103 protein-coding genes, 1 tRNA gene, 2 pseudogenes, 1 riboswitch and 3 other annotated features are annotated in these 115,343 nt (G+C 37.8%); of the genes and pseudogenes, 84 read left to right on the plus strand and 22 right to left on the minus strand.

From position 1 onward, the window contains the following. The first annotated feature begins 186 nt into the window (after positions 1–186). From GMB86_RS06405 to ald, 14 genes are all read left to right on the plus strand, one after another. The gene (locus GMB86_RS06405) at positions 187–1,365 is read left to right on the plus strand and encodes an ATP phosphoribosyltransferase regulatory subunit (RefSeq protein WP_155217875.1); all 1,179 of its coding nucleotides are present in this window, start codon (positions 187–189) and stop codon (positions 1,363–1,365) included. After that, complete coding sequence (gene hisG / locus GMB86_RS06410) at positions 1,362–2,009, plus strand: ATP phosphoribosyltransferase (protein ID WP_155217877.1); 648 nt, start codon at positions 1,362–1,364, stop codon at positions 2,007–2,009. Before GMB86_RS06405 ends, hisG begins: the two co-directional genes overlap by 4 nt. Further along, positions 1,996–3,273: a histidinol dehydrogenase gene (gene hisD / locus GMB86_RS06415; RefSeq protein WP_155217879.1), complete on the plus strand. Its 1,278-nt coding sequence runs from the start codon at positions 1,996–1,998 to the stop codon at positions 3,271–3,273. Before hisG ends, hisD begins: the two co-directional genes overlap by 14 nt. After that, positions 3,273–3,863, plus strand: coding sequence for an imidazoleglycerol-phosphate dehydratase HisB (gene hisB / locus GMB86_RS06420; RefSeq protein ID WP_155217881.1), 591 nt, complete (start codon positions 3,273–3,275; stop codon positions 3,861–3,863). Before hisD ends, hisB begins: the two co-directional genes overlap by 1 nt. Then, positions 3,860–4,507 carry an imidazole glycerol phosphate synthase subunit HisH gene (gene hisH, locus GMB86_RS06425; RefSeq protein WP_155217883.1) on the plus strand — a complete coding sequence of 216 codons (648 nt, stop codon included), beginning with the start codon at positions 3,860–3,862 and terminating at the stop codon, positions 4,505–4,507. The genes hisB and hisH overlap by 4 nt, the downstream gene beginning before the upstream one ends. Before the next feature lie 15 nt (positions 4,508–4,522). After that, on the plus strand, positions 4,523–5,263 hold the full coding sequence (gene hisA / locus GMB86_RS06430; protein ID WP_155217885.1) for a 1-(5-phosphoribosyl)-5-[(5-phosphoribosylamino)methylideneamino]imidazole-4-carboxamide isomerase: 741 nt from the start codon (positions 4,523–4,525) through the stop codon (positions 5,261–5,263). Beyond that, positions 5,253–6,017, plus strand: coding sequence for an imidazole glycerol phosphate synthase subunit HisF (gene hisF, locus GMB86_RS06435; protein WP_155217887.1), 765 nt, complete (start codon positions 5,253–5,255; stop codon positions 6,015–6,017). Before hisA ends, hisF begins: the two co-directional genes overlap by 11 nt. Beyond that, a complete protein-coding gene (gene hisIE / locus GMB86_RS06440; protein WP_155217889.1) occupies positions 6,008–6,661 on the plus strand; it encodes a bifunctional phosphoribosyl-AMP cyclohydrolase/phosphoribosyl-ATP diphosphatase HisIE in 654 nt (217 codons plus the stop codon). The genes hisF and hisIE overlap by 10 nt, the downstream gene beginning before the upstream one ends. A 108-nt stretch (positions 6,662–6,769) precedes the next feature. After that, complete coding sequence (locus GMB86_RS06445) at positions 6,770–7,357, plus strand: DUF2953 domain-containing protein (RefSeq protein ID WP_196220139.1); 588 nt, start codon at positions 6,770–6,772, stop codon at positions 7,355–7,357. After that, positions 7,354–7,845 (plus strand): GerW family sporulation protein, encoded by a 492-nt coding sequence (ytfJ, locus tag GMB86_RS06450; RefSeq protein WP_329602783.1) that lies wholly within the window; start codon positions 7,354–7,356, stop codon positions 7,843–7,845. The genes GMB86_RS06445 and ytfJ overlap by 4 nt, the downstream gene beginning before the upstream one ends. A 160-nt stretch (positions 7,846–8,005) precedes the next feature. Next, positions 8,006–8,503 carry a thiol peroxidase gene (gene tpx / locus GMB86_RS06455; protein ID WP_155217893.1) on the plus strand — a complete coding sequence of 166 codons (498 nt, stop codon included), beginning with the start codon at positions 8,006–8,008 and terminating at the stop codon, positions 8,501–8,503. A 109-nt stretch (positions 8,504–8,612) separates the two neighbouring features. Next, positions 8,613–9,587 carry a class I SAM-dependent methyltransferase gene (locus GMB86_RS06460; RefSeq protein WP_155217896.1) on the plus strand — a complete coding sequence of 325 codons (975 nt, stop codon included), beginning with the start codon at positions 8,613–8,615 and terminating at the stop codon, positions 9,585–9,587. A 347-nt stretch (positions 9,588–9,934) separates the two neighbouring features. Further along, complete coding sequence (locus tag GMB86_RS06465; protein WP_329602784.1) at positions 9,935–11,134, plus strand: acetate/propionate family kinase; 1,200 nt, start codon at positions 9,935–9,937, stop codon at positions 11,132–11,134. 524 nt (positions 11,135–11,658) lie between these two features. Beyond that, positions 11,659–12,792 carry an alanine dehydrogenase gene (gene ald, locus GMB86_RS06470; protein WP_155217898.1) on the plus strand — a complete coding sequence of 378 codons (1,134 nt, stop codon included), beginning with the start codon at positions 11,659–11,661 and terminating at the stop codon, positions 12,790–12,792. A gap of 112 nt (positions 12,793–12,904) precedes the next feature. Here ald and GMB86_RS06475 read toward each other — a convergent pair whose 3' ends face one another. Beyond that, a complete protein-coding gene (locus GMB86_RS06475) occupies positions 12,905–14,002 on the minus strand; it encodes a M24 family metallopeptidase (protein ID WP_155217900.1) in 1,098 nt (365 codons plus the stop codon). A 591-nt stretch (positions 14,003–14,593) separates the two neighbouring features. Here GMB86_RS06475 and GMB86_RS06480 point away from each other — a divergent pair. Continuing rightward, positions 14,594–15,904, plus strand: coding sequence for a DRTGG domain-containing protein (locus GMB86_RS06480; protein WP_155217902.1), 1,311 nt, complete (start codon positions 14,594–14,596; stop codon positions 15,902–15,904). Positions 15,905–16,024: 120 nt separating this feature from the next. Then, positions 16,025–16,951, plus strand: a complete 927-nt coding sequence (locus GMB86_RS06485) for a DHH family phosphoesterase (RefSeq protein WP_155217904.1) — start codon at positions 16,025–16,027, stop codon at positions 16,949–16,951. Here GMB86_RS06485 and ytrI read toward each other — a convergent pair. Further along, entirely contained in the window at positions 16,948–17,454 is a 507-nt protein-coding gene (gene ytrI, locus GMB86_RS06490; RefSeq protein WP_155217906.1) for a sporulation membrane protein YtrI, read from the minus strand. The genes GMB86_RS06485 and ytrI overlap by 4 nt on opposite strands. A gap of 4 nt (positions 17,455–17,458) precedes the next feature. Then, the gene (locus GMB86_RS06495) at positions 17,459–17,785 is read right to left on the minus strand and encodes a YtrH family sporulation protein (protein WP_155217908.1); all 327 of its coding nucleotides are present in this window, start codon (positions 17,783–17,785) and stop codon (positions 17,459–17,461) included. 297 nt (positions 17,786–18,082) lie between these two features. Here GMB86_RS06495 and GMB86_RS06500 point away from each other — a divergent pair, with 297 nt between their 5' ends. From GMB86_RS06500 to GMB86_RS06530, 7 genes and pseudogenes are all read left to right on the plus strand, one after another. After that, positions 18,083–21,451, plus strand: coding sequence for a DNA polymerase III subunit alpha (locus GMB86_RS06500; protein WP_155217910.1), 3,369 nt, complete (start codon positions 18,083–18,085; stop codon positions 21,449–21,451). A 341-nt stretch (positions 21,452–21,792) separates the two neighbouring features. Next, the gene (accD, locus tag GMB86_RS06505; RefSeq protein WP_155217912.1) at positions 21,793–22,665 is read left to right on the plus strand and encodes an acetyl-CoA carboxylase, carboxyltransferase subunit beta; all 873 of its coding nucleotides are present in this window, start codon (positions 21,793–21,795) and stop codon (positions 22,663–22,665) included. Next, complete coding sequence (gene accA / locus GMB86_RS06510) at positions 22,650–23,630, plus strand: acetyl-CoA carboxylase carboxyl transferase subunit alpha (RefSeq protein ID WP_329602786.1); 981 nt, start codon at positions 22,650–22,652, stop codon at positions 23,628–23,630. The genes accD and accA overlap by 16 nt, the downstream gene beginning before the upstream one ends. A gap of 172 nt (positions 23,631–23,802) precedes the next feature. Further along, positions 23,803–24,762, plus strand: a complete 960-nt coding sequence (gene pfkA, locus GMB86_RS06515; protein ID WP_155217914.1) for a 6-phosphofructokinase — start codon at positions 23,803–23,805, stop codon at positions 24,760–24,762. Between the two features lie 19 nt (positions 24,763–24,781). Further along, positions 24,782–26,197 (plus strand): annotated as a pseudogene (gene pyk, locus GMB86_RS06520) (pyruvate kinase); the annotation flags it as partial. 132 nt (positions 26,198–26,329) lie between these two features. Continuing rightward, the gene (locus tag GMB86_RS06525) at positions 26,330–26,749 is read left to right on the plus strand and encodes an acyl-CoA thioesterase (RefSeq protein WP_155217918.1); all 420 of its coding nucleotides are present in this window, start codon (positions 26,330–26,332) and stop codon (positions 26,747–26,749) included. A gap of 4 nt (positions 26,750–26,753) precedes the next feature. Continuing rightward, complete coding sequence (locus GMB86_RS06530) at positions 26,754–27,137, plus strand: FxsA family protein (RefSeq protein ID WP_196220140.1); 384 nt, start codon at positions 26,754–26,756, stop codon at positions 27,135–27,137. A 9-nt stretch (positions 27,138–27,146) separates the two neighbouring features. On the opposite strand, the gene ytvI is transcribed toward GMB86_RS06530, so the two are convergent. Then, positions 27,147–28,295: a sporulation integral membrane protein YtvI gene (gene ytvI / locus GMB86_RS06535; RefSeq protein ID WP_155217922.1), complete on the minus strand. Its 1,149-nt coding sequence runs from the start codon at positions 28,293–28,295 to the stop codon at positions 27,147–27,149. A 478-nt stretch (positions 28,296–28,773) separates the two neighbouring features. Between ytvI and citZ the strand changes: the two genes are divergently transcribed. The 19 genes from citZ to rplT all read left to right on the plus strand — a co-directional run bounded on the left by citZ (position 28,774) and on the right by rplT (position 48,237). Next, entirely contained in the window at positions 28,774–29,907 is a 1,134-nt protein-coding gene (gene citZ, locus GMB86_RS06540; protein ID WP_155217923.1) for a citrate synthase, read from the plus strand. Positions 29,908–30,000: 93 nt separating this feature from the next. After that, entirely contained in the window at positions 30,001–31,269 is a 1,269-nt protein-coding gene (gene icd / locus GMB86_RS06545) for an NADP-dependent isocitrate dehydrogenase (RefSeq protein WP_155217925.1), read from the plus strand. A 296-nt stretch (positions 31,270–31,565) separates the two neighbouring features. Further along, on the plus strand, positions 31,566–32,471 hold the full coding sequence (locus GMB86_RS06550; RefSeq protein ID WP_155217927.1) for a phosphate ABC transporter substrate-binding protein: 906 nt from the start codon (positions 31,566–31,568) through the stop codon (positions 32,469–32,471). A 249-nt stretch (positions 32,472–32,720) separates the two neighbouring features. Beyond that, positions 32,721–33,689 (plus strand): phosphate ABC transporter permease subunit PstC, encoded by a 969-nt coding sequence (gene pstC, locus GMB86_RS06555; RefSeq protein ID WP_230459022.1) that lies wholly within the window; start codon positions 32,721–32,723, stop codon positions 33,687–33,689. Continuing rightward, on the plus strand, positions 33,686–34,573 hold the full coding sequence (gene pstA, locus GMB86_RS06560; RefSeq protein ID WP_155217929.1) for a phosphate ABC transporter permease PstA: 888 nt from the start codon (positions 33,686–33,688) through the stop codon (positions 34,571–34,573). The genes pstC and pstA overlap by 4 nt, the downstream gene beginning before the upstream one ends. 12 nt (positions 34,574–34,585) lie before the next feature. Then, positions 34,586–35,398 carry a phosphate ABC transporter ATP-binding protein PstB gene (gene pstB, locus GMB86_RS06565; RefSeq protein WP_155217931.1) on the plus strand — a complete coding sequence of 271 codons (813 nt, stop codon included), beginning with the start codon at positions 34,586–34,588 and terminating at the stop codon, positions 35,396–35,398. Positions 35,399–35,601: 203 nt separating this feature from the next. Beyond that, the gene (locus tag GMB86_RS06570; RefSeq protein WP_155217933.1) at positions 35,602–36,297 is read left to right on the plus strand and encodes a response regulator transcription factor; all 696 of its coding nucleotides are present in this window, start codon (positions 35,602–35,604) and stop codon (positions 36,295–36,297) included. Beyond that, positions 36,281–37,990, plus strand: a complete 1,710-nt coding sequence (gene pnpS, locus GMB86_RS06575; RefSeq protein WP_155217935.1) for a two-component system histidine kinase PnpS — start codon at positions 36,281–36,283, stop codon at positions 37,988–37,990. The genes GMB86_RS06570 and pnpS overlap by 17 nt, the downstream gene beginning before the upstream one ends. A 223-nt stretch (positions 37,991–38,213) precedes the next feature. After that, on the plus strand, positions 38,214–40,853 hold the full coding sequence (gene polA, locus GMB86_RS06580; protein WP_155217937.1) for a DNA polymerase I: 2,640 nt from the start codon (positions 38,214–38,216) through the stop codon (positions 40,851–40,853). 25 nt (positions 40,854–40,878) lie between these two features. Next, positions 40,879–41,709 carry a DNA-formamidopyrimidine glycosylase gene (mutM, locus tag GMB86_RS06585; RefSeq protein WP_155217939.1) on the plus strand — a complete coding sequence of 277 codons (831 nt, stop codon included), beginning with the start codon at positions 40,879–40,881 and terminating at the stop codon, positions 41,707–41,709. Between the two features lie 2 nt (positions 41,710–41,711). Beyond that, on the plus strand, positions 41,712–42,308 hold the full coding sequence (gene coaE, locus GMB86_RS06590; RefSeq protein ID WP_155217941.1) for a dephospho-CoA kinase: 597 nt from the start codon (positions 41,712–41,714) through the stop codon (positions 42,306–42,308). 106 nt (positions 42,309–42,414) lie between these two features. After that, positions 42,415–42,798, plus strand: a complete 384-nt coding sequence (speD, locus tag GMB86_RS06595; RefSeq protein ID WP_155217943.1) for an adenosylmethionine decarboxylase — start codon at positions 42,415–42,417, stop codon at positions 42,796–42,798. Positions 42,799–42,902: 104 nt separating this feature from the next. Then, on the plus strand, positions 42,903–43,370 hold the full coding sequence (gene nrdR / locus GMB86_RS06600) for a transcriptional regulator NrdR (protein ID WP_155217945.1): 468 nt from the start codon (positions 42,903–42,905) through the stop codon (positions 43,368–43,370). Between the two features lie 26 nt (positions 43,371–43,396). Next, the gene (locus tag GMB86_RS06605) at positions 43,397–44,773 is read left to right on the plus strand and encodes a replication initiation and membrane attachment family protein (RefSeq protein WP_155217947.1); all 1,377 of its coding nucleotides are present in this window, start codon (positions 43,397–43,399) and stop codon (positions 44,771–44,773) included. Between the two features lie 101 nt (positions 44,774–44,874). Continuing rightward, a complete protein-coding gene (gene dnaI / locus GMB86_RS06610) occupies positions 44,875–45,816 on the plus strand; it encodes a primosomal protein DnaI (RefSeq protein ID WP_155217949.1) in 942 nt (313 codons plus the stop codon). Between the two features lie 85 nt (positions 45,817–45,901). Further along, the gene (locus GMB86_RS06615; protein WP_230459023.1) at positions 45,902–46,741 is read left to right on the plus strand and encodes a putative sporulation protein YtxC; all 840 of its coding nucleotides are present in this window, start codon (positions 45,902–45,904) and stop codon (positions 46,739–46,741) included. Positions 46,742–46,880: 139 nt separating this feature from the next. Then, positions 46,881–47,043 (plus strand) — a sequence feature (ribosomal protein L20 leader region). 77 nt (positions 47,044–47,120) lie between these two features. Further along, positions 47,121–47,624: a translation initiation factor IF-3 gene (gene infC, locus GMB86_RS06620; RefSeq protein WP_155217953.1), complete on the plus strand. Its 504-nt coding sequence runs from the start codon at positions 47,121–47,123 to the stop codon at positions 47,622–47,624. A gap of 25 nt (positions 47,625–47,649) precedes the next feature. Continuing rightward, the gene (rpmI, locus tag GMB86_RS06625; RefSeq protein ID WP_141190129.1) at positions 47,650–47,838 is read left to right on the plus strand and encodes a 50S ribosomal protein L35; all 189 of its coding nucleotides are present in this window, start codon (positions 47,650–47,652) and stop codon (positions 47,836–47,838) included. Positions 47,839–47,880: 42 nt separating this feature from the next. After that, a complete protein-coding gene (rplT, locus tag GMB86_RS06630) occupies positions 47,881–48,237 on the plus strand; it encodes a 50S ribosomal protein L20 (RefSeq protein ID WP_155217955.1) in 357 nt (118 codons plus the stop codon). A gap of 138 nt (positions 48,238–48,375) precedes the next feature. On the opposite strand, the gene sspI is transcribed toward rplT, so the two are convergent. Next, positions 48,376–48,579: a small acid-soluble spore protein SspI gene (gene sspI, locus GMB86_RS06635; protein WP_141190127.1), complete on the minus strand. Its 204-nt coding sequence runs from the start codon at positions 48,577–48,579 to the stop codon at positions 48,376–48,378. 126 nt (positions 48,580–48,705) lie between these two features. Between sspI and GMB86_RS06640 the strand changes: the two genes are divergently transcribed. The 7 genes from GMB86_RS06640 (at position 48,706) to GMB86_RS06670 (ending at position 58,805) form a co-directional block, all read left to right on the plus strand. Then, positions 48,706–49,473: a TrmH family RNA methyltransferase gene (locus GMB86_RS06640; protein WP_155217957.1), complete on the plus strand. Its 768-nt coding sequence runs from the start codon at positions 48,706–48,708 to the stop codon at positions 49,471–49,473. A 78-nt stretch (positions 49,474–49,551) separates the two neighbouring features. After that, positions 49,552–49,779, plus strand: a binding site (T-box leader). 82 nt (positions 49,780–49,861) lie between these two features. Beyond that, the gene (pheS, locus tag GMB86_RS06645) at positions 49,862–50,896 is read left to right on the plus strand and encodes a phenylalanine--tRNA ligase subunit alpha (protein ID WP_155217959.1); all 1,035 of its coding nucleotides are present in this window, start codon (positions 49,862–49,864) and stop codon (positions 50,894–50,896) included. A gap of 16 nt (positions 50,897–50,912) precedes the next feature. Next, positions 50,913–53,342 carry a phenylalanine--tRNA ligase subunit beta gene (gene pheT, locus GMB86_RS06650; RefSeq protein WP_155217961.1) on the plus strand — a complete coding sequence of 810 codons (2,430 nt, stop codon included), beginning with the start codon at positions 50,913–50,915 and terminating at the stop codon, positions 53,340–53,342. A gap of 218 nt (positions 53,343–53,560) precedes the next feature. After that, the gene (locus GMB86_RS06655) at positions 53,561–54,100 is read left to right on the plus strand and encodes a CvpA family protein (protein WP_155217963.1); all 540 of its coding nucleotides are present in this window, start codon (positions 53,561–53,563) and stop codon (positions 54,098–54,100) included. A gap of 145 nt (positions 54,101–54,245) precedes the next feature. After that, on the plus strand, positions 54,246–55,988 hold the full coding sequence (gene polX / locus GMB86_RS06660; protein ID WP_196220142.1) for a DNA polymerase/3'-5' exonuclease PolX: 1,743 nt from the start codon (positions 54,246–54,248) through the stop codon (positions 55,986–55,988). Between the two features lie 36 nt (positions 55,989–56,024). Continuing rightward, on the plus strand, positions 56,025–58,382 hold the full coding sequence (locus GMB86_RS06665) for an endonuclease MutS2 (protein WP_329602788.1): 2,358 nt from the start codon (positions 56,025–56,027) through the stop codon (positions 58,380–58,382). A gap of 21 nt (positions 58,383–58,403) precedes the next feature. Beyond that, a complete protein-coding gene (locus GMB86_RS06670) occupies positions 58,404–58,805 on the plus strand; it encodes a DUF350 domain-containing protein (protein WP_155218097.1) in 402 nt (133 codons plus the stop codon). Between the two features lie 63 nt (positions 58,806–58,868). Here the strand turns inward: GMB86_RS06670 and GMB86_RS06675 are convergent, their stop codons facing one another. Both GMB86_RS06675 and GMB86_RS06680 read right to left on the minus strand, forming a co-directional pair. After that, positions 58,869–59,237 carry a hypothetical protein gene (locus GMB86_RS06675; protein ID WP_155217968.1) on the minus strand — a complete coding sequence of 123 codons (369 nt, stop codon included), beginning with the start codon at positions 59,235–59,237 and terminating at the stop codon, positions 58,869–58,871. A 68-nt stretch (positions 59,238–59,305) separates the two neighbouring features. Further along, positions 59,306–59,551 (minus strand): hypothetical protein, encoded by a 246-nt coding sequence (locus tag GMB86_RS06680; RefSeq protein ID WP_155217970.1) that lies wholly within the window; start codon positions 59,549–59,551, stop codon positions 59,306–59,308. A 135-nt stretch (positions 59,552–59,686) separates the two neighbouring features. Between GMB86_RS06680 and GMB86_RS06685 the strand changes: the two genes are divergently transcribed. The 4 genes from GMB86_RS06685 to GMB86_RS06700 all read left to right on the plus strand — a co-directional run bounded on the left by GMB86_RS06685 (position 59,687) and on the right by GMB86_RS06700 (position 65,454). Further along, positions 59,687–61,324 carry a long-chain-fatty-acid--CoA ligase gene (locus GMB86_RS06685; protein ID WP_155217972.1) on the plus strand — a complete coding sequence of 546 codons (1,638 nt, stop codon included), beginning with the start codon at positions 59,687–59,689 and terminating at the stop codon, positions 61,322–61,324. 99 nt (positions 61,325–61,423) lie between these two features. Next, positions 61,424–61,738, plus strand: a complete 315-nt coding sequence (trxA, locus tag GMB86_RS06690) for a thioredoxin (protein ID WP_155217974.1) — start codon at positions 61,424–61,426, stop codon at positions 61,736–61,738. Between the two features lie 177 nt (positions 61,739–61,915). Next, positions 61,916–63,691 carry an excinuclease ABC subunit UvrC gene (gene uvrC / locus GMB86_RS06695; protein WP_408033832.1) on the plus strand — a complete coding sequence of 592 codons (1,776 nt, stop codon included), beginning with the start codon at positions 61,916–61,918 and terminating at the stop codon, positions 63,689–63,691. 56 nt (positions 63,692–63,747) lie between these two features. Beyond that, positions 63,748–63,927, plus strand: a riboswitch (Lysine riboswitch). Between the two features lie 297 nt (positions 63,928–64,224). After that, on the plus strand, positions 64,225–65,454 hold the full coding sequence (locus GMB86_RS06700) for an aspartate kinase (RefSeq protein ID WP_155217978.1): 1,230 nt from the start codon (positions 64,225–64,227) through the stop codon (positions 65,452–65,454). 159 nt (positions 65,455–65,613) lie between these two features. Here the strand turns inward: GMB86_RS06700 and GMB86_RS06705 are convergent, their stop codons facing one another. Then, positions 65,614–66,081, minus strand: a complete 468-nt coding sequence (locus GMB86_RS06705) for a YslB family protein (RefSeq protein WP_155217980.1) — start codon at positions 66,079–66,081, stop codon at positions 65,614–65,616. Positions 66,082–66,321: 240 nt separating this feature from the next. Between GMB86_RS06705 and GMB86_RS06710 the strand changes: the two genes are divergently transcribed. The 8 genes and pseudogenes from GMB86_RS06710 to GMB86_RS16190 all read left to right on the plus strand — a co-directional run. After that, positions 66,322–66,546 carry a helix-turn-helix domain-containing protein gene (locus tag GMB86_RS06710; RefSeq protein WP_155217982.1) on the plus strand — a complete coding sequence of 75 codons (225 nt, stop codon included), beginning with the start codon at positions 66,322–66,324 and terminating at the stop codon, positions 66,544–66,546. A 297-nt stretch (positions 66,547–66,843) separates the two neighbouring features. After that, positions 66,844–67,662, plus strand: coding sequence for a glutamate racemase (racE, locus tag GMB86_RS06715; RefSeq protein ID WP_329602789.1), 819 nt, complete (start codon positions 66,844–66,846; stop codon positions 67,660–67,662). Between the two features lie 70 nt (positions 67,663–67,732). Next, positions 67,733–68,746 carry a GerMN domain-containing protein gene (locus GMB86_RS06720; protein WP_155217986.1) on the plus strand — a complete coding sequence of 338 codons (1,014 nt, stop codon included), beginning with the start codon at positions 67,733–67,735 and terminating at the stop codon, positions 68,744–68,746. Positions 68,747–68,975: 229 nt separating this feature from the next. After that, positions 68,976–69,707, plus strand: a complete 732-nt coding sequence (rph, locus tag GMB86_RS06725; protein ID WP_155217989.1) for a ribonuclease PH — start codon at positions 68,976–68,978, stop codon at positions 69,705–69,707. 106 nt (positions 69,708–69,813) lie between these two features. Then, a complete protein-coding gene (locus GMB86_RS06730) occupies positions 69,814–70,416 on the plus strand; it encodes an XTP/dITP diphosphatase (RefSeq protein ID WP_155217991.1) in 603 nt (200 codons plus the stop codon). Further along, complete coding sequence (locus GMB86_RS06735; protein ID WP_155217993.1) at positions 70,417–70,932, plus strand: metallophosphoesterase family protein; 516 nt, start codon at positions 70,417–70,419, stop codon at positions 70,930–70,932. Between the two features lie 221 nt (positions 70,933–71,153). After that, positions 71,154–71,227, plus strand: a tRNA-Gly gene (locus GMB86_RS06740). 182 nt (positions 71,228–71,409) lie between these two features. Continuing rightward, positions 71,410–71,499 (plus strand): annotated as a pseudogene (locus tag GMB86_RS16190) (group I intron-associated PD-(D/E)XK endonuclease); the annotation flags it as partial. A gap of 580 nt (positions 71,500–72,079) precedes the next feature. Here GMB86_RS16190 and GMB86_RS06745 read toward each other — a convergent pair. The 5 genes from GMB86_RS06745 to GMB86_RS06765 form a co-directional block, all read right to left on the minus strand. Further along, positions 72,080–72,850, minus strand: coding sequence for a DUF817 domain-containing protein (locus GMB86_RS06745; protein WP_155218099.1), 771 nt, complete (start codon positions 72,848–72,850; stop codon positions 72,080–72,082). Positions 72,851–72,987: 137 nt separating this feature from the next. Next, positions 72,988–73,209 (minus strand): helix-turn-helix domain-containing protein, encoded by a 222-nt coding sequence (locus GMB86_RS06750; protein ID WP_155217995.1) that lies wholly within the window; start codon positions 73,207–73,209, stop codon positions 72,988–72,990. Between the two features lie 10 nt (positions 73,210–73,219). Then, positions 73,220–73,702 (minus strand): DUF2975 domain-containing protein, encoded by a 483-nt coding sequence (locus tag GMB86_RS06755; RefSeq protein WP_155217997.1) that lies wholly within the window; start codon positions 73,700–73,702, stop codon positions 73,220–73,222. A 505-nt stretch (positions 73,703–74,207) separates the two neighbouring features. After that, positions 74,208–75,002 carry a YsnF/AvaK domain-containing protein gene (locus GMB86_RS06760; RefSeq protein ID WP_329602790.1) on the minus strand — a complete coding sequence of 265 codons (795 nt, stop codon included), beginning with the start codon at positions 75,000–75,002 and terminating at the stop codon, positions 74,208–74,210. A gap of 293 nt (positions 75,003–75,295) precedes the next feature. Beyond that, positions 75,296–76,192, minus strand: a complete 897-nt coding sequence (locus GMB86_RS06765; RefSeq protein WP_329602791.1) for a DMT family transporter — start codon at positions 76,190–76,192, stop codon at positions 75,296–75,298. Positions 76,193–76,501: 309 nt separating this feature from the next. Between GMB86_RS06765 and GMB86_RS06770 the strand changes: the two genes are divergently transcribed. From GMB86_RS06770 to GMB86_RS06790, 5 genes are all read left to right on the plus strand, one after another. Continuing rightward, complete coding sequence (locus GMB86_RS06770) at positions 76,502–76,651, plus strand: hypothetical protein (RefSeq protein ID WP_155218000.1); 150 nt, start codon at positions 76,502–76,504, stop codon at positions 76,649–76,651. A 399-nt stretch (positions 76,652–77,050) separates the two neighbouring features. Beyond that, a complete protein-coding gene (locus GMB86_RS06775) occupies positions 77,051–77,815 on the plus strand; it encodes an ABC transporter ATP-binding protein (RefSeq protein WP_155218002.1) in 765 nt (254 codons plus the stop codon). A gap of 142 nt (positions 77,816–77,957) precedes the next feature. Continuing rightward, on the plus strand, positions 77,958–78,773 hold the full coding sequence (locus GMB86_RS06780) for an ABC transporter permease (protein WP_329602795.1): 816 nt from the start codon (positions 77,958–77,960) through the stop codon (positions 78,771–78,773). Positions 78,774–78,851: 78 nt separating this feature from the next. Then, the gene (locus tag GMB86_RS06785; RefSeq protein WP_155218004.1) at positions 78,852–79,874 is read left to right on the plus strand and encodes an ABC transporter substrate-binding protein; all 1,023 of its coding nucleotides are present in this window, start codon (positions 78,852–78,854) and stop codon (positions 79,872–79,874) included. 97 nt (positions 79,875–79,971) lie between these two features. Next, positions 79,972–80,595 (plus strand): cysteine hydrolase family protein, encoded by a 624-nt coding sequence (locus GMB86_RS06790; protein WP_155218006.1) that lies wholly within the window; start codon positions 79,972–79,974, stop codon positions 80,593–80,595. A gap of 243 nt (positions 80,596–80,838) precedes the next feature. Here GMB86_RS06790 and GMB86_RS06795 read toward each other — a convergent pair whose 3' ends face one another. Beyond that, positions 80,839–81,714 carry a sugar phosphate isomerase/epimerase family protein gene (locus tag GMB86_RS06795; RefSeq protein ID WP_155218008.1) on the minus strand — a complete coding sequence of 292 codons (876 nt, stop codon included), beginning with the start codon at positions 81,712–81,714 and terminating at the stop codon, positions 80,839–80,841. Next, positions 81,711–82,538, minus strand: a complete 828-nt coding sequence (locus GMB86_RS06800; protein WP_155218010.1) for an alpha/beta fold hydrolase — start codon at positions 82,536–82,538, stop codon at positions 81,711–81,713. The genes GMB86_RS06795 and GMB86_RS06800 overlap by 4 nt, the downstream gene beginning before the upstream one ends. Before the next feature lie 373 nt (positions 82,539–82,911). Here GMB86_RS06800 and GMB86_RS06805 point away from each other — a divergent pair, with 373 nt between their 5' ends. Further along, positions 82,912–83,562, plus strand: coding sequence for a VC0807 family protein (locus GMB86_RS06805; RefSeq protein WP_155218012.1), 651 nt, complete (start codon positions 82,912–82,914; stop codon positions 83,560–83,562). Between the two features lie 2 nt (positions 83,563–83,564). Here the strand turns inward: GMB86_RS06805 and GMB86_RS06810 are convergent, their stop codons facing one another. After that, positions 83,565–84,944: a hypothetical protein gene (locus GMB86_RS06810; RefSeq protein WP_196220143.1), complete on the minus strand. Its 1,380-nt coding sequence runs from the start codon at positions 84,942–84,944 to the stop codon at positions 83,565–83,567. A gap of 483 nt (positions 84,945–85,427) precedes the next feature. Here GMB86_RS06810 and GMB86_RS06815 point away from each other — a divergent pair, with 483 nt between their 5' ends. The 11 genes from GMB86_RS06815 to hemL all read left to right on the plus strand — a co-directional run bounded on the left by GMB86_RS06815 (position 85,428) and on the right by hemL (position 100,595). Beyond that, on the plus strand, positions 85,428–86,456 hold the full coding sequence (locus GMB86_RS06815; protein ID WP_155218016.1) for a tetratricopeptide repeat protein: 1,029 nt from the start codon (positions 85,428–85,430) through the stop codon (positions 86,454–86,456). Between the two features lie 246 nt (positions 86,457–86,702). After that, positions 86,703–88,013 (plus strand): trigger factor, encoded by a 1,311-nt coding sequence (gene tig, locus GMB86_RS06820; RefSeq protein ID WP_155218018.1) that lies wholly within the window; start codon positions 86,703–86,705, stop codon positions 88,011–88,013. 445 nt (positions 88,014–88,458) lie between these two features. After that, complete coding sequence (clpX, locus tag GMB86_RS06825; protein WP_155218020.1) at positions 88,459–89,733, plus strand: ATP-dependent protease ATP-binding subunit ClpX; 1,275 nt, start codon at positions 88,459–88,461, stop codon at positions 89,731–89,733. Positions 89,734–90,187: 454 nt separating this feature from the next. Beyond that, the gene (lonB, locus tag GMB86_RS06830) at positions 90,188–91,876 is read left to right on the plus strand and encodes an ATP-dependent protease LonB (protein ID WP_155218022.1); all 1,689 of its coding nucleotides are present in this window, start codon (positions 90,188–90,190) and stop codon (positions 91,874–91,876) included. Positions 91,877–91,964: 88 nt separating this feature from the next. Beyond that, positions 91,965–94,295, plus strand: coding sequence for an endopeptidase La (gene lon, locus GMB86_RS06835; RefSeq protein ID WP_155218024.1), 2,331 nt, complete (start codon positions 91,965–91,967; stop codon positions 94,293–94,295). After that, positions 94,285–94,875, plus strand: coding sequence for a ribosome biogenesis GTP-binding protein YihA/YsxC (gene yihA / locus GMB86_RS06840; protein ID WP_155218026.1), 591 nt, complete (start codon positions 94,285–94,287; stop codon positions 94,873–94,875). The genes lon and yihA overlap by 11 nt, the downstream gene beginning before the upstream one ends. A 294-nt stretch (positions 94,876–95,169) precedes the next feature. Continuing rightward, positions 95,170–96,519: a glutamyl-tRNA reductase gene (hemA, locus tag GMB86_RS06845; protein WP_155218028.1), complete on the plus strand. Its 1,350-nt coding sequence runs from the start codon at positions 95,170–95,172 to the stop codon at positions 96,517–96,519. Between the two features lie 29 nt (positions 96,520–96,548). Then, positions 96,549–97,472 carry a hydroxymethylbilane synthase gene (gene hemC / locus GMB86_RS06850; protein WP_155218030.1) on the plus strand — a complete coding sequence of 308 codons (924 nt, stop codon included), beginning with the start codon at positions 96,549–96,551 and terminating at the stop codon, positions 97,470–97,472. Positions 97,473–97,494: 22 nt separating this feature from the next. Beyond that, positions 97,495–98,301 carry a uroporphyrinogen-III synthase gene (locus GMB86_RS06855; protein WP_155218032.1) on the plus strand — a complete coding sequence of 269 codons (807 nt, stop codon included), beginning with the start codon at positions 97,495–97,497 and terminating at the stop codon, positions 98,299–98,301. A gap of 2 nt (positions 98,302–98,303) precedes the next feature. Then, positions 98,304–99,284 (plus strand): porphobilinogen synthase, encoded by a 981-nt coding sequence (gene hemB / locus GMB86_RS06860; RefSeq protein WP_155218034.1) that lies wholly within the window; start codon positions 98,304–98,306, stop codon positions 99,282–99,284. 18 nt (positions 99,285–99,302) lie between these two features. Then, entirely contained in the window at positions 99,303–100,595 is a 1,293-nt protein-coding gene (hemL, locus tag GMB86_RS06865; protein ID WP_155218036.1) for a glutamate-1-semialdehyde 2,1-aminomutase, read from the plus strand. 152 nt (positions 100,596–100,747) lie between these two features. Here the strand turns inward: hemL and GMB86_RS06870 are convergent, their stop codons facing one another. Further along, positions 100,748–101,941: an MFS transporter gene (locus GMB86_RS06870; protein ID WP_155218038.1), complete on the minus strand. Its 1,194-nt coding sequence runs from the start codon at positions 101,939–101,941 to the stop codon at positions 100,748–100,750. A 71-nt stretch (positions 101,942–102,012) separates the two neighbouring features. Then, complete coding sequence (locus GMB86_RS06875) at positions 102,013–102,303, minus strand: ArsR/SmtB family transcription factor (RefSeq protein WP_196220144.1); 291 nt, start codon at positions 102,301–102,303, stop codon at positions 102,013–102,015. A gap of 274 nt (positions 102,304–102,577) precedes the next feature. On the opposite strand from GMB86_RS06875, the gene GMB86_RS06880 reads away from it, so the two are divergent. Genes GMB86_RS06880 through GMB86_RS06890 form a run of 3 tightly spaced genes read left to right on the plus strand, consistent with a single transcriptional unit; the run spans position 102,578 to position 106,078 of the window. Further along, positions 102,578–104,107, plus strand: a complete 1,530-nt coding sequence (locus GMB86_RS06880) for a LysM peptidoglycan-binding domain-containing protein (RefSeq protein ID WP_196220145.1) — start codon at positions 102,578–102,580, stop codon at positions 104,105–104,107. 8 nt (positions 104,108–104,115) lie between these two features. Further along, on the plus strand, positions 104,116–105,075 hold the full coding sequence (locus GMB86_RS06885; protein WP_155218044.1) for a hypothetical protein: 960 nt from the start codon (positions 104,116–104,118) through the stop codon (positions 105,073–105,075). Further along, positions 105,062–106,078, plus strand: coding sequence for a hypothetical protein (locus GMB86_RS06890; RefSeq protein WP_155218047.1), 1,017 nt, complete (start codon positions 105,062–105,064; stop codon positions 106,076–106,078). The genes GMB86_RS06885 and GMB86_RS06890 overlap by 14 nt, the downstream gene beginning before the upstream one ends. A gap of 35 nt (positions 106,079–106,113) precedes the next feature. Here GMB86_RS06890 and GMB86_RS06895 read toward each other — a convergent pair whose 3' ends face one another. Next, the gene (locus GMB86_RS06895; RefSeq protein ID WP_155218049.1) at positions 106,114–106,296 is read right to left on the minus strand and encodes a hypothetical protein; all 183 of its coding nucleotides are present in this window, start codon (positions 106,294–106,296) and stop codon (positions 106,114–106,116) included. A 307-nt stretch (positions 106,297–106,603) separates the two neighbouring features. Beyond that, positions 106,604–106,821 (plus strand) — a binding site (T-box leader). A gap of 71 nt (positions 106,822–106,892) precedes the next feature. On the opposite strand from GMB86_RS06895, the gene GMB86_RS06900 reads away from it, so the two are divergent. The 3 genes from GMB86_RS06900 to GMB86_RS06910 all read left to right on the plus strand — a co-directional run bounded on the left by GMB86_RS06900 (position 106,893) and on the right by GMB86_RS06910 (position 112,757). After that, entirely contained in the window at positions 106,893–109,535 is a 2,643-nt protein-coding gene (locus GMB86_RS06900; RefSeq protein ID WP_155218051.1) for a valine--tRNA ligase, read from the plus strand. Between the two features lie 83 nt (positions 109,536–109,618). Further along, positions 109,619–110,926 carry a bifunctional folylpolyglutamate synthase/dihydrofolate synthase gene (locus GMB86_RS06905; RefSeq protein WP_155218053.1) on the plus strand — a complete coding sequence of 436 codons (1,308 nt, stop codon included), beginning with the start codon at positions 109,619–109,621 and terminating at the stop codon, positions 110,924–110,926. A 133-nt stretch (positions 110,927–111,059) separates the two neighbouring features. Continuing rightward, entirely contained in the window at positions 111,060–112,757 is a 1,698-nt protein-coding gene (locus tag GMB86_RS06910; RefSeq protein ID WP_155218055.1) for a sensor domain-containing diguanylate cyclase, read from the plus strand. A 45-nt stretch (positions 112,758–112,802) separates the two neighbouring features. On the opposite strand, the gene GMB86_RS06915 is transcribed toward GMB86_RS06910, so the two are convergent. From GMB86_RS06915 to GMB86_RS06925, 3 genes are read right to left on the minus strand one after another with little or no spacing between them, the layout of a single operon-like run. After that, entirely contained in the window at positions 112,803–114,230 is a 1,428-nt protein-coding gene (locus GMB86_RS06915) for a PilX N-terminal domain-containing pilus assembly protein (RefSeq protein ID WP_155218057.1), read from the minus strand. After that, positions 114,227–114,691 (minus strand): PulJ/GspJ family protein, encoded by a 465-nt coding sequence (locus tag GMB86_RS06920; protein WP_155218059.1) that lies wholly within the window; start codon positions 114,689–114,691, stop codon positions 114,227–114,229. The genes GMB86_RS06915 and GMB86_RS06920 overlap by 4 nt, the downstream gene beginning before the upstream one ends. 16 nt (positions 114,692–114,707) lie before the next feature. Continuing rightward, complete coding sequence (locus GMB86_RS06925) at positions 114,708–115,127, minus strand: prepilin-type N-terminal cleavage/methylation domain-containing protein (protein ID WP_155218061.1); 420 nt, start codon at positions 115,125–115,127, stop codon at positions 114,708–114,710. Positions 115,128–115,343 lie beyond the last annotated feature (216 nt).

The raw sequence follows: 115,343 nt of genomic DNA on the forward strand, positions 1-115,343 counted from the left end.
TGATTACTTAATTTTAGGTGTATCATCTATTTCTGTGGTAAAGTAGATAGTGTTGTCTGAAAGTTTGAACATTTGACATATATATTGACTATTCTCGTGTAGTGATGTAAACTTCCAGTTAAATGATAATATTTTAATACATTAGCGAACTAAAGTAATTGAGATAGTTAGTAAGGAGAAACCTTTATGACAAAGCCTTATATGTTTGAAAAACCACTTGGACTTAGAGATACATTACCTCAAGCCCATCGTATATCTTATGAGTTGAAAGATCTTTTTTATAAAGAAATGAATCAGTGGGGATATGATTTTATTAAGACACCCGCATTAGAATTCGCAGAAACAGTAGGGAAAGCTTCTGCTATTGATGATCACCAATTATTTAAATTTATGGACAGACAAGGAATACCCGTTGTATTAAGACCAGATATGACGACGCCAATTGCAAGAGTCGTTGGATCCGAGCTGAAAGAGGCTGTATTACCTCTTCGCTTAGCTTATACATCTGCACTTTATCGTGCTCAAAAAAGCGAAGGTGGACATCCAAGTGAATTCGAACAGGTTGGTGCAGAATTAATTGGCGATGCCACACCTGAAGCAGATGCTGAAGTTATTTCTTTAATGGTTAAATTATTTGAAATTGTTGGTTTAGATCCTATACGTATCGTGATTGGACATGTTGGTTTTGTCGACGCCTTTATCCGCCATATGGTTTTTGATGAAGAGCATGTTCTCACCTTACGTGAACTATTATATATGAAGAACGATGTAGGGTTCCGTCATGTAGTGGCTCAGTTAGATATTCCTCCACAAAATAAAAGGGATTTAAATCAATTTATAGACACTCGAAGTTTGGATATTAATAAAACCCTTCAATTTATGGAACATCATCCATGCAGCGATTACTATCAAGAAGTCAATAACTTCATGCGTTTACTGAAAGCTTATGGTCTACTTGAAAAAATAGATCTTGATCTTACGTTAGTTCCACATCTTGATTACTATACTGGATTTGTATTTGAAGGATACGGTGGTAAAATCGGTTTTTCATTAGCCAGCGGGGGAAGATATAATGATCTATTGAAACAATTTAATCGTCCGGCGCCTGCAACTGGATTTGGTATTCGACTCGATCGATTAATTGAATCACTTCCAATGGACGCTTTCCCGGATGAACCAGAGAAAATGGCTGTCGTATATGAGTTAGACACGATTCAGGAAGCTTTAGAATACGCCAATCAAAAAAGGAAAGAAGGCCTACGAGTCGTTCTCCAAAATGCCAAAAGTATTCAAGATGAACGGGCCTTTCAAGAACAATTTAAAACAGTGAAATCCTTTATAAAGACAGGAGGATTATCGATATGACTGATTACATCACGATAGCAATGCCCAAAGGCCGTATCTTCTATGATGCTTGTCATTTATTAAGAGAAGCTGGCTTTGACCTTCCAAACGAATTTGAAACAACACGGAAACTCATCTTAACCATTGAAAACTCAAACTTTCGTTTTATATTAGCAAAACCTGTTGATGTGGCGACTTATGTAGAGTATGGTGTGGCGGATATTGGTATTGCAGGAAAAGATGTTATTTTAGAAAGTAATCGAAATGTTTATGAAATGCTCGATTTAGGGATCAGTGCTTGCCGCATGGCGGTGGCAGGTCTACCAAATAGGAAGCAGCAATCTTCTGTTACTAAAGTAGCAACAAAATATCCGACCATCGCGACAGAGTATTTTAAAAAACAAGGGAAACAAGTGGACATTATTTCATTAAATGGTTCGATTGAGCTTGCTCCTCTCATTGGTTTATCTGATTATATTGTTGATATTGTTTCAACGGGTCAAACCTTAAGAGAAAATGGCTTGGTCGAGTTAACGAAAATAATGGAGATTACATCAAGATTGATTGTTAACCCGGTTAGTTATCGATTAAAGAAAAAAAATATTGACTACATTATAGAGAAGTTAAAACCGATAGTAGAGGTGACTGGCGTTGGAATGGATTAAAAACGGGGATTTAAGTTATCTAGAAGCGAGAAAAATTGGTGTGGATGAAGCGAAACAAAATACGGTTAAAGAGATTATTAATGAAGTTAAACAACGTGGCGATCAGGCGCTGTATGACTATACTGAGCGCTTTGATGGTGTTAAACTCACTCATTTAAAAGTAACAAAAGAACAAATAAACGAAGCGTATTCTAGAGTATCTGATGACGTTGTCAACGTTATAAAAAAAGCAGCAAGCAATATTCGGACTTTTTTTGAAAAGCAAAAACCAGAATCTTGGTCATATACCAATGATGAAGGCACTGTTTTAGGTCAGCAAATAACGCCCCTGGATGCAGCAGGTGTATACGTGCCAGGTGGAACGGCAGCTTATCCATCATCTGTTTTAATGGGAGCCATTCCAGCACTAGTTGCAGGCGTAAAACGAATTGTATTAGTTTCCCCGCCTCAAAAAACAGGCATGGTATCAGATGGCGTTCTCGTAGCAGCCAATGAAATTGGTATTGATGAAATCTACCAAGTTGGCGGTGCTCATGCTATTGCTGCTTTAGCCTATGGAACTGAAACAATAAAACCTGTCGATAAAATAGTGGGACCAGGTAACATTTTTGTGACCTTAGCGAAGAAAGAAGTTTTTGGAGATGTAGCGATCGATAGTCTGGCTGGTCCTAGTGAAATTGTTATTTTGGCTGATGAAACAGCCAACTCAGAATGGATTGCTTCGGATTTACTCTCCCAAGCGGAACATGATCCTCTCGCAATGGCAGCTCTTATTACACCTTCTAAAGAATTTGGTCAAGCTGTTGAAGAAGCACTAGAAAAGCAGTTATCCGATCTTCCGCGTCAAAATATTGCACGTCAGTCGATTGAACAGTTTGGTAAGATTATTTTAGTTAAGGATAATGATGAAGGAATTGATGTCATTAATCAAATGGCTCCAGAACATTTAGAAGTCGTGATAAAGGATGCCGAAGAGAAAGTAAAACAAATTAAACATGCTGGTGCTATTTTTCTTGGTCCATATAGCCCCGTCCCTATCGGTGATTATTTTGCAGGACCGAACCATATTATCCCAACGAATGGCTCAGCAACCTATTCGAGCCCTCTCAGTGTTGAAAGTTTTGTGAAACAATCGAGCATCATTAAATATTCTAGAGAGGCTATTTTAAATAATAGTCAGCACATTGCTACATTCGCACGTTACGAAGGTTTTGAGGGACATGCCAGAGCGGTTGAAAATAGATTAAAGGAGGAGACTGACTGATGCAACGACAAGGAAAAGTACAACGAAACACGTTTGAAACACAGATCGCTCTTTCCATTGATTTAGATGGTCAAGGAACGTCACAAGTTTCAACGGGTGTGCCCTTTCTAGATCATATGTTAACATTATTTTCAAAGCACGGTTTATTTGATTTTACCGTTAATGCAACAGGTGATACAGATGTCGACGATCACCACACAACAGAAGATGTTGGGATTTGTCTTGGACAAGCCATCAAATCAGCTATAGGAGATAAAACAGGGATCAAACGTTATGGACATGCCATTGTTCCTATGGATGATGCTCTTGCTGAAGTCGTCATTGACTTAAGTGATCGCCCTCACTTTATCTTTAAAGGGGATATTCCAAGTCAAAAAGTAGGCACGTTCGATACCGAACTCGTGACCGAATTTTTAGAAAAGTTGTCAATCGAGTCACGGATGAACCTTCATGTTATTGTCCATTACGGTCAAAATACACATCATATTATTGAAGCTGTGTTTAAAGCACTAGGACGTGCTTTGGATACGGCAACGATCGTTGATTCCAGAATTACGGGTGTATTATCGACGAAAGGAACATTAGGATGATTGGTATATTAGATTATGGAATGGGAAATTTGTTCAGTGTCAGTTCAGCCTTAGAGGGACTAGGAGTACCTTTTATTATCTCGGATAACCAGGCTAAACTCAATGAAACGGATGCCCTTATTTTACCTGGCGTTGGCGCATTCAAAGATGCCATGACATGCCTAGAGGATCAAAAACACGTTGAGTTTATTCGAAGTTATGCGAAGAAAAAACCGTTACTTGGCATCTGCTTAGGGATGCAGCTTTTGTTTGAAGAAAGTGAAGAACACGGCTTAACAAAGGGGCTTTCACTTCTTCCTGGCCGTGTTATTAAATTCAGCGGCTTCTCACCAAAGACCGGAAAGTCATATAAAGTTCCGCATATGGGATGGAATACGCTTTCGATTAAACAACCAGAATCCTGTTTAGTTAAAGGATTAAGTGATCAGTATGCTTATTTTGTGCACTCATATTATGTTCATACAAACAAACCTGAAGTTGTGATAGCAACGGCAGATTATGATGTTGATGTCCCCGCTGTCGTGGGAGATGGACAAAATGTTTTCGGAACGCAATTCCACCCCGAAAAAAGCAGTGAATGCGGCTTAAGTATTTTAAAGAATTTCATAGAATACGCTGCTCTGCAAAAACAAACCAACGCTTAGAAGAGAGGATATAACATGGTTTTTACTATTCTACCTGCGATTGATTTAAAAAATGGAAAATGTGTTCGTCTCTTTCAAGGCGATTTTAATCAAGAAACCGTTTATTCTGATTCGCCTGTCACAATGGCCCAATCGTTCTATAAAGCGGGAGCTTCTTGGATTCACCTCGTCGATCTTGATGGTGCAAAGTCAGGAAAGCCCGTCAATCATGACTGGATTTATGCTATCACAAAAGAAGTCCCTCTATCCGTTGAAGTAGGCGGGGGTATCCGGGATCTACAAACAGTGGAAGCGTATCTTTCGCACGGCGTCAAACAAGTGATTCTAGGTAGCAGTGCGATTTCGGACCCTGATTTTGTTAAAGAAGCACTGAAAAAATATCCGGAAAATATAACGATCGGAATAGATGCCAAACAGGGGAGAGTGGCTGTAGAAGGCTGGCTTGAAGTTTCCACTATTAAAGCTGTGGATTTGGCTAAAGAATTAGTCAAATCGGGTGCAAAGAGAATCATTTATACGGATATTTCACGTGATGGAGCAATGAAAGGCCCTAACGTCGATGAAATTGAAACACTTGCAAAGGAGAGCGGGTGCCAAGTCATAGCATCTGGTGGCGTGTCTTCCATTCAAGATGTAGAAACATTGGCGGCTAAATCAGAACAAGGCATCTCCGGAGCGATTATTGGTAAAGCCTTATACACGAATGCGATCGATTTATCTGAAGCACTAAAGGTGGTGGAGCACGTTGCTAACTAAACGAATTATTCCTTGCTTGGACGTCAAAGAGGGACGAGTTGTAAAGGGAATTCAATTTTTAAATTTAGTCGATGCTGGGGATCCTGTCGAACTCGCAAAGCATTATAATGATGAAGGGGCAGACGAGCTCGTATTTCTAGATATTTCCGCCTCACGTGAAGGTAGGGATACGATGGTTGACATTGTCAAAAAAGTCGCCTCTACGTTACATATCCCTTTTACAGTAGGTGGAGGGATCAAATCTCTTGAAGATATCAAACGTATTTTACGAGCAGGAGCCGACAAAATTTCTTTAAATACATCAGCGGTCCTTAATCCTCAGCTCATTAAAGAAGGGGCAGACTTTTTTGGAAGTCAGTGCATCGTATGTGCGATCGATGCAAAATATGATCCTGAAAACAATCGTTATGTTGTTTATACGCATGGTGGTCATGAAAAAACATCCCTTGATGCGATTGAATGGGCTAAAGAGGTTGTTCGGTTAGGTGCCGGGGAAATTTTACTAACAAGTATGGATTCAGATGGCGAGAAAAAAGGGTTTCAACTCGATTTAACACAAAAAGTAAGTAGGGCCGTGTCTGTACCAGTCATTGCGTCAGGTGGTGCTGGATCATTAGATGATTTTTATCAAGTCTTTACTAAGGCACAGGCTGATGCCGCTTTAGCTGCATCAATGTTCCACTATAAAGAAACAACAGTAGGAAAGGTTAAATCTTACTGCAAACAAAAAGGGGTTCATGTCAGATGGATATAGAAAAACTTAAATATGACGAAAACGGATTAATTCCTGCTATTATACAAGATGCTCAAAGTAAAGAAGTATTAACGCTTGCTTATATGAATAAAACCTCACTGCAAAAAAGTTTAGAGACAAAACAGACTTGGTTTTTTAGTCGATCACGCCAAGAACTCTGGCATAAGGGAGAAACAAGTGGCAATACACAAGATATAGTGGATATAACGTTTGATTGCGACAAGGATGCATTACTAGTCAGAGTCAATCCAAGTGGTCCCGCTTGTCACACGGGGGAATATAGTTGTTTCTCAGGCATTAAAAATGAAACTGAAGAAGCATCTCATAACCGATTTGCCGTTTTAGAAGAACTTGAACGTGTGATTGCGAAAAGGGAAGTAGAACGTCCTGAAGGCGCCTATACGACCTATCTTTTTGAAAAAGGGATCGATAAAATCCTAAAAAAAGTTGGAGAAGAAGCGTCTGAAGTCATTATAGCGGCAAAAAATCGAGATATTAGCGAACTTGAATGGGAAACAGCCGATTTATTTTACCATGTATTCGTAATGCTTAGAGAGCAAGGTGTCGGGCTTGATCGTATCTTACAAGTCCTCGAGAAACGTCATCATGAAAAAAGTCAATTTGCTAGACGCGAAGAAAATTAATAAGTAAACGGGGAAATCACACATGATTTCCCCGTTTATTTTTAAACTTTTCAGGTTATACTGTTGAGGCGAAGGACGGTTGATGTGATTGTGGTATACTTCCTTTACTTGGGTCTGTTTTTAATAGGAATCTTCGTTCTTTTGATCGTGTTGCTGCTTTTTTGGACTGTTAAAGCTGAATTAAAAGCCTATTTAAGCCCAAAGGGAATAGGCGTTCATTTTCATATCACCCTATTACATAAAAGATTGTTTTACTTTGAACGACATATTTCAACTTTTGAAAACCTACTTGATTCTTTAATGGCGAGTTTAGAACCGTCATTTGATCTATCTCATTTAGAGGATTTTCTGTCAAAGCAGGAACTGTCTATACCGCATATTAAAAAGTCACCTCAATACAAGTTGTTAGAAAAAACCATACATATCAATAAGTTAACCTGGAATACAAATTTAGGATTTGGAGATGCAGCGATTACAGCTACATGCTGTGGTTTAGCATGGACGATAAAAGGGATGATAAGTCACTATGCCAAACAGTTGCTCAATTATCCGCCTTCATTACATATTTCACCAGACTATACGAAAAACACATTTTCAAGCGAAGTGATGTGCATATTTTCATTTAAGCTAGGAAAAGCTATTGTGACAGCCTATAAGTTGTCAAAGTATAGGAAAGGGAGGCGGATTTCGTCGTGACAGAACACCCTATTCAAGGATTAATGAAAACAGCCATGGAAAATTTAAAAGACATGATTGACGTCAATACGATTATCGGTGAACCAATTCAAACACCTGACGGAAGCATCATTTTAACCGTGTCAAAGGTTGGATTTGGTTTTGCTGCTGGAGGTAGTGATTTTGGTAAAGAATCAAATAACTCCAGTTCTTCCGAAGGAGAAAAATCGAGCTTACCTTTTGGCGGTGGAAGCGGCGGCGGTGTATCCGTTACACCAATTGCTTTCTTGATTGTTGGTACGCAAGGGGTCAAAACGATTCATTTAGATAATAATACGCATCTTTACGAAAAGTTGCTGGAATTGGCACCTCAAACGGTTGATAAAATCCAAAAAATTCTAGAGAGTAGCAAGAACAAAGGATCAGGATCTGGGAATCAAATGCCGCAAACACGTCCAAACATGAAACCTAAGAAAATGGATCCAACTCAAAATGATTATTACAGTTAACCGATTTGGTTAACTGTTTTAAATTTTTTATGGCAAATCAATTGATTTGCCATCTAATACTAAGAAAGATATGATAGATATAAGGTAGTTTTTAGTCAACACAGGTACATAGGATGTTATAGACATTTAAATTAATCTAAAATAAGGAGTGTTTTTAAAGATGGCAAAAATTACATTTGGCGGAAATCCCGTTACTTTAGAAGGAAAAGAACTTACTGTTGGAGATAAAGCCCCTTCTTTTACTGTTTTAGACAACGATTTAAATGAAAAAAAACTAGAAGACTATTCAGGTGTTCGAATTATTAGTAGTGTTCCTTCTTTAGACACCGGTGTATGTGATGCTCAAACACGTCGATTTAATGAAGAAGTCGGTAAAATAAATGGTGCAAGCGTTCTAACGATTAGTGTCGATTTACCGTTTGCCCAAAAACGTTGGTGTGGTGCAGCAGGGCTTGAACATGCCATTACATTATCAGATCATCGTGATCTCTCTTTTGGCCACGCTTATGGATTAGTGATGAAGGAACTTCGATTACTGGCTCGTGCTGTATTTGTGGTTGATAGTTCAAATCAAATTGTTTACGCTGAATACGTTAGCGAAGTAACCAATCATCCCAATTACGATGCTGCACTTCAAGCTGCAAAAGAAGCAAAATAAGGTTGGGTTTTTATTTGGATAGAGTCCAGATAGAGAACTTGAACCTTACTTCACTTTAGAATCACAAGTCTCTAAAAGCATTGTAAAGTTTGATCGGAGGACATTTTTTTTGCAAAAGTCGATTGTTAATCATTTATTTACGATATTAAATGAATCATCATTACTTATTGAAGAAAGCGAAAATGTGACGTTTCTTGAGGCCCTTTGTTTAACTGGAGAAAATATAATTGAAGATACGGTGAAACAAGAACAGCTAACGGACAAACTTTTGCCATTATATGAGGCCTATTTTCAAGAAGGAATGACTGCAGAAGATAGCCGTAGAGCTTATCAGCTTGCCACTTTAAAAGGAATGAGATCAGGAACACAGACCATCCATCAAATGACACCGGATAGTTTAGTGCTTTTTCTAGGCTATTTGGTATCTAAATTGATTTCAACATCTTCTGTTTCCATCTTAGATCCCGCAGTGGGAACAGGAAATTTATTAACGGGTGTCATGAATCAACTGCATTTAGACAGCTTAAAAGCTAGCGGTATAGAAATTGATGATCTATTGGTTAAGTTAGCCCATATAAATGCGAATCTTCAACAAAAAGACATTCAATTCTACCATCAAGATGCACTAAAACCACTATATATTGATCCGGTTGATGTGACGATTTGTGATGTGCCAGTAGGTATATATCCTGATGCCAATTTGAGTCAAACATACGAATTGGGAAATATAAATGGGAAATCATTTAGTCATTATATGTTTATTGAGCAAGGACTAAAGTATACAAAACCAGCTGGGTATCTCGTTTATATGGTTCCAAATGATTTATTCGTGCAAGACAAAGACCATGTTTTTCACCAATTTATTAAAAAACATGCTGTTATTTTAGGTCTATTACAATTACCAAGTGAATTGTTTGGTGATCCAAAGTATGAAAAAAGCATATTAATTATGCAGAAATTAGATGCTTCGATCGAGCCGCCTAAGGAGATGCTGCTTGTTCAGTTACCTTCATTTTCAAAAACAGAACAAATGGCTGACATGATAGCAAAAATTAATCATTGGTTTGATACGCATTTATCTTGATCTAAAGCTATGTTAAAATAAAGTGAAACTTCATCGATTGAGCCGGTTCGTCCCTATTGATCATGATCCATGGTAATTTAACTTTTCGAAAGTATTCCCCCACCTTCACTTATTAAATTTTTTAAGCTAAAGGTGGGGGTCTTATTGCTCTAATCAAGATATCAAGTCTATGTATAGTAAGTTATGGAAGGTACACGTATAAGTACTTTTTATTGGGGCGTATCTGATTTAAATTTATAAATAAAAATTGTCTTTATATTATTGCCGCTATAAAATAAAAGAAGGGTTTACGGACGCTTTATTTTTATCCATAACTAAACAGGTGATAAGTGAAGGGGTGTTAGAGCGTGGCTAAAATTATTGCCATTAATGCTGGAAGCTCATCATTAAAGTTTCAACTTCTTGATATGCCTAAAGAACAGGTCATTGCAAAGGGATCTTTTGAACGAATAGGTCTCCCTCAATCCACTTTTTCTATGACATATAAAGGAGAAAAATGGGAAGAAACAACGTCTATTTTCGATCATAGTGATGCTGTACATATCCTCTTAGATTATCTGATTGATCGAGGAGTCGTGCAAACATTAACGGAAATAAGTGGCATTGGGCATCGTGTTGTTCATGGTGGAGAGGCTTTTGATGATTCGGCTTTAGTGACTGAAGATGTTCTAAAGAAAATTGAAGATTTGTCAGAACTTGCGCCATTACATAATCCAGCAAACTTGGTTGGTATTCGAGCCTTTCAGAAAATTTTACCACATGTCCCTTCTGTCGTTGTATTTGATACGGCTTTTCATCAATCGATGCCTAAAGAATCGTATCTCTATAGTCTTCCTTATGAATATTACGAAAATTATAGTATTCGAAAATATGGATTTCATGGGACATCACATCAATATGTATCAATCAAAGCGGCAGAGATGTTAAATCGGCCATTAGAAGACTTGAAGCTTATCTCTTGTCATCTTGGAAACGGAGCCAGTATTACAGCCATCAAAGATGGGAAGTCATTTGATACTTCAATGGGATTTACACCGCTTGCGGGATTGACGATGGGTACACGATCTGGCGATATTGATCCTGCATTAATTCCATACATAATGGAAAAAACAGGTCAAAATGCGAATGAGGTTGTTAATGTTTTAAATAAGAAAAGTGGATTACTTGGATTATCGGGATTTTCGAGTGATTTAAGGGATATTGAATCCGAGATGGTCAAAGGACATGAACGCGCTAAACTTGCACTTTCCATATTTGTTGAGAGAATTCAAAAATATATTGGATCATATGTTGCAAAAATGCAAGGTGTAGATGCGATTATTTTTACGGCAGGCATCGGCGAAAATAGTTACCACATTAGGGAAAATGTGACTGACGGTCTAAAATGGATGGGTGTTGTTTTAGACAATGAACGTAATCGAAAGGTTTCTGGAGAAACAATCATCAGTACACCAGAGTCAAAAGTGAAGGTTCTGGTCATTCCAACAAATGAGGAAGTAATGATTGCCAGAGATACAATCCGAATTTCTGAAAAAGTCGATAGTTAAGAAGAAATGATCCAAACATTGTGTTGGATCATTTTTTTTTAATAAAAGATAGGCAAAAAAATAAATTAAGCTTTATGAACAGCTCGATAGCACACAAAAGAATGAGACGAAAATGACTTCATTAATACGTTTCTGTTACATAGAAAAACGTAAAGTTCCCGATGAAGGATTTTGAGTTTTTTAAATATGACAAATTTGTAAAAAAGCAAAAATACAAGCGCTTACATAAATATTAGATCTTTTCAGATGATTTTAATACTATATAATAGACATATAGATTAGTGTGAGAAGACATAACATAGGATGATAAGAATGTTTCCGCACAACCTATCAACGTTTTCATAAGATACTATTATTATATGTACGAGTTCGAAAAGGTCCTTCACTTTGTTACAGAAAATTAAAGGTCCGCCAGGGAAGAATGCCTTGTCAACTCATTCATTCATTCAATGGACCCTTCACTGCAGCATTAGTTCTATGCCTTTTTGAACGACTGAAAATCATTTTTGGGGAGGAATTTAGTCATGCTTGTAGGTATTCCAAAGGAGATTAAAAACAACGAAAACCGTGTTGCCATCACACCGGCGGGTGTCGCAAACTTAGTCCATGCAGGACATCGAGTTTTTGTTGAAAAATCAGCGGGAGTAGGATCAGGTTTTTTGGATGATCAATATACTGTGGCTGGTGCAAAAATTGTTACAGCAGAAGAAGCTTGGTCTGTTGATATGGTGATGAAGGTAAAAGAACCACTACCTGAGGAATATGGATATTTCCATGAAGGTCTTATTTTATTCACTTATTTACACTTGGCTCCAGAACCAGCATTAACAAAAGCCTTGACCGATAACAAGGTGGTTGGTATTGCATACGAAACCGTTCAATTGTCAAATGGAGTCCTTCCATTATTAGTGCCAATGAGTGAAGTTGCTGGAAGAATGGCCACTCAACTTGGTGCGCAATTCCTTGAGCAACCACATGGTGGTAAAGGTATCTTACTTGGTGGTATACCTGGTGTAAGTAGAGGGAAAGTGGTTATTGTTGGTGGTGGTCATGTGGGAACGAATGCAGCAAAAGTTGCTATAGGTCTAGGTGCTGATGTGACCATTTTAGACTTGAATCCAGAACGTTTACGTCAATTGGATGATATTTTTGGTCATAGTATTAATACACTTATCTCTAACCCTTATAACCTAGCAGAAGCGGTTTCTGAGGCTGATCTTGTTGTAGGTGCTGTACTTATTCCTGGTGCTAAAGCCCCTAAACTTGTTACAGAAGACATGATAAAATCAATGAAAAATGGTTCAGTCATTATTGATGTTGCGATTGATCAAGGCGGAATTTTTGAAACAACGGACCGAATCACGACTCATGATGATCCAACTTATGTCAAACATGGTGTTGTTCATTATGCTGTTGCTAACATGCCAGGTGCAGTTCCTAGGACGTCTACTCTTGGTTTAACAAACTGTACAGTGCCGTATGCCATTCAAATTGCGAATAAAGGCTATGTAAAAGCGTGCTTAGAAGATGAAGCGTTGCTTAAAGGGATTAACACACTAGATGGGTATGTCACATTTAAAGCTGTTGCTGAAGCGCATGGTTTAGAGTATAAAGAGGCAAAAGAACTTTTAGAATCAAGCCCTAGTCATATTATTTAATGGTGCGGTAACATTAAATATAATAGGTCTTTGTGCTGAATTTGAAATATAAATTAAAAACGAACCCCTAAATCTTTTTCCGATTTAGGGGTTCGTCATTTTCAGTTAAACATTAGGGGACGATAATGAACTCTTTTGGAAAACTTGTTAAAGATAAAGGACCGTCTTCACTAATATAAATGTCATCTTCAATGCGAACGCCGCCGATATTCGGAATATAAATGCCCGGTTCAATGGTAAAGACCATGCCCTTTGTTAATTTATTGTCGTTATTCATACTCATTGAAGGAGCTTCGTGTGCCCCTAAGCCTAATCCGTGTCCCAGTCGATGAGTGAAATAATCCCCATAACCTTTATCTGAGATGATTTGCCGGGCGATTTTATCAAGATCTCCAATACGGAAGTCGATATTACAAGCTTCTATGGCTGCTTTTTCTGCCTTAAGAACGGTATTGTAAATATCAATCTGTGCATCTGAGGCATGTTTATAAGCAACTGTCCGTGTGATATCTGAACAATAGCCATCGACAATGACACCTAAGTCAAAAAGGACAAAATCACCTTCTTTAATTTGACGTGTCCCCGGGATACCATGCGGAAGGGCTGTTTTTTCTCCAGTTAAAACCATCGTGTCAAACGACATCTCTGAGTAGCCTCTTTTTGTCAGTTCGTATTCAATTTCAGCTACGATCGCTTGCTCGGTTCTTCCTTTTTTAATGGCATTAATACCTACTTTTACAGCATAGTCAGCCATCTCTCCGGCCTTTTTCAGGGCTTCTAACTCTCTAGCGTCTTTCCTATTTCTTAAGGTATTGATTATAGGTTCAATGGATATAAATGTGCAGGAACCATGATATTCTTTTAGTTTTAATGCTTTTTGATATGGTAGAGTGGACGTTTCGATAGCAACTGTCTCACTTGTCTTACGCTTATCTTCCAACTGTTTTTTTACAAAAATCCACGGGTCTTCATGATCTTGGTAGCCAATAATGTCATATTCAAAACCTGATTCAGACGCTCTTATGACTTCAAGTTCAGGGCAAACGAGAAATGGCGCATTATCTGGAAATACAAATAAACCAAGAAATCGTTCATGTGGATCACATTTGAAGTTTGTTAGATAGAACACATTTGTCGGATCAGAGATAAACGTAAATGCAGCATGATTGGATTTGAGCCATTCTTGAATTTTCACCAAACGTGTATTCATTGAATCCCCTCCTAATGACATTTTAATGGAAAAAGTTTTTAAATCGGTTGCTTTTAAGAAGATGTAGGTTTTTAAGGAAGTGTGTCTTGCGTGTTCCTTAATTAGGAATACGCCGAGCTTTTGACACTGTTAAGGAATCAATCAACATCTTTTGAATAAAAGTCTTAATCAAAACCATGATTAAACTATGTAATCGATTATGCTACAGTAGTAACACTTTGGTCAGATAGTTGAACATAGATTAACTTTAACATAGATGAAATATGATGTGTATGGAAAGCTCGTTTGACTTGTTATAATATACCTAGGATTCAATGTTTATGAAATAGCTTTGGTCATGAGATGAATCAGCTTCTGAAAGGGCGTAAGTTAGTTAATCATATAGAGGATCTTCTTGCTGCTAATTTGTCACCTTTTTGAACGCGCACATTGTATAATAGAATGGGTACGGATAAATTATAGTGTGACCCCGAAATAATCAACATGAGTGGTAACTTATTGTATAATCTTACAGTACATCGTGTTTGACAAGAACGTCTTATTCCCTAACTAATCTATAATAACCATTGTATAGAGAATGGTGGTGAAACAATGCCGACAAAGCAAGAACGAATTATTCAATACATTATCAATTTAAAAAGTGGAGAAAAAATTTCAGTCCGTCAAATTGCAACCCAATTACATGTTAGTGAGGGTACCGCTTATCGTGCCATTAAAGAAGCTGAGCACCAAGGATATGTAAGTACGATTGAACGTGTTGGCACTGTTAGAATAGATAATAAAGAAAAACGTACATTCGACGTGCTAACTTATTCAGAAGTTGTCAATATTGTAGACGGCACTGTTTTAGGTGGCGAGGGAGGCCTATTAAGGACACTTAATCGTTTTATCATCGGTGCTATGCAGTTAGATGCGATGCTTCGATATGTTGAAGCAGGTGATCTTTTAATCATAGGAAATCGCGAAAATGTTCATCAACATGCATTAAATAACGGCGCCTCGATGCTTATTACAGGGGGGTTCGATACCTCACAAGAAATTAAAAAAATGGCTAATGAATTAAACTTACCTATTATATCGACATCGTATGATACTTTTACGGTTGCAACGATGATTAATCGAGCAATAGATGATCGGCTCATAAAAAAAGAAATCATGCATGTTGAAGATATTTTAACTCCTTTGACCCAAACGGCCTTTCTTTATGAAACGGATAAAGTTAAAGACTGGATCATCTTAAATCATGAAACATCACACCAACGTTATCCTGTCGTCAATCATGATCGAAAAGTAGTGGGTATCATAACGACGAGTGATGGATTAGATCATGATGAAAATAGCCAGATTAAAGATATTATGAACAAACAACCTATCACAGCTAGCCCATCGATGACGATTACTTCCGCAGCACATATGATGATATGGGAAGATATCAAATGTTTACCCATTGTTGATGCTAACAAACGCCTTCTTGGCATTATCACTCAGCAAGATGTTCTAAAGGCCACACAAATCGCCCAACGTCAACCACAAGTTGGTGAAACAATAGAGGACAATATCGCATCACAAATTATTGAAAGTGATTCACATCAATCTCTGTATGAATGTGTTGTGACCCCTCAAATGACGGATCTATTTGGTAATCTATCTTATGGTACCCTAACATCGATTGTTACGATAGTAGGCCGAAGAGAAATGTCGCGTCATCGAAAAGGAGAACTTGCGATTGAGAATGTCTCTCTTTACTTATTTAAACCCATTCAAATTGATCAAAAGATACATATTAAACCGAACATCTTAGATCTAACGCGACGAAACAGTAAAATCGATATAGACGTGTTTGTCCATGATACACTATGTGGTAAAGCGATGCTCAGTGTCCAATTTATCCCGCATTCCTAAAAAAGGTTTTTTATATAAATATCAGCTTACAGTAATCATCAATGCAATGTAAATGATTGATTTTCTGAGATAGTCTGAGATAGAAGGATCACTACATTTAGATAGACAAGGAGATAACGCATGATCGAAGATATTTTAGCTTGCATAAAAGAGTATGAAACCATTATTATTCACCGTCATATTAGACCTGACCCAGATGCGCTTGGCTCACAAGGTGGACTTCAGTTATTAATTAAAGATAATTATCCTGGGAAGAAGGTTTATGTTGTAGGCGAGGAAGTTCCATCATTAATGTTTTTAAACCGTATGGACATCATTGATGACAGCATTTATCAAAATGCACTTGTCATTGTTTGTGATACAGCCAATCAAGATCGAGTAAGTGATAACCGATATCACCTCGGACAGAAGTTAATTAAAATAGATCACCATCCTGTCGTTGATCAATATGGAGATATTCAATGGGTGGATACAACGGCAAGTTCAGTGAGTGAAATGATTGCGAGTATCTATTTGAAAAAACCTGAACTCACCTTGTCAGCGGAAGCAGCTAGACTACTATATGCTGGAATCATTGGTGATACAGGACGTTTTCTTTTTCCAAATGCAACGCCAGAAACGTTTCACATTGTATCCCAATTAGTGGCGAAGCCTTTTAGTCGGCAAAGTCTCTACGAATCGTTATATAAATCGAGCTTAGCTGTTATGCATTTAAAAGGTTATGTGCTCCAACATTTTGATCTAAACGAGTTAGGACTCGGATCCATTCGATTAACACGTGAAGTACTTGATTCATTTCAAGTGAATTCACAAGAAGCTTCACAGTTAGTGAGTGCCTTCTCTGATGTGGAAAATCTGAAGGTTTGGGTTGTGTTCGTTCAAGAAGAAGATCAAATCCGAGCTCGCATTCGTTCAAAAGGACCCAAAATCAATACGATTGCGGGAAAATACCATGGTGGAGGGCATCCTCTGGCATCTGGCGCAACGGTTTATTCTTGGGAAGAGGCTGATTCATTAATGCGAGATTTAAATAACTTGTTAAATTAACGTTCTTTTTCATCGATGTGAACAATTCTTACATTGACTTCAAGAGTTGAAAAAATGATTAGAGTTTGGATTTTAAATTGATAATCCATACGGTCGGTTGTATACGTTCTTTTTTCAATGATGTTATAGATAAGATCTTTATTTACGGCAACGGACTCAATGTCATTATTAATTAATGAACGTAAGTCTCTCGTCATTTGATCTTCTAAATCATAACGTAAAATTTTTCCAATTTTTGATTTCTCTATGTTGACTTTAATATCTTGAATGGTGATTTTCTTTTCAAGTAGTTCATTCTTCTGGTCTTGTTCTTCTAATAGCGTTTTTTTATGCGCTTGAAGTGTTTTAATCTTTGTCTCTTGTTCTTTGATCTTTTGTATTTGCCTCTCTTGCGCCATTCCAAAAAGGAGAATAAAGAAAGAAAAACCAATTATCGTTCCTATGATAATTCCCGCTAAAAATCTTTGCCAACTGGGCATGCGATAGTAGGGTGGTAGTCTCATGAGTTTATTCCTGTGTAATCCAATGAATGATAATGCTTGCCGTATGGGCGCCGGTCATAGCTGAAGCAATTAATAACAAATGTTTAACCACTTCGATAGGAGAGCCATCTAAGAAACCTTTCTCAAGATTCTCGATTGTATCAAAAGTGCCACCGATAGCTGTAACAACAGCCCAAATTTTCATGTTAGATGCCAGTCGGTTCATTTCAGAGAAAGCGGGACTACTGACAAAAAAAGCACCAATTCCTCCAATAATGCAGCCGCCAATAATAACTCCAAAAGCAATAAAGAAATTCATAATGGCTGTCGTTGCAAACATCCGAAAGTCCATACCCTTCAACTCCTTAAACATGACTGCGTTTTAGAGACAGAATGCCATAGTTACATCATATGGACGAGACCTCTGAGGTATGATAGATTTACAGAATATATTAAGGAATCGATGCTTATATAAAGTGAAGCTTCCATCAGAGGGGGTTTTCTTCATCCCCCACTGATGGTTAGCTGAACCAATCGGACCTTTACGGGCAGTTGATCTCCCACCTATCTTCTTTGACTACTCAGAATCTTGAGGTGGGGGTCTCTACTTGCCGTTAAGGCGGGAGAAATAAGGAAAGGAGGATATAAAATGAGTTTTGTACATCTGCATGTTCACAGTGAATATAGTTTGTTAGATAGTACATGCCGTATTAGGACGTTGGTTGAACGAGCAAAAACAATGGGTTATAAGGCTCTAGCTATAACGGATAAACAAACCCTATATGGCACCATTCCGTTCTATAAAGCATGCCTTGAAAATGACATTCATCCTGTTATAGGATTAGAAGTCTATATGGAAGTTGAACATGACGTAACAAAAAGAAGAGAAGACTGGCCTGAAGACTATTCCATCGTGCTATTGGCTAAAAATCAACAAGGGTATCGAAACTTAGTTGAAATTAGTTCAATTATTCAGCAAAAATCAGTTAAACGCCTAAGTCGCTCTGAACTAGAGACTTATTCTGACGGATTAATAGCTCTATCTTCTGGAGCGAGGGGCATGATTGGTTCACATTTAATTCAGGGAAGAAAAGAAGAGGCGATGGAAGCTGCAACATGGCTTCATCAAACCTTTCAAAATGATTTTTACCTTGAAGTTCAAAACCACGGTGAAGCTTTCGAAAGAGAACTTATGTTGGACTGCGTTAATTATAGTAAATCACATCATATTCCGCTTGTTGCGACAAATGATGTTCATTATCTTGATAAAGAGGATGCAAAGGCTTATGACTGTTTGACATGTATACGAACAGGGAGTAAAATTCAAAACTTCGTAAAAAAACATAAATCAACCGAATATTACTTCAAATCTCAAGAAGAGATGAAAGAGATTTTCGCACATTGCCCAGAGGCCGTAGACCGAACAGAGAAGATTGCTTTTCAATGTCAAGTAAAGTTTGACTTTGATACGCTTCAGCTGCCTAAATATAAAACCGAAAGTGCATTTGATGCGGCCTCCTTATTAAGAAAACTATGTATGCGTGGACTGAAGGAAAGGTATAGCCGTTTAACGGATGCCATTCATGCACGATTGGAAAAAGAACTCGCTATTATTCATGATATGGGCTTTGATGATTACTTTTTAATTGTCTGGGATTTACTTGCTTATGCCAGAAAAAATGGAATAGAGCCAGGGCCGGGTAGAGGATCTGCTGCAGGATCCTTAGTTGCCTATTTGTTACATATTACTGATGTTGATCCAATTGAATATCAACTTCTTTTTGAACGATTTCTCAATCCTGAACGCGTGACGATGCCAGATATAGATATCGATTTTCCAGATAGAGAACGGGATAAGATGATCTCTTATGTTAGTCAAAAATATGGCTCGGACCATGTTGCACAAATTATCACATTCGGTACCCTTGCTGCCAAAGCAGCCATACGTGATGTCGGCAAAGTCCTAGATATTGATGGCATGACCATGAACAAAGTAGCTAAATGTATCCCATCAAGACCAGGCATAACTCTTCAAAAAGCCATTGAGGAATCCTCAGGGCTTAGGCAACTTATTAAACAATCCAAAGAGATAGAGAATCTTTTGTCTTTATCCCAAAAGGTTGAAGGGGTTCCAAGACATTCATCTATTCATGCCGCTGGAGTGGTTATAAGCGAAAAACCATTAAAAACACTGGTGCCGGTTCAGCCAGGGCATGATGATGTGATGATAACCCAATTTCCAATGGAGAATCTTGAAGAACTTGGTTTGTTAAAAATCGATTTTCTAGGGCTCCGGAATTTAACTTTGATACAAGATGTATTGACTTTGATTAAAGATCATACAGGTCAAACGATTGATCTTTCAACGATCCCTATGGATGATAGTGAAACGTTTAAAATGCTTTCAGAAGGAGATACAACGGGCGTATTTCAACTTGAATCTGATGGTATGCGAGCTGTATTAAAACGACTTCTTCCTAATACTTTTGAAGATATTGTCGCCGTTAATGCATTATACAGACCAGGCCCAATGAACAGTACCCAAGTGTACATTGATTGTAAGCATGGGAAAAGAGCGGTCCAATATCCTCATCCTGATTTGGCACCAATTTTAAAAATGACCTACGGCGTGATTGTTTATCAAGAGCAAATTATGAGCATCGCGCATGTCATGGCAGGGTATTCATTAGGACAAGCTGATATTTTGAGAAGAGCCGTTTCAAAGAAGAAAAGACACATCCTAGATGAACAGAAAGAATCTTTTATCTTGGGCTGTCAAAAGAACGGTTATACAAAAGAAATTTCAGAGTCCGTTTATGACCTTATTGTACGATTTGCCGACTATGGATTTAATCGCAGTCATGCTGTTGCTTATAGTCTGATAGCTTATCGAATGGCTTATTTAAAAGTCCATTATCCAAAAGCATTTATAACGTCTCACCTATCTAGTGTGCATCATGATCAAGATAAATGTCTTAATGCGATAAATGAAGCAAAACGAAAAGGGATCGCGTTCTTTCCACCTTCTATTAATCATAGTGGTGCTTACTTTACATGGACAGAAGAAGGTATTCGCATAGGTTTAGGAATAGTCAAAGGCGTGGGGAACAAAGTGGTCCAAGATATCCTCATGAGTAGAAAAAAAGGACCTTTCAAAAACTTATTTGACTTTTGCAGGCGTGTCTCATTAAAAAGAGTCAATCGAAAAGCCATTGAATCTCTTATATTTGCTGGAGCAATGGATGAATTTGGTATTGATCGAGCCATTCTATTAGCTACACTTGAGAATGCCCTGCACTATTCAGAAAAATACACCCATACAAATGTCGATCAAGTATCATTTGAAATGGAAGAAGTGGAACCGGAGTATATAGAAGTTCCTCCTCTTTCCAAACATGAGAGAATTGAATATGAAAAAGAGGCCTTAGGGATATTTGTCTCGGCCCATCCGATCGAGCCTTATCGGTGGCAATTATCGAAACAAATGAGAACGCTTGAATGGGTCAAAAATCAGGCTAATGGAACAACGTTCGTTTTAGCTGTATTAATCGAAAAATGCAAACACGTACGAACAAAAAAAGGACAAATGATGTCTTTTTTAACATTAAGCGATGAAACAGGTCAGATAGAAGCGGTTTGTTTTCCGAATGTTCATGAGGAAAATACCCGATTCATTCAAAAGGGACAACTCCTTATAGTTAAAGGACTACTAGAAATCGATCAAAATGAGAAAAAACTCATTGTGAAGCAAATGATGGAGTTAGAACGCTATATTCAATCACGTCTAGCAAGTGTATTTATAAGAATTGATGAGGAACACGAAAATAATTCAATATTAAAGCACTTACATGACGTATTACAATTGCATCCTGGCACTCATCCTGTTATTATTCACTATGGTCGATCAGGAAAAACAGTTCAACTGCCTGATCAATACCGTCTAAATATCGAAAAGTCAACCTTAAATAAGCTAAAAAACATCATTGGTCATAAAAATGTAATTATTAAATCCATATAAGCCTTTTATTTAAATTTTATCTTCTGATATAATAGTGTAGTTTAGTAAAGGTTGTTTTCATATTTATAGATTATTTTCTTTCTATTTATGTTATGGTCATGTTATGCCTATTCATTGTTTTCTCTTTTTAGGCTTTATTCGTATGTACACCTCCTACACAGATAAAAATAAAAGGGCGGAATCATTAAGCAGATCCATCTCTTTAACTTTGTTCTGTTTTTACAGGACAAGCGAATTGAATGATCTCTTGACAAAGTCCTGCAAAATAGAGAATAGCAATGTTTATTATAAGGCATATGACAGAAAAAACGATTATTTAAAAGATTAGAGGGTGTATCTATTTGTTAAAGGACTTTTTTATAAAAAAGAAAAAGTACGCAACCGTTCCCTCCACGAAATCAAAAATTGGCGTACCTGAAGGCATTATGAAGAAATGCCCAAGTTGTAAAAAAATCATGTATGCCAAAGAGCTTCAAAAATATTTATATGTTTGCCAATCATGTGGTTATCATTATCCCGTGAGTGCTTTTGAAAGAATTGAGATGCTTCTTGATCCAGAATCATTCATTCCTTTCGATCAAGACTTAGTCTCAAAGAACCCACTCGATTTTCCAAATTATCTGGAGAAATTAGAGAAAGATAAGGAAAAGTCGGGTCTTAATGAAGCGGTGGTCACGGGAAAAGGGAAAATAGAGGGATATGAAACGGCTTTGGCTATTATGGATTCAAACTTCAGAATGGGGAGCATGGGTTCCGTTGTCGGAGAAAAGATTACAAGAGCGATTGAATACGCTATGGATCATCGTCTCCCTATCATTATTTTCTCCGCATCTGGAGGAGCGCGTATGCAAGAAGGAATCCTTAGCCTTATGCAAATGGCTAAAACAAGCGCTGTTCTCAAACAATTTAGCCTTGCTGGCGGATTATTCATTTCTTATATGACACACCCAACAACAGGTGGTGTCACAGCTAGTTTTGCCTCATTGGGTGACTATAATTTCGCTGAACCAGGTGCTTTAATCGGATTTGCTGGTAGACGAATTATTGAACAAACGATTCGTGAAGAATTACCAGATGATTTTCAGAAAGCTGAATTTCTTTTAGAGCATGGGCAACTCGATAAGGTCATTCCACGAAGCAAGATGAAAGAAACCTTAGCAACTGTTCTATCAATTCACACTAAAGGAGGTGATGAACAGTGGCACCGGGATTAGAATTTGAAAAGCCAATCAATGAATTAAAGGCAAAAATAAAAGAACTTAATCAATTTATGGATGAAAAAGGGATTGACTTAACGGATGAATTGAATCATCTAAAGAAGCGTCTCGACGAGGTGGAAAAAGACACGTATAGTCATATGACACCTTGGGATCGTGTACAAATCGCGAGACACATGGAACGTCCAACGACACTTGATTATATTTCTTTTCTTTTTACAGACTTTATCGAATGTCATGGTGACCGATTATATGGCGATGATGCGGCTATGGTTGGTGGCATTGCTAGATATCGGGGACTTCCTGTGACGATCATCGGTGAACAGCGTGGACGTGATACTAAAGAGAATCTAAAAAGAAACTTTGGTATGCCACAGCCAGAGGGTTACCGGAAAGCCTTACGTTTGATGAAACAAGCCGAGAAATTCAATCGTCCTATCGTTACATTTATTGATACAAAAGGCGCGTTTCCTGGAAAAACGGCTGAAGAGCGTGGACAAGGCGAAGCTATTGCAAGAAACTTGCTTGAAATGGCTGGACTTAAAGTTCCTATCGTCTGTATCGTGATTGGTGAAGGGGCAAGTGGTGGAGCACTTGCGATTGGTGTTGGCGATCAAATTCTAATGCTAGAGAATTCATGGTACTCTGTTATTTCTCCTGAAAGTGCAGCTGCACTTTTATGGAAAGATGCAAGTCAAGCTGAACGAGCTGCACAAACGATGAAAATCACAGCACCAGACTTAAAAGAGTTTGGTATTGTAGATAAAGTTATTCCGGAAGTTTTAGGTGGTGCACATCATGATCCCAAAACTCAAGCCAATATTATTGATGAATACCTTAAAGATGCACTATCATCACTTATTCAACTGAATGGTGACGAATTGGTTCATCGGAGATTAGAGAAGTATCGTGCCATTGGTGATTATTCTCTTGTTAAGGGTAACATCTTAAGCGAGAAGTGATAAAGACAATCTAAGGTAGATGTTGGGAAAAATCTAGATTGTTTAGCTTTAATTTTGGGAATGATAGAATGGACTAGTAAAAACATGGGGTATTCTGTCAATATCATATGCTTTGATTTTCGGGGCATCTCAAATAGCAGTGATGATTATAATAACTCCTGGGGTGATAAAAATGAAAAAAATCGGTGTATTAACAAGTGGCGGCGATTCACCTGGAATGAACGCAGCTGTTCGAGCAGTTGTAAGAAAAGCTATTTTTCACGGTCTAGAAGTATATGGTATTTATCAAGGGTATAAAGGTCTTATTGACGGCCACATCGAAAAACTTGAAGTTGGTTCAGTTGGGGATATCATACACCGCGGAGGTACGATTCTTTATACTGCTCGTTGTGAAGAATTTAAAACTGAAGAAGGCCGAGCTATAGCGATCAAACAACTTGAAAAGTTTGGAATAGAAGGTCTTGTGGTCATTGGTGGAGATGGTTCTTTCCAAGGCGCAGTTAAATTAACAGAACTTGGTTTCCCTACGATCGGCGTTCCAGGAACGATTGATAACGATATTCCAGGAACAGATTGGACCATAGGTTTTGATACCGCACTTAATACGGTTATTGATGCCATTGATAAAATTCGTGATACGGCGACGTCGCATGAACGTCAATTTATTATCGAAGTTATGGGAAGAAATGCTGGAGATATCGCATTATGGTCAGGTGTGGCTGACGGTGCAGAGAGCATTCTTATTCCAGAAGACACAAGTACCATTGATGATGTTGTCAACCGTATTGAACAAGGCAAACAACGTGGTAAAGAACACAGTATCATCATTGTTGCAGAAGGCGTTGGTACAGCTAGTGATGTTGCCGCTGCTATCAAAGAAAAGACAGACATTGATACACGAGTGACGGTACTTGGTCATATTCAACGTGGTGGATCACCTACAGCATTAGACCGAGTGCTTGCAAGCCGATTAGGCGCAAAAGCAGTAGAATTATTAATTGAAGGCCAACAAGGACGTATGGTTGGTATTCAAGAAAACAAAATTGTACACCATGATATACTTGATGTACTAACCAAAAAACATGAGATCTGCAAAGATATGATCTCTCTAGCAAAAGAATTATCTATATAATTAACGGAGGTTTTATGATATGAAAAAAACAAAAATAGTTTGTACGATTGGACCAGCTAGTGAAAGCGTAGATAAACTTGTCGAATTAATTAATGCAGGAATGAACGTAGCACGTTTAAATTTCTCCCATGGTGACCATGACGAACACCGTGCAAGAATTGAAAATATCCGTGAAGCCATAAAAATCACTGGTAAAGACGTCGCTTTACTACTCGATACAAAAGGCCCAGAAATCCGTACAGGTGATATGGCTACAAAAGAAGTTCTTCTTGAAAAAGGAACAAACGTGACTGTATCAATGGAACCTGTGTTAGGAACAAAAGAAAAATTCTCTGTTACATACACAGACCTTGTTAATGATGTCAATGTAGGATCAAAAATTCTTTTAGATGATGGTCTTGTTGAACTAGAAGTTACAGGTAAAAGTGACTCTGAAATCTATACAACTGTATTAAATACAGGAATTCTTAAAAGTAAAAAAGGGGTTAACGTTCCTAACGTTAGCGTAAATCTCCCAGGTATTACTGAAAAAGATGCAAATGATATTATTTTCGGTATCGGCGAAGGCATTGAATTTATCGCTGCTTCTTTCGTACGTCGTCCTTCAGACGTTCTAGATATTCGTAATCTCCTTAAAGAGCAAAATGCTGAACACATCCATATCTTGCCTAAAATTGAAAACCAAGAAGGTGTAGATAACCTCGACGCTATTCTTGAAGTATCTGACGGCTTAATGGTAGCTCGTGGTGATCTTGGTGTTGAAATTCCACCAGAAGATGTACCATTGGTTCAAAAAGAAATGATCAAAAAATGTAATACTTTAGGAAAACCAGTTATTACAGCAACTCAAATGTTGGATTCTATGCAACGCAATCCTCGTCCAACTCGTGCCGAAGCAAGTGACGTAGCCAATGCGATCTTTGATGGTACAGATGCTATTATGCTTTCTGGTGAAACGGCTGCCGGTGACTGGCCTGTAGAAGCTGTTACAACAATGAAAAATATTGCTGAAAAAACAGAAACTGGTCTCGACTACGCTGCAATGCTTAATCGTTTAAGTAAAGAAAGTGATACAACAGTCACTGATGCTATTGGTCAAGCTGTTGCCCATACTGCTTTAAACCTTAAAGTAGCAGCGATCGTTACATCGACAGTTAGTGGACATACAGCTCGTGTTGTTTCAAGATATCGTCCTGAAGCACCAATTATTGCCGTAACGAGCGATGAACACGTTGCTAAAAAACTTTCTCTTGCTTTCGGTGTATTACCAGTATTGTCTGAACCAACTGAAACAACAGACGATATGCTTCGAATTGCTGAGAAAAAAGCGCTTGAATCTGGTTTAGTGAAAGAAGGAGACGTTATCGTCATTTCAGCTGGTGTACCAGTATCAAAACCAGGTACAACGAACTTAATGCAAGTGCACGTAGTTGGAAGCAACAGCTAATTCAGAAAGTCAATAGGCGTATGATCCCAGATCTTTAACATTTTTGGGGACTCATGCTATAGTTAAGGGAGGATGCTTTTTGCATCTTCCCTTAAATTTTTTTATTGGATGGTGTTTGCCATGTCTTCATCAAAAACGGAAATCACGGTCAGATATAATGAAACAGATCAAATGGGTATTGTTCACCATAGCAATTACATTAATTACTTTGAAGTTGCAAGATGTGATTTCATTCATTTAATTGGACAAACATATAAAAATCTCGAAGCCATGGGTTTTATGCTTCCCGTGTTACACGTTGACTGTCACTACCGCTCTCCAGCAAAATATGATGACCAAGTCATCATAGAAACCAAGATCAAGGAGTACAACGGTGTTCGAATGACTTTTGAATATGTTGCCTATCGAAAGGAAGATGAAACCGTACTTGTACATGGTTCAACTTCTCATTGTTGGACTGACAAGAATCTTAAACCAATAGCATTAAAGAAAAGCTCACCTGAATTGCATGAGCAACTACTACAGATGATGAAGGATTAATATGATGACGCTAAAAAAATGGCTCCTGCTTCTTTTTCTCTTGCCTATTTGTGATATCATTCTGGTTATATTCATTAGCCATGCCATTGGTTTTTTATCTACTTTGCTATTACTCGTTACTTCTTTTCTGTCGGGCATCTGGCTCATTAAACGTAAAGGAACACAAGTTTTTCGCTCCTTTCAACGGGAAATTCATGAACGACGGGTTCCAAATGATTCTTTATTCGATAGTCTATTTATTATTCTCGGGGGTCTTTTGTTAATTATACCGGGGTTTTTATCCGATATTCTTGCGTTCCTTATGTTAGTTCCCCCATCTCGAGCGGTCATAAAGCGAAAATTAGCAAGGTGGCTTCGTGAACGTTTTACCTTCTATCGACGTTATTAGAGAGCGATGTTATTTATAAGGATCATCTTGATAGCCAATAATATAATTCCAAATGTCTCTCACCACATGCGTCGTAATAAGTGCTTTAACAATAACCACCGTTACAGGGCCTAGAATAAGCCCAAGAAAGCCGAAAAGCTGAAAGCCGATAAAAAGTGAGATTAAGGTTGCAAGTGGATCTATCCCAATGGCATCTGATATCACTTTTGGTTCCATTAACTGTCTTTGAATAATCACAATGGCAAACAAGAGACACAGTCCGATACTTAATGAATAGTTTCCCATTAAGAAACAATATAAGATCCAAGGTATGAAAATAAAACTAGTCCCTAAATAAGGGATCAGATCGATTAGCCCAATCATTAAGGAAATCGAAAAGGCATGTTCGACATGAAGAGCAAAAAGACCAATAAAGACAATGACAGCTGTAATTGATATAAGGATACATTGGGCTCTTATAAAACCGACCAGAGCGTCTTTTAGCTCCGCATATATTTTAATGATATGGTGATCAATTTTAGGTGTCGTAATGACGTGTACATAACGTGCAAATCGATTCCAATCTTTTGATATGAAAAAAGTAGCAAGAAAAATAATAATCGCCGTTGCTAATATACTCGGCAAAGAAATGATAAAGTGCCCTAAACCGTTGATTAACTTGGACCCTATATCCGCAATGGTTATGGCACTTTTTTGACTAATAAGTTGAATATTATGTTCAATTGCCAATTGTTGTGATTGAGACAGTGCCTGATAGTAGTGTGTTGTTCTTTCCCAAATAGGTAGTATATGTAAGAAGAAAAGATCTTGTATCGATTGAATTAATAGTTTTATATGTAAGGGCAGCATATGATTTAAATACGTTAGACCACTCATCACTTGAAAAGCAAGCAATATGATAAGGCAAGTCATGACTCCGAACATTATAATAAGAACCATTAATGTAGCTAATCCTCTAGGGCATCTCACCTTCCTCTCAAAAAAAGACACCATTGGATTCAACAAAAATGATAATACAAAAGCGATAATAAATGGATAGGCGAATTTAGTAAAGATTAAGAAAAGTAAACCAATACATATGAATATAATTAAAATAAAAAGGGCCCGCATTCCTATAGCTGCAAACTTGATCAATGGATTTATCTTGTTTGAATGCATGCTTCCCCTCCTTCAAGCCAAACCAAAATGAAAAATGAAATCACGAGTCCATTCATATAGGTACGCTTATCTAAAATGTAGTTTAAAAAAGATAAAATATACCTACTTTCTTGTAAAATAAACGTTTTCTATAATTCTTGATTTTATGTATCAATAAAATGTTTTCGAAAAAGTTTCACAAATCCAATTTTAACGTTTATAATTAATTAATATACTCCATGTAATGAAATTGAGTACTCTATGTAATAAGCAATACCTTACTTTTTTTATCCGCTCCGTAAGACTCCATATCAATGAATGTAGATGGAGGTTAACGGATCCTTAATTATTCATTTCTGTGGTTTGTGAAAGCACACTACACATAATGGTGATAACAATACAAGTTAAAAAAAACCAGGTTCTGTATCATAGCGTTATTATTTAACTGTTTTCACAAGCAATGGAACATAAAACTAATGAAAGCAGGGAGTTGAAGATGATGATGAAAACAAGAGGATTAGAAGGCGTCGTAGCTACTAAATCAAGTATTTGCTCAATTAATGATGGTGTATTAAGATATAGAGGTTATAATATTGATGAATTAGCTGAATGTTCGACATTTGAAGAAATTATCTATTTACTTTGGTATGGTCGATTACCTTTAAAAGATGAATTAATGGCTTTAAAACAAGAATTAAATGACCACGTAGATGTTCCTTCTGAGATGTTTCGACAATTGAAAGCTTACCCAATCGAACATACCCATCCGATGTCTGTTTTACGGAGTGCCGTATCAACACTTGGTATATTTGATGCCCACGAGGATGAAATGAATGAAACAGCAAATAAAGCTAAGGCTCTCAGATTACAGGCCAAAATTTCAACTATTGTCGCTGGTTTAGGGAGAGTAAGGCAAGGAAAAGAACCTATACCACCACGTCATGATTTAAGTTTTGCAGCCAACTTTTTATATATGTTAAACGGGGAATTACCATCTGAGATTGAAGAGAATGCCTTTAACAGAGCTTTGGTTCTTCATGCTGATCATGAATTAAATGCCTCTACTTTTACTGCTAGAGTGTGCGTGGCAACATTATCGGATGTTTATTCTGGAATTACGGCAGCTATCGGGGCATTAAAAGGTTCATTACATGGCGGTGCTAATGGACGTGTCATGAAAATGTTAGAAGAAATCGGTTCAGTTGATCGCGTTGAAGCGTATGTTGATCAGGCATTAAAAGAAAAAAGAAAAATAATGGGCTTTGGCCACCGTGTTTATAAAAATGGAGATCCACGTGCAAAGCACTTGAAAGATATGTCTTATCAATTAACTCGATTAAAAAATGAACCTAAATGGTATGACATCTCTATTAAATTAGCAGATATTCTACGTGAGAGAAAAGGACTCCTTCCTAATGTCGATTTTTATTCAGCAAGTGTCTATCACTGTTTAGGGATAGAAAATGAATTATTTACACCCATTTTTGCTGTGAGTCGAACGGCAGGGTGGATTGCTCATATTTTTGAACAATATAACGATAACCGGTTAATTAGACCGCGTGCCTTATACATTGGTCCAGAATCAATGCCGTACATTCCTATTGAAGAGAGAAACAAGGTTGATATCATTTAAATAAACGGTTTAAAGTAATCGTAATCAATAGATTTCATTTTTAGTAGATTTTTTTATGCTATAGGCTATCCATGGAAGGAGAATGACGTATACATGACAAACGGTGAACACATTCAGTTTAAAAATGGGGAACTTCAGGTTCCCAAGTTTCCTATTATTCCTTTTATCGAAGGAGATGGAGTAGGGTCTGATGTTTGGGCTGCGGCATCACGCGTAATCGATGCAGCCATTGAAAAAGTCTATCACGGTGAAAAGAAAATTATCTGGAAAGAAGTCTACGCGGGTCAAAAGGCTTTTGATAAAACAGGTGAATGGTTGCCAAAGGAAACGTTAGATGCCGTACGAGATTACTTAGTGGCGATTAAAGGCCCTCTTGCGACACCTATTGGTGGCGGGATACGGTCATTAAATGTGGCTCTCCGTCAAGAGCTCGATTTATTTACCTGTCTTCGCCCAGTACGTTACTTTAAAGGCGTGCCATCACCGGTCAAAGCACCTGAGAAAGTTAACATGGTGATCTTTAGAGAAAATACGGAAGATATTTATGCAGGGATTGAATTTCCAAAGGACTCCGAAGAAGTTAAACGATTGATTTCATTTTTGCAAAATGATTTGCAAATATCGAAAATACGTTTTCCAGAAACATCAGGGATTGGGGTGAAACCTGTTTCCGAAGAAGGAACATCTAGGCTTGTCCGAGCAGCGATTGACTATGCTCTTTTAGAAAATAGAAAGAGTGTGACCCTGGTACATAAAGGGAATATTATGAAATTTACAGAGGGCGCCTTTAAAACATGGGGATACGATGTTGCCGAAAATCAATTTGGTGACAAAGTTTTCACGATGAGACAGTACGATGCGATTGCAAAAGAGGCAGGTACAGATAAAGCAAGTCAGGCTTTGCGGGAAGCAGAATCACAAGGTAAATTAATTGTTAAAGATGTTATTGCAGATAATTTCTTGCAACAAATCCTGATACAACCGGAAGCTTACGATGTTGTCGCGACATTGAACTTAAATGGGGATTATATTTCAGATGCTTTAGCTGCTCAAGTTGGCGGAATCGGCATATCTCCAGGGGCCAATATTAACTTTGAAACAGGACATGCTATTTTTGAAGCGACACATGGCACAGCTCCTAATCTAGCAGGCCAAAATAAAGCCAATCCTTCATCATTATTACTTTCAGGTGTCATGATGTTAGAACAGCTTCAATGGCATGAAGCTGCAGAAAAAATTACGAAGGCCATAGAGAAAACAATTTTATCAAAAGTCGTCACCATTGACTTTGCTCAAATTATGGATGACGCACAGGAAGTAAGTTGTTCAGCCTTTGCCGATGCGTTGATTAAACATCTGTAAAAAAACGTGTCATTATAAAGCTAAAATAATCGATTGAAAAGGATAGTGATTAAAGGCTTATGTCTTTAATGTCACTATCCTTTTTTTGTTATGGCGGATTATGGACCAACAAAACATCCATAAGAGATTAAACGGTAAGCTAGTACTAACTACTAATCACATCATTTTTCTCACAAGAACTAAGATCTTTACAAAACATTTACACGCCATTCAAACGCCATTAACGATTCCCCTTTATAGTAAGAGTATAAGATATCAAATAATAAATAACACACAGAGAAAAGGGGACATTCTTAATGAAACAGAAAAAGTGGATCGCATTAACAGCCATTCTCGTATTATCTTTAATCTTAACCGCTTGTGGATCGAAAGATACATCACCAGGTCAAACTAACACGGATACGAAGAAAGAAGAGTTATCCGGTAAAATCGTGATAGGCGGATCAACGGCCTTGCAACCATTAGCTGCTGCAGCTGCTGCGGAGTTTATGAAGGAACATCCTCAAGTTCAAATTGAAGTTCAAGGCGGCGGAAGTGGTGCTGGACTAAGTGAAGTGTCTAACGGAAACTTTGACATTGGTATGTCTGATGTCTTTGCCGAAAGTAAAAGTAATATTGATGCAAGTCAATTAAAAGATTATAAAGTAGCTGTCGTTGGTATGACTGCTGCTGTAAATAAAGACGCAGGAATTAAGAAACTGTCAAAAGAAGATTTGATTAAAGTGTTTACAGGAAAAGTAAAGAATTGGTCTGAAGTTGGTGGGAAAGATGTGAAAATTACGCTTGTGAATCGTCCTGATGGATCTGGTACGAGAGCGACTTTTGACGAATTTGCATTAGATAAACAAACTCCAGCTGAAGGAATTACCCAAGACTCTTCCAATACAGTTAAGAAGATTGTGAATGAAACACCAGGCGCTATCGGTTATCTTGCTCTATCCTATTTCAACGATGATTCTGTCGTTAAACTCGCCATTGATGGAACGGATGCGACCGAAGATAACGTGGCTAGCGGCAAGTTTCCAGTTTGGGCCTATGAACATATGTACACAAAAGGTGATCCAAAACCTGTAGTTAAAGCCTTCATCGATTATATGATGGCAGATCCAGTACAATCAAATATCGTTCCTGCACAAGGATACCTCAGTGTCACTAAAATGCAAGTTGAACGCGATGCTGAAGGTAAACTAACAAATAAATAATCGGCATATGTCTTCGCCCAACGGTTAAAGACCAAAATTCCTCGCATAGGGGATTGGTCTTTTTCCTGAGAATGGACATAACTCCCTCACTCAGGTACTTATAAAATATAAAAAGTCAGGGTGGGGGAAACGTCCTGTGTTGTGATGGATGAACCTGTAGGCTACCATCTTGAGGGAATGTTAGTCTCCATGATTTAAATGTTTCGTCTCTGTGATATATGAAATATTTAGGGTAAAAGGGGTGTGAAAATGGAAAATAAATCTGTCGTTATTCAGATGCAACCTAGTCCAAATAATGAAGGACGATCATTAATACAAAATAAAAAGAAATGGACGTCGATTTTTAATAGAAACAGCGAATGGCGTGGAAAGATATGGATCTATGGTAGTGCAATAGTTGTTATCTTAAGTGTCATCGCCATCACATTGTTCTTAACGGTTCAGGGTTTACGTTCATTTGTGGTCGATCATATTAATGTGATTGACTTTATAACGGGAACAGAATGGTATCCTGACCGGGCTGAAAATCCTTCTTATGGTGCATTGCCGTTTATTTTTGGTTCCTTGACAGTCACTATTTTAGCAGCGATACTCGCAGCTCCTTTCGCTATCGGCAGTGCGTTATTCATGACCGAGTTAGCTCCAAAATGGGGTCAAAAAGTATTGCAACCGGTGATCGAAATTCTGGTTGGTATCCCATCGGTTGTATATGGATTTATTGGCTTATCTGTTATTGTTCCTTTTATGCGGACGCATGTTGGTGGAAGTGGATTCAGTTTACTTTCAGGAGCACTTGTTGTTGGGGTCATGATCTTGCCTACGATAACGAGTATTTCAGCCGATGCTGTGCGAGCTGTTAGTCATGATCTGCGTCAAGCTTCTTATGCACTAGGAGCAACAAAATGGCAAACGATTTATCGTGTTGTTATCCCTGCTGCAAAGTCGACGTTGTTGACAGCCATTGTTCTAGGTATGGCAAGGGCTTTTGGTGAAGCACTAGCCGTTCAAATGGTCATCGGAAATGCTCGTAATTTACCTAATGCGATATCAGATCCGTCAGCTACATTAACAACGATCATCACCCTAAGTATGGGCCATTCAACGACAGGCAGCGTCCTAAATGACGTCCTTTGGTCATTAGGCTTGGTCTTGCTTATTATTTCCTATGGTTTTATCTTACTCATTCGTTTTATTTCTAGAAGGGGGCAGATCTCATGACGAGCAAAATTACCAATCGAATTGCACTCACAGTCATTGTCTTATGTGCTCTCGTGATGACTGCAACACTCGCTGCATTATTAGGCTACATTTTATACCATGGTTTATCAGCTATATCGCTATCCTTTTTAACAAAAGACTCTAGCTCATTTCAAGCTGGAGGTGGAATTAAAAATCAACTTTGGAACTCATTCTATATTCTTTTTGCGACCATGCTATTTACAGTCCCATTAGGATTGTGCGGCGGAATCTATCTATCAGAATATGCTAAACCAAATAAATTGACGCAATTTATCCGTTCATGTGTTGAAGTTCTCGCTTCTTTACCGTCTATTGTCGTTGGGATGTTTGGTCTTCTTATCTTTGTTAATTATTTTGGCTGGCAATATTCGATTTTGTCAGGTGCACTCGCGCTAACCGTATTTAACTTACCTGTCATCGTAAGGGTGACGGAGGATGCCCTGCAATCCGTTCCAAGAGAACTTAGAGAAGGTGGTCTAGCCTTAGGAGTCACTCAGTGGCACACGATAAAAACAATTGTCGTACCAGCCGCGTTTCCTGGTATCTTAACAGGTATTATTTTATCTGCTGGACGTGTTTTTGGTGAATCAGCAGCCCTTTTATTTACAGCTGGATTATCAACGCCAAACCTTGATTTTTCTAACTGGAATCCAATGAGTATGACATCACCTTTAAATCCATTTCGATCAGCGGAAACTTTATCCGTTCATATTTGGCAAGTAAACACGGCGGGAATTACGCCTGATATTCAAACCATTGCCAATGGATCATCTGCCGTACTCGTACTCTGTGTACTAGGATTTAATTTATTCGCACGAATGGTTGGTAAATTCATTGACCGAAAATTAACAGGGAAAGCATAAGGAGGAATCGCGATGAATCAAGTATATGTTAAGCAAAATGTAGAGGAGTCTCATCAAAATATGAAAAAAGCATCTCCGGTTCTTGAAGTCAAAGACCTCAATATTTACTATGGTGAGCATCATGCGGTTAAACATATCACGATGCCTATTGAAGAAAAATCCATTACAGCCCTGATTGGCCCTTCTGGATGTGGAAAGTCCACTTTTCTAAGAACCATCAATCGGATGAATGACTTGATTCATGGAGCACGAAGTGAAGGTGAAATTCTATATGGTGGAATCAACCTTCTTACGCCAAAAGTGGATGTTGTTCAATTGAGAAAGGAAATTGGAATGGTCTTTCAAAGACCCAATCCTTTCCCAAAATCGATTTATGAAAATCTTGTCCTTTCATTAAAATTCTCTGGAATCCGTGATAAAAAGAAATTGAAAGACATAGCGGAGGATTGTCTTCGTAAAGCGGCATTATGGGATGAAGTCAAGGATCGATTAGATAAATCGGCGCTTTCGTTATCAGGCGGTCAACAACAACGTTTATGTATAGCAAGAGCCCTTGCATTAAAACCAAAAGTCCTTTTATTAGATGAACCATCCAGTGCATTAGATCCTATATCAAGTAGTAAAATTGAAGAATTATTGCTTAAGCTAAAAGAGGAATACACGATTATTATTGTGACTCATAATATGCAGCAAGCGGCACGTATTGCAGATAAAACAGCCTTCTTCTACCAAGGTGAACTGATTGAATACGGTAATACAGACCAAATGTTTACTCATCCTGCCGAGAAAAGAACAGAAGATTACATCTCAGGGCGATTCGGGTAAGCGTATAAGTATAATTTTTGAATGCAACTCATAAAAATTTAGATATTGTATAAAACTTGCCAACAGGCAAGTTTTATTTTGAAAATTGTGATATTACTGTTGGAAACGTGTGTATCCATTATTAAAGGAAGTCGAATTGATCATTCTTTGATAAAATAAGAGAAGGATATAAGGAGATGCTAAACGTTAAGGGGGATGACATAATGGGTAAGAAAATTCTTGTTGTTGACGACGAACCTTCAATCGTAACACTGCTCACATTTAATTTAGAAAAAGCAGGTTATGACGTGATTAGTGCCAATAATGGCCTTGATGCTATTGAAAAGGTAACTTCAGAGAAATTAGATCTCGTCATTTTAGATTTAATGCTACCAGAAATGGATGGAATGGACGTTTGTAAACAATTAAGGCAACAACAAATCATGGTGCCAATATTAATGTTAACAGCGAGAGACGATGAATTAGATACTATTCTTGGCTTAGAACTGGGTGCGGACGATTACATGACGAAACCTTTTAGTCCACGTGAGGTTATCGCTAGAGTTAAAGCCATATTACGTCGATCACATCAGACAGATCAAAGCATACAAGAGGTCATTACCGTTGGGGATATTACCGTTTACCCAAATAATTACGAAGCCTTATTTAAAGGTGAGGAAATGATTTTAACTCCTAAGGAATTTGAATTACTTCTTTATTTAGTTCAAAATAAAGGACGTGTTTTAACACGTGAACAATTACTAAATGCCGTTTGGAACTATGAATTTGCTGGAGATACGCGAATAGTGGACGTTCACGTGAGTCATTTGAGAGAAAAGATCGAAGTATCGCCACGAAAACCCATTTATATTAAAACGGTGAGAGGATTAGGATATAAACTTGATGAGCCGAAAAAATAAAATAGCCCTTGTTATAGGCTATATATGTATCGTATTGAGTCTGACATTTCTTATATACATATTAAATGAAGTTATCCAATCATCGAACCGAGCACAAGAACGTGAGCAATTGAACGAAAGAGTCGACTTTATTCAGACTTTTATTGAAAAAAAAGATTCGCAACTTACGATTCAACATGCTGACCGACTTGAAAGGATATTAAAACAATTGGATAACGATTTAACTTTGTATGATGTTAACGATCAGGTCGTTTATAAAACTACAACAAAACAACACCCCATTGTAAAACTTCCAGAGTCGACTGAAACGGTTATTAGAGACCAACGAATGATTTATCTCAAACCATTACAAGAAAATGGGGAGCGAATGGGGACGATTGTTTTAACGGCTCCTTTAATTAAGATGAAAGGGATTGAAGTTTTATATCTCCTTATTTTTGCCATTGGGATCGGTTTTTTTATTCTTTTACATCGAACGCGTATACAGTATATTCACCCGATAAGACAAGTCACTCGTCTTCTTGAGAACCTACTTCAAGGTCGTTTTAACGAACGACTATCTAGTGATTCGAAGATGGAAGCCATTTCGAAATTAAACCATGTCACCAATATGCTTGCAAATGAGATGGACATTATGTCTAGATCTTATATGTATCAAAAAGGCCGGATGTCGACGTTGATTGAAAACATTGGAAGTGGGCTACTTTTTATTGATGGAAACCAAAAAATAAGTCATATTAATCGAACGTTTAAGCAAACATTTAAATTGGATACAACACATTGGAAACGGTCAAATTACGAAGAGGTCATTCCATATGAAGAAGTGAATGAATTGATACAAAATGTTTTTGCCTTAGGGAAACGACAATCAAAACAAATGATGATCCCTATCCATATTGAAAGAAAACATTTTGATGTATCCTGTGCACCGATTTTAGATAATGACAACCATGCCAGTGGGATCGTTGTAGTTTTTCATGATATAACGGAGTTAAAGAAGCTTGAAAATATGCGTAAAGACTTTGTCGCTAACGTCTCTCATGAGTTAAAAACACCCATTACGTCCGTTATTGGTTTTACAGAAACATTACTTGATGGAGCAAAAGAAAATAAAACGTTAGAAGAACAATTTTTGCACATTATATTAAAAGAAAGTAAAAGATTACAAAGTTTAATCAGTGATCTTCTCGATCTATCAAAAATTGAAAAAGATCATTTTGTGATTAATTGGCAGAAGGTTAATTTAAATCTTATTGTAGAGGATGTTATTCTTATTCTCTCTGATAAAGCTTTTCAAAAAGATATTATTTTAATCAACCATAAATCAGATCCTTGTTTTGCATGGGGGGATCCTTATCGTATACGACAAATTATGATTAATTTAATCACAAACGCCATTGCATATACCCCGTCGAAAGGAAAAGTTACGGTTTCTTTGGAAAATGACGAACATGATGTGAAATTAATCATTTCAGACACGGGTATAGGTATTGATAAGAAACATTTCCCAAGAATATTTGAACGCTTTTATCGGGTTGATAAGGCACGTAGTCGTGACCTTGGGGGAACAGGTCTTGGACTAGCGATTGTTAAGCATCTTGTCGAAGTTCATGAAGGACATATTGAAATAGATAGTGAATTAGGTCAAGGAACAACGTTTACCATCTCATTCAAAAAAGCACAAGACGAATAGGAACTAGAACCTCATCTTTTCTATAAGGTGAGGTCTTTTTACATTGAATTTACAAGTTGGCTTATAGAGACAAGATAGTCTAAAATGAGAAGAGAATGTATCGGTTAATAAAATATAATTAAGTTTCTTGGCCATTAGGTAGAGAATATGGATCATTTACTATCTAAACAGATAAAGAAATCTGTGCCCGAAAGAACGGGCCTAAACTAATATACGAGGAGAGATGATATTGAAAAATAAATTAATACTAATCGATGGAAATAATGTGGCTTTTCGTGCCTTTTTTGCCTTGCCGCTATTGAATACAGATAAAGGAATTTATACGAATGCGATCTATGGTTTTGCAACCATGCTAATGAAGATTCTTGAAACAGAGAAACCAACGCATGTCCTTGTCGCTTTTGACGCAGGAAAGAAAACGTTTCGCCATGAGACGTATACCGAATATAAAGGAGGACGTCAAAAAACCCCTCCGGAATTATCGGAGCAATTCCCACTTATTTTGGAACTATTAACCAAATTTGGTATCAAACATTATCAAGTTGAAAACTATGAAGCTGATGACATCATTGGTACGCTAGCAGAAAAGGCCGGACAAGAATCGTGGGATGTTAAAGTCGTCACAGGGGATAAAGATTTTCTACAACTAGCAAATGATCAAGTCGAGATTGCTTTGATTCGGAAAGGCATCTCAGACGTCGAAAATTATAAACCAGCTGATGTTCAGGAACGGTATGGCATAGATCCAGGAAGAATCATTGACTTAAAAGGATTAATGGGCGACTCGTCCGACAATATCCCTGGTGTCCCTGGAGTGGGAGAAAAAACAGCGATTAAATTATTAAAACAATTTGGTACGATCGAAGGGGTTTATGAATCAATTGATGACGTATCTGGTAAAAAACTGAAAGAAAAGTTAATCGATCATCATGAGCAAGCGTTGATGAGTAAGAAATTAGCGACCATTGATCGAAAGGCTCCTGTTACCCTTTCTTTAGAAGATTGCCAGTATACATTTGAAGTAACGAGTGAGTTGATTCATCTATTTAAAGAATTGGAGTTTCAATCGTTGTTGGATCGAATTGGAGCTGAAGAAACAATCGATCAAAACGCACAAGATGAGGTTTTTGATTTTCAAACTTTAAGTGAAATAACGGAAGATCACCTTGAATCTCCGAGCTCTTTAATTGTTGAGGTAACCGATTCAAATTATCATTACGGGGATATTCATGGAATTGGATTATCAAACAAAACAGGTTCTTATTTTATCCCTATCAAAACCGCTTTATCATCTGAAGTATTTCGAGCTTGGCTTGAAGATGAGAAGGCAGAGAAAGTTGTTTTTGACGGCAAGGAAGCGACGGTTGCTTTAAGCTGGCGAGAGGTTCATTTAAAAGGGATCATGTTTGATATTCAACTTGCGTCTTACCTTATTGACCCTTCTGAAACCAATGATGATTTAGCTGCTATCTCTAAGAGAAATAACCTGTCTTATGTTTATTCTGACGAGGCTTTTTATGGAAAAGGAGCCAAACATAGAATACCGGAAGATGAAGAGTTAGGTGGTCACCTTGCAAGAAAAGCAGGAGCCTGTTTAGAATTGCTTCCCCTTCTTCAAAAGAAATTAGACGAAAATCAACAAACGTCGCTTTTTAATGAACTTGAATTACCGTTATCCCTAGTTCTTGCTGAAATGGAACGAATGGGTGTCAAAACAAGTCAAGAGACACTAGAACAAATGGGAGAAGAATTGACTCGTAAGTTAACAGAAATTGAACACGATATCTATGAGATGGTTGGGACAACCTTTAATTTGAATTCACCAAAACAATTGGGTGAAATCTTATTTGAAAAACTGCAACTTCCCGTTATTAAAAAGACAAAAACAGGCTATTCGACGTCAGCCGATGTCTTGGAAAAATTAGCACCACAACACGAAATGATTCCTAAGTTACTGGACTATCGTCAACTAGGTAAATTGAAGTCAACTTACATCGAGGGATTACTTAAAGTCATTCATCCGAAAACAGGACGTATTCACACAAGGTATAATCAAACATTGACACAAACGGGGCGGCTTAGTTCAATCGATCCTAATCTGCAAAATATACCGATTCGATTGGAAGAAGGACGGAAGATTCGAAAAGCTTTCCTTCCATCAAAAGAGGACTGGGTTATTTTCTCAGCGGATTACTCTCAAATTGAATTGCGAGTTTTGGCCCATATTGCACAGGATGAACAACTTATAAAAGCCTTTGAAAATGGGATGGATATTCATACGAAGACAGCTATGGATGTTTTCGGTGTAAAAGAAGAAGATGTGACAAGTGTGATGAGACGACATGCAAAAGCCGTTAATTTTGGAATTGTCTATGGTATCAGTGATTACGGTTTATCACAAAGTCTTGGTATAACAAGAAAAGAAGCTGGTCAATTCATTGAAGCGTATTTAGATAGTTTTCCTGGTGTCAAAAAATATATGGAAGATGTTGTGAAGAAGGCAAAAGAAGATGGCTTTGTTACAACCTTATTACAAAGGCGTCGCTACTTGCCTGATATTAAAAGCCGAAACTTTAATCGTCGCAGCTTTGCCGAAAGAACAGCCATGAATACGCCAATCCAAGGAACGGCTGCCGATATTATTAAACAAGCCATGGTTCAAATGTCTGAACGCTTAGTAGAAGAAAAATTAACAACAAACATGTTGCTGCAAGTTCATGATGAATTAATTTTTGAGGTCCCGGAAAATGAAATTGATACACTTAAACGAATCGTTCCTGATGTGATGGAGAATGCGGTAAAACTCGACGTCCCATTGAAAGTTGAATATGCTTATGGACCTACTTGGTACGATGCGAAGTAAGACATGTTGAAAGGAAGAAACTCCATTGCCAGAACTACCAGAAGTTGAGACGGTTAAGCGAACGCTTAATGATTTAATTAAAGGAAAAACCATACAAGATGTGAAGGTTTTGTGGCCCAACATAATAAAAAAGCCAACAAACACAACCGAATTTGTACACCTTTTAAGTGGCCAAACGATTCATCAAGTAGAAAGGCGCGGCAAGTTTCTCATTTTTCATCTCGATGATAGTGTACTTGTCTCTCACCTTCGTATGGAAGGGAAATATCGTTTATATCAAGCGGATGAGCCTCTAAATAAACATGCCCATGTGATTTTTATTTTCAACGACAATACGGCGTTACATTATTTAGACGTCCGGAAATTTGGAACGATGCACATTTTTAAGAAGGGGGAAGAGGAAAGGAATAAGCCCCTTTCCCAACTTGGACCTGAACCATTTGATCCAGAGTTCACCCCTCGATTTCTTTTTGAAAAATGTAAACGGACGAATCGAACCATAAAGCAAGTGTTACTTGATCAAAGTATTGTCGTTGGGCTTGGAAACATCTATGTAGATGAGGTGCTCTTTCAAGCGAAGATTCATCCTACAACAGCTGCCTCAAATCTATCACGTGAAAAGATTAACGATTTGCATCAATCAATCGTTGAGATACTCACGAAAGCGATAACCTTAGGTGGAAGCACGATTCGAACCTATGTCAATAGTCAAGGAACGAAAGGAACCTTTCAAGATAGACTGGCTGTGTACGGTCGAGATGACCAACCTTGTCCGCGTTGTGGTACTTTAATCCAAAAAATAAAAGTAGGGGGAAGAGGAACGCACTTCTGCCCGAACTGTCAGGGAGATATGTGACTATGTTAAAAATCGGTTTAACGGGGGGCATTGCAAGCGGAAAAAGTACCGTGGCAAAGATGCTTTCGAATTATCACATCCCTATTATTGATGCTGACAAGATTGCCCGTCAGGTGGTAGAGCCTGGAGAACCTGTATTTTGTCAAATCATTGAAACATTTGGAGAAGATTTAATTTTACCAGATGGAACTTTAAATCGAAAAAAACTAGGGGATATAATTTTTAACAATCAAGAAAAACGTGAAACACTCAATAAGATGATTCATCCCATGATTGGTGAAATCATGATGAGAAAAGTAAAGCAATATGAGGAGTCTCATCAAAAATCAGTTGTACTCGATATTCCTTTACTTTTTGAAAGTAACTTAACGCATCTAGTAGATAAAATTCTACTCGTGTACGTTAATAATGATCTTCAAACAAAGCGTCTAATGGAAAGAAACCACTTAACGTTAGAGGAAGCTAAGAGTCGGATCACTTCTCAACTTCCTCTCTTCCAAAAAAAAGCCATGAGTGATTATATTATTGATAACTCAGGATCAAAAGAAGAAACCCAAAAGCAAGTCTATGAGGTGTTGAAATTATGGAGAATTCTTTAGATACTTAGAGTATACGGTATGATATAATGTGGTTTGTTATAAGAACAAAAGAGTTGAGTTTGATGGGATTTTTTCCTTAACATATAAGTTTGAGAGGGATTTTATTATGGATGGAATGGGACGCCATATTATTTCAGAACTTTGGGGTTGTGACGAAAAAAAATTGAACAATCTAGAACTTATAAAACAGCTTATACTGGATACAGTGAAAGACACGAAAGCGGAAATTCGTAAGATTGTTTTTCATAAGTTTGACCCCCAAGGCATTAGTGGTGTTGTTATCTTTTCTGAATCACATGTGACGATTCATAGTATTCCTGAACATGGCTATGCCAGTATTGATATTTATTCATGCCATGATCAGATTGATCCTAAAGTATCGACAGAAAATATTGCAGAAGTGCTTCATGCAAAAGTCTCCGAAAAAACGGAGTTCACTGGAGAACATGGTCCCGTTCTCTTTACGAATAAAGAAGCGGCTTCTATTTAACGGTGCCAGGTACCTTGTTTTGTGATGTAGATGTAGATGCAATGATGAAGGTGTCTTTTTGGACAACCTCTTTAAATAAAATGGAGCTAGCGAGGTGACATGACATGCGATGTCCAAATTGTAAAGGTATAGGAACAAAAGTCCTTGACTCGAGACCTGTGAGTGATGGACGATCGATCAGAAGAAGACGTGAATGTGAAACGTGTCAGTACCGTTTTACGACTTTTGAAACGATTGAAGAAATACCCTTGATTGTTATCAAAAAAGGCGACAATCGTGAAACGTTCAATCGTGACAAAATGCTCCGAGGATTAATCAAAGCTTGTGAAAAAAGGCCTGTCTCACTAGAAAAATTAGAATCCATTGTTCAACGCGTTGAAAAACACTTACGTAGGCAAGGAATCTCAGAGATTCATAGTCATGACATTGGAGAGCTCGTGATGAATGAATTAGCTAAAGTCGATGATGTGGCTTATGTCCGTTTTGCCTCAGTCTATCGTCAATTTAAAGACATCAATGTTTTCATGGAAGAATTGAATGAATTACTAAAGAATGCCAAAAAAGGCGAGTGAAATTTTTGTACTTGAGGTGATAGAAAATGCAGCAGCAATCATGGAAAGAGGTACTTCCCGGAGATCAATATACTGTGCAAATTAATGGTATACTCCATTTCTATGATCAGAAAATTATCACCCGGCTCTATCAACCGTTGATTGGAATAGGAGCAAGCTGTTTATATACGACACTTTGGCATGAAGTTGATGAAGCATCATTTTCTACGGATGCCTTAACCCACCATCATCTCATGGCAGAGTTAAACTTACCGCTCGATACAATTCTAGAAGAAAGAAAAAAACTAGAAGCTATTGGTTTATTAAAAACACACAAGAAATCAGAGGAAAACGTATCGTTTATCTATGAATTACAACCACCGCTTTCGCCTCATGTTTTTTTCACTGATGGATTACTAAATATTTACTTATACAATCGTATTGGTGGACGAGACTATGCACGATTAAAAAAGCGTTTTAGCCATGAGAACACGCTAGATGAATCGTATAAAGATGTAACAGCTAAATTTAATGATGTTTTCGAATCAACATTCAAAGACCATAAAGACTATCAATCGACTGATATCGAAACCATACCAGAACATCGTGTATGGGATGGACGATCGGACGGGCAAGTCCCAACACTTAAAGAAATGTTTGATTTTGATCAATTGTTTCAATATTTATCAGATGTCATCATTTCAAAAGACGCCTTTACGAAAGAGGCTATCGATACTGTAGAGAAACTCGCTTTTGTTTACAAATTAGATCCACTTGATATGAGTCGAATTATTCAATCTGCCTTTTTGCATACGGGTGAGATTGACATCGAATTATTAAGAAAAGCGGTAAGAGATGACTATCAATTTAAGCAAGGACAATCGTTACCTGCCCTCAGTCAAAGAACCCAGCCATTACCATATCGAGAAATGACTTCAAAAGAGCCAAAAACAGATGAAGAACGTCTTATTCAACAATATGAAACATTATCCCCTTATGATATCCTTGAACAATTGTCTGGTGGAGCAAAACCTGCCGCTCCAGATTTACGATTAATAGAGGAAATCATGCTTGATCAGAAATTAAATGCGGGTGTTGTTAATGTGTTGATTCACTATGTGATGATTACGAGTGATTATAAATTGATCAAAAACCATGTGCTGAAAATTGCGGCTCAATGGGCAAGAAAACACGTTAAGACAGTCAGGCAAGCCATGGATCTAGCCAAACATGAACAAGAAAAATATGATGAATGGAAAACGAATCAAACCAAGACGAAAAATTCATCTAGAAAAAATAGTCGTAAAGAAAAGTTACCTAAATGGATGAACAAAAAAGAGGATGGCGGGCAGCAGTCAACATTGTCTGATGAAGAAGCTGCTAAACAGGAAGAGTGGCTACGAAATTACTTAAATGACATCTAATAAAGTGAAACTTCCATCAATGGGGGTCTTACTGCCCATTAAGGCGGGATGACTGTATAAAATGATGATTTGAAATAAGTATATGAGGGGGGTGAAAGGTAATGGAATCCATAAAAGACGTTATTCGAAAGATATCGGGTGGAAAGTCTCCACTGGAACAATCTGAAAAGATGCTTAAAGAACTGCTTGAGGATAAAGATGTACTTGAATTCTTGAAGCGTAAAGAAGGTCAAGGCATCACACGCAGTGATTTATTAAAAAATGTTCCGAAACTCTATCAATTCGTGAATGAACGGCACCATTGTCGTGAATGCCCGGGGTTGAAAAATTGTCCAAATATGATGCAAGGGTTTAGACCCGATCTTGTGAATGATAAAGAATCGTTAAATCTCACCTTTTCTCCTTGTCCATTAAAAGAAGCGGAAGACATGAAACAAAAACAAAAGGGCCTAATTAAAAGTTTTTATGTTCCAAAGGAAATTTTAACAGCTGATTTCCAATCCTTTATTCCAGATATTAAACGTAAGGATTCTATTCTTGCCGCTGGAGAGTTTATCAAAGGATATCTTGATTCTCCGACAGATGTAAAAGGATTGTATTTATATGGGGAATTTGGTGTTGGAAAAACCTATTTAGCTGGAGCTATTGTCAATGAACTTGCCAAGAGGAAAGGCATTTCTTCGATGCTCGTGTACACACCAGACTTTTTCCGAGAAATGAGACAATCGATTCAAGATGGAACGGTTGATGAAAAACTAGAAACCGTGAAAAAAGTCCCTGTCCTTGTTTTAGACGACATAGGAGCTGAAACGATGACACCATGGATACGAGATGACATTTTGGGTAGTATCCTTCAGTACCGTATGATGGAAAGCTTACCGACTATTTACACCTCGAATAAAGATTTTGATGATTTAGAAGCGCATCTTTCCTATTCAGATAAGAGTGGCGAAGAAACACTTAAAGCCAAACGAATCATGGAACGTATTCGTTACTATACGACATTTGTACAAATGGAAGGAGATAACCGGAGAGGATCATAACGGTTATCTCCTTTTTTCTAAAGTTTAAGCATGTTTTAAAGCTTGGTCCCATATAGTGTATTAAGGAAAGATGGGGGGGACCATGTTGATCACAATTACGTTTTCATCCCGGCAGGAAGTCATGTCTTTACATAAAAAACTATCATTAGCAAAAACGAAATCACTCCATATGGAATTAAAGGATCAGACGCTAAAGATAGAGACCATGGTCAAAGAACGGACTTGCCGAACGGAACTTATTCAACTTTTTATCGATTTTATTATGGACATGTTTGAGAAGAAATGGCTAGTCGATATACTAGAAAATCAATTTTACTTTAAATATCCGGAAGAAAAAGAAGAAATTCTAGATATTGTATATGCCATATTTGACGGAGAAAAGGAAGATTTACCAGATGTTGAACATCTTCCAAATCGTAGAGAAATCATTGCTCGGGATCTTGACGAGATCTTTCTTCATTCCTCTACATTTTCATTTGAATCATTAAAAACGTTTCGTCTATCAAAATATCGAGCTTGCCTAAGAAGGTACGTTGAACTCGCCATTGATGAGTATAAATTACAGCAGGAATATCTTGCTTTTGTTGATAAATTGCGCCGAATTATACGCAGCTATCGCTCCCTGCACCATACCATTTATGTACTAGATGACAAGCCGTTTCGACTCTTCGACGAGAATCATAAACTTATTCAAAATACGCACTCCATTCGATCATTTTATCCGTTATTAAAGCAGTGGGGAGTCGATGCTGAACCATCAATATTGCTAACTTTAATTGGGTTAGCTCCACAATATGTCAATGTTTATACAGATAGACCTGATTCTGGCATGATGCGTACTTTAAAAAATGTATTTGAAGAACGTGTTCAATTCTTTCCTAGACAGAAAAAAATTCTAACTGAAAAAGTATTAGATTCAAAATGAATGACCTCTTCTAACCCTTTTTTCTTGCATAACCGGAACATCTCTGCTAAACTAATTCAGGTTGCAAATGCATTGATGATTTTAAACTTGATTGTATCGATAAAGCGTGATATACTAGGGAAAGTGATTAGAAGATATCGAGCAAAAGAAGAAGCACCCGCTTCTCACCTGATCGACGCTAAAAGTGTTTGACTAAAAAGAACCTACTTGAATCTTTTTAGCGCCCTTATGAGCAGTTGCCAGGTTTGTGATGTTGAGATATACATGTGGGTGCGTTCGTGCGCCCACATTTTTTATTTGTGTGGATTTTGCTCATTCTTTTCAAAATAATAAGTAGCTAGCGCAAATTATTTGGAGGTGGCTCAATATTAGTAAAGATATGATTGTTAACGAGGGGATTCGTGCAAGTCAGGTTCGTTTAATTGATCAAAATGGTGAACAACTTGGAATTAAATCCAAGCAAGAAGCGTTATCCATGGCGAGAAATGTCAATCTTGATTTAGTGATGGTAGCGCCCAACGCTAAACCCCCTGTTTGCCGTATTATGGACTACGGAAAATATCGTTATGAGCAACAAAAGAAAGATAAAGAAGCACGTAAAAATCAAAAAATTATTAACATCAAAGAAATTCGTTTAAGCCCAAGCATTGAAGAACATGATTTCAATACAAAACTTCGTAATGCTAAGAAATTTCTCCAAAGTGGCGATAAGGTCAAAGCTTCAATCCGATTTAGAGGCCGTGCGATTACACACTCAGAACTTGGTAAGAAGGTTTTGGAACGCTTAGCTGAAGATTGTAAAGAAATTAGTGTCATTGAGGCGAAACCAAAAATGGAAGGACGTAGCATGTTCTTAGTCCTTGCCCCTAAAGTCGAAAAGTAAAAAAGCCAATAGGAGGACATTATTCATGCCTAAAATGAAAACTCACAAAGGTGCTGCTAAACGTTTCAAAAAAACGGGAAGCGGAAAATTAAAACGTAATCATGCTTATACAAGCCACATGATGAGCCATAAATCTCAAAAACAAAAACGTAATCTTCGTAAATCTGCAGTCGTATCTAGCGCAGATCAAAAACGTATTAGCAAACTTATCTAAGAACGGATATATAATGGATTGATAATTTAGGAGGTCAGGATCATGCCAAGAGTAAAAGGCGGATATGTAACACGTCGCAGACGTAAAAAAGTATTAAAACTTGCAAAAGGTTATTTTGGTGCAAAACATAAATTATTCAAAGTTGCACAACAACAAGTCTTCAAATCATTACAATATGCTTACAGAGATCGTCGTCAGAAAAAACGTGATTTCCGTAAATTATGGATTGCACGTATTAATGCAGCAGCACGCATTAACGGTCTTTCATACAGCCGTTTAATCTACGGATTAAAAGAAGCTGGAATTGATGTTAACCGTAAAATGTTAGCTGATCTTGCTGTAACTGATGAAAAAGCATTCGCAGCACTTGCCACAAAAGCAAAAGAATCTGTTAAATAACACGATGATTTTTACAAAAACGAGGCTCCTTTTATAAGGTGACCTCGTTTTTTTCTATTATAAATAAAGAGGCCCTGCTGTAATAGCTGGACCTCAAACTTTATCATTGAGCGGCCATTCTAAAAAAGATAGAAATGTTTAAACCCCTTTGGCTAAATTATCTACCATTTGTTCTTTTAACGATTCATCGGATTCATTCCATATGATTTCAAATAACACACCAAGACCGGGTAGCATTTTTTCCTGACCATCTTGAATCGCATCAACAATTGTACTTTTGAGTTGGTTATCATCATTATTTTTGATATTGAACTTGACAGCTTTCCGAATATCTAAATCCAACTTAATCGCTCCTTTAAACATAAATAATTAATCATAGTTCACCTTTTCTTTACTAGTATTGATAATCTGATGAAAATTATGTAAGCTTTTTGAAAAGAGATCTTGCCATAAAAAGGAGACCAAGTTTTGAAAAAAATAGAGTCGTTGCAAAATCAAACCTATAAGGAATGGAAAAAATTACATAAACGTAAAGGCAGGGATAAGGCCCATAAATACCTTATTGAAGGCCCTCATCTTGTTCAAGAAGCTCTTCATTCATCACATGAAATTGAATCCATTATTTATGATGCTTCTTACGAAAAACCTGAGGAGTGGAATTATCAAGGTATAGATGAATACCGTTTAACTCATGAACTGTTTGATCAAATCGCACAAACAGAGACCTCTCAAGGAGTCATAGCTGTTTGTAACATGTCCAATGAAAAAGTTGATTTGAAAAAGGGCAGATATCTCTTAGTCGATAGTGTACAAGATCCAGGGAACTTAGGAACCATGATTCGAACAGCGGATGCCTGTGGTCTAGATGCGGTGATTCTTGGTAAAGGAACCGTAGATCAATTTAACGATAAAACATTAAGATCGGCGCAAGGTTCACACTTTCACTTGCCCGTTATCTCGAATGATTTAGGCCGGGCGATCAATCAGTTGCAAGAACTAAACGTGCCTGTTTACGCAACGTCATTAGATGGTGTGAATTTACAGGCCCAAGTGACTATTGAATCATCCTTCGCCGTGATAGTTGGGAACGAAGGAAATGGTGTTACAGATGATATCCAACAACGAGCCGATTTCAAAGTGAAAATACCGATGTTTGGTCAGGCTGAATCATTGAATGTCGCTGTTGCGACGGGTATTATTCTATATTGGTTTCGCATGAAGGGGCTTGCGAAGTGACTGGAATTTGCATATACTATAAACATAAACCATTTACCATGACTTATAAATGTATGATGAAATAACAAATGGAATAAAGCGATCGCGATGAAAGAAAGTAGTACTATTGGTACAGCATTTAGGGAGAATACGTCAATTTGACTGGGAACGTATTTATGCATTGGCCTTTAGGAATTCACTCTTGAGCTGTCATCTGAACATCAATTTGATTAAGGATGAACCGGTGAAAACCGTTATGATATTAAGTGAGCAATTGAGAATTTAATTGCTAACGAGGGTGGTACCGCGTGATGCTTCGTCCCTTTTTGGGGATGGAGCATTTTTTGTTTGTCTTCAAGTACGAAAAAAACGGTTAATTTGAAAGGTAAGTTCAAAGGAGGAAAATGGCATGAAAGAGAAGCTACTCGCCCTAAAAGAAGAGGCATTTGCCCTCATTGAAAATGCAAGTGATAAAAAGGGCTTACAAGATGTCAAAGTCAAATATCTTGGGAAAAAAGGTCCGATTACAGAAGTCCTGAGAGGGATGGGGAAACTATCAAAAGACGAACGTCCTGTGATCGGTGCATTGGCTAATGAGATCAGACAAGCCATTGAATTAGTTATTGAACAGAAACAAACAAAACTTCAAGAAGAACTTATTCAAGCACAACTTGAATCTGAGACGATAGATGTTACTTTGCCAGGAAAATCGATTAAGACTGGGAATGCTCATCCATTAACAAGTATTATTGAAGAAATTGAAGACCTTTTCATCGGCCTAGGTTTCTCAATAGCTGAAGGACCTGAAGTCGAACAAGATTATTACAATTTCGAAGCCCTTAATTTACCGAAGGATCATCCCGCCCGTGATATGCAAGATTCTTTCTACATTACGAATGAAATTCTTTTGCGTACACATACATCCCCTGTTCAAGTGAGAACGATGAAAAAACATCAAGGAAAAGGTCCTGTTAAAATTATTTGTCCAGGGAAAGTGTATCGACGAGACACAGATGATGCAACGCATTCACATCAATTTATGCAAATCGAAGGATTATATGTTGATAAAAAGGTTCGCCTAAGTGACTTGAAAGGGATCTTGACTGTTTTTGCGAAAAAAATGTTTGGTGAAGATCGTGATATCAGACTAAGACCAAGTTTCTTCCCATTCACGGAACCATCGGTAGAGATGGATATTTCATGTTTTAAATGTGGAGGACATGGATGCTCAGTCTGTAAGCATACTGGATGGATTGAAATATTAGGTTCTGGAATGGTTCATCCAAACGTTCTAGAAATGGCTGGATTTGATTCAACTGTTTATTCTGGATTTGCTTTTGGAATGGGACCTGAGCGTATCGCCATGTTGAAATACGGAATTGATGATATTCGCCATTTCTATACGGATGATGTTAGGTTCTTAGAACAATTCAAGCGAGCATAAGGAGTGAAAAAGAGATATGTTAGTATCGTATAATTGGTTGAAAGAATATGTAGATCTAACTGGCGTGACGCCAGAAGATCTTGAAAATAAAATTACGAATGCAGGTATTGAAGTTGAACATTTGAGTTTTGTTGGTGAAGGGATCACAAAAGTGGTTGTCGGATATGTTGAATCAAAAAAACCGCATCCTGAGGCAGATAAGCTAAATCTGTGTCAAGTTAGTTTAGGTGATGAAGTCGTCCAGATTGTCTGCGGTGCTCCTAATGTCGATGCTGGGCAATATGTTCCTGTTGCTAAAGTAGGTGCAAGACTTCCTGGAGGCGTTAAGATTAAACGTGCTAAACTTAGAGGCGAAGTATCAAACGGCATGATTTGTTCACTAAGTGAGCTCGGCGTAGATCCAAAATTTGTTCCAAAGGAATTTGCAGATGGCATCTATGTATTCAAAGATGAGGTCGTCGTTGGTGAAGATGCCCTTCCTTATCTTAATTTAAATGATTACATTCTTGAACTTGATATTCTCCCAAATAGTGCCCATTGTTTAAATATGATTGGCGTAGCCCATGAAGTTGCGGCGATCCTTGATCGAGAAGTAAAGTATCCGAATGTTGACTTGCAGGAAGAGGCAGCTTCCGTTTTATCCAAACTAGATGTTAAAATCACGAGCGGTGCAGAGAAAGTCGTACCGTATTATGGTGCAAGGATCATAACGGATATTAAAATCGCTCCATCTCCAGCATGGATGCAAAACAGACTTATAGCAGCCGGCATTAGACCCATCAATAACATTGTTGATATATCGAACTATGTCATGATCGAGTATGGTCAACCGCTACATACGTTTGATTATGATACGTTTAACAGTGATCAAGTCGACGTGAGATTGGCTAATAAAGAAGAAAAAATAACGACCCTTGATGGCGTGGAACGCACACTTCTACCATCTGATATTGTGATAACCAATACACAAAAAGCGGTCGCGATTGCTGGAGTCATGGGTGGCTCTGATACAGAAGTCACGTCAAATACAAAGACGATTCTTCTAGAATCGGCCCTTTTTGATGCACGTTCAATTAGGCGTACGGCAACACGTCTCAACTTGCGTACAGATGCAAGCAGTCGTTATGAAAAGGGACTTGACTATAATCGAGTGACTGCAGCATCAAACCGAGCAGCAAGCCTGATTGCTGAAATTGCGGGAGGAAACGTTTTAAGCGGCTTTGCGGAATGTGGACAAAGAGTGATTGAGCCAGAAATCATCAATATGCCTTGGAAAGTTATTAATGATAAGTTGGGAACAACGCTTACTTCAGAAGAGATTCGTGATATCCTAGTTAGACTTGGCTTTGATGCGAAGATTGAAAATGAATGGATGCATGTTCTCGTTCCTACTAGACGACCGGATGTATCGATTCCGGAGGATCTTGTCGAAGAGGTCGGTCGTATTTATGGTTATGACCACTTGCCTGCAACCTTGCCAGAAGGAACAACAAGTAAAGCTGAACTCACCCCTTATCAGAAGCTTAGACGTAAGTTACGACGTTATTTTGAGGGTAAAGGTTTATATGAAACCGTTACTTATTCCTTGACGACCAATGAGAAAGCGAAACAATTAACTATTGATGAATCGACACTTAATGATGCTGTGAAATTAAAAATGCCAATGAGTGAGGAGCATGAAACACTCCGAATGAGTCTCGTTCCAGGGTTAATCGATGTTGCCGAGTATCACATTAATCGGCAAATGCCAAATCTCGCCATTTATGAAATAGGGAAAGTGTTTAAAGCTCAAGGAAGCCAAGACCAATTGCCAAATGAAGCAGAACATATTAGTGGACTTATCACGGGTCATGTTCACGATAAATCTTGGAATAGGGCTCCTGAGACGGTCGACTTCTTCTATGTAAAAGGTGTACTAGAAGGGCTATTTGATCTAATGGGTGTTTCAAATAGCATCAGTTATCGACCTGCTAAACGTCCGGATCTTCATCCGGGTCGAACAGCCACGATTCACTTAAACGATGAATGTGTTGGCTATATTGGTCAGTTACATCCCAACGTACAAAATGATCACGATCTGAATGAAACGTATGTGTTTGAAATTAGTCTTGCTCATTTACGAGATCAAGATCAATCTGAAATTACGTATCATAGTCTTCCACGTTTTCCATCGATTACACGTGATATTGCCCTTGTGGTTGATCAGTCTGTTTTTGCTGATCATATTAAACAATCGATACAAGAAGCCGGAGGAAAACTTTTATCAGATGTGACGATCTTTGATGTCTATGAAGGGGAGCACATTGAAGAAGGTAAGAAATCCATTGCCTTTTCTATTACCTATTTAGATCCAGAAAGAACACTGACTGATGAAGAAGTAAGCCGTGCGCACGATCGCGTACTAGCTTCCGTTAAAGAAAAATTTGATGCTGTATTACGATCGTAATTTTTAGTATTTTTTAAACTTATTTATGATTAATAGGAAAAATGCAGAGTAGTGCGTGACTTCTACTCTGCATTTTTCCAGTTTTAATAAAGAAACTCCCTTTTTCTATTTTTCATTAATCGCCCTTTTTGATATGATATTATGAGATATAGAATCGTAAGAGGTCATTTTGAGGTGTTTTACACCCATTTTAAAGGAAAGATGAGGGTACGTTATACATGTTAAGTTTAATTATTGTTTTACTGTTAATAGCAGGTTTCTTTATAGGTTTAAGAAGAGGCCTTATCTTACAACTGGTTCATTTAACTGGTTTTATTTTAGCTTATGTTGTCGCCTTCATCTATTATGGAGATCTTGCCCCAAAACTAAAGTTTTGGATTCCTTACCCATCAGCTATAGAGCATCAATCGATGTTTGAGATATTCGGTAATATGAATTTAGAAACAGCCTATTATCGTGCGATTGCCTTTGTCATCATTTTTATTGCGGTGAAAATCGTGATGCAAATCATTGGATCGATGTTGGATTTTCTAGCCCACTTACCCATCATTCACACAGTGAATCGACTTTTGGGCGGCGTTCTTGGATTTGTAGAGATCTACTTAATCGTATTTATTTTGCTTTATATCGGGGCATTGACGCCGTTTTGGGGATTAGATACAACCATTAGTCATTCCTCGGTCGCTGGCGCCATGATTGAGCATACACCTGTGATGTCAGAAAAGTTAAAGACCATGTGGCTTGCTTATATCAAATAGTTTAAATGGGTCTCCGTTTCGTGTAAAAGATGCGAAATTAAAAAGCTTCTCTTAAGGTAGAGAGGCTTTTTGTATGACATCGTGAAAGAAGAGATTGAAGAAAAATCATGTTAAAATAGGTACAAGCTCTACCTGAGTAGAAAGGATGACGTCTTTGCATAAAAAAGCCATAGTCCAACATTTAGAATTAATTGCGACGTATTTAGAAATTAAAGGGGAAAACTCCTTCAAAATAGCGGCTTATCGAAAAGCAGCACAAGCCTTAGAAAATGATGATCGATCCATGGCATTAATTGATGATGTGACAAAGATCGCTGGGATCGGTAAAGGCACAGCTCAAGTTATTTTAGAACTTCAGAAGACAGGTGAATCATCATTACTTAGAGAATTGCAATCATCTATTCCCGCTAGTCTTCTTCAACTGTTGAAACTTCCAGGTGTTGGCGGGAAGAAGATAGCGAAACTTTATCAGGAACTTCATGTGGTCGATCTAGAATCATTATATGAAGCTTGCCAATCTGAACAAGTTCAAAAGCTACCGGGCTTTGGTAAGAAAACGGAAGAGAAATTGATGAAGGTCATCGAAGAACATCGAGTGAAGCCAGATCGGTTACCTCTCGCATACATGCTGTCTTTATCTGAATCAATAGAACGTATATTAACAACGATTCCATCCATCCTCCGAGTTGCTACAGCAGGAAGTCTTAGACGGTGCGAGGAAATGGTGAAAGATCTGGATTTTGTTATTGCGACGCTTGATCCAAAAGCGGTTAGTCAGGAAATTCTAGAAAAAGTAGCCGTTCATGAAGTTATTGGCCAGGGAGAGACAAAGATGACGGTTTTATTAACAGACGATGATCATGTATCCGTTGATTTTCGTTTTGTTAAGCCAGAGTCTTTTATCACGACTCTACATCATTTTACCGGATCAAAAGAACATAACGTTAGAATGCGGCAACTTGCCAAGCAAAGAAATGAAAAGATTAGTGAATACCATGTCGAACAAGAAGAAACAGGAGAACAATTAACATTCGATACAGAAGAAGCTTTCTTTAAGCACTTTAATCTTCCTTATATACCGCCGGCCATGCGTTTAGGAAATAGAGAGTTTGACTTAAGTCAAGCGTTCAATCCCCTACAAATAAAGGATGTTCGCTCGGATTTGCACATGCATACAACGTATAGTGATGGAGCTTTTACTATTGAAGAAATGGCCATAGCAGCACAAAAAAAGGGCTATGAGTATATTTGTATTACCGATCATTCCAAATCCCTTCGAGTAGCGAATGGGCTGTCGAGTGAGCGTTTAAAAAAGCAGCGACAGGAGATTGACCGCTTAAATGAACAATTTATTCCTCAAGGATTTAAAATTTTTGCTGGAGTAGAAATGGATATTCTACCCGATGGTTCTTTGGATTATGATGATGAAACGTTAAGTTCACTGGACTTTGTCATTGCGGCCATCCATTCTTCATTTAACCAAAGCGAAGAGCAAATTATGCATCGCTTAAAGCAAGCAGCTATGAATCCATTTGTTCGTTTAATTGCGCATCCAACCGGGCGCATTATTGGCCGACGTGCCGGTTATCCTGTTAATATGGAAGAGTTAATGCGTCTGGCTAAACGTACGGGAACGACTCTAGAACTTAATAGCAATCCGAATCGATTAGATTTATCTTCAACTTGGATTAGAAAAGCTGAAGAAATGGGCATTAAAATTGCGATTAACACCGACGCCCATTCCATAAAAATGTTAGATGATATGTCGATAGGTGTTGCAACAGCAAATAAAGGGTTCATTAAATCATCCTCTATTTTAAATACGATGACAAGAGCAGAATTTGAAAATTTTATAAAACAAGGAACAAATACAATAGAAGTGGAATAATAGGGATGTTTTTGAAAGGTGAAGGAGGAAAGATTAGTGACTCCACGAGTTTTAAATAGATTAGAATTTAATAAAATGAAAGAAAGACTGATGAAACAGGCGGCTTGTTCACTTGGTCAGCAAAAAATTAAAGACTTACGGCCGAGTACTGACTTGAACACGGTAGAAAGATTACAAGAAGAGACGGATGAAGGAGCCACAGTTCTTCGTTTAAAAGGGCACATGCCTTTTGGCGGCATTTCAGATATTAGGCAGCACCTAAAGCGTTCTGAAATTGGTGGGATGCTGAGTAGTAAGGAATTAAGTGATATTGCCGATACCATTCGAGGAACGCGTGTGATGAAACGATTTATTCAAGAGCTTGTAGAAGAAGAGGTTGCGATTCCCATCTTGGTGAGTATTGTCGATGAAATCATTCCTCAAGTTGAACTTGAAAAAAAAATCCGTCTTTGTATCGGTGACAATGGTGAGGTATTAGATACTGCAAGTGAAACACTTCGTACCGTTAGAACGCAAATACGGACCTACGATAGTCGTGTCAAAGAAAAATTAGAATCGATTGTAAGATCACCCAATACCCAAAAAATGTTAACAGAAGCCATCATTACCATTCGCAACGGAAGACAAGTCGTCCCAGTAAAACCTGATTATCGTCACAAATTCGGTGGAATCGTTCATGATCAATCGGCATCAGGGGCCACATTTTTTATTGAACCACAATCGGTTGTCGAAATAAATAACAAACTTAGTGAAGCAAGAGCAAGAGAACGGTATGAAATAGAACGGATATTACGATTATTAAGTGAAGAAACGTCATTTGTGGCGAGTAGTCTCTATCATGATATCGATCAATTAGCCAAATTGGACCTCATTTATGCAAAGGCTAAATTGGGGCATCAAATGAAAGCCACTCGACCTCATCTCAATGATAAAGGCATCATTAATATGAAACGCGCCCGGCATCCTCTTATTGATCCTGATCACGTTGTACCGATCAATATTCGTTTAGGAGATGATCACCATGCGATGATCATCACGGGACCTAATACTGGGGGAAAGACGGTCACACTAAAGACGATGGGACTGCTTACCTTAATGGCGCAGGCTGGATTACAAATTCCTGTTGACGAAGAGTCGACGGTAAATGTGTTTAAGAAAGTCTTTGCGGATATTGGGGATGAACAATCGATTGAACAAAGTTTAAGTACTTTTTCGTCTCACATGACCAATATTGTTCGAATACTAAATGAAGTTGACTTTCTAAGCCTTGTTTTATTCGATGAACTCGGTGCCGGTACAGATCCTCAGGAAGGTGCGGCTCTTTCTATTGCCATTCTTGATACAGTGTTTGCAAGAGGAGCCACCGTGGTCTGTACAACTCACTACAGTGAGTTAAAAGCTTATGCTTATGATCGCGAGGGTGTTCTTAATGCAAGTGTCGAATTTAATGTAGAAACACTAAGGCCAACTTATCGATTACTCCTGGGTGTTCCCGGTAGGAGTAATGCCTTTGAAATTTCTCGTAAACTCGGTTTAGATGAAAGGATTATTGAAGAAGCAAGAAAACAAATTAGTACCGAAACAAACCAAGTTGATCGAATGATTGCGTCTTTAGAAAAAAATAGGAAAGAAGCAGAAAAAGCAGAAATCGAAGCAAGAAAAATTAAAGAAGAAGTCAAAAAGCGTCAAATCGAATTAACGAAAGAAATGAATCAAATAGAAGAAAAAAGAACCCGACTCATAATAGAGGCCCGTTCTAAAGCAGAAGAAGCCGTTAATGAAGCAAAAAAAGAAGCAGAAGAGATCATTAAAGAGCTGAGATCATTAAAAGCACAATCTGGCAAGGTTAAAGATCATCAATTAATTGATGCAAAAACAAGACTAGATCATGCTTTGGATTCCTTATCACAAAATGAAACTAAGCGTCCTTCACCTACGTATAAAAAAGAACCAAAGACCTTCTCACCTGGACAAGAAATAAAAGTCATGAGCTTTGGTCAGAAAGGACATATTCTAGAGAAAATAAATGATCATGAATATCGTGTCCAAATTGGTATTCTGAAAATGAATGTCTCTGCACAGGACCTGAAGCCAGTTAAAGCGGATAAAGAAGTCAAACCTGTTGTCAATGTTCGAACATCAGGACATGTCACTAAAACCGAATGTGATCTACGCGGGGAGCGTTATGAAGATGCCATGCAAAAGGTGGAAAAATATTTAGACGATGCCTTACTTGCCGGTTACCATCAAGTGTCGATTATTCATGGAAAAGGCACAGGAGCTCTAAGAAAAGGGGTTCAATCGTTGCTTAAATCCCATCCCCGTGTAAAAAGTTCTAGATTAGGAGGAGCAGGTGAAGGGGGCAGCGGCGTTACCGTCGTGGAATTAAAATAAGGAGTGACAGTCTTGTCAAATCTGCTTCTTGAAAAAAATGTCTATGTTCACGCTATTGCCTACTTTAGTGTGGTCGTTCTTAGCACTATCGTCTTTCTTGCGATATTCGAATTAGTCACAAAGTATCAGAATTGGAAAGAAATAAAAGAAGGAAATCTCGCTGTGGCATTAGCGACAGGAGGGAAAATTCTTGGTATAGCCAACTTATTTCGTTATTCAATTGAACAGCATGCGTTGATATTTCCAATGATTATTCAAGGCTTTTTTGGATTTCTTCTTTTACTTGTTGGTTACTTTATTTTCGAATTCTTAACGCCTACATTTAGTATTGATTTAGAAATTCAAAAGGGAAATAAGGCTGTTGGATTTATCTCAATGACGATCTCGATTGGTTTATCGTTTGTTATAGGAGCAAGTTTATAAATAGTTTAAAAACTTTAAAAACGTTTCTAATTAACTTCTAGAAACGTTTTTTAAATAAACTTTTTAAAAATCTGGATAATCAACGAAGTTATTGACTTGTCCACCAAGATCACTACGTGCAATTCTATAAGCGCGAGTGGCTGCGATAACATTCGAGATGGCTGCAATGATAAATAGAGACGAACCAATTAAAGAAATTATATTAATTCGGGTGATAAATTTTAAATTACTTAGATTAGCTAACTCTTTTGGAGTCACTTGATGGGTCTGACCCGCCTGACCTATCTGGCTGGATTGACTGATTTGTCTATCTTGATTTTGTTGATAGGTCTGATTTGTTTGATAGGGTTGATAGGCTGATGCGGGACGCCTTCCACGGACTCCATAGCCTTGACCAGGTTGTGGCGCTGGTAAGGTTGATCCTACTACCATGATTATTCCTCCTTTACGTAGGCTAATGTATCCTATTCCCTTTCCGCTTTTTAGGTTCCATATTTTATTTAAACAACAATATCTTCAACTTGAGATCCTTTGTCAAATGAATTTTTGTATGCAAAATAAGCGATGATAGCGTTGATCGTAATGGCAATTAATGAGAGTGTGGATCCTGTTAAAGCGATAAAACCAGCGATAGAAACGAGTCGTAATGTATTTGTGCTTTTAGATGAAAAATCCCTGAATCTTGAAGATGAAGTAAACGTTTGTTGCATGGTAAGATTTGCTCCTCCTTGCTTGGTGGGTACCATGGATATCCCCCTTAATCATATTTCCTACTTTAGTTTATTCAAAATATAGAGACTGGTTCATCGCCTGGAACAATTTCACCCAAAACGAATAGACTGTTCTAAACTCCGTTATTTATACATAAGGGGGCATGAAGAATGGCTCAAAACGGGTTATCTAGACTATTTGACTCCGGTCAAGGCACATGCATTTATTCGGAGTGTCCTATTTATCATGATTTAAAGGTTGCGGCAGAGAAAGTTCCAAATCATCGTGCGTTGTATTATTTAGGGGAAGAAATGACGTACCAGGATTTATATGAAAAGGCTCTTTCATTTGCTTCACATTTAATAAAAATAGGAATTAAAAAAGGCGACCGTGTGATGATCATGCTTCCTAACTGTTTGGAAGCTGTCATTAGTTATTATGGAACTCTACTATCTGGCGCTATTGTCGTCATGGTTAATCCGCTTTCAACGGCTTATGAGTTATCGTATTTGGCGAGAGACTCTCGCGCAAAATTGATTGTTTGTGCGAGTCAGACTATAAAAGTGGCTCATTTAATTTTTAAAAAAACGAAGCTAACATTCATCATTGCTGTAGATATCCCTTTTTTAAAAAGAAATACTCAAACAGCAAAATTTGATATCCACCAAGCTAGAAGACGAGGGATCCTTTTTCATTTTAATCAATGCGTTCGTACTAAAAGACCGTTTAAACCACCTATAGTGAATGTTCATGAGGATATTGCTCTTATTCAATATACAGGTGGAACGGAAGGACGTATGAAAGGGGTTATGCTCACACATTTTAACCTTATGGCGAATGCCATTCAGTCACAATATTGGCTCACAAATCAAAATGAATCTCATGAGAAAATGTTGTGTGTTTGTCCATTTTTTCATGTGTATGGACTAAGTGTTGGCATTCATGTCGCTGTGCGTTGCCATTTTGAAATGATTATTTTACCCAAATTTCAAATAGAAGAGGTCGTTCGCATCATCCAAACGATGCGTCCGACGGTTTTTCCCGGCGTACCAACTATGTTCAAGGCATTAGTTGACTATGCTAAACATCATCCAGTGGATTACTCATCATTAAAATTATGTATTAGTGGCTCTTCTCCACTTTCAGCATCTACTCTACTCGCTTTTGAATCCCTTTCAAAAGGATGTCTGATTCAGGGGTATGGTCTAAGCGAGGCTTCCCCAATTACCCATTGCCAATCTCTTGAAAACCGAAACGTGGGCATCGGGACACCTTATCCAGATACAAAGTGTCGAATTATTTCCCTTGATACAGGTGAGGATGTCAATCAAGGAGAAGTAGGAGAACTATTAGTCAAAGGCCCACAGGTTATGAAGGGGTACTGGAATCAAGAGAATCTAACTCAACGAACCATTGTCAAAGGATGGCTCCATACAGGGGATTTAGCGTATCAAACCAAAGAAGGTAACTACATTTTGGTTGATCGAATAAAAGATGTCATCATTGCCTCCGGTTTTAATATTTATCCGAGTGAAATTGAATTTACTCTTGCAAAACATCCAGACATAGAAGAAGCCTGCGTTGTTGGGATCCCAGATGAGTATAGAGGAGAAACTGTGAAAGCCTATCTTGTTTTGAAGAGAAATGCCATTTTTAACCCAGCTGATTATGATCATCATTGCCGCAAATTTTTGTCGTCATATAAAGTACCTTGTCAATATGAAAAGATCGATGAATTACCTAAATCACATTTGGGAAAAGTACTGAAGAGATATCTGAAGGTCAAGAATGTAATTGAGAATAGGTAAATTCAAGATTAGAATGATTATAAGTTGAATCAATAGCATAACATTCTATAAGATGATATACTCATTCACATAACAGAGAATTTAGGAGGTCATATATTAATGGCAATTTCACATGTAACTGATGCAAACTTTACAGATGAAACTTCAAAAGGTCTTGTCCTTGCTGATTTCTGGGCCACTTGGTGCGGACCTTGTAAAATGATTGCGCCTGTACTTGAAGAAGTGGATTCAGAACTAGCTGATAAAGTAAAAATCGTAAAATTAGATGTTGACCAAAACCAAGCGACAGCAAGTAAATATGGTGTAATGAGTATTCCAACACTTATCCTTTTTAAAGATGGCGAAATTGCGGATAAAATTATTGGTTTCCAACCAAAAGAAGCATTAGTTGAACGTATCAACCAACATGCTTAATGTAAAAGGATAAACGTTTGAGATCCTCTTTTTAGGAGGGTCTCTTTTCATTATGTCGAGTTCAGTTTTGGCATCTTTTTGCATCGCATGTGATAGTATCTAGTTGATGTGACCTCAGGCAACCATGTAAAATGTGATTTAAGACGACTAGGAATGAAAGATAAAGGGTTGAATATTATGGCTTCTTTAAAAGAAAAATTAAGCTTATTGCCTGATCAACCAGGCTGTTATTTAATGAAAAATAAAGATCATGTCATCATTTATGTTGGAAAAGCTAAAAATTTACGCAATCGCGTCCGATCTTATTTTTCCGGCACGCATGATGGCAAGACTCAACGCTTAGTAAGTGAAATTGTTGACTTTGAATATATTGTTGTCTCATCTGAGATTGAATCCTTATTATTAGAGATTAATCTCATAAAGAAACATGATCCAAAATATAACATCATGTTAAAGGATGACAAGAGTTATCCTTATATAAAATTAACAAATGAAAGACATCCTAGACTCCTGATTTCGAGAAAAGTAAATCGTAAGAGCGGCAAATATTTTGGGCCATATCCAAATGCAACCGCAGCTCAAGAGACGAAACGTCTTCTTGATCGATTGTATCCGTTAAGAAAATGTAAGACATTGCCCAATCGGGTTTGTCTCTACTATCACATTGGCCAGTGTCTAGCTCCATGTGTCAATGAAGTCACGAAGGACCAATATAAAGACATGACGAGTGAAATTGTCCGTTTTCTTAATGGCGGCCATCAGGATATCAAACGAGAACTAAAAGAAAAGATGCTTGAGGCTTCTGAACAATTAAATTTTGAACGAGCAAAAGATCTTCGTGACCAGATCCAGCATATTGAAACAGTGATGGAAAAACAGAAAGTCATGTTTGACGACTTAGATGATCGTGATGTCTTTGGCTATACGTATGATAAAGGATGGATGTGCGTTCAAGTCTTCTTCATGCGTCAAGGTAAACTTATTGAGAGAGATGTCTCTATTTTTCCTTTTTATCAGGAACCAGAGGAGGACTTTTTAACCTACTTGGGTCAGTTTTATCTTAATCATCATCATCTTATGCCCAAAGAGATATTGATTCAACGTGATGTTAATGCAGAATTGGCTTCTGAGGTCTTACAAGTTCCAGTTCTCCAGCCACAGCGAGGCCGAAAGAAGGAATTGGTAGAGCTTGCAAAGAAAAATGCAGGAATTGCTTTGAAAGAAAAATTCCTACTCATTGAACGCGATGAAGAACGAACCATTAAGGCTGTCGAACAACTCGGTCAACGCCTAGGCATCCCGACGCCTCATCGAATTGAAACGTTTGATAACTCAAATATCCAAGGCGTTAATCCTGTCTCAGCCATGGTCGTTTTTGAAGATGGCAAACCAAAAAAGAAAGATTATCGAAAGTATCATGTTAAAACAGTTGCGGGCCCAGATGACTACGCCACCATGCGAGAGGTTATTAGAAGACGTTACTCACGACTTTTAAAGGAGAAAAGCAGTCTTCCAGATCTCATTGTTATTGATGGAGGGAAAGGCCAAATGTCCGCCGCGATCGATGTATTAGAAAATGAACTTGGTTTATCCATTCCAGTTTGTGGTTTAGTAAAAGATAGTAAACACCGTACCTCCCAACTTATTATGGGAGAGGATGCTGACGTGATCCCTTTGGATCGAAGGAGCCAAGCTTTTTATTTACTGCAAAGAATTCAAGATGAAGTCCACCGCTTTGCTATTACATTTCACAGACAAACTCGAGATAAAGCATTGACCAAATCGGTTTTAGATGATATTCCAGGTGTTGGTCCAAAGCGAAAGCAAGCGTTGATCCGTCACTTTGGTTCAATTAAGAAAGTACGCGAAGCGGATTTAGACGAGCTTAGAAAATCTGGTATTCCGGAAAACTTAGCCTCACAAATAAAAACTTATTTTGAAAATCTCAAATAAACGGTTGTTCTATTGTAAGGGTTTTGTTATACTTCTATTTAATCTTAATGAAGACAATGAGTGATAGAGGTGCATGTTTTAATACTAGATGATAAGAGGACGTTTGGGGTTCGATGACGATCATTGAAAGGAAAACATGCCGAAGTGTAATCTTACTCAAACAAGGTTACGCTGGACTCGCAGCTGAATAAGTGCGAGACTGTCACACTTTAAAAGTGTGGAGAACTATCTTTAGCATGTTGAGGAACTGGATCTATTATGTTCAAACGACGACAGCGAAGATATCGCTGTTTTTTTTTATTCTTAGGTTTTGATTGTTTTAGTCTAATGGAGCAAATGAGCCAAATGGATATTTGTCATAGCCATCTATTAAAATAAAAATTATTAGAATCTTAAGTTTGTGAACGTGATGATCAAAAATAGGTTTGGAATTTACTATAAATTATTGTAAATCATCTTAACCGTCATTATGATCCTTTTCTCAAGGTGCCTGACGTTTTTCACACGGATGATGCCGAAGGGGAGAGCACAACATGTCAATTTCAGTCATGAAGTTTGGTGGAACATCCGTTGGATCGGTGGAGAGACTAAAGCGAGTAGCGGATCGAATCATTAATAAAAAGAATGCTGGAGAGCAAGTTATCGTGGTTGTTTCAGCCATGGGTAAAACAACAGATCACTTGGTTTCAATGGCGAGTGAAATTACAAGCCAACCGTCAAAACGTGAAATGGATATGCTTTTATCAACTGGCGAACAAGTAACCATCTCACTGCTTTCAATGGTATTGCAAGAACGTGGTCACAACTCGATTTCTTTAACGGGTTGGCAAGCAGGTATTCAAACAGAAGCCATCCACGGCAGTGCACGAATTGAAAATATCCAAACACCCGTGATACTTCACTATTTGAATCAAGGTCATATCGTCATTGTAGCGGGATTCCAAGGGGTGGCAAATGGCAATATCACGACGCTTGGCAGAGGAGGATCTGATACATCAGCCGTTGCGTTGGCGTCAGCCTTTGATGCTTCTGTCTGTGAAATTTATACAGATGTAACAGGTGTATTTACTGTAGATCCTCGCTTTGTGGATAAGGCCCGGAAATTAAAAGAAATAAACTATGATGAAATGCTTGAACTTGCCTATTTAGGTGCGGGCGTTTTGCATCCAAGAGCGGTTGAATGTGCCAAAAACAACCACATTACATTAGTGGTTCGATCCTCATTTGAAAACGAAGAAGGTACAGTCATTAAGGAGGAAATATCATTGGAAAAAGAAAGAGCGGTAAGAGGACTCGCCTTTGAAAAAGATGTGACTCGGGTAACTTTACTTGGTTTACCTAATAACCTTGTTTCCTTATCTCACGTTTTTGACTTACTAGCAGCCCATCATATCAATATTGATGTGATAGTACAAAATGTATTAGATGAAGAAAGTGTTAGTCTGTCCTTTACTATTATTAATACATCGATTGAGGAAACGTTAAATGTACTAGAAAACAACAAAGAGAGTTTAGAATATCAGGATTTAAAGATAGAATCACAACTTGCGAAAGTTTCGATCGTCGGTTCGGGTATGGTTTCTAATCCTGGTGTGGCTGCATCGATGTTCCACCAACTTGCGGAGAATTCAATTAAAGTGAAAATGGTCAGTACATCTGAAATTAAAGTGTCAACCATCATTGATGAGAAAGATTTATTGAAAGCCCTTGATGTCTTGCATGCAGGTTTCAAATTATCAGATGAAGTAACGAAAGTCTATTAACCAAAAATAAGGCTCGTTTAAAACCAAATTTAAATAATCTAAAAAAAGCGAGATAACGTATTAAAAGTTATTTCGCTTTTTTTGAGGGTCTAATGAAACAGAGGCAAATTGAATCTATGATTCGTCACGTAGGCGAAGTAGATTATGTATTGGATACTATTAATCGTCCGTTGATTCGATGCGATCCTTATTATCCCATCTAACGAGAAAGATCACTTTTTTATCTTTTCCATTTTTGACTTCTGTGTACGTTTCTGTTATAAACCCTTGCTGTGTTTGAATTTGTTCTGCTAAAAATCCTGATTCTAATGTGAATGGGATTTCTGGGTTATCTTTAATTCTTGATTGAATTAGATCGGAATGTAAGTGGAAAGTCATCTTGCTCTTGGCCTTTTCGATCAGTTCAAGACGTCCCCAGCCAGCCTGATCAAAAAAATGAATTAAATCATCAATGGTGCTTAATGGATATTTACGGGCTAAATTTCGACCAGACCAATAAAGGATCATGCTCATTTCTTCTCCTAAAATTTCAGGCAGTAAGGCACTTCGAAGTAATTCATATCCAAAGGCAGGGATCTGGGTATTACTGTAATGCTCGGGTTTTGGCTGATTGTATTTTTTTTTCATTTTAATATCTCCTCCACCTTAATTATACTTAAAAGGTCACAATGGATAAGCTCATCTTTATATAATAATATCATGTTATTAGACTATCTTTTATGTAAATTTTTTTAACTAGACAAGAGGCTTGCCCATTTTTAACAATGTACAGGATTTTCCTCACCAGAAAAGCGTTTAAATCATATGATATCTTGACTAAATACCTTCCACAATAGTTCTTTTTTGACGAGCAGGGAGGGGAACTTATTGAAAGATGATATCCAACGTCCGAAGCCTTTGTTAACCAAAAGGGAGAGAGAAGTTTTCGAGTTATTAGTTCAAGATAAAACGACCAGGGATATTGCTCAAGAATTATTCATTAGTGAAAAAACCGTTCGAAATCATATCTCTAACACCATGCAAAAATTGGGAGTAAAGGGACGCTCTCAAGCAGTAGTTGAATTACTTAGGCTCGGAGAATTAGAACTTTAATATGGATCGGCTTCTTTTTTAGAAGCCGATATTTTTTCTTTTTTTTCTGATAGAAAAAAATAGGTTGATCGATACCTGCCTGACAAAGTTGCCTAATTATGCAGGAACATCAACCAACAAATTTTTTACATCATACGTTAATTTAAGAGGGGTGTTAAGCTGTTTGTCTACTTGATCAATGTGATAAAATGTTTAAGACGTTGTTCAATTTTAATATAAAAAAGACCGTATTTTAACGAGATTTGATTGAACATCAAGATTGAACATCAAGAATAAAAGATAAATGAGGCGATGATTGTGAATCAGCCAATAGGTGTTATTGATTCAGGTGTAGGTGGATTAACGGTAGCAAAGGAGATTATGAGACAATTACCGAATGAGGAAATTGTTTACTTTGGAGATAATTTACGGTGTCCCTATGGACCTAGACCATTTACAGAAGTTCAAACATATACTTGGCAAATGGTTCGGTACTTATTAAGACATCATGATATTAAAATGTTAGTGATCGCATGTAATACAGCTACAGCGGCTGTTTATGAACAAATAAAAGAGGCACTTTCTATTCCGGTGATTGGTGTCATCCACCCTGGTGCTCGATCAGCCTTAAAGGAGAGCCACACAAGACATATTGGTGTCATTGGAACGGTAGGTACGATCAACAGCAAAGCGTATGTTCATGCCCTGCATGATATTTATAAAAATGTTGTCGTGACAGACCTTGCATGTCCAGAATTTGTCCCTCTTGTTGAGTCGGGAGATTTAAATAGTCGTCATACAAGAGATGTTATCAGAGAACGCTTAAACTTAATTAAGCATGATCCGAAGATGGATACACTCATCTTAGGGTGCACGCATTATCCATTATTAAGAGAAGTTATAAAAGATGTTGTTGGAGATAAGATCCAACTGATTGATTCTGGAGAAGAGACAGCAAGAGAAGTCAGTACCATTCTCTATCACAAAAATATCAAGCGTAAGTTAGAAACGAAGCCGCATCATATCTTTTATACAACGGGTTCTCCAAGTATTATGGGGATGATCGTTCAAAACTGGCTTGCCCTCTTTCCCGAAGTTAATACGGTGTCTCTTGAAGAAATAGAGATGATTGGATAGAGTAATAAGGTCTATTTTTGTAGACAGCTCGTATATATGGTAGTACAAACCTATTTTAGGAGGGTACGCCATGCGAAAGAGGATCATTCTACTTTCAATCGTCTTATCATTATCAATTCTGCTTTCTGGATGCGGGTTAAACTTGAAAGCGGAAGGGGATATTAATCCAAAACCTGATAAAATTGACTATGTTAAAAATAATGATAATAAAGCAGGAACGGTTCCTCGTGAATTGTATTTATTAGATGCATCTGGTCATTTGTCTCCGCAGGTTGTCAACTTGCCGAAGTCAACATCATCGGCTAAAGATACACTTAATTATCTTGTAAAAGACGGACCAGTTAGTAATATTTTACCTAATGGCTTTATGGCTGTTTTGCCAGCGGATACAATGGTTAATAACACGTCTTTGAAAAAAGATGGGACCTTTGTGGTTGACTTTTCAAAGGATCTTTTATCATATAGGCCAAGTGATGAAGCCGTTATTTTTCAATCGATCACGTGGACCTTAACGCAGTTTAAAGAGATCAAACGCGTTCAATTTAAAGTGGATGGAAAAATACAAGATCAATTAAAGTTTAGCGGTAAACGTATGGGCCGTGGTTTAATTCGAAAAGACGGGATCAATTCAGAACTTGGCCAAGCTATCGACATGACTAGAAGCCAAAGTGTGACGGTCTATTACCTTGCTCATCATCACGGCCAACACTATTATGTTCCGGTTACAACGCGCGTTCCATTGTCAAAAGACGGAGCCGCAGCGGCCGCCGTTAACGCTTTGATTGAAGGGCCGCCAGATGATCATTTAACATCAACACTCGGCGTTGATGTCGCATTAACAAAAGCACCCGTGATAAAAAATGGCGTGGCAATTTTGCATTTTAACAAAGCCCTTTTCTCAAGTAATAAGAAAAAATCAGTGAGTAGGGAAGCGATTAATTGTTTAGCTTTAACCTTAACGGGTCAACCGAATATTAAAAAAGTCAAGATTAATGTTGAAGGGTCTAAGAGCGTCATGCTAGATTCCGGTGAACCTTTAACAGTGCCTGTTAGTCGTCCGGTTGTAAATAAGACGGGGGTGTAAGACTGTCATCATTTTTACTAAGGGAAAAGGATACCGTCAGAAACAGAAGATACATCGGGAATACTCATTTTTGGTTGACCAAAGCGAAATTCTTTCTCTAACACACCATTTAATTAGATATTAATGATCACTGTAACTTTTAATCGTTGACTGTAAAATGTTATAGTTAAGGAGGCGACGGCTTGTTGCCTCTATTTTTAATGAAATCATACCTACTTGGAGGATTATCATGAGACAAGACGGAAGAGAAAATAACGAATTAAGACCCATACATATTGAACCGAATTATACCATACATCCAGAAGGATCAGTCCTAATAACAGTAGGGAATACAAAAGTCATCTGTGCGGCAACAATCGAAGATCGTGTTCCTCCTTTCTTGAGGGGTCAAGGAAAAGGATGGATCACAGCGGAATACGCAATGTTACCACGAGCAACAGCGCAAAGAACGATTCGAGAATCTAGTAAAGGAAAAGTCACCGGTCGAACCATGGAAATTCAACGCTTGATTGGACGTGCCCTTCGTTCAGTCGTTGAACTAGAAAAAATGGGTGAAAAAACACTTTGGATAGATTGTGATGTTATTCAAGCTGATGGAGGGACACGAACAGCTTCCATAACAGGAGCGTTTGTTGCTATGGTGCTTGCTTTTAAAAAGGCTGTAAACAAAAAACAAATTAAAGCGATGCCGGTGAAAACATACCTTGCAGCAACCTCTGTTGGTATTCATCCAACCGCTGGACCCATCCTAGATTTATGTTACCAAGAAGATTCAAGTGCAGACGTGGATATGAACATTGTGATGACAGGACAAGGCGAATTTGTTGAGATTCAAGGGACTGGAGAAGAAGCGACGTTCTCTGAAGAACATTTGGCAACATTAATAGGTTTAGCAAAAAAAGGGATTAGGGAATTGATTAGTGTACAAAAGACCATTATAGGTGACGAAAGTTTTGAGTAACACTTGAGATTACTTTTCATTGCTTGGATTAAGGGATGTTTATTAACTCAGGTTGACTCACGAACGGAACCATGTGTTTTGCAGCTTAAAATTTTGGAGGGGTTTCATGCAACAAATCATGATTGCTTCAAATAATCAGGGAAAAGTAAAAGAATTTAAGGCTCTATTGTCTTCATTTGATGTTCAAGTTCTCTCATTAGCTGATCTAGATGAACCGATTGATGTTGAAGAAACAGGCGAGACATTTGAAGAAAATGCAGCCCTAAAAGCAGAAGAAATCTGTGCTAGGACGAATATGGTCACGATAGCAGACGATTCAGGACTCGTGGTTGATGCATTGGACGGCAGACCTGGTGTTTACTCTGCACGATATGCGGGATTGGATAAAAACGATCAACGCAATACGGCGAAGGTCCTTACAGAACTTAAAGAGGTTCCAGAAGACGAACGGACCGCTCGATTTGTTTGTGCTCTTGCATTAGCCATTCCAGGGAAACAAACTGAATTTTTCAGGGGGACTTGTGAAGGCAAAATTACGAAAGCACCGGTTGGCGAAGGTGGATTTGGTTATGATCCAATCTTTTATTTTCCACCAAAAGGGAAAACTCTTGCAGAACTATCACAACCCGAGAAAAATAAAATAAGTCACCGAGGCCACGCTTTAGAACAATTAAAAGCCTACTGGAAAGAATGGGGAGGGGGTTTCTAAATGAAACTCATCGTCACTAGTGATAGCCATGGATTAACCAATGAATTACTGGAGCTTGTCAAACGTCATGAAGATGCTGATGCTTTTATTCATTGTGGCGATTCAGAACTTTCTCCTGAGAGCAGCCAAATGGCGCCATACATCGCGGTCAAAGGGAACTGTGATTTTAACGGAGACTTTCCAGAGTTTGTTGTAAAACCATTGGAAGGTTTAAACATATTTGTAACTCATGGTCATCTTGTGGGCGTCAAACAATCACCCATGAATTTAATCTATAAAGCTCTGGAACAAGAAGCCCAAATAGCATGTTTTGGACACACACATGTTGCAGTAGCTTTTAAAGAGGGTAACTGCGTTTTTATAAATCCAGGAAGTCTCCGTCTTCCTAGAAATAGTATCCACCGGACCTATGTCGTTTGTGATGTCAGCCCGGACCATAAAGAAATCAACGTGCAATATATGGACATCCATGGTCAGCCGGTTGATGAATTTTCAAAAAGTTTTTCGCTGGAGTAAAGTGAGGTTAGTAAACCTAAAAAAAGCTGGGCCGTGGTGCTCAGCTTTTTATTAATAGGACGAATGTAGTGGCATTCTATGATGAAAATATGTTATATTTAATGTGATGAGAACCATACATAGGTAAAACTAGTATTATTTAATAAAATAACTAAAAAAATATTGACATATTGTTAATAATCATTTATATTTATATATGTCGTTAAGAAACGTCACGATATGCGGGTGTAGTTTAGTGGTAAAACAAGAGCCTTCCAAGCTCTGGTCGTGAGTTCGATTCTCATCACCCGCTCCATCATCATTTTATATATTTAATATGTCCCAGTAGCTCAGCTGGATAGAGCAACGGCCTTCAATTAGGAGCCTTTATAGGGAAACAGAAACCTATAAAGTGGACGACACTATATCGGTGAAGCCTTAACAGATCATGCTGATGGTAATACCGAGGAAACTTATGATCTCTTAGGAGTGGTGAAATTGTATCATCACACGAATAATAAAGGAGATTTAGGCGTTTTAAAGGCTCAAGTGGATTTATATGAAAAAGGATATATGATTTTAACTCCTTTTGGATTATAATGAATCAATGACCTTGAGGGTAGAAATGCCAAAGAATAATCAAGTAAGCAAAGTTTTATTGCTAAGGATTATCGTGAGGTTCCGTAGAGACTACACGTGTCGCACCTGAAATGGTGAAGATATAGTCCAGACTACAAACAATCTTTTGGTGGCGAAAGCCATGGTGGTATGCTAAGCCGTCGGTCGGGAGTTCGAATCTCTCCTGGGACGTTCTAATACTATTTTAGGTTTCTTTAAAAATTACCTAAACCGCTCGAAAGTGTTGATATATCAACGTTTTCGGGCGGTTTTTATTTTTATCTGTTGTTGTGGATAAGAGGATGTTTATAAACTTTTCTACACATTTTCTACACTTTTTTTACATATCAACTTGCTTGAATTTTAGGTTCTTTGTAAATTGTGGTGGTATTATTTTGCACTACTCTTTTTTATTTTCTCTCAGTGGGGGATGAAAACCCCAACTGATTAAGTTTCACTTTGTCTTATTCGGGATTGGGTACGCTAGGAGAACGTCAATTTAAAAAAAGTCGAATTCCTTATACTAAGGATCCGACTTTTTTAGTAGTATCTATTCTTGTGGAGTTTTTCCCTTCACCTGCTTTAATGTCGCTACTATAAGAAAGCTAACAATCACTAGTAAGAGCCATGAACTCACCTTTCCTAGATGAACAAGACTCCATGCATCGGTTTGGTCTGGATATTCCCAAGCTCCAAAGAACGTTGCGATATTTTCGGCTATCCAGATAAAAAATCCGATGAGCCCAAAAGAAAGTGCGATAGGCATACGGTAACGAGTTCCACCAACCTCGTATGTGACCCATGATGACCAAAAGACGATAATGACAAGTCCAGATAACCACAGGCGGACGTCAATCCAATAATGGTGGGTGAAAAAATTTAAATAAATCGCACTTGCAAGAGGTACAACGAGCAAAAAAGGTGGCCATTTAACCAGTTCAACCTTTAACCTCCTCCACGCCTGGCAAAGATAACTCGCTACACTTGCGTACATGAATCCACTATACAAAGGCACCCCAAAAATTTTGAAATGTCCCTCCTCTGGGTAAGACCAGGAACCCATATGTACCTTGAAAAGTTCAAGAGCAAGCCCAATAAGGTGGAACAAGGTGATAACCTTTAGTTCATCCCGTGTTTCAAGCCCAGAACGCACCATCCACCACTGCATGAGAAGGCAGATGATGAGTAGCCAATCATACCGTGGTAGGAAGGGAAGTGGTATGATTTTTGTAAAAGCCAAAGAGGCAAAGATAACGACAGGAAACAAACAGGATAAGGCTTGCTCGAAGCCGAAACGAACGAGTTGGTTTAGTGCTCTCATGATTTGTGTCTTCGAAGTTTTCTTCTGAGAATCACTTTGGATGGTTAAATTCATGAGTAGCTCCCCTTTTATACATTTGATGCATTGAAAGAAAAAGAACTCTTTCTTTTCCTTTCAAGTTAAATAGTCCTACTGTATTAATCTTGGGTGTTTTCATCACTTCGATATTCTAAAATATCTCCAGGCTGACATTCTAAAGCCTTACAAATCGCCTCTAAAGTGGATAATCGAATCGCTTTTGCTTTTCCATTTTTCAATATAGAAAGGTTAGCCATCGTTATTCCAACTCGCTTCGAAAGTTCTGTTACGCTCATTTTCCTTTTCGCTAACATCACATCAATATTGATTATAATTGCCATTATTTACACCTCAGACCGTTAAATCATTTTCAGATTTTATATCAATTGCTTCTTTTAAAAGTTTTTGCAGAACAGCTGCAAAGACGGCGATCACCATTGAAGCAAAAGGAACAACCAATCCGACAAAGATGACACCTGGGGCATCGTCTTTATCCGCAAAGAGATAGAAAAGCGGTAAGACTAGCACATGCAAACAACTGATTGCAATGGCACAGTATTTGATTTTCTTTAAAGCCATTACAGATAATTCCGAGAATGCTTTGTTCTTGTCAATAAAGCGTAAAAGGTTGAAAGCCTGGTACAAAGCAAAGTAAAAAGGAATCGCCGATGCATAAAAAACGATGAAAACGAGATATTTTATAAAAGCAAACTTTGGTAACAATTTTGCTGCAAGATTCCCTAGCTCAGGCACTAAAAATATGCACAAAGCAAGAATCGGAATTCCAATAAGAATCACAACTATTTTTAAAAAGAGCGTTGATACTCGTCTCATAAAAAAGCACCTCACTTATTTATTGTCAATTTGACTTTAACACATTTTTTATCGAAAAACAATAAAAAAATATTGAAATTTACTACATTGTTATTGTTATATAATTATCATTTTAGAGTAGACAAATTATGAAGGTTGTATTCGTAAGTTGCACGAAAAATAACCATTCTTACTGTACCAGAAAGATATATCAGGAGGCATCGTTGTTAATGAAAGTTGTAAAAATTGAAGAGGGGTGTTCTTTAATGACAAATAGCGGAATGAATTCTAAGGTTGATGAAATTTTAAGTAAAGCAAAAAAATGGAAAGGGATTGAATGATTTGTATTCGATGAGAAGATAAAGTGAGATTTAATAAGATGGGTTTTCTTCATCCCAACTAGGAATGCTCGTTTACACTCACTACCTTGAGGTAAGGTCAAGACTCGCCGTTAATACGGGATAAAAAAAGAAGAAAAGCCGGATCTAAATGGTCACTTAGATCCGGCTTCTCCAGGAGATATTTTTTATATCGTACCATCATCATCTACATCTTCGGCTTTTCCTTTTTTATTGAGTCGAGGTTCTTCTTTCTTAACCGTTTCAGATATATGCTCATTTTCTTCCACAGTTCGTTTTCCAACCACAATTTCGTCCGTAACGACGGGTTTTTTTGTCACTTCCACTTGCTCTTCTACTATTGGGACTCGAACGGTCTCAGAATCATCTACAGGAGACGCTTCCTTAGTATCATTCACAGGTCGACGTTCTACATAAATTTCATCATGTTTAACGGGTGTATCGATATTTTTTTGTTCAGTTTTGACTTCTTTACCAAGTTCGACTTCCCCAGTTTGAACATCTTCCTTATTGATGTTCAATTCTTCTTCTCGAATCGGCATACTTGTTTCTTCTTTTGCCACGTAATCCGATTGAATACTTGTATTATCAATATCATTTAGGTGATCTAAGTCAGCCTTTGTATCGACAGCTAATAAAATTTTCCCATCATTCAATTGGGCATTATATAAGTCTAACTGATCATTTGGTATATCTAAATTAGTTAACCTCTGGTCATTGGTATAGAGATCATCCATCGTGAAGTAATTCTTTAGTTTATCAAAAAAAGACCCAGATGAGCGATCTACTTCATCGGTTGTTTGATTGACATTTGTATTTGTTTGGGATTCTACATAGTTCGTATCTGACCTATTTGTAACAACAGATATATCATCTGAATCAAGTCCCTTGCTTGTCAATTTTTCAATAGCCGAAACCGTTTCTTCTGGAGTATCATAGACACCTACTACACTTTTAGTCACTAGATCTTCCTCCTTGATAGATTTGAAGTGTTGTTCTTGTCCATAACATTCCCGCCATTCATTTATATAAACAAAATAACCAAAACGAGAGGAAGATCAAATGAATTTTTCATCTATATGACGAAAAGGTAATTTTTTAGAACGCTTGAAATTAAAGTACTTTTACTAAGTTCTTTTATGTAAAGATCTCTAATATTACAAAAGATATACGATTTTTTAATTTATATTTCAAACCAATCAGTATATTTCGCACTCTTTGTCTAGGCAAACCTATTCTCCTTCTTCTCAACCAACTAATGATGGACACGTTTTTTGCGAGTTATGTTAAGGGGTACGTCATAGATCATAAGAATACTAGATATAATGATGAGCAGCCCGATAACCATGTTAAACGTAATGATTTCATTGAGAAAAAGGGCACCCCAGATCATGCCAAAAACAGGAACGAGAAGCGTTACACTTAGTGTATTGGTAGGTCCGACCCGGTTAAGTAAATAAAAGTATAAAAGATAGGCCGCTGAAGTACAAAGAAGAGCTAGGGCGATTATGGAATAGACCACAACGGGTGTAATGGTGACGATTGATCTAGGAATATAGATAAAACTAAAAGGAAGTAATACAACGGCTGCACCAAGCTGTTGACCAACCGCTAAAGATAATGGCGTTGTATTTGTAAAAGTTTTCTTTGCATAGACACCAGCAATGCCATAGCATACGGTCGATAGAATAGATAATCCAATGGACAGGATAGTCACTTTCGTAAATTCGATAGGGCTTAACCCAACTAGAATAATAACACCAATGATTCCGACAATAATGCCGACCCATTTTTTGATGGATAATGTTTGCTTAAGCCATATCCAGACAACTAAGGCTGTGCATAGTGGAGTCAATGAATTCAGAATGGAACTCATTGATGCATCTAAATGCAATTCAGCTGTCGCAATCATTGTAAAAGGCAAGGCCGCATTTAACGCACCTATTATAAGATATTCTTTCCACCATTTTTTCAATTGAACGGAAGATTTAATGATAATAAGGTACAAAATAAGTCCAAACGCTGCGATTATTACACGACTTTCAATGGTAATTAATGGTCCTAGAACAGGAGAAGCGATACGCATAAATAAAAATGAGGCACCCCATAATGCAGCCAAACTAAATATGGCACATAAATCTCTTATTTTCACAGACTCAAGTCCTCTCTTCACAAAATGTAATCCTTCTCTTCTTTTTATATCATAACTTCTGCGGAAAAACATAGGATATCTTGTTTTTAGAAATGACTCTCTAGACAATTTAACATAAAAATTTACTTTCTATTCATATTATCTTAATAATTCATTGCTAATATAAAGATAACCCTCATTTAAAGTTTTCTATTTCACTCCCTTTATATCCAATTTTTAAACAGATCTCATATGAGGTCTCTTTTTTTGTCTATTGATAGGATCAATTTGTTATCTAGGAGTTAGATGATTAAAAGAAGGGGAATTGAGATGACTAAATTAATTTATGTGCGTATTCAAAAAAGTGATAAACAAAAAAGCATTGGCCCCGCCATCGCCAATACCATGATAGCCCCTCGTGCTATCCAACCTACTATTATCTTAAAAAAAGAATATAAACGACGTATACGTTTTTGGTAAATATTATGTAAAGCTTGTCTAGCAACTAGCAAGAAAAATAAACCAAACGCCGTCAATAACGAAACAAGTGGAACCCTCATTGTTTTAGATAGAAATGTGAAAGAGTATATCACTTATGGCTGGTAAAATGAGCTTATATTATATTAGATCAGGACAACCGTTAGAATACGATTCGAAAGAAATTTTTCGATTTTATTCTAATGGTTGTTTTTTGGTTCATATATATAAAGTGATACTTCCATCAGTGGGGTTTTCTTCATCCCCCACGGATGGTTAGCTGAACCAATCGGACCTTTACGAGCAGTTGATCCCCCGCCTATCTTCTTTGAATACTCAGAATCCTGAGGTGGGGGTCTTTACTTGCCGTTAAGGCGGGATGAATAAAAAAGGGGGAATTGGATGGCCAAACTCGAGGTAAGAAATAGCAGTAAAGTTTTTAAAAAAGATGGGCAAACCATCTATGCCTTGCAGGAAACGAATATGCAAGTCGAAGATAAGAAGTTTGTCAGCATTATTGGCCCAAGTGGGTGTGGAAAATCTACCTTATTTAACATTATTGCGGGATTACTTAAACCATCGACGGGTCATGTGCTTTTAGATGGTCATGATATTGTCGGAAAAAGTGGTTATGTTGGCTATATGCTGCAGAAGGATTTGCTCCTCCCATGGCGCACAATCCTAGACAACATTATCCTAGGACTCGAAGTGAAAGGTGTTTCAAAGAAAGAAGGAAGAAAACGGGCTTTGCCGATGTTACAAAAATATGGGCTGAAAGGCTTTGAAAATCATTATCCAAATGAATTATCTGGTGGTATGAGGCAAAGAGCGGCTCTATTACGAACGCTATTTTATGATAAAGACGTTATTTTACTGGATGAACCTTTTGGCGCACTAGATGCACAAACCCGATTAATGATGCAAACCTGGCTATTAAAAATATGGGAAGATTTTAAAAAGACGATTCTATTTGTCACACATGATATTGATGAAGCGATTTATTTATCGGATGAAATCTATGTCATGTCCCATCGACCGGGCCGAATTAAAGCTAAAGTCACGGTTAATTTACCAAGACCTCGAAATGAACAAACACTCTCTCATGAGTCCTTTATCCAATTAAAACAAGATTTGTTAGCCATGATGAAGGAAGAGCAAATCACCTAATAAATCACTTTGTGAAAGAAACCGAGACGATAAATACTAGTGTATTTGCACATTCAAATTAAATTGATAGATATGAAGGGAGGTCAAAGAAGTGGATCGAAATGATGAACATGCTGACTTAACATATCCCAAGATTGAATATATTCCTAAACCAGATAAAAAAATTAAACCAGAGATCGAAATCGAGGATGAAACGAAAAAATCCAGAAAAACAAAACGTGTTGCCTTAATCGGTCAAATCGTTTTAGGAATTGTATTTATCGCACTGTGGGAGATTTTAACAAGGATGAAAGTTATTGATCCTTATTATTGGAGCAGTCCGAGTCTCATTGTTCAGACCGGTCTTCAAGTACTGAAAGAAGGGAGTCTCTACACTGACCTCTTATACACGGCGGGAGCTACCATATTGGGATTCATCCTAGGTACCATTGGGGGAGCTATATTAGGCTTATCCTTTTGGTGGTCGTCTCTGTATTCACGTATCACTGAACCTTATATGGTTGCTTTTAATGCCATACCCAAACTTGCTTTAGCGCCGGTTCTCGTGATTCTTTTTGGGATTGGATTTAATTCAAAGGTCGTTCTTGCTTTTATGATGACCATTATTGTGACAGCTCTTGCAGCCTATAGTGGTGTCAAGGCTGTTGATCAAGATCTTGAAAAATTATTATATTCATTGGGTGCCAAACGCTATCACGTTTTTTCAAAAGTGGTCGTTCCAACATCGATGCCATGGATTGTTAGCAGCTTAAAAATTAACATTGCTTTATCTCTGGCTGGAACAATCGTTGGTGAATTTATTAGTGCACAACATGGGATAGGTCGTATGATTTTATACGCAGGTCAAGTGATGAATATTAACCTCGTTTGGGTCGGTGTGGTTGTCTTATCCATTTTATCCATTGTGATGTACTTAGGGACACTCTACCTTGAAAAATGGTTATTAAAAGGACACTAAGATCATTTGAACCATCTTATTGTTTATGATCCTTTTACAACAAGATTTTTGATCAATAGGAATAAGGGGGATTCATTCATGGGGAAATTAAAATGGGTCGGATGTTTTATTATGGCATGTTTAGTCATCTCTCTGCTTTCTGCGTGTGGTTCATCAAATGAAGATAAAAAAGCGAAAGGCTTAAAAAAAATCGTGATTGCGGAACCCGTGCATTTAATCGCTTACCTTCCATTATACGTTGCCATTAATGAAGGCTATTTTAAAGATGAAGGTCTTGATGTTAAGGTAACGACAGCCACGGGTGGCGCTCATGTCACATCTGTTGTTAGCGGTGATGTTTGGGGAAATATTGGCGGCCCAGAGTCAAACGCGATTGGAAGTGCTCAAAGTCAGGATCCGATTCAATCGGTCGTGAACGTGGTTAACCGTGCCAATGTCTATTTGATGGCAAATAAAAAACTCAAATTGACGGATTCAAGTAAAGAAGGATTAGCCAAGTTTTTAAAAGGTAAAACGATCGCCGCTGGTCGTTACGGCGGAAGCCCGAATCTTTTAACACGCTGGCTTCTGATGGATGTCGGATTAAATCCAAAAACAGATGTCAAACTCGATGAACCAGCGGATGCAGCAGCGGTTGTTTCACTTGTTCAAAGCGGGAAAGCGGATATGGCGAATGGAGCCGAGCCACAAATTAATGATGGGATCAAAAAAGGTATTTGGAATGAACCGTTTTACAGTTTCACAAGCTTAGGCGATTATGCTTACTCTGTGATTAGTACCAAACAATCGACCATTAAAGATGATCCAAAAACAGTCCAAAAAGTCGTTAACGCCATGATTAAAGCTCTTGATAAAGTCCAAAATGACAAAAAACTTGCGATGGAAGTGTTGAAGAAAGAATTTCCAAGCACGCCGGAAGAAAGCCTCCAAGCTTCTATGGACCGCGCCTACAAAGATCATTTATGGAGTAAAGACGGATACATTTCAAAAGAAGCTGTCGCAAAACCGATGGATGTGGTGAATAAAACAGGGATTTATACAAAAGGCTATAAATATAGCCAATTAGTTAACATGTCTTTTGTCGAAAAAGCCAAAAAGTAAAAAATCAGGTAGTAGGTGGGTTTGCTCAATCAAGTGGAGGAGATCTTTGCTTGATTGAGAAGCCTTTTTAAAAGACTAATAAAGGGGTGCATTAAAAATGACTTCTCGTGACATCTTAGATCCAGCTCATACAGCCTTAGTGATTGTTGATGTCCAAAATGACTTTTGCCATGAAGAAGGAAGTATGGCAAAACAAGGTTTAGATACAAGTATGGCCAGAGAAATGATACCGCAACTGAAACAACTCATTCAACAAGCGAGAGATTTTCATGTGCCCATTATTTTTATTCAGACCATTCATGAGACAAGTACGGATTCGGAGACGTGGATTAGACGTCTGAAGGACAAAAGCCATGCGAATGTATGCCGAAAGAATACTTGGGGCAGTGAATTTTTTGAACTAACGCCAACACCTGAAGATATCATCGTCATCAAGCATCGATACAGTGCTTTCATAAATACACGCCTAGATTCAATTCTTCGTACGCTTAAAATAAGAACACTCCTTATGGCAGGTGTCAGTACGAATGTGTGTGTGGAATCCACGGCTCGAGATGGGTTCATGCTAGACTATGATATCGTCTTCCTATCCGATTGTACCGCAGCTTTCTCTGAAAAAGCGCACCTCATGACCCTTGAAAATATTGACCTCTTTTTTGGACAAGTTATGGCGTCTAACCAAGTTATTGAAAATGGGCTTAGCTTAGATCGGATTGAATAAGTATACTCTACATAGAAAGCTCTAGAGCGAAAATAGCCCTAGAGCTTTTTGATCATGTAGGAAAATAAATTGGGGGGATTTCTTCATCCCCCTACTGATTGATAGCCTAAACCAATCGGGCTCAAGCGGGCAGTTATCCCCCACCTAGGTGCTTGTATACACTCATGACCTTGAGGTGGGGGTCAAGACTCGCCGTTTGCGGGATAAAATGAACGATGGTTATAATTTCATATTACTCCGTTATTATGATGTCCATTTGGATGCCCATTTGGATCTCCAAGCCTGCTCAAGTGCCGAACGATTATCTAAAATCAATTTGTTCAGATCCGTGTTGTAAAGGGAATCTGGCACGTTATGAGAGAAAATTTCAAGGACACATGGACCTCGGTAGCCTGCGTTGTACACTGCGTGTAATAGCTCACCAGTAGGAATCGCTCCAGTACCTACACTTCGACGGTCGGCATTTGACCTTGGAGTTCGCCAATCACTGACCTGTAGTAAGAAAATTTTCTCTGGTGATGAATGTATTCCTCGAATGAGATGAGCATCCTGCCATAGGTTCCATAAATCAAGGCAAATACCGACATTATTCCTGTTTATCTCTTGAACCAAATCCAGTGCTTGTTTGTATGTCCAAATGGCCGTTTCCTGATTGAGCAATGTCGGATTCAATGGTTCAAGGGCAATCTTGACACCATGGTAGTCTGCAATACTCGCAAGTTCTTGATGGAATAGGATAGATTGCTGGATCGCTTCGACCATATTGCCTCTAGGTGCAGGGCCTGTATTGGTGACGAACACAGCACCGGGTGCATAGGGCGCAAGTCGTTCAATCGACTGACGAAAAATCTTAATGCGATCCTCTATTCTTTCTGGATGGGGCTGACCCACACTTGGCACCGCTGTTCGGACTTGTGGTTGAACGGAACTAACCTTGAGACCCGAATTCCTTAGAAGTTCTAACTGACTGGTCATCCGAGCAGGGTCGAGTTTGATTTCACATACCTCAATCGTGTCGACCCCGAGTCTAACATAGTTCTCGATATCTTGTTCAAAAGACCAAGGCTGGGTAGTGAACTCATTAACACCATATGAAAAAGGAAAAGTTGATGGAATCATCCTATACCTCCTGTGTTATTAGACATAAAATGAATAACCGATTCATTGAATTTTTCTGGTTCGTCAAGGAACAAGGCGTGACTACTATTCTCGAAAAATACCGTCTGAGCGTTAGGAATATGCTCACCAACATAAGCAGGTCCTTGCCAAGGGAATACTTTATCTTTACAAGCAACAAGCACCAAACTCGGTAGATCAATTCTTGGCAATAGATCACGCCAATCATAACGGGTATGGTCGGCCATGATGGCGTTCCTAGCAAAAGCCGGAGCCTTTGCCATCTCAGACAGGAATAGTTCACGCTCCATGATAGTTGGCATTGTCGCCATGATGGTGTTAATTTGATTTTTATCAAAGTTAGAAGTATCTAGTGTAACTTGTGCTTGAGTATAAGCGAGTGAAGCGTCGTCATAGCACGTAGCATGCGCATATTTCCAATCGAGTGCATAATATTGTCTAGGAGATTGCTCCACGAAAATGGCTTGCCGAATTCTTTCTTTACCAAATAACTCAAAATAACTCCATATGACTGGGCAGCCAAGTGACCAACCAAGGACGGTTACATGATTTAAATTAAGAGTTGATAGAACATCGTATAGATCTCTTGCTAGTCGTGGTACTCGGTAACCGTGTGATGGTTTATCCGAGTTCCCATGTCCACGAAGATCAATGGTAATCACACGCGCATGTTCAGCCAAAGCTGGCACATTTCTGTGAAAAAAACGTCCGGAAAAGCCCCAGCCATGAATCATTACTAAAGGCTGACCGCTTCCTTGCTCTTCATAATAAATCTTAGTACCGTCATTCGTTTTTATGAACGGCATCTAATCACCTTCCTTATTAAATATGTACATTAATTGTGAACTGCTTTGATTCCGATTTCTGCATTTTGGTATTGGATTACTCCACCGTAATGCAGTTACTGTAATCAGATGCCAAATGCTAGATGTAAAAGGTATATTGAAAAGATACATATAGGTCTCTACCCAGCGTCATTTTTTCTAAAACATTGAAGAGTAAGGGCGATAACCTAAGAGTTAAAATGAGAAGAGGAAATGCGTTATAGTTGATTGTAAAATTAAAAATAGTTAGAAAAGACATTGAATATAAATTACCTTATATGATAGTCTTTATTTATCATTAATTTCCAGTTAATGCGTGATAAGTGATTGAAAACTTGGAGTGGAGTGATACAAAATGAATAAAAACATTATCGTTTGTGATTTCATCCTATATTTAATTTTTCCGCTTGTCATATGGAATGTTTTTAAAAACTATATGGATGATTATTATGCAATGCTGATCTCCTCCATACCTGGAATCGTATACAGTATTATTCGTTTTATTTTATTGAAAAAAATTAATTTATTCGGTGTCGCTTTAATTACCAATTTAACGATAGGAATTTTAATTGATGTTTTAGCAGGATCTGCGATACAAATGCTCTGGAACGAGGTCTTTTATTCTTATATTGTCGCTTTTATATTTATCGTGACGATTCTTATAAATAAACCTATCTTCTTGGTGTTCTCACTGGATTTTGTGGAAATGCAAGGACACACTCGAGAACAATTGAAAAAGGTGTTTTATCAAAAGAAAATCTTGTTTGTTTTTAAACTCATTACCTATGGATTTGCGTTAAGAGAAATTCTTTTAGCCACCATTAAAATTTGGTTAATACAAAAATATGGCATTCATTCTTTTGATAAGGGATTAATATTAAGGCAAATTTTAAATTGGACGATCACTGGGATATCGATGTATGGGTTTATTTATATATCAAAATGTCTTAATCCTCCTGAGCCAGTCACTAACTCTAAGCCAACCATGCAGGAAAACAACCCTTGATTTTAGAACATGAGTAAAATCTGAATGCCTCCAGTAAGAATAAAGAGATAGATCATGGTATAAATACAATTCCAGTTTGACAACGTTGTCGGTTTTACATTCATGATTGTGGACATTAATCCGAGTGTTCCGTTGTATGGTCCCATAAGAAAAGCAGGAATAGCTCCACCTAACATCGTTAAAGTCAAAATAATAGGTGAGACATGCGCCAAATTTGTATGAATGGCTTCTGCGATAAGGACGAGACTAATGGCAGGATGTAATCCAACAAAGGCAAGAACTAATGGAATGAATGGAATGGTCAAAAGAAAGAAAGTAACACCAGTAAAATTAACGATCTCGCTTATCCAATGACTGATTACTTGATCGGTATGCGTCATGTGCAGGGTTGTGATAAAGAAGCCAGCGGAGAGAAAAATAAAAAATTGATTTTTCATTTTGAATAAGTGATGATTAAAGTGATCTTTTAAACCAGTGAAAAAGGGCCTGATTTGACCAAGAATAAAGCACCAACAAAGTGAGAATGGAATGATCAATAAACTCACCAAAAATAAAAAGCTTAAAGGAGTCCATTTTTCAAATAAAGCAATACATATATTCAAAATAATGATTGCTACAATGACATGTAAAAATCGATAGGAGAGTTTTGATTTTTGTTCAGTCTTTTCGATGGCTGCCGCGGTTTCGTTTTGGGATTGTTTACTCTGTGATTTTATAGAACGATGGATGCGTGATGTAAACAATCCAATGACGAGATCTAATCCAAGTCCCACGAAGCTTAGTGTGATTAAGTAGGGGAGCACGTTTACATAAGATGCATTCGTTAATTCTAAAACAATACCAACAATTGGTGTGACAGGAGCCCATAATAACGGCATGGCATACCCGTGAGTAATGGCCCGATTCAAAAAGCGTGACTTGTTCAAGATGGGATAGTGGCGCGTTGCAGGTTCGATCGCATAGTATGTAATGGGCAGAGCAGCGAGATTCATAAACGAACTAAAGACATAAGATAAAATCGAAGTTAATGAATATAACTGTGCCGGTCGCTTCAGTTTTTGAGAAATCATGTCTTGTATGTCACGGGCATAACCGCCAAGTTGGATAGGTAAAGAAAGAATCGGAACTAAGGCAAAAACAATAAGAACTTGCAGCATGTTTCCGAATGATAGAACATAAGAAGCAGTGCTTGCATGATGAGCGAAGAGTAACGAACTGCCCAATAGTAGGAAAATAAGACCAAAGATAAGGGCTGGACCCCTTACATAGAATAAACTATAGGAAACGGATAGCAAGGCAAAAATGGCCATCAAGGTTTGGAGTATAGCGATGGGAAAGAAAGAAGATAAGACGTAGAAAATGAGCGCTAAAGTGTAAATCATTTTTAACATAAAAACACCGACCTCATTTGAATTAATTATCTCTATTCATATGTCTCTTACATATCCTATAAAATATATATTCTTAACGTTTTCATTCATGAGTTTAATAAAGTACTGATATTTGACTGAATGTTTTAATAAGAAAAAAGGGGGTATAGAAAATAATTAGTTAATTTGTAACATTTTTAACAAAAGTACATAAAAGGACCGTCTGTTCATTGTTTCATATTTGATTATAGTCATCTCAATTGATAATATTTAATTTAAGTATACATAATAGAGGGTGTTCAAAAAGTCACCAATGATAAGCTGCGATTCTCGGCGTTGTCCAGAGGGGCTTCAACTAAAATCACTCACGGCCTGTGGCTGGCGTTTTAGTCACCACATCCTGTGGAAGGCCGGTCCTCAGGAACTGCGCCGTGCTTTTCTTCTTGCTTCTAATTTGTTACCTTTTTGAACACGTACTAATAGGGTGGGCGTTATATGAAGAAAAATCGAAAGCTGATCCGTAAAAAAGATAATGTTTATCTTTTTCCCTTTTTAGAAGACCGCCTTCTTGAAAAAGGAGTGGTAGCTTTAAAGGAAAAGCGTTTTGAAAATGCGCGTGAGTGCTTCGAACAATTAAACTACCTAGAATCAAGTCACCCTCAAGCAAAATATGGGTTAGCAATTTGTTACGTTGAGCTCGGAGATTACGATCGAGCAGAGCATTTAACAGAACACATGCTAGAAGAAAAGGAAGGTCATCAACCTGATGTTCTTCGCTTATATCTAACCGTTCTCATTCAAAAGAGAAAATACAAAAAAGCACTCGAGGTGATGGATCAAGCTTCAAATGATGGGGAACTTCCAAAAGACATGCAGCAAACCATAGATCATTTGGCTGCATTTTGCCGGTTACGATTAAGAGAAAAGGATAGCCACCTAGACGATAGGCCAATTCAAAACTTAGATATGTCGAAGTATCTATCTGATTTAAAGGAACAACCGCCAGAACAGCAGTGGGTAGCTATTCAGGATTTACAACGAGATATGGTTAAAGAAGATTTACCTGATGTCGAACATTATTTACTATCAAAAAATGGTGATCCTTTCATCAAAAGTTTACTACTTAATGTGATGCAAGAAAAACAATTTAGCTCATTAATTAAGGTTTATAAATTTGGTCAAACATGCGCAGTTAATTTAAATTCAGAAGAACTTTTCTATGGAGCCTTTGCGGAAGATGTTAAACAATGTCTTATACGTATTTTAGGTTCAGATAATCCAACATTGTGCGATTTAGCAGAGCAAGTATGGGGACATTTCGTCATTGCTGCTTACCCTTTGCCGCTTAAACCTGAACATGTTGAATTGTGGGCCAGCGCGTGTTGCTTTTATGCTGCAGAGATGAGTGGCCTAGACAAAAATATAACAGAAATTTCTCGATTATTTCACGTTTCTCCACCTTTGCTGGAGGAACCGAGTCAGTTTATACGTAAAATAGAAGAAGAATCGAGTGCAAAAAATTAATATAAATGTGATTTGATTTTTACATAATTCTTCATTATGCTATAATGGAGTGGTTGCAATCAGGAATGTTCTAAACGGATGATATGCTTATACTTTAATGTCGAGAATCGTTGTGTAAACACATAACTTTCACATACATGATAGTTCAAGAGGACGTATTTTGTCTTATGGACGATCAAAACAAAAAAGCCATACCGTTTGAGCAAAAAAGTTTTGTATGAAGATACATGTTGGAGGTAAGAATAAATGAATGTAGATGTTAAGTGGGAGAAAAAAGAGGGAAATGAAGGCACATTAACTGTAACGGTTGATGCAGAAAGTTTTAACTCAGCCTTGGATCAAGCTTTCAAAAAAGTTGTAAAGAAAGTCAACGTACCAGGTTTTCGTAAAGGGAAAGTTCCTCGTATGATTTTTGAACAACGTTTTGGTGTTGAAGCGTTATATGAAGATGCAATCGATATTGTTCTTCCAGAAGCTTATTCAAAAGCTGTTGATGAGGCTGACATTGCTCCTGTTGACCGCCCTCAAATTGATGTTGAGAAAGTGGAAAAAGGAAGCGAATTTATCTTCAAAGCAGACGTAACTGTTAGACCAGAAGTTAAACTTGGTGAATACAAAGGTTTAGAGCTTGTAAAACATAATCTAGATGTCACTGAAGAAGAAGTTAATGCAGAACTTAAACAACGTCAAGAACGTTTTGCAGAGCTTAGCGTTAAAGAAGAAGGTACAGTTGAAGAAGGAAATACAGTCGTTATTGACTTTGAAGGTTTTGTAGATGGAGAACCGTTTGAAGGTGGAAAAGCTGAGAACTATTCTCTAGAAGTAGGTTCTAACTCTTTCATTCCTGGTTTTGAAGAACAACTAATCGGAATGAGCATTGGGGAAGAAAAAGATGTTAACGTGACTTTCCCAGAAGAGTATCATGCAGAAGACTTAAAAGGAAAACCAGCTGTATTTAAAGTAAAAGTCCATGAAATTAAAGTAAAAGAATTACCTGAACTTGATGATGAATTTGCAAAAGATGTCGATGAAGAAGTTGAAACACTAGCTGAACTTAAAGAAAAAATCGCAAAACATTTGAAAGAACACAAAGTTGAACATGCTGAAAGCCATAATCGTGATGCAGTGGTAGAACAAGCTACAAATAATGCTGAAATCGATCTACCAGAAGTTATGATCACAAACGAGCTTGACGCAATGGAACGTGAGTTTGAACAACGCATACAATCTCAAGGTTTAACGCTTGATATGTATTATCAATTCTCAGGAACTGATAAAGAAGGACTTAGAGAACAGATGAAAGCTGACGCCGAAAAACGTGTACGTGCTAACCTCACTCTTGATGCTATTGTAAAAGCCGAAAATATTGAAGCGACTGAAGAAGAAGTAAATGCTGAGCTTCAAAAAATGGCAGAACAATATAAAATGGAAGTTGATCAAATTAAAACATTACTTGCCGCTCAAGGTGGTACTGATGTGATTAAAGGCGATATCAAACTTCGTAAAGCCGTTGACTTCCTTGTTGAGAATGGTGTAGAAGGCGACAAAGTACACTAATCATTTGTAGTATAATTGGACAAGGCGCGAGAGATCGTGCCTTGTTTCTACAAATAATGACAACTTAGCTTTTCTTTAAATCACTGTTCTTTTTGATCTACAAATATCATACATATCATAACGATAAAGCTTAAAACTTACCCCGAGAGATTTTTTATGATACAATGCGTACATAAACGAAAAGTCATACGATTTATTTGACGTTACTTTTTAGTATAATGATTTTTATATCCTCAAAATGGGTATGGAAATTTATAATTAATAGTAACGAGCATGGACAACATGAATAAGCTATCCATTGTCACGAATTAACTTTATTAGTGAATAAAGATAAAGGCTTGTACCATTTAAAATTGAGGCTAAGCTTAAGTTTTTCTAATTAAAAATGCTTCGCTCATGTCTGCTTTTTAAGAAGTAAGACAGAATGTTAGAGGGGTGAAAATATATGTTTAAATTTAATGAAGAAAAAGGACAATTAAAATGTTCTTTTTGTGGAAAGACACAGGATCAAGTTCGTAAATTAGTTGCTGGACCAGGTGTATATATTTGTGATGAATGTATCGAACTCTGCACGGAAATCGTTGAAGAGGAATTAGGAACAGAAGAAGAAATTGAATTTAAAGATATTCCAAAACCACAAGAGATCAGAGCTATCTTGGAAGACTACGTGATTGGACAGGTCGATGCTAAGAAAAACCTCTCAGTGGCGGTGTATAATCACTATAAAAGAATTAATACGAATCAAAAAAGTGATGATGTTGAATTAGCCAAAAGTAATATCGTCATGATTGGGCCAACTGGTAGTGGGAAAACGTTACTTGCACAAACCATGGCTAGAATCTTAAACGTACCTTTTGCCATTGCTGATGCAACGTCTTTGACTGAAGCAGGGTACGTAGGTGAAGATGTTGAAAATATCTTGCTTAAATTAATTCAATCTGCTGATTATGATGTTGAAAAGGCGGAAAAAGGAATTATATACATCGATGAAATTGATAAAATTGCCCGTAAGTCAGAAAATCCGTCAATTACACGAGATGTATCTGGTGAAGGTGTGCAACAAGCATTGCTCAAAATTTTAGAAGGTACAGTTGCGAGTGTGCCACCTCAAGGCGGGCGTAAGCATCCACATCAAGAATTTATTCAAATTGATACAACGAATATCCTCTTTATTTGTGGCGGTGCCTTTGATGGAATCGAACAAATTGTTAAACGCCGATTAGGTAAAAAAGTCATTGGATTTGGTGCATCTGCAACAAATGTACAAGATTTGAAACGTGAAGAGTATCTTAAACATGTTCTTCCTGAAGATCTATTAAAATTTGGTTTGATTCCAGAGTTTATTGGCCGTTTGCCAGTAGTGACTAATCTTGAACAATTGGATGAATCTGCTCTTGTTGATATTCTAACCAAACCAAAAAATGCTCTTGTTAAACAATATAAAAAATTACTTGAGCTTGATAATGTTGAATTAGAGTTTACAGATGAAGCACTCAAAATCATTGCACAGCATGCCATTGAAAGAAAAACGGGTGCTCGTGGTTTAAGATCCATCATTGAAGGCATCATGCTAGATGTCATGTATGATCTTCCTTCACGTGATGATATAGAAAAATGTATCATTACGGAAGAAACCGCAAAAGGAACCGAACCGCCAACATTGATTACAAGTGATGGAACGATCGTTAAGAATCAGGAAACACCAAAAGAAAGTGCATAACAATTGTAGATAGTATCGCGGTGGTCAAATTTGACCACCGCGTTTTTTTGCGTCCCGTGATATTAGGTTAGATTGTTAAAATATGGAGCAAGAACGTTGACTAATGGAAGCCTTGAAGTATGCAAGGTGGCGCAATAAAGGTATGAGGTGGCGCAATAAAGGTATGAGGTGGCGCAATTAAGGCCTGAGGTGGCGCAATAAAGGTATGAGGTGGCGCAATTAAGCACCGAAGTGGCGCAATTAAACACCAAGGTAGCACACCTAAATTGGTACAATCAAGCCTAGAAGTTCAGATCCACCTGGAAATATAACCTTCCCGAAAGCATTCCAACTAAAGTCCTTAAATCTAAAAGCGGATATTCAAATTTAAACATCTTTTTCTTTTATCGTTTAGGGATATGTCTCATCGGAGATACTGTCTTTAGAAGATAAATCGGGAGGTTAGTAGAAAAAGATGAATTGGATGCCATTACTAGTCGTTGTTCAAGTATTTTTTGGAATGATTGTGGGACTCTATTTTTGGAGCTTATTGAGAAATCAGCGTAATCAAAAGACATATGTAGCAAAAGAGTCAGATAAAGAAATGAATCGTTTAAAGGATATGAGGAGAGTCGCTTTAACTGAGCCTTTATCAGAAAGTATTAGGCCTAAAAAGATGGAGGATATTATTGGTCAACAAGATGGTATTCAAGCGCTGAGAGCAGCTATTTGTGGTGCAAATCCACAACATGTCATCATTTACGGTCCTCCTGGAGTTGGGAAAACCGCAGCAGCACGTCTTGTATTAGAAGAGGCTAAGAAACATTTGTCGTCGCCATTTAATCTGAATTCTCCATTTGTTGAATTGGATGCTACAACAGCAAGATTTGATGAACGAGGCATTGCCGATCCGCTAATTGGTTCTGTTCATGATCCTATTTATCAAGGAGCAGGGGCAATGGGACAAGCGGGTATCCCACAACCGAAATTTGGGGCTGTGACTAATGCCCATGGTGGCATATTATTTATTGATGAAATCGGAGAGCTTCATCCCATTCAAATAAATAAATTGTTAAAGGTATTAGAAGACCGAAAAGTCTTTTTAGAAAGTGCTTATTATAGTGAAGAAAATACACAAATTCCGACTCACATACATGACATTTTTAAAAATGGTTTGCCAGCAGATTTTCGTTTAATTGGGGCAACCACACGTTCACCGGAAGAATTACCACCAGCTATCCGGTCTAGGTGTCTTGAAGTCTTTTTTAATGAGTTGAAACAGACGGAGATAGAATCCATTGCCATTAAAGCTGCAAAGAGAATCGGTGTGGAAGTTCCTCAAAACTGTATCGAAAAAATTGCCGAATATGCGAGAAGTGGAAGAGAAGCCGTTAATTTAATGCAAATTGCTGTAGGTGTTGTAAAGACCAAAAATGAAGAAAACAATGCGATAACTCTAAGCGATATTGAATGGGTCATTCAATCTAGCCAACTTACTCCAAGAATGAAGAACAAAATCGCTCGCAAATCCGCTATTGGAGTCGTCAATGGCTTAGCTGTTTATGGTCCAAATCGAGGAGCTTTATTAGAAATTGAAGCTACCGCAGTAAGAAGTAAACGAGTTGGAACAGTTACAATGACAGGGATCGTTGAAGAAGAAAGCATTGGATCACAGCAAAAGTCCATAAAAAGAAAAAGTATGGTAAGAAGTTCCGTTGACAATGTGCTGACAGTACTTAACCAATTAGGAGCACATGCCCACCACTATCATATCCATATTAATTTTCCAGGGGGTGTACCAGTTGATGGACCATCTGCTGGTATTGCGATGGCTGTTGCGGTGTATTCCGCTATTAATCGAGTGCCGATTGATTCTGAGGTTGCGATGACAGGAGAATTAAGTATTCATGGTTTTGTAAAACCCATCGGTGGTGTCGTAGCGAAAGTCTTAGCGGCCAAAGAAGCTGGAGCAAAACGTGTCATTATTCCAGAAGCAAACATGCAAGATATGTTGAAAAGTATTGAGGGGATCGAAATTATCCAAGTAAGTCATTTTACAGATGTTCTCAGAGCTGTATTTAATGAACAACCAAAAGTAGATTGGAGTCGTCCGTCAATTCCAGCAACATCATTTGATGGTCAGCTTCCATCCCAGTCAGTCTAAATTTGTTAAATCTTGTCGTTTATAAATAGACACATGTAACGACTTAAGATAGAATTGTACAGAGGTTAAGTTGTGGAGGTGAAGGTTTATGACTGAGAAAAAAAATGTAATGCTCCCACTTCTTCCATTGCGTGGTCTACTCATATATCCATCGGTCGTTTTACACTTAGATGTTGGACGAGAAAAATCTGTAGAAGCTCTTGAGAAAGTTATGATGGACGACCATCGTATCTTACTTTCTGCTCAAAAAGATGTCGGACTGGATGAGCCTGAGCAATCAGATATTTATGAAGTGGGTACCATTGCCATGGTTAAGCAGATGTTAAAGCTGCCAAATGGAACCATTCGAATTTTAGTTGAAGGTGAAAAACGTGCGCGGATAACTTCATTTACGGATACGGATGATTTTTTTGAAGTGAGTGCGGACGTTTTAGAAGATGAAGATACACAAGATGTAGAAACAAAGGCATTAATGCGAAGAACCCTTGATCTATTTAATGACTATGTTCAACTTTCCAATAAAGTGACACCAGAAACTTATGCTGCCGTAGCTGATATAGAAGAACCTGGCCGGCTAGCTGATATGGTGGCTTCTCATTTATCACTTAAAATCAAGGAAAAACAAGCCCTGTTAGAAATTGTGGATGTCAAAGAACGATTAAATAAATTAATATCGTTGCTTGCTGATGAACACGAAATTCTTAGTATCGAGAAAAAAATTGGGCAGCAAGTGAAAAAGTCCATGGAGCGAACTCAGAAAGAGTACTACTTGCGTGAACAAATGAAGGCTATCCAAAAAGAACTTGGTGAGCGAGAAGGACGCGAAGGTGAAGCGGAATCCTTAAGATCTCAAATCGAGCAGTCGACCATGCCGGAATCTATAAAAGAAAAGGCATTAAAGGAATTATCCAGATATGAGACATTGCCACCAACATCACAAGAAAGTGGCATTATTCGTACCTATATTGATTGGTTTCTTCAGCTTCCTTGGTCCGAAAAAACAGAAGATGTGATTGATTTAGAACGTGCAAAAGAATATCTAGACGAAGCTCACTATGGTTTGGATAAAGTCAAGGAACGTGTTCTTGAGTACCTGGCTGTACAAAAGTTAACCCAATCATTAAAAGGACCAATTTTATGCTTAGCTGGTCCTCCAGGCGTTGGTAAAACATCGTTAGCGAAATCTATTGCGAAGTCGCTAAACCGTCATTTTGTCAGAATATCTTTAGGTGGAGTGAGAGATGAAGCGGAAATTAGAGGGCATAGACGCACATATGTAGGAGCGATGCCGGGCCGTATTATTCAGGGGATGAAAAAAGCAGGCACTATTAATCCTGTCTTTTTATTGGATGAAATTGATAAAATGTCCAATGATTTCAGAGGCGATCCATCAGCGGCTATGTTAGAGGTTTTAGACCCTGAACAAAATGGCAATTTTAGTGATCACTATTTAGAAGAACCCTATGATTTACGCAATGTCATGTTCGTCACAACAGCAAATAATATCGGAACCATCCCTGGACCACTCCTTGATCGTATGGAGATTATTCATATATCTAGCTATACAGAAGAAGAAAAACAACATATTGCGTTAGAACATCTTTTTCCAAGGCAACTTAAGGCACACGGTTTGAAAAAAAGTCAGTTAAAAATTCAGCCGGAAGCTATGAAGATGTTAATAAGTCAATACACAAGGGAAGCGGGAGTCAGGAGTCTCGATCGTTTACTCGCAAAAGTATGCAGGAAAGCAGCAAAACGAATTGTGTCAGGTGAACAGAAAAGTGTCACTGTAACGCTAAATACTTTAGAGAATTTTCTCGGTAAACCGATATTTAGGCATGGCGTGGCTGAGTTAAAGGATCAGATTGGTACGGCAACTGGACTTGCTTTCACTTCGGTTGGTGGAGAAACGCTATCGATTGAGGTTTCTCTATCTCCAGGAAAAGGAAAATTGATTTTAACTGGAAAATTAGGCGATGTCATGAAAGAATCGGCACAAGCAGCCTTTAGTTATATCCGATCACATACTAAGGAATTGCAAATTAACGAAGATTTTCATGAAACTCGTGATATTCATATCCACGTTCCCGAGGGTGCAACACCAAAAGATGGTCCATCGGCTGGGATTACAATGGCTACGGCTTTAATATCCGCTTTGACCAAACGGCCCGTAAGAAAAGAAGTTGGAATGACTGGCGAAATTACGTTAAGAGGACGTGTCTTACCTATTGGTGGTTTAAAAGAGAAATCTCTTGGAGCTCACCGTGCAGGGCTAAAAACTATCCTTTTTCCAAAAGACAATGAAAGAGATCTTCAAGACATTCCGGAAAGTGTACGTCAAGATTTAACATTTATTCCTGTTAGTCATCTGGATGAAGTGTTAAAATATGCACTAAAGGATGTGTCAAATGAAGATTAATTCATCAGAGTTTATTATTAGTGCAGTAAGTCCAAAGCAATATCCAACTGATGGACTGCCCGAGATAGCACTGGCCGGGCGTTCTAATGTTGGCAAGTCATCATTAATAAATACACTTTTAAATCGAAAAAACTTAGCGCGAACATCCCAAAGACCAGGGAAAACACAAACATTAAATTATTATAAAATTAATGATGCTTTTTATTTTGTGGACGTCCCTGGTTATGGGTATGCCAAGGTTTCAAAGAAAGAAAAAGAAGCTTGGGGAACGATGTTGGATACGTATTTTCAGGCGAATCAGCCCTTAAAAGCGATTGTTCAACTCGTTGATTTACGTCACCCACCTTCCAAAGAAGATATTTACATGCATGATTATTTGATACACTATGGTCATCCAACGATTACCGTGGCCACAAAAGCAGATAAAATCTCAAAAAACAAACAAGAAAAGTACAAACGTGTGATTGCAAAGGATCTACGTTTGACGTCAGATGATCCATTCATACTGTTTTCATCTTTCAACGGACAGGGAAAAGATACCTTGTGGAAAACGATTCAGTACTACATGAAAAATGTCTAAGCCTTAGGTTTAGATGTTTTTTATTGTGGACGGCAAGACTGTCATGAATGATGGATTGACGACACAAACAATGTTCATGTAACTTATCGGTTCATATATGTCTATTTTGTGAACTTTATTTTAAATATTTGCGACCAGCTGGCTTAAGTTTTTGATTTTGCCTTATTTCTTTGCTAAAGTTGATTAAGTAATAATTATTCTAATCTAAACAATGATGTCGTATGATACAAACACGAGCATGAATTATGGATATTATGGAAATAATGAAAAGATATTAATCAGGGGAGGGGAAAAATGTATATTCTTGTTATCGGTGTTAATCATCGCACCGCCCCTGTCGAAATAAGGGAAAAAATAGCCTTTGACGAACAAACACTGCCTGAAGCGATTACGCAGCTTAGGAATATGAAGAGTATCTTTGAAGATGTTATTGTGTCAACATGCAACCGGACAGAAATTTACGTTGTTAGTGACCAACTTCATACAGGAATTCATTTCACAAAAAGTTTTATTTCAGATTGGTTTAACCTTGATAAAGAAGATTTTCTTCCTTATCTTTATATTAAAGAAAATAATGATGCTATTGAGCATCTTTTTCATGTTGCCTGTGGGTTAGATTCAATGGTTTTAGGGGAAACGCAAATTCTTGGTCAAATCCGTGACAGTTTTTTGCTTGCTCAAGACTATGAAACAACCGGAACTTTTTTTAATCAACTCTTTAGAGAAGCCATTACAGTCGCCAAACGAGCCCAGGCGGAAACAGGAATAAATGATACACCACTTTCAATTAGTTATATTGCCGTAGAAATGCTTAAACAACATATTTCGAATTTTGAGGATCGGCATATTCTCCTTGTTGGGGCTGGAAAGATGAGTGATTTAGCCTTAAAACATTTGAAGGCTACTGGTGGAAGGCATATCACAATAGTTAATCGAACGTACGAAAAAGCGAAAAGATTAGCTGAAAGATTTGATGCTGAAGCCAAAAGGATGACGGATTTAAATGATTTATTAATAAAGTCTGACATTGTGATTACATCTACAAGTTCAAGGGATTATGTCATTGATCTAGATAACATGAAAAATATCATGAAAAAAAGAGCTGAAAAACCACTTTTTATGGTTGATATGGCTGTTCCTAGGGATGTTCATCCAGATGTTCAACACATACCTCATGTCTACCTCTTTGATATTGATAAGTTAGAAAGTCAAAGTCGGAAGAATGCGGAAGAGCGAATGCGCCTCGCCTATGATGTCAAGAAGATTATAAAAGAACAAACAGAAGGATATAACCGGTGGATGCAAACGTTGGGTGTTGTTCCATTAATTACAGCACTGAGAAAAAAAGCTCTTTCAATCCAAGCTGAAACGGTAAGTAGTATTGAGAGAAAAATACCAAGCTTAACGGAAAGAGAAAAGAAAGTGATTCGAAAACATACCAAAAGTATTATCAATCAATTGCTTAGAGACCCGATTCAGAAAATAAAAGAAAGTGCCGGACAAGAGGATGCTGAGTCTGCCTTTCAATTTTTTAAAGATCTTTTTCAAATAGAACTTGATCAGGAAGCTGAAAAATCAATGAAATCGGAAGGTCATCAAGATAAAAATAATCATGATTCACATCCGTCGATTCCTATTAAATGACATCGAGTAGATTGAAGGTGAGAAGTTGTATGAGGAACATTCACGTTGGATCAAGAAAAAGTAAACTTGCTCTAACTCAAACAGAATGGGTTATTGATCAATTAAAAAAAACATCCGTTGGTTTTACTTACTCCGTTGAGCACATCGTAACAAAAGGCGATCGAATATTAGATGTCACTTTGTCAAAAGTAGGCGGGAAAGGTTTATTTGTAAAAGAAATCGAAACGGCTTTATTAAATAAAGACATTGATTTTGCCGTTCATAGTATGAAAGATATGCCTAGTGAACTACCACCGGGTTTGAAATTAGCGTGTATTCCCGTTAGAGAAGACTGCCGTGATGCCTTGATTTCAAATGACCATATCGGTTTTCGTGATTTAAAGGAAGGGGCTGTCATTGGGACAAGTAGTTTAAGGAGAGCGGCACAGGTCTTACATGAGAGACCAGATTTGACCATACGATCACTGAGGGGCAATATTGATACACGTTTAAGAAAGCTAAAAGAAGATGGATATGACGCCATTATTCTTGCAGCTGCTGGCCTGAACAGAATGGGTTGGTCCCAAGAGGTGGTAACAGAGTATCTATCGGATGACCTATCCGTACCAGCTGTTGGTCAAGGAGCGCTTGCCATTGAATGCCGGGAAGATGATTATGAATTAATTGAAGTATTGAAAGAGATTCATGATAAACAAACGGCAGCGACTGTAGGAGCTGAGCGTGCGTTTTTAAGAAAATTAAATGGGGGTTGTCAAGTCCCAATTGCAGCTCATTGTACCGAAAAAGACGGTATTTACACACTAACAGGATTAGTCGGTTCACCCGATGGAAAAACGGTTTTAAAAGAAAGTGTGAAAGGCAAAAATCCGGAGTCTATCGGTTTAAAACTCGCAGACTTATTGTTAGCCCAAGGAGCGGAAAAGTTGATTGCTCCTTTTCGTGAAGGATATTGATAGAATAAAGGGTGAGAGGCATATGACGAATTCAAACCTATGTGAAACTTATGCGATCAATCAAGTGCTAAAAGGTAAACGAATTATCGTGACTAGAGAGAAAAAGCAATCGCAAAGTATGTGCAAAAGAATTCATGGCTATGGTGGAACCTGCATCCAGGTCCCGCTTATAACTTATAACCCTGTCTCTTTTTCACCTAAAGAACGAGACGAACTTCTAGCCGATGTGCAACAAGCAACATGGGTTATTTTTACGAGTCAAAATGCCTTTCATTTTTTTAACGAATTAATTCCTGATTTAACCATTTTGAGAGATAAACACATTGCGGTTGTTGGAGATAAAACAGCGGCATATCTTAGAACATTTGGACTAGAGCCGGACCTATCACCCAAGAGGTTTACGAGTCGAGCCCTATATGAACAAATTCTTCAAGAAATGAATAGCCACGAAATGTCCTTTATTCCAGTGAGTCAAATGGCTAATCAACAATGGATTCAAGATTTGCGCAAAAAAGGTTATCAAATTAAATCGAAAACGATCTATCATACGCTCAAAAACGAGGCGTCTAAACAGTTACTTCATGATTATTTTCATCGAAAGCTTGTCGATGTTGTGACACTAGCCAGTTCATCGGCGGTGACTTTTTTTGTGCAAATGGTTCAAGAATTAAATCTTGATGAGTTTTCGGCAGGTGTTGTTTATGCCTGCATTGGATCAAAAACCGCAGCTGTAGCTAAAAAATATGGATTGGCTCCCGTCATTGTGCCTAAAAAATATACAACAAATGCCATGATTGATGCTGTTTGCCAATATTATATGGAGGAATGAAAATGTCAGAATTACAATTTGACCGTCATCGTCGTCTTCGTCAAAATTCAACCATAAGAAACATGGTCCGTGAGACATCCCTATCACCATCTGATTTTATCTATCCCATTTTCGTAGTTGAAGGGGAGTCAAACTTCAAGAAAGAAATTCCTTCTATGCCAAATGTTTTTCAGTACTCCCTAGATCGTGTACATGAAGAATTAGATGAGATCACAACACTCGGAATTCCATCTGTGATGTTTTTTGGTGTACCAAAAAACAAAGACGCAGTAGGTACAGGTGCTTATCATGAACACGGTATTGTTCAGGAAGCCATTCGCTTAGCCAAAAAAAATTATCCGGACTTGGTTGTTATTGCAGATACGTGTATGTGTGAATATACGGATCATGGGCATTGCGGTATCATCATAGATGGGGATGTTGATAATGATGAAAGCTTAGTCTTACTCCAACAAACGGCCGTATCACAAGCACAAGCAGGAGCTGATGTTATCGCCCCTTCTAATATGATGGACGGTTTTGTCATTGCCATTCGTCATGCTTTGGATGAAGCAGGTTACAAACATATTCCTATCATGTCTTATGCAGTGAAATATGCCTCTGCCTTTTTTGGACCATTCCGCGATGCCGCAGAAAGTGCTCCACAATTTGGTGACCGCAAAACGTATCAAATGGACCCAGCCAATCGACGTGAAGCTTTTCGTGAAGCCACATCGGATATCGAAGAAGGAGCCGATTTCCTTATTGTGAAACCTGCTCTTCCCTATCTTGATATCATTCGAGACGTTCGAAATCGTTTTAATTGCCCCATCGTGGCTTATAATGTGAGTGGTGAGTATGCCATGGTAAAAGCCGCTGCGTTGAATGGCTGGATTGATGAAAAACGAGTCGTTTTAGAATCATTAATCGGCATGAAGCGTGCAGGCAGTGATTTAATTATTACGTATCATGCCAAAGATGCGGTAAAATGGTTACATGATTAATAGCGAAAGGGGATCATCATGAATTTTTCTAAATCAATTGAGGCATTTAAAGAAGCGAGGCCACTAATGCCTGGTGGCGTAAATAGTCCTGTTCGTGCCTTTCGATCTGTTGATATGAATCCTATTTTCATGGAAAAAGGTAAAGGTTCAAGAGTGACAGACATTGACGGTAATGACTATATCGACTACGTTCTATCCTGGGGTCCTCTCATTTTAGGACATGCTAACGATAAAGTTGTGTCGATTATAAAAGAAACCGCTGAAAAAGGGACAAGCTTTGGTACTCCGCACAAATATGAAACAGAACTTGCTAAGCTCGTCATCGATCGCGTACCTTCTGTAGAAGTTGTGCGTATGGTGAACTCTGGAACAGAAGCAACGATGAGTGCCCTTCGATTAGCGAGAGGCTATACTGGTCGTGATCTTATTTTGAAATTTGAAGGAAGCTACCATGGCCATGGTGATTCTCTGCTTATTAAAGCGGGTTCAGGTGTTGCAACACTTGGTTTACCAGATAGTCCTGGCGTTCCTGTCGGGGTTGCTAAAAATACATTAACCGCACCATATAATGGCATAGATGAAGTTAAAACGATTTTTGAAAAATTCGGGGATCAAATCGCTGGGGTCATTGTTGAACCTGTTGCAGGGAACATGGGAGTTGTCCCGCCACTTCCAGGATTTCTTGAGACACTCAGGGAATTAACAGAAACCCATGGTGCCCTTCTTATTTTTGATGAAGTGATGACTGGTTTTCGAGTCGCTTACCACTGCGCCCAAGGTTACTACAATATTACTCCTGATCTAACATGCCTTGGTAAAGTTATCGGTGGCGGTCTTCCGGTAGGGGCTTACGGCGGAAAGAGAGAAATTATGGAGAACATCGCTCCAGATGGTCCCATTTATCAAGCAGGTACCTTATCGGGTAATCCATTAGCGATGGCAGCGGGGTATATGACACTGTCTCAATTGAAACCTGAAGATGACCTATCATTTAGAAAAAAAGCGGATAGATTAGCTGAAGGTTATAATGAGGCAGCGAGAAAATATGAAATCCCACTCACCGTTAATCAAGCAGGTTCCATGATTGGTATCTTCTTTACAAATGAAAATGTCATCAACTATAGTACTGCAAAAACGGCAAATCTAGATTATTTTAAAACTTATTTTAAATCCATGATTGAACAAGGAATCTCCATTCCTCCATCACAATTTGAAGGATTGTTCCTATCAACAGAACATTCAATGGATGATATTGAGCTAACGATACAAGCCGCAGAAAAAGCTTTTAAATCCATACGAGAAACAATATGAAAAATGGGCACCCCCGAATTACTTGAGGGTGCCTGTTTCTTTATTCCGGATGAGCGGCGAGTCTTGACTCCCACCTCATGGTAATGAGTGTAAACGAGCATTCCTAGGTGAAGGATGAAGGAACACCCCATATAGAAGCTTTACTTTATGTCCTAATAAGTCTTTTCATTGATTTTATGATGGTCAATCCGTTTAGCGGTTCCGTTAAACAATCCGCTTGAACGGTAGACAACAAGTGAAAAGATATACAAAAGAGTCGTGAACCAAGCGACACCTATGAAACCCGAGAAGTGGCTTAGTAATATTCCCCCTATTATTCCTCCTATTGTTGTTCCAAAATACATCGTGGCACTTGATAATGCTGAAATAGTCCCTCGGGCAGTGATGGATAAACTCTGCATCGTACTCATAAAGACAGGAAAAACGAAACCGCCAATTAAAAAGATAAAGGTTAAAATGATTTCTGCCATAATTAAATTGAGTGAAAAAGGTAAAATCGCATAGAGGACAGCTAAGACGACTAGTGATACATAGAGTGATTTTGCCTCACCTAATTTTTTGACAACTGAACTACCGAATAGTGACCCAATTGTATTTCCAACCCCAAGAGTAAACATAGCTGTTCCGATTTCTGCAACTCCAAGTGAAAAATCTTTCGTAAACCAGGATCCAATAAATGAAAAAGAAGCGAAATTACCTAATTGGAACAAGAAGTAAGCAATAAAGTATTTTGTTGCTCTAGGGGTAACAAATAGTTGGGAATATGTAGATACAAGGGATTGTTTTTTTCCTTGTCTGACAGACGGAATCGACGGAAGCATGAGTATTATTGGAAACAATAAAATTAAGGCCGCACCGGCAATTGAAAAGAAGGGGATGCGCCAAGATGAAACAGCGAGATAGCTGCCTATCGGTACGCCAATCACCTGAGATATAGAGAGGCCGGCTGTTGCATAACCCATTGATCGGACAATGTTCTCGCTCTTAACAAGATGAGGTATTGATGCCCAAACTTGTGGTGTTACAAACGAGGCACTTATACCTGCGATAAAACGAAAAACGATCATTAACCAGAAGTTTGAGGCTAAACCACATAGAAAGGTAGACATAACAAATGCCATCAACCCATAAATCATAATTTTTTTTCGATCCATGCCATCCGAGATAGGACCTGCAATCAGAGCAAAGCAAACATAACCTAATGCATAGGCGCTCACTAGCCATCCTGAAATGTCAGGTGAAACATGGTATGTATGCCTTAATGTGGGTAATAACGGCGAAACCAAAAAAGTGTCGGTACCAATGACAAATGTGATGAAGAAGAACAAGATAGAAATTTTTTTCATAATGATAAGTCTCCTTTATTATTCCATAGTTTTAACATTATCGAACTATATGATAAAATTTAATCTTGGACTCATAATGAATCCAAGAATCCGGGTAAATAGTGATCAAATGTTTCCTTTCGCAGCTGTACATACTTGGTACGAGCATCTTTTCTTGTTGTTGTTAATCCTGCTTCACGGAGCGTTTTGAAATGATAGGAAACGGTTGATTTAGACATATCAACACGGTCACCGATTTCACCACAACTCAACTCTTTTTTCGAATCTTTCAGCATTCGGACAATTTCCAATCGCGTTTCATCGGCCAAGGCTTTAAAAATTTGTACTCTGAGTTCATCTTCGTTTTTTAGTTTCATATTCATGGAACTATCGTACAGTATAATAATTTTTTTGGCAAGCAAAGAGTTCAGATACTTAGTCTTATAATAATTCGAAGATTAGGTCTTAGTGTGTGTTCAAAAATATGACAAATTTATTATATGTAGAACTTAAAGTTATAAATGAACTCGGCATATTCTTCCTGAAACAGGCATATAACATAGAAAAGTAGAGTATTAATCTTTGCGACGATCAATCATAGGAGACTAGCTTTTAGCATAAACATGAATAGAAAACCTTTTTGAAAGGATGAATGGAATGTCTCAATCTTCGAACAAGCGCCTGCAATTTTCGATTAATGAATCCATATGGCTCCAAGACGGAGAACGTGCTGAGGATATATTGTCAATGGCTTTAGAACCTGATGTAGCAATAGAAGAGAACGGTGATTTCGTTGCCATCAAAGGGGCGCTCAGGTTAACTGGTGAATATAAGCCGCTTGATCAACCTGCTATAGATGTACAAGAAGAGGATTCAAACGGTCACTCGGCTTTTCGAACCATTGATGAAATAAATGAAACGGATGAGGGAACAGCCTTAATTGAACATCGATTTCCTGTAGATATTACCGTTCCCGCGCAAAAGGTTGCGAATATTGAAGACCTTTATGTTGTTATCGAAACGTTTGACTATACATTGGAAGAAAATCGCCGTATTTTACTTCAAGGAGATATTGCTATCACCGGATTAACGGATGAAAAAGAAAAAACTCCAGAGGTCTCACCATCGTCTGAAGGGAAGGCCCCACAGGAATCGGTTACAAGCCGTTATCCGGAAATGGAAAAAGAAGAAAAACAAGACAGTGCGTCTAGCATTCCCTTTGATGATCAACCTGTAGCTATTGATCCTAGTGAATCGTCCTACGCGGCATTATCTCGAAGTGACTCGGATAATCCGTTTTTAACTGAATTTAACCGATCTTTGGATGATGAAGTTGATGAAGAAGAGAGAGAGAAAGATGATGCGTTCTCTTATCCGGATTCCTTTCATTTTGAAAGTCATCGTGAGCCCGAAAAAGAAAAAGAACAGGAAAATATTCAAATTGAATTAAAAAAACGAGATGAATCAAGCGACAAACAACCAGAGGAATTAGAAACTTCCCGCATTGAATCAAAAAAACAAGATGAATCAAACGACAATCAACCTGAGGAATTAGAAACTTCTCGCATTGAATCAAAAAAACAAGATGAATCAAATGACGATCAACCTGAGGAATTAGAAACGATTCACATTGAATTAAAAAAACGAGATGAATCAAATGACAACCAATCAGAGAAACTAGAAGTTTCTCATTTTGAACCTAAAAAACTAGATAAATCAGATGATCATCAAACTGAGGAAGTAGAAGTTTCACGCAGCGAACAAGCGGGCCAGGATATTCCAATACCTACACCTGCTCCAGTAATCCCTGTTTCTGAAGAATCAACTCAAAAGCCTGTTCCAATGACGCCACAAGTCCAGCCCGAACCAGCGTCAACTACGCCCCCAGCCCAAGCTGAACCGATAGATGAGGAGGCTAAAGAAAGCACGATGGCCGAAACGGAAGAGACTGAGACGGAACCTACAAAAAAAGAAGCAAACGCTCTTTATTTAACGAAAATGCTCGCAGGTGAAGAAGATGAACAATTTACAAAGGTACGATTATGTATTGTTCAACATGGCGATTCTCTCGAAGGACTATCAGAACGATTTAGTGTTCCAATCACCAGTATCTTAAGAAGAAATCAAATTGACTCCAATACTTTAAGCGAAGGTCAAATTCTTTATATTCCAACAAAAGGGAAATAGGTGGGGCTATGGATCGGCATATAGCTTATATTTTGGCACTTATCCAAAATAACTATGGCTTTAAAGAAATTAAACCATATCGCCAATCGAAATTCGTCATAAGCACAGATACAGGATTAAAAAGAATTCATATTTGGCCGAGTGAAGCATTTATGAAATGGCACATAGAATGGCGACACAGACTAGTTTGTGACGCCTTTTTTATTGATCGAATGTATATCACACAAACAGGCAATGAAGCAGCATCAGATGGTTCCTATTGGATTACATGTCATGATGAGGTTGTAGAAGAGGCAGATATCAAAGATGTTCTACACGATTATATAAAATGGATCGGTCAATTATTGACCAAAAGTGTGTTTCCTATTAATGATCATTCAAACATCAAAGTGGAACCTAGTATATTCAACATTGAACGGGAGTATCAAAAATTAACGAGATCGGCAAACCAGGCACCTAAGTTAACAAAATTATTAACAAAAAGTTATCCAGCAGTAGTTAGTCGGACACACCAAGCTGACTTACGCATAACCCCTTATTTGCCATTCGATCAGGTTCTACTTACACCTCCAATGACGAATTTAATTAAACTTAAGTCTGTCTATGGGAAATTATTTGTTGAATTAGGTCAAGAAGAACCAACTATTGGCTACAGTGCTATTTCCAATCTCATAAAACACTGGTATACAAAACTATCAGACGAGCAATTTCATCATTTTATTTACGCTTTAGTGCCATATGGTTTGTTTGAAAAAGAAATATTCGATAAGATTACGGCCGAGATGTATTATCCAAATGAATGGATCTATGCAGTAGAATCCTCTAATGAAATCAGTAGTCAAGAAAAAGAAGAGAGAATGATCCATTTATTCAAGAAACGGTGGGATTTAACGAATGAAGTCCTCACCTGTATGGAGGGTTTTAGAAGAAAATGGGTTGAACAGGAGTACGAAAATGACGATGATTAAAAAGAGAGAGAACTGGCTACGGGCGTGTTTTCATTATGATCTTGTTCCTACAGAGTGGGAACAAATAGGAAAAGTCATGAAGATTTATACATCGCGGGGGATTTTTGCTTTAAAAGAGACAAAGTTGGATGCTAAACAGGAAAAAATGATAAGAAATATTCATCAAATGGCTATGCATTTTATGATTGATACGGTCCCTCTAATTCCAACGAAGTATGGGGACTTCATAACCTCTATTGATGGAATAAAATATCTTCTTACACCTTGGATTGCCGATTCTTCATCTCTATCCTTCGAAATGAAGATGGAAGGTCTTATTTCGCAAATATCACGATTGCATGTCAAGACCATTCAAGATAGGGAGTTAAATGAAACAAAAATAGAGTTGTATAAAGAGAAGCTAATAAAAGAATATGAGTTCCATGAACAATTTGCAAGTAAAGCTGAACAACATGTTTATTTATCACCATTTGAGCAGCTGTACTTGCAAAACTTCGCTTCAATCATGTCTAGTTATGAAAGATTATTTACTTATTTAGAGAGTATGAAGCAAGAAAATAATCAAGATGATGAACATGAAAAGAAAATGGTTGTCAGGCAGGCTATTTGCCATAATAAACCCACTTTTAATCATTTGATAACTCAACGTGAACGACAATTCCTTATTAATTTTGAACATGCAGACTATGATATTTTTACGTTTGAGTTAGCTAATATTTTGATGCAGTTAAATCATTCTAAAATTGATAGGCAAACCCTACACAAAGGTTTAACGTTATATCTATCGATTTGTCCTCTTAATCTAAAAGAGAAAGAATTACTCGTCATGATATTGCAATGTCAAAGGCGATATTATGCATTAGTTAAGAAATATAAAGAGGCTTCTGGACCAAGTAGAGAGTTACATTTTACTCAACAATGGATCAAAGAGGCCTTATTTTATGATTGTTTGACTGGTGCATGTAAAGGATTTCAACCTAAAGAGGAGAAAAAAGAATCTTAGAGTCGTGTATGAGTAGGATATAGGACCGATATCATTTAAAATACTTTTTTAAGCAGAGCAATATAAACCAAAGCAAGAATTGCTAATATAACAACATCAAATGTTGTTGGGAGAAATATCGTTCGTATTAATTGAAAAACTGCTAAAGGAGCTACGATGATTTCTAGTCCCTCACGTAACTTTTTAAAAGCAGTTGGAAACTGAAATTTTTTAAACATACAGGATCATCCCTCCGAATAAATTAGTGTTCGTACAGAATCCCTTATCCTTTAAGGGGTTTTTTATTGATTTTTAAAGCCTTTAGAGTGAATGATGAAGTCATTAAGACATAACCAACAATTTATCTTTTTTGCTAATGCATCGTCACTATAATTTTGCTTAGTACAGTTTATGATACCTTTTGGTAGGACGTGTATAATAAGTCCACCCAATTGGGAAGACTGCTTCTTGACGAATTCGAATGATATTCATATACTTATAGTAAGAATAAGTTCTCGTGTTCTAATAAATAATTGAATAACATCAATAAATGTGATGAAAAGGGAGTAGTACTTGCTTTCTTAACTACTTAAGAGAGAGAAACATTAGCTGAAAGTTTCTTTAGTTAAAAGCTTGGAAGTCGCCCTTGATGCAGCTTTTCTGAAATAAAGTAAGAAAAGACGGTTAAAGGACCGTTATCTAAATTGAGTGTGCATGATTATGCAAATTAAGGTGGTACCACGGAGCTTTCCTTCGCCCTTTTATAAAAAGGCGATAGGGGAAAGCTCTTTTTTAGTTGGAAAAAAGCACAGTGGTGCATAAGGAGGATGTATAGATGGAAATGTCAGAAGAGCAGTTAGCTGCAAAATATGATCCTAAACAAACAGAAGAAAAGTGGTATAAGACTTGGCGAGACAATGGTTATTTTAAAGCCGGCGCTGATCAAAAGAAAAAGCCCTATTCTATTGTTATCCCACCACCCAATGTCACAGGTAAATTACATCTTGGACACGCTTGGGATACAACGATGCAAGATTTGCTCATTCGTTTTAAACGAATGCAAGGTTATGATGCTTTATATCTTCCTGGAATGGATCATGCCGGTATCGCAACACAAGCGAAAGTTGATGCGAAATTAAGAGAACAAGGCATATCCAGGTATGACCTTGGAAGGGAAAAGTTTCTCGAGAAATCTTGGGAGTGGAAAGAAGAGTATGCCGATTTCATCCGTAAACAATGGGCCAAACTAGGCTTGTCTCTCGACTACTCACGTGAGCGGTTCACACTTGATGAAGGCTTGTCACATGCTGTAAAAGAAGTTTTCGTAACGTTATATAACAAAGGGCTCATCTACCGTGGTGAGTACATCATTAACTGGGATCCCGCTACAAAAACAGCTTTGTCTGATATAGAAGTTATCTATAAGGATATACCTGGACACCTATACCATCTTGCTTATCCATTAAAAGATGGCTCAGGCCATATTGAAATTGCCACAACCCGGCCAGAAACATTACTTGGTGATACGGCTATTGCCGTCCACCCTGATGACGATCGATATAAAGATTTGGTAGGAAAAACAGCGATTGTTCCTTTCGTTAACCGTGAAATTCCTATTGTAGCGGATGATTACGTTGATATGTCGTTTGGTTCCGGAGCAGTTAAGATTACGCCAGCTCATGACCCTAATGACTTTGAAGTGGGCAACCGTCATAACCTTGAACGAATTCTCGTTATGGATGAAGCAGGTGTCATGAATCGTAACGCAGGGAAATATCAAGGGTTAGATCGTGATGCCTGTCGTAAACAAATCGTTAAAGATTTAAAAGAAGTGGGTATCCTGATTCGAATTGAAGATCATCTTCATTCGGTTGGACATTCTGAACGCAGTGGTGCGGTCGTTGAACCTTATTTGTCAACGCAATGGTTTGTTAAAATGGCGCCACTTGCTGAAGCTTCTTTGGATCACCAAAAAACAGATGAAGGTGTCAATTTTGTACCGGAACGTTTTGAACAAACACACAGTCGCTGGATGGAGAATATTCGCGATTGGTGTATTTCGAGGCAGTTATGGTGGGGGCACCGGATTCCAGCTTGGTACCATAAAGAAACAGGGGAAATCTATGTAGGACTTGAGGCACCGGAAAATCCAAATGAATGGAAACAAGATGAAGATGTTCTTGACACTTGGTTTAGTTCCGCGCTGTGGCCGTTCTCTACTATGGGCTGGCCAGATACAGAAAGTAGCGATTATAAGAGATATTTTCCTACCAATACGCTAGTCACAGGCTATGATATTATCTTTTTCTGGGTGGCCCGTATGATGTTCCAGTCAGTTGAATTTACTGGTAAACGCCCTTTCAAAGATGTCCTTATACATGGGCTTGTTAGGGATGCAGAAGGTCGCAAAATGAGTAAATCGCTTGGAAATGGTATTGATCCGATGGATGTCATTGAACGTTATGGTGCGGATGCCCTTCGTTATACACTCGCAACTGGGACAACACCAGGTCAAGATTTAAAATTCCAATGGGAAAAAGTCGAAGCCAATTGGAATTTTGCAAATAAAATTTGGAATGCTGCAAGGTTTACCATAATGAATCTAGGTGACTTTAAATTTGAAGACATTGATCTTACGGGTGAACTGAATGTCAGTGATAAATGGATTCTCGCTCGTTTGAATCAAACGATTACAAAAGTGACAGAACTCTATGAAACCTATGACTTTGGTGAGGCTGGACGATATCTATATTCCTTCATTTGGGATGATTTTTGTGATTGGTATATTGAAATGGCTAAACTACCGCTCTATGGAGAAAATGAAACAGCCAAGCAATCAACCAAATCTGTCTTGTCATTTGTTCTAGATCGTATCTTAAAATTACTTCATCCAATTATGCCATTTGTGACTGAAGAAATTTGGCAGCACATTCCGCATAAAGGGGAAACGATCCTTCTTGCTAGCTGGCCTGAAGTTAATCCTGATTTTGATAATGATGCAGCTATACATGATATGACACTTATTCAAAGTATTATCCGATCAATCCGTAATATCCGTTCAGAAATGAATGTAGCACCAAGTAAACCCATTGATATCTACTTAAAAACAGCCTCTGATCAAGAGCAAAGTATTTTAAAAGTCAATCAAGCGTTTATCGAACGTTTCTGTAATCCAGAGCAACTAACGATCGCAACGGAACTTGCAATACCAGAAAAATCAGTTTCTGCGATTGTGACAGGTGTTGAAATTTATCTTCCTCTTGAAGGGTTAATTAATTTAGATGAAGAAATTCAGCGCTTGAAAAAAGAATTAGAGAAATACCAATATGAAGTTGAACGAGTTGAAAAGAAATTGGGTAATCCTGGCTTTGTGAATAAAGCACCACAAAAAGTGGTTGACGCTGAAAAAGCCAAACAGCAAGACTATCTTGATAAAAAACAAAAAGTAGAAGAACGTATTAAAGAATTGCAAAGCTAAATAGTGATTTAAAACATTCTATGACGGTGGTCGGATGGGATACTCATCCGCCATCGTTCATTTCATTATAGGAGGAGCCTCGTATGTTTCAATCGATTGATGAAACGTTAAACTGGATACATGAACGCCTACCTCATGGGATCAAACCAGGTACGGAAAGAATGACATGGGTGCTTGAAAGATTAGATCATCCGGAAAGAAAAATGAAAACAATCCATGTTGGAGGTACAAATGGAAAAGGTTCGACAGTCAGCTTTTTAAGACATATCTATCAAGCTGCTGGTTATAAGGTAGGAACGTTTATTTCGCCGTATATCACCTGTTTCAATGAACGGTTAATGATCAATGGTGAGTACATATCTGATGAGGATCTTATCAAAGCGGCTAAGATAATTTATCCATATGTTCAAGAATTAGACCGGAGTGATTTAGGTGCTCCGACCGAATTTGAAGTGGTCACCATGATCAGCTTTGTTTACTTTGGTATCTTAAAGCCTTGTGATCTTGTGATTTATGAAGTCGGTCTTGGCGGAAGACTGGATTCGACAAACGTCATTCATCCTCTTGTCTCTGTTATTACGAATGTAGGTATGGATCACATGGCGCAACTTGGTGATACGATCGCTGAGATTGCTTATGAGAAAGCAGGCATCATCAAAGAAGGTGTAGCAGTTGTCACATCTGCTGAAGATGAAGAAGCCATTCGGGTTATTCAAGACAAAGCGTCTAAACAGAAAGTAGACCTTTTTTTAATGGGTCGAGAGTTTCGTACAGAGAATATCTCTCATTCTTATCTTGAAGAAATAGTAACGTTCTATTCAACTCTTGGTGACTATCGTGATATTCACATTAGGATGCGTGGTGAACATCAGATAAAAAATGCGAGTCTCGCACTTATGGTGGTCAACTATCTAAACTCGAAACATCACTTTTACGTTAATGAAGAGAGTTTACGGCAAGGGATGCTTCAGACTTCTTGGCCAGGGCGTTTTGAGATAGTTTCGGAAAACCCGCTTATTCTTCTGGATGGCGCTCACAATATTCAAGGAACGGAAGCCCTAGTCAAAGCACTTAAACGTTATTACAGCCATTATCATATCCATACGATTTATTCAGCACTTAAAGACAAAGAGTATCGTGATATGATTCATGATATCGAATCGGTGTCCGAGTCCATCACTTTCACCACTTTTGATTATCCAAGAGCTGAATCTGCCGACCATCTCTATGAGTGTTCATCACATCCAGTTAAGTGTATTAACAACGATTGGAAAGGGAGTATTCAAGAAAGCGTTCAAAAGATAGAGAAAGGTTCGGTACTATTAATAACAGGCTCCCTTTACTTTATTTCTCAAGTCAGACAGTTTATTAAGCAGAATAGTATCAAATAAAACGTACCTACACAAAAAGGTTATTTTTTTCAATTTTATTTAAAAAAAGACTTTATTTAACTATCAGTTTATGACTAAAATATAAGGAATAGGAGAAAAGTCTGGGTTTTAAGGTAGGAAGGGGCAAAAAGATTTGGGCAGGAGACTAAAAATAGGAATTTGGGTAACATGGTTAATCGCTTTTCTAACGATAATTCCTTTAATCTATCATTTTGAGCCACCACAATTTCATTACCCCGTTTATTCTATGGTAGGTATGTCCATTTTGATGATTTTATCATCATTATCGTCTTTTCGTGTTAAGGGAATTAACATCATTTTGCTTGATGCAATCTCTTTTGCTACCCTTCTCATGTTTGGTTTATTAATAAACATTGTCATTGTGCAGTTAGGTATATTAACCTACATCCTATCCAAACGCATGAGTAAAAAAGAATTTTACCGTATACCCCTTAATTCTATTATTTTTCTCCTTGTGTGCCTTGTTTCGGGATTAGTTTACGATGCTATAGGTGGGGAAACTGGGATCATAAAAAACTGGACCACACTAAATTTTGGACAAGCCCTTATTTACTATGTAACATCTTTTTTAACCAATCATCTTTGTATTTATCTTTACCGGAAATGGATTCTAAAGGCCAATATGAAATTTATTGAGCAAGATACATTTTGGGAAGTTTTAATCGTTGTATTGCAGTTCCCACTTTCCATCATCTTGTGTTTAATGTATGGTTTTATTGGTATGTTGTCCATTGTTATTATCTCTGTTCCACTCGTTTCTCTTTCAGTCATTGTCCGTCTCATTAATGAAGCTTATAACAACAATCGTTTTTTACAACAAATAAGCAGACTTGGTCAAAAGTTATCTGAGCAATTATCTGTAGATCATATTCGAAAGACGTACTTCAAGACTATTTTTGATATTTTTCCAGTCGACTTTGTATATCTTGTAACGTATGAAAATCCCAATCAACCTAAGCTAGATTATGTGATGAATCGAAGTCAAGAACTCCTTTTTCCTAAAAAATTTAATGGTCTAGAAGACGTTAGTTATCTAGCCTATAAGCAAGGAAAAAGCCAACAAGGGAAAATCAAATGGAATAAAAGGCATTTTCTTGATGATTACACGGATTGGAAAGTGAAATATTATTTAATCACACCCGTCATTCGGGATCAACAAGTCATTGGTGTATTTACGGGTATATCTGAAGTACCCTTTCCTTCTTTTAGACAATGGAAAACTGGGGCCGACATCATTTGTAGCATCTATGGGACAGCTCTTGAAAATGCTCTAAATTTCGAAAAAACAAAACAAGAAAGTATACGTTGTCCGCTTACGAATCTGTATAATTACAGATATTTTATGTCCATCTTAGACGATCAATTTCGTAATAATAATAAAGAACATACCCCTTTTTCACTGATTATGATTGATATTGATGACTTTAAAGCGATTAATGATACCTATGGACATGAAAATGGTAACGTGGTTCTCAAAGGTATAGCTAAAGTTCTAGAATCTTTAGTAGGTAAAAAAGGGATCGTTGCTCGTTATGGCGGGGAAGAATTTATTATTTTGTTGTTTGATGATGATAAAAAGGAATGTGCTTCGATGGCTGAAACCATTCGTCACCATATAGCATCAGAAGATTTTATGATCTATAACGAAGAAGATGAATTACATGTAATAAAATTGACTGTAAGTATCGGATTTGCTACAGCCCCTTCACATGGGGAAGATGCCCCTACGTTAATTCGTAATGCAGACCGTGCGATGTATTTAGGAGCCAAGCAGAAAGGTAAAAACCGAGTTGCACAATATATAGGATGATAAGAAACCCTACTGAATCACAAGTTTCAGTGGGGTTTTTTAGGGCTATTGATAGGTTGTATTCGTTGTGGTGACGGTAAGCGTAGGTTTGGTCGTCGGGGTGGAAGCACCGCGTTTTAAAGGACCAAAAACGATTTTCCCATGATTACTTGTTTTGATTGTGGAGTTTCCCTTAATAACAACACCTTGATTAAAATAAACAGGGGATTTATTGCTTTTGGGATTAAATTCTCCATTTGAATAGACCGTTCGTGTAAAAGTCACTTCTTCATCCCAACTCGTTCCATCGTTACTTCGATCTATGGAATGGTTTATAAAGACATAACCTTCAAAACGATCTCCACCCCTATAATCTAATGAACCATCTAAATAGAGGTTACCCATACATGTTACTTTTCCATTTGTATTATTTAGGTCACCATAAATCATCGTATTTTTCATAAACGTGATATGACTGTCTTTGCCTAGGTGAATTTGTTGATTCAATCTTACATGGCCATTAAATACGGCATCTACGTCTTTATTTATAGTTAAAGCACCATCAATATATACATTTCCATTAATCGTTGTATCAGTTGATAATGTGACAGGACCATCAACGTAAACATCTCCTTTGAATGTAGCCTTCCCATTTATGTCTAAGTTGCCTTTGACGTACACACTTTTCTCAAAGGTCGTATCGTTATCAATATCTAATCCATTGGTAAAATTAACGTTATCAGAAAATTTATTTTTGATAATATGAGGGTTGTTTATTGTCGATGCCTGAGGTAAAGGATTTGCAGATGGCAATGTCATAGGCATCTGTTCAAATAAATGCTTAAAAGATGATATATCTACCGTCTGATGAGTTTCACCGACGCATTCTGAAGCCCCATTTATATAGACGTTATCATTTTTCTTGCAAGCCCAATTCCCATCAATAATAACACTTCCCTCGATATATGGAAGCGACAGCCCCATATAGTCTGGAGTCCTATTCGATTGACCTCCACCTGGACTATTTCCAGAGCTTGTTTCTTGTTCGTAAATAAATGTTTTGTCTTGTGTAATACTCTTTTCACTATTTTGTACTTTTCCTGTGCTTTTGATTGTCCAAGTTATCTTATTAGAAGATGCAGCTATATTTTCGATGGAAACTTGGTAGGAAGGATGCCCTTGAAGGGTGAAATCACTTGAAAGTTGACTCGGCTTGTTTGTATTAAGCAAACTTTGAAATTGATTAAATGTCTCTGGTAAGTGATTTTTTAGATCAGCTGTTACATCGTCGATTTTCACGTTAAAAGCTTTGAGGCCCATTTCAGCAGCACCCGTTGCTTGAGTTTGTTCAATTTGATGTCCGACTTGTTTCGTATGATTAAAACTCATGGTGACAATTGCTAATCCTAATATGGAGAAAACCATAAGAACAAGGAGAGTCATGAGAAGGGCTGAACCTTTTTCATTATTCGATTGAGGAACAAATCGTTTCATTGAGATCCATCCTTCTGTTCAGTTTCCTTCCAAGGGAAAGTTAGTGATGTTTTTAAGTGAAACGTTTTATCCTGATCCTGTGAGTCTCTAGGTTTTACGATATAGTTCATGTCAATCGTTGCCGTACTTTGATCGATGGTTTGCGGCGAACTCGTTCCACTATAAATAAAATCATCGCCTGAAATAACGTTGGTCTGATTATTTTTTGTATAAGTAATCATCAGTTTGCCATCAGAAGAGACCGATAGTTGAAAAGGGCGACTATTTTTATGACGAAAAGCGGTTGTTAGACGAGATAAGACAAGATCACTATCTTGCTGGATCATAGTTGTCGTGACATTTCGATGATATGACCGGATACCCAATTGATAGAGCCCAAATATCAAAATGGAAAGAACGGAAAAAAGAGTGAGAACGGCGAGTAACTCTACTAAAGTCATTCCTTTAGTGTCACGTTTCATAAATTTATCATATCCCTTAATTCTGCTTTGCAGTATAATAGTTATATAGTTCTACATAATTGGTATTGCTATAGTAAGATCTAACAACATATGTTGATAAATTAGTGTTATTTGACGGTTCTAAAAGATAGGTATAGAGCTGATAAGTATGGTTGTCACTGACTTGTTTAGTAAGGTTGACGATACACTTACTACCTTGAGGAACAGGCGTGGGTGAAGAGATAGATTGAGTAGAACACCCCAAAGTGGAACCAGCGTATGTCGTCTTTGAAATTTGATTTTGGGCGAGCTGGAGTGCCGTGCTTTTCACACCATTAAATGTCGTAACCCGGCCACTCTGAATAAAAAAAGAAGCAAAACTGATAAGTACAACAGAGAGCAGTGTGATGGCGGCAAGGATTTCTATTAAGGTCATCCCTTTGTCGTTACATGTCATAGTACATTACCTTTCGAATACCTACTTTTGTCTCAATTTTACTATGTTAATAGATAATTGAAAAGACTATTTTATTATATCCCGCAAGAACCGGGAGCATTGGCCGCACTTAAAATACGTGTTTAAAAAGGTGACAAATTAGAAGCAAGAAGGTCAAGGCGGCGCTGTTTTGAGGACCGGAATGTAGGTTTTTACTACATGAGGACCGGACTTCCA

The sequence above is a fragment of the Terrilactibacillus tamarindi genome (genome assembly GCF_009718825.1).
GTDB lineage: Bacteria > Bacillota > Bacilli > Bacillales > Sporolactobacillaceae > Terrilactibacillus > Terrilactibacillus tamarindi.

What these genes read in the sequence shown, in the direction of transcription:
- GMB86_RS06405 (WP_155217875.1), top strand. Translation starts at nt 187, where the DNA reads ATGACAAAGCCTTATATGTTTGAAAAACCACTTGGACTTAGAGATACA.
- hisG (WP_155217877.1), top strand. Translation starts at nt 1,362, where the DNA reads ATGACTGATTACATCACGATAGCAATGCCCAAAGGCCGTATCTTCTAT.
- hisB (WP_155217881.1), top strand. Translation starts at nt 3,273, where the DNA reads ATGCAACGACAAGGAAAAGTACAACGAAACACGTTTGAAACACAGATC.
- hisH (WP_155217883.1), top strand. Translation starts at nt 3,860, where the DNA reads ATGATTGGTATATTAGATTATGGAATGGGAAATTTGTTCAGTGTCAGT.
- hisA (WP_155217885.1), top strand. Translation starts at nt 4,523, where the DNA reads ATGGTTTTTACTATTCTACCTGCGATTGATTTAAAAAATGGAAAATGT.
- hisIE (WP_155217889.1), top strand. Translation starts at nt 6,008, where the DNA reads ATGGATATAGAAAAACTTAAATATGACGAAAACGGATTAATTCCTGCT.
- tpx (WP_155217893.1), top strand. Translation starts at nt 8,006, where the DNA reads ATGGCAAAAATTACATTTGGCGGAAATCCCGTTACTTTAGAAGGAAAA.
- ald (WP_155217898.1), top strand. Translation starts at nt 11,659, where the DNA reads ATGCTTGTAGGTATTCCAAAGGAGATTAAAAACAACGAAAACCGTGTT.
- GMB86_RS06475 (WP_155217900.1), bottom strand. Translation starts at nt 14,002, where the DNA reads ATGAATACACGTTTGGTGAAAATTCAAGAATGGCTCAAATCCAATCAT.
- GMB86_RS06480 (WP_155217902.1), top strand. Translation starts at nt 14,594, where the DNA reads ATGCCGACAAAGCAAGAACGAATTATTCAATACATTATCAATTTAAAA.
- GMB86_RS06485 (WP_155217904.1), top strand. Translation starts at nt 16,025, where the DNA reads ATGATCGAAGATATTTTAGCTTGCATAAAAGAGTATGAAACCATTATT.
- ytrI (WP_155217906.1), bottom strand. Translation starts at nt 17,454, where the DNA reads ATGAGACTACCACCCTACTATCGCATGCCCAGTTGGCAAAGATTTTTA.
- GMB86_RS06495 (WP_155217908.1), bottom strand. Translation starts at nt 17,785, where the DNA reads ATGGACTTTCGGATGTTTGCAACGACAGCCATTATGAATTTCTTTATT.
- GMB86_RS06500 (WP_155217910.1), top strand. Translation starts at nt 18,083, where the DNA reads ATGAGTTTTGTACATCTGCATGTTCACAGTGAATATAGTTTGTTAGAT.
- pfkA (WP_155217914.1), top strand. Translation starts at nt 23,803, where the DNA reads ATGAAAAAAATCGGTGTATTAACAAGTGGCGGCGATTCACCTGGAATG.
- GMB86_RS06525 (WP_155217918.1), top strand. Translation starts at nt 26,330, where the DNA reads ATGTCTTCATCAAAAACGGAAATCACGGTCAGATATAATGAAACAGAT.
- GMB86_RS06530 (WP_196220140.1), top strand. Translation starts at nt 26,754, where the DNA reads ATGACGCTAAAAAAATGGCTCCTGCTTCTTTTTCTCTTGCCTATTTGT.
- ytvI (WP_155217922.1), bottom strand. Translation starts at nt 28,295, where the DNA reads ATGCATTCAAACAAGATAAATCCATTGATCAAGTTTGCAGCTATAGGA.
- citZ (WP_155217923.1), top strand. Translation starts at nt 28,774, where the DNA reads ATGATGAAAACAAGAGGATTAGAAGGCGTCGTAGCTACTAAATCAAGT.
- icd (WP_155217925.1), top strand. Translation starts at nt 30,001, where the DNA reads ATGACAAACGGTGAACACATTCAGTTTAAAAATGGGGAACTTCAGGTT.
- GMB86_RS06550 (WP_155217927.1), top strand. Translation starts at nt 31,566, where the DNA reads ATGAAACAGAAAAAGTGGATCGCATTAACAGCCATTCTCGTATTATCT.
- pstC (WP_230459022.1), top strand. Translation starts at nt 32,721, where the DNA reads ATGGAAAATAAATCTGTCGTTATTCAGATGCAACCTAGTCCAAATAAT.
- pstA (WP_155217929.1), top strand. Translation starts at nt 33,686, where the DNA reads ATGACGAGCAAAATTACCAATCGAATTGCACTCACAGTCATTGTCTTA.
- pstB (WP_155217931.1), top strand. Translation starts at nt 34,586, where the DNA reads ATGAATCAAGTATATGTTAAGCAAAATGTAGAGGAGTCTCATCAAAAT.
- GMB86_RS06570 (WP_155217933.1), top strand. Translation starts at nt 35,602, where the DNA reads ATGGGTAAGAAAATTCTTGTTGTTGACGACGAACCTTCAATCGTAACA.
- pnpS (WP_155217935.1), top strand. Translation starts at nt 36,281, where the DNA reads ATGAGCCGAAAAAATAAAATAGCCCTTGTTATAGGCTATATATGTATC.
- polA (WP_155217937.1), top strand. Translation starts at nt 38,214, where the DNA reads ATGATATTGAAAAATAAATTAATACTAATCGATGGAAATAATGTGGCT.
- coaE (WP_155217941.1), top strand. Translation starts at nt 41,712, where the DNA reads ATGTTAAAAATCGGTTTAACGGGGGGCATTGCAAGCGGAAAAAGTACC.
- speD (WP_155217943.1), top strand. Translation starts at nt 42,415, where the DNA reads ATGGATGGAATGGGACGCCATATTATTTCAGAACTTTGGGGTTGTGAC.
- nrdR (WP_155217945.1), top strand. Translation starts at nt 42,903, where the DNA reads ATGCGATGTCCAAATTGTAAAGGTATAGGAACAAAAGTCCTTGACTCG.
- GMB86_RS06605 (WP_155217947.1), top strand. Translation starts at nt 43,397, where the DNA reads ATGCAGCAGCAATCATGGAAAGAGGTACTTCCCGGAGATCAATATACT.
- dnaI (WP_155217949.1), top strand. Translation starts at nt 44,875, where the DNA reads ATGGAATCCATAAAAGACGTTATTCGAAAGATATCGGGTGGAAAGTCT.
- infC (WP_155217953.1), top strand. Translation starts at nt 47,121, where the DNA reads ATGATTGTTAACGAGGGGATTCGTGCAAGTCAGGTTCGTTTAATTGAT.
- rpmI (WP_141190129.1), top strand. Translation starts at nt 47,650, where the DNA reads ATGCCTAAAATGAAAACTCACAAAGGTGCTGCTAAACGTTTCAAAAAA.
- rplT (WP_155217955.1), top strand. Translation starts at nt 47,881, where the DNA reads ATGCCAAGAGTAAAAGGCGGATATGTAACACGTCGCAGACGTAAAAAA.
- pheS (WP_155217959.1), top strand. Translation starts at nt 49,862, where the DNA reads ATGAAAGAGAAGCTACTCGCCCTAAAAGAAGAGGCATTTGCCCTCATT.
- pheT (WP_155217961.1), top strand. Translation starts at nt 50,913, where the DNA reads ATGTTAGTATCGTATAATTGGTTGAAAGAATATGTAGATCTAACTGGC.
- GMB86_RS06655 (WP_155217963.1), top strand. Translation starts at nt 53,561, where the DNA reads ATGTTAAGTTTAATTATTGTTTTACTGTTAATAGCAGGTTTCTTTATA.
- polX (WP_196220142.1), top strand. Translation starts at nt 54,246, where the DNA reads ATGACGTCTTTGCATAAAAAAGCCATAGTCCAACATTTAGAATTAATT.
- GMB86_RS06675 (WP_155217968.1), bottom strand. Translation starts at nt 59,237, where the DNA reads ATGGTAGTAGGATCAACCTTACCAGCGCCACAACCTGGTCAAGGCTAT.
- GMB86_RS06680 (WP_155217970.1), bottom strand. Translation starts at nt 59,551, where the DNA reads ATGGTACCCACCAAGCAAGGAGGAGCAAATCTTACCATGCAACAAACG.
- GMB86_RS06685 (WP_155217972.1), top strand. Translation starts at nt 59,687, where the DNA reads ATGGCTCAAAACGGGTTATCTAGACTATTTGACTCCGGTCAAGGCACA.
- trxA (WP_155217974.1), top strand. Translation starts at nt 61,424, where the DNA reads ATGGCAATTTCACATGTAACTGATGCAAACTTTACAGATGAAACTTCA.
- uvrC (WP_408033832.1), top strand. Translation starts at nt 61,916, where the DNA reads ATGGCTTCTTTAAAAGAAAAATTAAGCTTATTGCCTGATCAACCAGGC.
- GMB86_RS06700 (WP_155217978.1), top strand. Translation starts at nt 64,225, where the DNA reads ATGTCAATTTCAGTCATGAAGTTTGGTGGAACATCCGTTGGATCGGTG.
- GMB86_RS06705 (WP_155217980.1), bottom strand. Translation starts at nt 66,081, where the DNA reads ATGAAAAAAAAATACAATCAGCCAAAACCCGAGCATTACAGTAATACC.
- GMB86_RS06720 (WP_155217986.1), top strand. Translation starts at nt 67,733, where the DNA reads ATGCGAAAGAGGATCATTCTACTTTCAATCGTCTTATCATTATCAATT.
- rph (WP_155217989.1), top strand. Translation starts at nt 68,976, where the DNA reads ATGAGACAAGACGGAAGAGAAAATAACGAATTAAGACCCATACATATT.
- GMB86_RS06730 (WP_155217991.1), top strand. Translation starts at nt 69,814, where the DNA reads ATGCAACAAATCATGATTGCTTCAAATAATCAGGGAAAAGTAAAAGAA.
- GMB86_RS06735 (WP_155217993.1), top strand. Translation starts at nt 70,417, where the DNA reads ATGAAACTCATCGTCACTAGTGATAGCCATGGATTAACCAATGAATTA.
- GMB86_RS06745 (WP_155218099.1), bottom strand. Translation starts at nt 72,850, where the DNA reads ATGAGAGCACTAAACCAACTCGTTCGTTTCGGCTTCGAGCAAGCCTTA.
- GMB86_RS06750 (WP_155217995.1), bottom strand. Translation starts at nt 73,209, where the DNA reads ATGGCAATTATAATCAATATTGATGTGATGTTAGCGAAAAGGAAAATG.
- GMB86_RS06755 (WP_155217997.1), bottom strand. Translation starts at nt 73,702, where the DNA reads ATGAGACGAGTATCAACGCTCTTTTTAAAAATAGTTGTGATTCTTATT.
- GMB86_RS06770 (WP_155218000.1), top strand. Translation starts at nt 76,502, where the DNA reads ATGACTAAATTAATTTATGTGCGTATTCAAAAAAGTGATAAACAAAAA.
- GMB86_RS06775 (WP_155218002.1), top strand. Translation starts at nt 77,051, where the DNA reads ATGGCCAAACTCGAGGTAAGAAATAGCAGTAAAGTTTTTAAAAAAGAT.
- GMB86_RS06785 (WP_155218004.1), top strand. Translation starts at nt 78,852, where the DNA reads ATGGGGAAATTAAAATGGGTCGGATGTTTTATTATGGCATGTTTAGTC.
- GMB86_RS06790 (WP_155218006.1), top strand. Translation starts at nt 79,972, where the DNA reads ATGACTTCTCGTGACATCTTAGATCCAGCTCATACAGCCTTAGTGATT.
- GMB86_RS06795 (WP_155218008.1), bottom strand. Translation starts at nt 81,714, where the DNA reads ATGATTCCATCAACTTTTCCTTTTTCATATGGTGTTAATGAGTTCACT.
- GMB86_RS06800 (WP_155218010.1), bottom strand. Translation starts at nt 82,538, where the DNA reads ATGCCGTTCATAAAAACGAATGACGGTACTAAGATTTATTATGAAGAG.
- GMB86_RS06805 (WP_155218012.1), top strand. Translation starts at nt 82,912, where the DNA reads ATGAATAAAAACATTATCGTTTGTGATTTCATCCTATATTTAATTTTT.
- GMB86_RS06810 (WP_196220143.1), bottom strand. Translation starts at nt 84,944, where the DNA reads ATGATTTACACTTTAGCGCTCATTTTCTACGTCTTATCTTCTTTCTTT.
- GMB86_RS06815 (WP_155218016.1), top strand. Translation starts at nt 85,428, where the DNA reads ATGAAGAAAAATCGAAAGCTGATCCGTAAAAAAGATAATGTTTATCTT.
- tig (WP_155218018.1), top strand. Translation starts at nt 86,703, where the DNA reads ATGAATGTAGATGTTAAGTGGGAGAAAAAAGAGGGAAATGAAGGCACA.
- clpX (WP_155218020.1), top strand. Translation starts at nt 88,459, where the DNA reads ATGTTTAAATTTAATGAAGAAAAAGGACAATTAAAATGTTCTTTTTGT.
- lonB (WP_155218022.1), top strand. Translation starts at nt 90,188, where the DNA reads ATGAATTGGATGCCATTACTAGTCGTTGTTCAAGTATTTTTTGGAATG.
- lon (WP_155218024.1), top strand. Translation starts at nt 91,965, where the DNA reads ATGACTGAGAAAAAAAATGTAATGCTCCCACTTCTTCCATTGCGTGGT.
- yihA (WP_155218026.1), top strand. Translation starts at nt 94,285, where the DNA reads ATGAAGATTAATTCATCAGAGTTTATTATTAGTGCAGTAAGTCCAAAG.
- hemA (WP_155218028.1), top strand. Translation starts at nt 95,170, where the DNA reads ATGTATATTCTTGTTATCGGTGTTAATCATCGCACCGCCCCTGTCGAA.
- hemC (WP_155218030.1), top strand. Translation starts at nt 96,549, where the DNA reads ATGAGGAACATTCACGTTGGATCAAGAAAAAGTAAACTTGCTCTAACT.
- GMB86_RS06855 (WP_155218032.1), top strand. Translation starts at nt 97,495, where the DNA reads ATGACGAATTCAAACCTATGTGAAACTTATGCGATCAATCAAGTGCTA.
- hemB (WP_155218034.1), top strand. Translation starts at nt 98,304, where the DNA reads ATGTCAGAATTACAATTTGACCGTCATCGTCGTCTTCGTCAAAATTCA.
- hemL (WP_155218036.1), top strand. Translation starts at nt 99,303, where the DNA reads ATGAATTTTTCTAAATCAATTGAGGCATTTAAAGAAGCGAGGCCACTA.
- GMB86_RS06870 (WP_155218038.1), bottom strand. Translation starts at nt 101,941, where the DNA reads ATGAAAAAAATTTCTATCTTGTTCTTCTTCATCACATTTGTCATTGGT.
- GMB86_RS06875 (WP_196220144.1), bottom strand. Translation starts at nt 102,303, where the DNA reads ATGAATATGAAACTAAAAAACGAAGATGAACTCAGAGTACAAATTTTT.
- GMB86_RS06880 (WP_196220145.1), top strand. Translation starts at nt 102,578, where the DNA reads ATGTCTCAATCTTCGAACAAGCGCCTGCAATTTTCGATTAATGAATCC.
- GMB86_RS06885 (WP_155218044.1), top strand. Translation starts at nt 104,116, where the DNA reads ATGGATCGGCATATAGCTTATATTTTGGCACTTATCCAAAATAACTAT.
- GMB86_RS06890 (WP_155218047.1), top strand. Translation starts at nt 105,062, where the DNA reads ATGACGATGATTAAAAAGAGAGAGAACTGGCTACGGGCGTGTTTTCAT.
- GMB86_RS06895 (WP_155218049.1), bottom strand. Translation starts at nt 106,296, where the DNA reads ATGTTTAAAAAATTTCAGTTTCCAACTGCTTTTAAAAAGTTACGTGAG.
- GMB86_RS06900 (WP_155218051.1), top strand. Translation starts at nt 106,893, where the DNA reads ATGGAAATGTCAGAAGAGCAGTTAGCTGCAAAATATGATCCTAAACAA.
- GMB86_RS06905 (WP_155218053.1), top strand. Translation starts at nt 109,619, where the DNA reads ATGTTTCAATCGATTGATGAAACGTTAAACTGGATACATGAACGCCTA.
- GMB86_RS06915 (WP_155218057.1), bottom strand. Translation starts at nt 114,230, where the DNA reads ATGAAACGATTTGTTCCTCAATCGAATAATGAAAAAGGTTCAGCCCTT.
- GMB86_RS06920 (WP_155218059.1), bottom strand. Translation starts at nt 114,691, where the DNA reads ATGAAACGTGACACTAAAGGAATGACTTTAGTAGAGTTACTCGCCGTT.
- GMB86_RS06925 (WP_155218061.1), bottom strand. Translation starts at nt 115,127, where the DNA reads ATGACATGTAACGACAAAGGGATGACCTTAATAGAAATCCTTGCCGCC.